The organism is Stenotrophomonas acidaminiphila (assembly GCF_014109845.1).
Lineage (GTDB): Bacteria > Pseudomonadota > Gammaproteobacteria > Xanthomonadales > Xanthomonadaceae > Stenotrophomonas > Stenotrophomonas acidaminiphila.
Genome location: NZ_CP043567.1, coordinates 915,172 through 1,025,413, shown reverse-complemented (window position 1 = coordinate 1,025,413; position 110,242 = coordinate 915,172). Strand labels below are relative to the sequence as shown.

Genomic DNA, 110,242 nt, shown 5'->3' with positions numbered 1-110,242 from the left:
GTGCCTTCGGCCACCGCCACTTTCAGCTCCGGCGTGGAGACCGCATCGGGCAGTTCGTCGAACACCTCGGACGGGTCTTCCTCGCGCTGCGCCAGGATCTCCAGCAGGCGCGCGGCGGCGTACAGGCCGTCGTCGAAGCCGTACCAGCGCTCCTTGAAGAAGAAGTGGCCGCTCATCTCGCCGGCCAGCTCGGCGTCGGTCTCGCGCATGCGCGCCTTGATCAGCGAATGCCCGGTCTTCCACATCATCGGGCTGCCGCCGTTGCGCAGGATGTAGTCGGCCAGGCGGCCGGTGCACTTGACGTCGTAGATCACCATCGCGCCGGGGTTGCGCGCCAGCACGTCGGCGGCGAACAGCATCAGCAGGCGGTCGGCGAACACGATCCGGCCATCGCGGGTGACCACGCCCAGGCGGTCGCCGTCGCCGTCGAAGGCCACGCCGAGGTCGGCGTCGAAGCGCCGGACCATCTGCACCAGGTCCTCGAGGTTGTGCGGTTCGCTCGGGTCCGGATGGTGGTTGGGGAACTGCCCGTCGACCTCGCAGTACAGCGGGATCACCTCGGCGCCGATGGCTTCCAGCAGCTGCGGGGCGACCGCGCCGGCGACGCCGTTGCCGGCGTCGGCCACCACCTTGAGCGGGCGGTCCAGCTGCACGTCGTCGGCGATGCGCTGCACGTAGTCGGCGATGACCTCGCGCTGCTGCAGCCCGCCCGGGGCATCGGCGCGCTGCAGGCGGCCTTCGACGATGCACCGGTGCAGGTCGGTGATCGCCTCGCCGGACAGGGTTTCGCCGCCGATGACGATCTTGAAGCCGTTGTAGTCCGGCGGATTGTGGCTGCCGGTCACCGCCACGCAGCTGCCGGCGCGCAGGTGGTACGCGGCGAAGTACACCACCGGGGTCGGCGCCATGCCGATGTCGATGACGTCGCAGCCGGCGCGGCGCAGGCCTTCGACCAGCCCGGCCACCAGTTCGGGACCGGACAGGCGGCCGTCGCGCCCCACCACCACCTCGCGCAGGCCCTGGGCCTGCATCCGGGTACCGATGGCCTGGCCGATCAGCGTGGCCACGGCCGGCGTCAGCTCGCTGCCGACCACCCCGCGGATGTCGTAGGCGCGGAAAATGCCGGCGGGCACCGTGCCGATGTCCATCTCGGGCGCCGGTTCACCCTCGCCGTCGCCCGCCCCGCGCGCGCGCGCCGCCACCACCGGCAGCGGTTCCTGCGCCAGCGCCTCGCTCAGGGTGACGCCATTGTCGGCGTCCACCGGCTCGCCACCGCGCCGCAGCACAGGCAGGCGCAGGCGCTTGCGGCCGACCAGCAACAGCACCGCCGTCGCCAGCATCAGCAGCGCCACCGTCGCGCACGCCAATGCCCCCAGGCCCAGCGGGCCTTCGCTCATGTCGGGCATTTCCGCGACCACGCGCAGGCCGGTATCGGCCACCGGCCGCGCCAGCGCATCGGCGCCGCTGCCCAGGGCGGTATTGCCCCGCCGCATGATGGTGAACCCGCCCTGGCGCAGGCCGAGGAAGGCCGAATCGGGCGAATCCAGCGCATCGAACACGGTGGTCAACGGGTTCAGCGGCTGGCGCACGTAGACCAGCGCCGGCCGCTCCTGCAGGCGTACCGGTGCGGCCAGCCCCAGGCGCGGCGCGTTGCCATCGCGCACCACGCGCGCGACCGGCTTGCCTTCGCTCATCGCCAGTTCCAGCAGGGCCAGCCGCGAATAGCCGAACGCGGCCGGGTCGGCGTAGGCATCGGAGAGCGCGCCATCGAATACCTGGGCGTCGTCCACCCCGCCCCACTTTTCGCGCACCGCCGATGCCACGGCCGCGGCGTCGCCATTGGCCAGGGCGGCCTTGACCGGTTCCAGCTCCAGCTGGCGCGCGAACTGCGCGGTCTGCCCGGCAAGGGTCTTGTGCAGCTCCTCCACCGCCTGGTCGCGCGCCTGCTCCAGCCGGGCGCCGGTACCGGCCTGCCGCCACTGTTCGAAGGCGCCCCAGCCGAACCAGCCGGCCAGCAGTACCAGCAGTGCCGCCAGCAGCGGCGTCGAACGGCCGAGCGCCGGGCGCGGACGCCCGCCATGGTTCCCTTGGCTCATCGTGCGTTTCCCCTGTCAGCGCACTCCGGTATGGCCGAATCCACCCGTTCCACGCGCACTGTCGATGAAAGTATCCACCACCTGCAAGGTCACGCGGGCGATGGGCATGACAACCAGCTGGGCGACGCGGTCGCCCGGTTCGATGGTGAACGGCTCGCGGCCACGGTTCCACACGCTGATCAGCAGCGGCCCCTGGTAATCGGCATCGATCAGGCCGGTACCGTTGCCCAGCACGATGCCGTGGCGGTGGCCCAGCCCCGAGCGCGGCAGCACCACGGCGCACAGGCCGGGGTCGGCGATATGAATGGCGATGCCGCTGGGCAGCAGCGCCGCGTCGCCGGGTTCCAGCGTCATCGGCACTTCGATCGCCGCGCGCAGGTCCATGCCGGCGCTGGCCTCGGTGGCATAGGCCGGCAGCGGCCAGGCATCGCCGAAGCGGGGATCCAGCAGCTTCACCTGCAATGGGTGCGGGGCGGCGTCCATGTTCATGCGTCCAGTCTCTCCGCGATCAGGTCCAGCAGTTGTTCGGCCAGCTGCGTCTTGGCGGTGCCTGGAAACGCGCGCTGGCCATCGCTCCAGTAGGCGGTCGCCGCGTTCTGGTCGCTCTCGAAGCCGCCACCGGCGATGCCGACCTGGTTGGCGATGATCAGGTCCAGGTGCTTGTCGGCGAGCTTGCCGCGCGCGTATTTCTCCACGTCGTGGGTCTCGGCGGCAAAGCCGACCACCAGCTTCAGCGCCTGCTCCTGGGTGGCCACCTCGGCCAGGATGTCCGGGGTGCGCACCAGTTCCAGGGTCAGCGTCTGGCTGCCCGCGGTCTTCTTCAGCTTCTGCTGCGCCACCTGGCGCGGGGTGTAGTCGGCCACGGCCGCGGCGCCGATGTAGATGTCGGCCGGCAGCGCGGCCAGCACCGCCTCGCGCATCTGCGCGGCCGAGCGCACGTCCACCCGCTGCACGCCGGCCGGCGTCGGCAACTGCACCGGGCCACTGACCAGCACCACCCGCGCGCCACGGCGTGCGGCCGCGGCCGCCAGTGCGTAGCCCATCTTGCCGCTGGAGCGGTTGCCGACATAGCGCACCGGGTCCAGGTCCTCATACGTCGGGCCGGCGCTGATCAGCACCTGCATGCCCTGCAGCCGGTCCGGCACGGTCGCCGCCGCGGGCGCGGCCTGGCCGGCCAGCGCGGCGACGATGGCCTCCGGTTCGCTCAGCCGCCCGGGGCCGGATTCGCCCTCGGCCAGCGGGCCGTCCTCCGGTCCGACCACCTGCGCACCACGCTCGCGCAGCAGCGCGATGTTGGCCTGGGTAGCCGGGTGCAGCCACATCCGGTGGTTCATCGCCGGGCACACCGTCAGCGGTGCGGTCGTGGCCAGGCACAGCGTGGTGACCAGGTCGTCGGCATGGCCGTGCGCCAGCCGCGCCAGCAGGTCGGCGGTGGCCGGGGCAATGACGATGCGGTCGGCCCAGCGTGCCAGTTCGATATGGCCCATCGCCTGTTCGGCGGCGCTGTCCCACAGGGTGGTGCGCACCGGTTGCCCGGACAGGGCCTGGAAACTCAGCGGCGTGACGAACTGCTGGGCGCCGTCGGTCATGGCCACCTGCACGTGGGCGCCGGCGTCGCGCAGGCGGCGCACCAGCTCCAGCGATTTGTAGGCGGCGATGCCGCCGCCGACGCACAGCAGCAGCTTCTGTCCGTCCAGCGGCCGGGAGGGCGCATGGACACTGTGGGGAAAGCCGGTCACTTGGGAAATCCTACCTGCACAAGAATCTTTAGCTTACCCGAAGGGTCCGTGACGACTTATTACCCTGCACACGCTTGACGGCCACCCTGAGCCCATGCACATCCGCCACTGGCCCGACTCCGAACGCCCCCGCGAAAAGCTGCTGGCACACGGGGCCAGCATCCTGTCCGACGCGGAGCTGCTGGCCATCTTCCTGGGCTCGGGCCTGCCCGGCCAGGATGCGATACGGACCGCGCGCGAGATGCTGCATGTACACGGCCCGCTGCGGCAGTTGATGGACCGTGGCGCGCGCGAACTGATGCGGGTGCCGGGCCTGGGCCCGGCCCGCGCCTGCCGGCTGGTGGCGGCACTGGAGCTGGGCCAGCGCCACCTGGCCTCGGACCTGGAGCGCGGCACCACCCTGACCGACCCGGACTCGGCCGGCCGCTATTTCGTGCAACGGCTGCGGCCCCGGCCGCACGAGGTGTTCGCCGCCCTGTTCCTGGACAGCCGGCACCGGGCACTGGCCTTCGAGGAGCTGTTCCGCGGCACCATCGACGGCGCCGAGGTGCACCCGCGCGAACTGGTGCGCCGGGCCCTGGCACACAACGCCGCGGCGGTGATCGTCGGCCACAACCATCCTTCGGGCAGCGCCGAGCCGTCGGCGGCCGACCGCACCGTCACCCTGCGCCTGCGCGAGGCGCTGGCCCTGGTTCAGATACGGCTGCTGGACCACTTCGTCATCGGCGACGGCCTGCCGGTGTCGCTGGCGGCCCGCGGCTGGATGTAGCCGAATGCGCACGCCCACCCGCCGCCGCCCCGGCCGTCGTGGGCCTGTCCGCGCCCTCCGGGACAGGCGCCGCAGCCCTGCCGCGCAGCACGCTCCCCGGCCGTGCAGGCCGTGGCCCCGGCCTGCACCCGCTGTTGACTTCGCTGACCGGCTGCGCCGCGGCCGAAGCAGCGGTCCCGCCGGTCGGGTAAAATGGGCAGTTCCGCGCTCCAAGCAGACAGTCACGTGAAATCCCTACTCCGCGCCCTGATCGGCCAAGGCATCGAAGCCTTGCGCGCCAACGGCACCCTGCCTGCCGACACCCTGCCGCCGGATTTCGTGGTCGAACGACCCAAGACCCGCGAACACGGCGATTTCGCCACCAATGCCGCGATGCTGCTGGCCAAGGCCGCACGCAGCAACCCGCGCGCGGTGGCGCAGGCGCTGGTCGCGGCGCTGCCGCCCAGCGACGATGTCGCCAGCGTCGAGATCGCCGGCCCGGGCTTCATCAACTTCAAGCTGGCGCCGGTGGCGTTCCAGCGCGAGGTCGCCAGCGTGCTGCGCGAAGGTGCCGACTACGGCCGCAACCTGGGCGGCAACGGCCGCAGCGTCGGCGTCGAGTACGTCTCGGCCAACCCCACCGGCCCGCTGCATGTCGGCCATGGCCGCGCCGGCGCGATCGGCGACTGCATCGCCCGCGTGCTGGAAGCCAACGGCTGGAATACCAAGCGCGAGTTCTACTACAACGACGCCGGCGTGCAGATCGAGAACCTGGCGCGCTCGGTCCAGGCGCGCGCGCGCGGCTTCAAGCCGGGCGACGCGCAGTGGCCGGCCGAGGCATACAACGGCGAGTACATCGCCGACGTCGCCAAGGCCTACCTGCTCGGCCAGACCGTCGAGCTGGAAGGCAGCCAGGTGGTCGGTACCGGCGATGCCGGGGACATCGACGCCATCCGCCGCTTCGCCGTGGCCTACCTGCGCAACGAGCAGAACCAGGACCTGGCCGCGTTCGGCGTGGATTTCGACATCTATTTCCTGGAAAGCTCGCTGTACACCGACGGCAAGGTCGCCGAGACGGTGGACCAGCTGGTCGCCTCCGGCCACACCTACGAGGAAGGCGGCGCGCTGTGGCTGCGCTCGACCGATTTCGGTGACGACAAGGACCGCGTGATGCGCAAGTCCGACGGCACCTATACCTACTTCCTGCCGGACGTGGCCTACCACCTGAGCAAGTGGCAGCGTGGCTACGAGCGCGCCATCACCGAACTGGGCGCCGACCACCACGGCTCGCTGGCGCGGGTGCGCGCCGGCCTGCAGGCGCTGGGCGTGGGCATCCCCCAGGGCTGGCCGGAATACGTGCTGCACCAGATGGTGACGGTGATGCGCGGCGGCGAGGAAGTGAAGCTGTCCAAGCGCGCCGGCAGCTACCTGACCCTGCGCGACTTGATCGACGAGGTCGGCAGCGACGCGGTGCGCTGGTTCCTGATCGCGCGCAAGCCCGATTCCCAGCTGACCTTCGACATCGACCTGGCACGCCAGCAGAGCAACGACAACCCGGTGTTCTACGTCCAGTACGCGCATGCCCGCGTCTGCTCGCTGCTGCGGCAGGCGCAGGAGAAGGGCATGGACTACGACCAGGCGATGGGCCTGTCCGCGCTGGCGCAGCTGGACGACGCGGCATCGCTGGAGCTGATGAACGAAATCTCGCGTTACCCGGAAGTGGTCGAGGCCGCCGGCGTGTCGCTGGAACCGCACCTGGTGGCGCAGTACCTGCGTGAATTGGCGCACGCCTTCCACACGTGGTATCACGGGACGCCGGTACTGGTGGACGATGCCGCCACCCGCAACGCCCGGCTGGCACTGGCCGGCGCCGCGCGGCAGACGCTCGCCAACGGCCTGGGCCTGTTGGGCGTGAGCGCGCCGGAAAAGATGTAAGCAAGGAGACGTTGCAGAAATGGCAGCACGACGCGGCAAGAGCCAGGCCCGGCGCAACAGCGGCAACGGTACGCCCGGCTGGGTATGGCTGGTCGCCGGCGCGGCGATCGCGGCCGTGGTGTTCCTGGCCGCCCCGAACCTGTTCAAGAAGGAAGGCGACGGCTTCCTGCGGGTCGGTCCCCAGCCCAACCCGGACGCGCAGCCGGCCCCGGTCGCCGATGCCGACATCGACGCCGGCGCCGACCTCCCCCGTCCGGCCGCGCGCGATGGCGCGCAGCCGGCGGAGAAACCGGCCGCGACCCAGTACGACTTCTACACCCTGCTGCCGGGCAAGGAAGTGCAGATGTCCGACGCCGAGCTGGCCGCCAGCGCGCGTGCCGAGGAACAGCGCCGAAGCCAGGCCGCGCGGACAGCGCAGGCCAGCGAAGCGCAGCGCGCGCAGGCTGCCCTGGAAGGGCGCCCGGTACCGGCGGCCGCCGCACCGCTGCCGTCACCGATCAGCGAGACGCCGCGCCCGGCGGCGGCCACAGGCACGACGGCCGGCACCACGGCGACTCCCCCGGCACCTGCCGTGGCCGCCACCGACAGCGCACCCAGGCGGGCGGAGCCAGCGGCACCGGCAACCGCGGCCGGTGGCGACAACGTCCGCTACATCCTCCAGGCCGGCGCCTTCGGCGCTTCCGGCGACGCCGAGGCGACCAAGGCCAAGCTGGCGATGATGGGCCTGGCCGCCCGCGTCGAATCGGCGCAGATCAACGGCAACACGGTCTACCGCGTGCGCATGGGCCCCTATGGCACCGCCAGCGAACTGGCCGAAGCCAAGGCCAAGCTCAACGGCAGCGGCCTGCAGGCGATGGCCATCAAGGCGCAGTAACACCGCTTTGGCGGTGTTACCCCAAGGTTTGCGCAGCAAACCTTGGGCCCCGTGCCTGCTGTCTCCACAACCCCGCGCCTGTCGGCGCACCCCCTTGACTCAAGGGGGCTGTGGCTCCGGTGGGTGGGCGGCGAATGCGCTGGCGGCATCGCGGGACCATGCCGCACTGGGCCCAATGCGGGGCAAGCCCCGCATCTACGGGCATCCGCTTCCCACGGTGCGGAAATCGAAGGCGTAGCGAAATCGCCTGCAGCGGTGTTACCCCCATGTCTGCACAGCAGAACATCGAGCCCCACCGCCTTTCCTTCCACAACCCTGCGCCTGTCGGCGCGCCCCCTTGATTCAAGGGGGCTGTGGCTCCGGTGGGAACATCGTGGGTGCGGGGGGCTTGCCACGCACAGGATTTGGCGAAGTGCGCCATTCGCGGCTGGCTCCGCGTCTACGAGCCCCGTGTTCAGCGAGGTGCGAAAATCGTGGGCGCAGTGACGTCGCTTACAGAGGCTTCATCCCACGTTTGTGAAACAAACCTTGGGCCCCATGCCCGCTATCTCCACAACCCCGCGCCTGTCGGCGCGCCCCCTTGACGCAAGGGGGCTGTGGCTCCGGTGGGTGGGCGCCATGGGCATGCGCGTTGACGCGATGGACGTGTTCGGGGTGTCCGCATCACGCCAGCGCCGGTGCTCCGCGAAGGTGCGAAAATCGACGGCCTCTTCTCCCTGGGAAACCGTCATGTCCAAGACCGTCCTGATCACCGGCGCCACGTCCGGTTTCGGTGCCGCCGCCGCCCGTCGCTTCGCCGCTGCCGGCTGGAAGGTGATCGCCACCGGCCGCCGTGCCGAGCGCCTGCAGCCGCTGGTGGACGAGTTCGGGGCCGAGCGGGTGCACGCGGCGGTCTTCGACATCCGCGATCCGGCGGCGATGGAGGCGGCACTGGCGGCGTTGCCGGCGGCGTTCGGCGGCATCGACCTGCTGGTCAACAACGCTGGCCTGGCGCAGGGCACCGCCGCTGCCCAGCACGCCAGCCTGGAAGACTGGCGCACGATGATCGATACCAACGTCACCGCGCTGGTCACCCTGACCCATCGCCTGCTGCCGCGGCTGATCGAACGCCGCGGGGCGATCATCAACATCAGTTCCACCGCCGCCATCTACCCGTATCCGGGCGGCAACGCCTACGGCGGCACCAAGGCCTTCGTCAGCCAGTTCTCGCTGGGCCTGCGCGCCGACCTGCACGGCACCGGCGTACGCGTGACCGCGATCGAGCCGGGCATGGCAGAGACCGAGTTCACCCTGGTGCGCACCCATGGCAACCAGGCCGCCTCGGACCAGCTCTACAAGGGCGCCAACCCGATGACCGCGCAGGACATCGCCGAGCAGATCTTCTGGGTCGCCACCCTGCCGCCGCACCTGAACGTCAACCGCCTGGAGCTGATGCCGGTGAGCCAGTCGTTCGCCGGCTTCCAGGTCGCGCGCGAAGGCTGATGCCGGCGACACGGACGGGCATGCCGGCGGCCGCGATGCGATGGGCTGTTCCCATGCCTGCCCTCGACGCTGGCGCCCATCCCGGCAATGCGCGCAGCACAGGCCGGAAATGAGAAGGGGCGGGCACGGCCCGCCCCCTCGTCAGCGCGGCGATGCCCGCGGCCGGCTCAGCCCAGCGGCTCGTCCGACAGGTAGGTATAACCGGTCAGGCCCGCTTCCAGCGCGGCGTCCAGCTCGGCGGCACGCTCGGCCGGCAGGTTGGCCGCGGCCACGCGTTGCCGGTAGGCCGCGCGCAGGTCGTCCAGGCGGTAGCCGACGTAGTCGAGCATCACGTCGGTGGTGTCGCCGCGACGCTGCTGGGCGATGCGATAACCGCTGCCATCGACCGTGACTTCCACCGCGTCGGTGTCGCCGAACAGGTTGTGGATGTCGCCGAGGATTTCCTGGTAGGCGCCGACCAGGAAGAAGCCGATGCGGTAGCTCTCGCCATGGCCCACCGAGTGCAGCGGCAGCGAGCTGTCCAGGCTCTCGTTCTCGACGTAGGTCTTGACCATGCCGTCCGAATCACAGGTCATGTCGGCGATCACGCCGCGGCGATCCGGGCGCTCGTCCAGGCGCTCGATCGGCACGATCGGGAACACCTGGTCGATGGCCCAGGCATCCGGGATCGACTCGAACACGCTGAAGTTGACGAAGTACTTGTCGACCAGGCGGTCGTTCAGCTCGTCCAGCGCGGGGCGATGGCTCTTCTCGTCGTAGCTCAGGCGCGCGCGCACGCCGTTGGCGATGGCGTAGAACAGGTCGTCGATGCGCGCACGCTGCGGCAGGTCGATCTGGCCCAGTGCATAGGCGCTCAGGCCTTCGGCGTGGAAGTGCTGGGCTTCCTGGAACAGTTCCACCGCCGGGCGCTGGTCCAGTTCGTCATGGATCTCGCGCAGGTGGCGGATCGCGGCCGGCTCGTCGTCATGCGCCTCGGGGATGCGGCCATCGGCGGCCTGCTCCACTTCGGACACGTTGGCGATCAGCACCGCGTGGTGGGCGGTCATCGCGCGGCCGCACTCGGTGACGATGCGCGGCGGCGGCAGCGCGTGCGCTTCGCAGGCCTCGGCCAGCGGCTGCACGATGTTGCTGGCGTAGGCGTTCAGGCCGTAGTTGATCGAGCAGTAGCTGCGCGAGCGGGTGCCTTCGTAGTCGATGCCCAGGCCACCGCCGACGTCGACGTGGCTGATCTTCGCGCCCAGGCGCGAGAGCTCGACGAAGTAGCGGGTGGCCTCGCGCATGCCGTTGGCGATGTCGCGCACGTTGCTGATCTGGCTGCCCATGTGGAAGTGCAGCAGGTTCAGGCAATCGGCGTACTCGGTATCGCGCAGCGACTTCCACAGGTCCAGCAGCTGGCGCGGCGACAGCCCGAACTTGGCCTTGTCGCCGCCGCTGTTCTGCCACTTGCCGGCACCCAGCGATGCCAGGCGCATGCGCACGCCCAGGCCCGGCTTCACGTCCAGTGCCCTGGATTCCTCCAGCACCAGCTTCAGCTCGGAGGGCTTCTCGATGACGATGTAGGTCTGCAGGCCGAGCTTGCGGCCGATCAGCGCCAGGCGGATGTACTCGCGGTCCTTGTAGCCGTTGCAGACGATCAGCCCGCCCGGCCGGCTCAGCGCCAGCACCGCCATCAGCTCCGGCTTGGAGCCGGCTTCCAGGCCGAAGCCCTCGCCATGGTGGCTGGCCAGGGTGCCGGCCACGCCGCGGTGCTGGTTGACCTTGATCGGATAGACCGCGGTGTAGCCGCCACGGTAATCCCAGTCACGCTGGGCCTGGGCGAAGGCCGCCTGCAGCTTGCCAAGGCGCTCGCCGAGGATGTCCGGGAACCGCACCAGCAGCGGCAGTTTGGCGCCGGCGGCACGCGCCGAATCGACGATTTCCGGCAACGACACGGCCGGGCCCCGCGCGCCGGTGGGGCGCACCACGACATGCCCGGCGGCATCGACGTCGAAATAACCGTCGGACCAGTGCGGGATCGAATAGGTCTTGCGGGCCTGGTCGAGGGACCAATCGCTCATCGGCGTAGCAACTCTCGGCTGTGGATAAAAAGGACGCGCATTCTAACGCCAGCGGGGCACCGGTCCGTTACAATCCGCGCCCGCGCCTTCCGCCCTCCCGCTCCGGAGCGGGATCCAGGGGCGGAAATACGGCGCAGACCCCGCCGTACCGGGCTTTGCCGCCCCCCTCGCCCGCCCTCCGGGGCGCCTTTTCCCGCCCGCGGGAGAAGGGAAAAGTCCATTGCACCCAGGAATCCCCATGACCACCCACGACAACTGGTTCATCGAACACTTCCAGCCGACCGGCTCGGCCATCGGTTTCCGCATCACCGGCAAGCTGGACGAAGTGCAGTCGCCGTTCCAGAAGATCGAGATCTACGACAGCACCGACTGGGGCAAGCTGATGGTCATCGATGGCGCCATGATGCTGACCACCAAGGACAACTTCTTCTACCACGAGATGATCAGCCACCCGGTGCTGTTCACCCACCCGGCGCCCAGGCGCGTGGTGATCATCGGCGGCGGCGACTGCGGCACCCTGCGCGAGGTGCTCAAGCACCCGGGCGTTGAAAGCGCCACCCAGTGCGACATCGACGAGCAGGTCACGCGCATGGCCGAGAAGTACTTCCCGGAGCTGTGCGAGTCCAACGGCGACGCCCGTGCCGAGCTGCTGTTCGACGACGGCGTGGCCTACATGGCCAACTGCGCGCCGGGCAGCGTCGACGTGGTGATCGTGGACTCCACCGACCCGGTCGGCCCGGCCGAGGGCCTGTTCAACAAGGCCTTCTTCGAAAGCTGCTTCCGCGCGCTGAAGGACGACGGCCTGCTGGTACAGCAGAGCGAATCGCCGCTGGCGCTGCTGGACCTGATCAAGGACATGCGCGCGGAGATGGGCAAGGCCGGCTTCCAGTCGTTCAAGACCCTGCCGTTCCCGCAGCCGTGCTACCCGACCGGCTGGTGGTCGGTGACCGTGGCCAGCAAGCAGGCCGGCTTCGGCTTCGGCTTCCGCGAAGAAGACGCCGCCGCCAAGCCGTTCGATACGCTGTACTACACCGCCCCGCTGCACACCGGCGTGCTGGTCAGCCCGCCGTTCGTGGCCAAGGCGCTGGGCGAGTAAGCCGGCGCCACACCGCAGCGACGCACCCCAACCCCGCGCCGGCCACCGGCGCGGGGTTTTCGTTGGTTCTCCAGGCGCCGCGCATCACCCGGTCCACCCGGCGGCCGAACGCAGCCATCACGCTGCCTGGCACGGCGCCTCGCCCGGAGGGCCCTGGGACCATGCCGGACGACCCATTGACTACAACTGTAGTCAACCGCTAGCTTCGGATGGATTCTCCAACGTAGGCCAATCGATGCGTCCCTTTGCCCGGGTATGTGGTTTCGTCCTGCTGATGTGCAGCGCAGTCGCGTTGGCGAAGCAGCCTCCCACGGCCGATGAACTGCGCCGCCTGGTCGACAGCTACGCCGATCACCGTGGCTTCAACGGCACGGTGCTGGTGGCGCGGGGAGACCAGGTGCTGCTGCGCGCCGCTTACGGCCAGGCCAATGTTGAATGGGCAACGCCCAACCGGGTGGAAGGGCGCTATCGGGTCGGCTCGCTGAGCAAGCCGCTGGTCGCCACGCTCACGATGCAGCTGGTCCAGCAGGGCACGCTGCGGTTGGACGGGACACTGGGCGAATACCTGCCGGCGCTCTACGCCGGGACGCCTGCGGCGAAGGTGACGGTAGCCCAGCTGCTCAGCCACACCTCGGGGCTTGCCGACGTCCCCGGGCGCTACACCGACCCGTGGTGGCAGACCGCCGCGCGCCGCAGCTATGCGCCGATGGACTTTGCGCGCGAGTGGATCAAGCCGACGCTGCTGGAGAACCCGGGCCAGCAGTGGCGATACAACAACAATGGCTTCTTCCTGCTCGGTCTGCTGATCGAACAGGCAACCGGGCAGTCTCTTGCGGACAACCTGCAGGAACGGATCTTCGCCCCGGCAGGCATGACCGCCAGCGGTGTTTTCAACGGCAGGTCGGTGCTGGAACGGCTCGCCGAAGGCTACACCCGCACCGCGGAAGGCACCCTGGTGCAGCCACAGTGGATCGACCCGAGCGTGTCGTTCGCGGCGGCGGGCATCTACACCACGGTCGATGATCTCTACCGCTTCGACCGGGCGCTGTATGGCGAGCGCCTGCTGAGCCACGACACGCGGCGCCAGATGCTGACGGCGCAGGCGTCGCACTATGGGTTCGGGTGGAATGTCGATGACTGGACACTGCCCGATGGCGCCAGGCTGCAGGTCGTTTCCCACACCGGCAGCGTACCGGGCTACCAGAGCTATTACCTGCGGTCCGAGTCGCACGAGGACTGCGTCATCATCCTCGACAATTTCTGGCAGGGCGCGCTTGTGGTGACGATGGGCCAGGACCTCATGGAGGTGCTCAACGGCAAGCCGATGCAACCGGCAAAGCGGAGCGTGGACGACCTGCTGACCCCGATCGCCTATCGCCAGGGGCCCAAGGCCATGACGGCGGCCTATGAAGGCCTGGGGGCGCGCCGCGACGACTACGACCACAGCGAGAGGGCGCTGAACGCGCTGGGCTACAAGCTTCTTCGCGCGGGCCGCAAGGACGAGGCGGTCAGCGTATTTGAATGGGGCGTGGCGGCGTATCCCGGTTCGGCCAACACCCACGACAGTCTCGGGGAGGCGTATCGCGCGGCCGGGCGGCTGGATGAAGCCCGCGAAAGCTACCGCACCGCCTTGAAGCTCGATCCGGCCAGCCAGAGCGCCCGCGCGGCGCTGGAAGCAATGGGGGCGGACAAACAACCCGGAGACAGCAGCGATTGAGGCATCGGTGCCGCCCGCCCTGTCCTCGCCTGGGCCGGGCGCTCTCCTTTCCCGCATGGGGCCCTGTCCCGCTCGATCGCCTTCATGGCCAGGGCATCGGGCGGACAAGCCCGCGGCTTCCGCCCAGAAAGACCCATAGCGACGCGAGGTCTTTCGTCTGCCGCCCCTCGCGGGGCCCGCTGGCCCACAGGACCCCGCGGCTTCAGCACAGGAGACAGCTCCCAGGCCGCAGCCTGGAGCCCACTGCAGCGGCGCTACCGACTACCGGCCGGCCTTGCCCGGGCACGCATGCCACTGTCCACGGCCCGCGCGCCGCGGCGGGCAACACCGGCAGCGGCCCGCCAGCTGCGCTCAACCCTGGAAATCGCGCCAGAGCGGAATGCCGCGCCGGCGCGCATTCCGGCGCGCGTGCAGCCCCATCGCCAGGCCGAACAGCACGCCGGCCAACACCATGGCCAACAGCACCATGCCCGCCGGCATCTGCGAACGGCGCCAGACCATCAACCACATCACCAAGCCCCAGGTCGGCCCGAATAAGCCCCCCATCAGCAGGGCATTCGGGACAAACCCCATCATGAGCGGCGGCGGCACGCGGAAACCGAGCTTCCACAACCACCGGTACAGCAACGGCGCGGACGTGCCGCGCGGCAGGCCCTTGCCATCCAGCATCGCCAGGGCCCGCTGCAGGCGCTGGCCGAATTGACCGTCCACGGTCGCCATGGTTCAGAGCGCGTCGGCGTCGATCTCACCGGTGCGGATGCGCACCACGCTGCCCAGGTCGTACACGAACACCTTGCCGTCGCCGATCTTGCCGGTGCCGGCGGCCTTGACGATGGCCTCCACCACCTCGTCGGCCTGGGCGTCGGTGACCGCGACCTCGATCTTCACCTTGGGCAGGAAATCGACCACGTACTCGGCGCCGCGGTACAGCTCGGTGTGGCCCTTCTGCCGGCCGAAGCCCTTGACCTCGGTGACGGTGATGCCGGCCACGCCGCGCTCGGCGAGCGCCTCGCGCACGTCGTCCAGCTTGAACGGCTTGACGATGGCCATGATCATTTTCATCGGTCGTTTCCCTGTCTGTGTGCCGGGGAAAGCATAGCCTGCCCGGCACTGACCCGGCAGGCGCGGGGCGTGCCGCACGGACGGCAAGGGATTATCCTGATACCCCCACGCAACAGAGCCCGATGGCCGCGGTTGCCGGCGGCGCCTAACCTGCCAGCCTGCCCCTGCGGAGACCACCCCATGATCGACCTCAACCACATCGATGCGCTGGCCCGCCGCCTCAGCGACCTGGTGCCACCGGGCCTGCGCGAATCGCGCGAGGAACTGCAGGCCACCTTCAAGAGCGCGCTGCAGGCCGGCCTGGCCAAGCTGGACCTGGTCACCCGCGAGGAGTTCGAAGTGCAGCGCGCCGTGCTGCTGCGCACCCGCGAGAAGCTGGACGCACTGGAACAGGCTGTCGCCGCACTGGAAAAGCGCCCCGCCGGCGACGCCTGAGCCACGCCCATGAGCCTGGCGCTGGTGCACAGCCGTGCCCGCGCCGGGGTGGATGCGCCGCCGGTACGGGTCGAAGTGCACCTGTCCGGCGGGCTGCCCTGCACCCAGATCGTGGGCCTGCCCGAAGCGGCGGTACGCGAATCGCGCGACCGGGTGCGCGCGGCCATTCTCTGCGCACAGTTCGAGTTCCCGGCCCGGCGCATCACCATCAACCTGGCCCCGGCAGACCTGCCCAAGGACGGCGGCCGTTTCGACCTGCCCATCGCACTGGGCATCCTCGCCGCCAGCGGCCAGATCGACCGCCAGGCGCTGGCCGCGCATGAGTTCATCGGCGAGCTGGCGCTGACCGGCGAACTGCGCGGGGTGGACGGCGCGCTGCCCGCGGCCATCGCCGCCGCGCGTGAACGGCGCACGCTGGTGGTGGCGTCGGACAACGCCGACGAGGCCGCGCTGGCGCGGCAGGCGACGGTCAAGGTCGCGCGCACCCTGCTGGAAGTCTGCGCCGCCCTGGCTGGCGAGAAGACCCTGCCCGACGCGCAGGTCAGCACCTGCGAACCTGCGCCGCTGCCGGACCTGGCCGACGTGCGCGGCCATGCGCAGGCCCGCCGCGCACTGGAGATCACCGCCGCCGGCGGCCACCACCTGCTGCTGGTCGGTTCACCCGGCTGCGGCAAGACCCTGCTGGCCTCGCGGCTGCCCGGCATCCTGCCCGAGGCCAGCGAGGCCGAAGCCCTGGAAACGGCGGCCATCGCCTCGGCCGGGCGCCACGGCGTGGACCCGACACGCTGGCGACAACGGCCCTACCGCGCTCCGCACCACACGGCCAGCGCGGTCGCCCTGGTCGGCGGCGGCGCACTGCCGCGGCCCGGCGAGATCTCGCGGGCGCACAACGGCGTGTTGTTCCTGGATGAATTGCCCGAATGGAAGCGGCAGACGCTCGAAGTGCTGCGCGAGCCGCTGGAATCGGGCGTGGTCACCATCGCGCGGGCCGCGCGCAGCACCGAGTTCCCGGCCCGCTTCCAGCTGGTGGCGGCGATGAACCCGTGCCCATGTGGCTGGGCTGGCGACCGCAGTGGCCGCTGCCGCTGCTCGGCCGACGCGATCGCCCGCTACCGCGCACGCATCTCCGGCCCGCTGCTGGACCGCATCGACCTGCAGCTGCAGGTGCCACGGCTGCCACCGGCCGAACTGCGCAGCGATGCTCCGCCCGCCGAAAACAGCGCCGCCGTGCAGGCCCGCGTAGCGCAGGCACGTACCCGCCAGCTGCAACGCGCCGGTACCCCCAACGCCCGCCTCGACCCGGGACAGACCCTGCGCGACTGCGTGCTGACCGCCGCCGACCAGGCCATGCTCGAACAGGCGATGGAACGCCTGCAGCTGTCCGCACGCTCGATGCACCGCATCCAGCGCGTGGCCCGCACCATCGCCGACCTGGCCGGTGGCGGCCCCATCGAACGCACGCACCTGGCCGAAGCCATCGGCTACCGCCAGCTGGATCGCGCCTGCCCGGATGGCTCACCGTAAAGCGGGCAGTACCCCGCTACGGATGCCAGTGGGGATGCCGCCGACGTTGACAGATTCGCTTTCTGGGAACTCCAGGGAACAGCCGCAGGAACAGATGCGAAGCGAGAACGGATAAACAACAAGCCCCGCGTGAGCGGGGCTTGTTGTTATTCACATATGGCTGAACTCTATTCCTGTCGATGGTTTATCAACGTCTGAGATCAATGACAGCTTTTTTCCTGGGCCAATAAAGACCATGACGCCGTAAGGGACGCTACATTTCTCGCTCGATATGCCTGTAAAAACCAAGAAGATCCGATCATCATCAGGCTGATACTCCCACGTGCCAGACCCATCAAGATCACCACGTTCGCCAGCAGACGAGCAAACCATAGCGGCAGGAATTCTCGCTGCCATGAACTTTCCATCCTGCCGCATGGAAATCTCCCTGCCCTGATCCCGAACATCGTCAGCCCTCCATACTCCGACAAATTCAGTCACATCCTGTTCCCAGGTACATCCAACAAGAGAAGCGTAAATAAGAAGAGTTACGAAGGAGCGCATCATTTTTTTGCACCCACACTCGGACAAATCAAATGTCAGGTTGAGTGTCTGGGCAATTTCTGACATTGCACCAGTCGACCTCCAACGATTCAGCGGATCGCTAATGTTCTCAGACCACCACCCAGTGTAACCAATCACAGGGGATGCGTTGCTGATTTATCGAAGAATAATTGTTCACCTGAACATAGAGCGTGTTAGCGTCGATTTGATAACGTGCGTTGTAGCTTCCGAGAAAAGCAACTGCAATATTTCCCATATGACCGAAAGTCAACAAGTTTGAATAGTCGTGCAAATAGAGCGCCCCCCTTCCAACCACTTACGGAGTAATCCCACTCCCCTTGCTTTGGAATTGTCCCCTCGCAAGCTCTTTTCAAGAGGCGCTGAATATTTCCATGCTGTCCGAGTGTCTCAGCAAACGGATCACCATCACTAAAATCACGATGCCGAGGCCCTGTGCCAGTTAACCACTCCCAGCCAACTGACCAGGGCGACGAAGTGTCTGCCAGCCCCAGCGGATCAATCCCCGTCAGCGGATTTCCGCCAACGTACCCATACGTCGAGATACCACCTGCAAGACCAATTGGATCACTCTGCGAGCACCTCCCGGCTACTGGATCATAATCCCGGAAGTAGTTGCATTAGAAGGCGAGCCTGATCGTGGTTATCTAAATATCTCGAAGATAACTGCACCAATCAGAGATATCCAAGTCGCAATATGTATAAATGAAAGAAGACCAACCAATGAAAGTGGTTTTGATAGAGCAGCTTTCCCAAAAGCAGAAAGCGACTTAAGCGCTTCAGATGGGGTATTCAACGGAATGTAATCAAGCGAAGCTAGTTCTGAATGGCGCCCGTTTGGTAAAGAACTTTTAGCGAGCTTTATAGCGATTAACCTGCTCACTATTAAAAGCAGAAAGCCAAGGAAAAGAAGCGGCAGGAAGGCTTCTGTATTCATTTTGATCCACACGCCCCACAGCTGACCCATTCGGGGATACCATCCATCTTTGAATTTCCTATTGGATACCAATAAAGGGTTGCATCCCAACCCCCTCGTCCATCCCATGCACCTGGTGATTTCCCTGCCCCCAGTTGAAAACCAGAGTAGGCAACGCCACCCCCAGCAGCCAGTCCTGCTCCTTTCATAGAAGCACTTCCTGTAAGTGCGTACGGATCAATCTCGGATTTCCTATCATCTAACGATACCTGCGAGATTGTGCAAGCAGATCGCCTACTACGAGGGCGAGTCGAGACACCCCAGCGCCAGCCTGCTCATCGCGCTGGCACAGGCGCTCAACGTCAACGCACTGCTGGACGTCCGGCAAACCCGCAAGCCGGCCAGTGTCAGCACGCGCTTGGAACGCCGCATCAAGCAGATCGAGCGCATGCAGGCCAAGCCAAAGCAGCAGCTACTCGGCATCATCGCCACGTTCATCGCCGCGCATCAGTAGGCGCAGACCACAACGCTGCAAACGACAAGGCCCGCAGCGTTGCGGGCCTTGTGCGTCATGGACGATCAAAAAAAGTGAACCTGGAACCGTTACTCGGCAACTATGGATAAAGACCTGCTCTCCGGTGCCTACAACTCGTTCCACATATAAGAGAACTTGCGAAATTCAATTTCAATCTCGCCCAAATGATCAAAAATAATTCGGCGCCTAAATATATCTTGCTTAGCGATTGAGAACTCGTGAACCAGAACATCCGCATGCCGATTCAAATCCAAGTCCATTTCTTTTAGATGGTAAGAAGAAACGTCGGCATACCGCAATGTAGTTTTCCCTCCGAATAGCTGATCAATAAATTTGAGCTCAATGGACGAAACAGCATTCGAGAAGCTCTCATCGTATGCATTTTCAATCACAGCTGAAAGCATCCTAGAGTCGTGCAGCGTCTTGGCGCCATGAAGGACATAGGAGTCCACATCAGTCGAATAATCTCTAAGAGCCTTCGGCATCAAATTCGCAACGCTTTTTATGTACTCAAAATAATTAGAAAAATCCCACGATTCCCCATCAAACTGAATCCGATCAAGCCTTATCACATTGCCTCGCAGCCCGGATAGTCCGGAATTTGGTCGCAAATTAGGTTTGGACTAGGTGTGTAAACCCAGTACGTTGTTCAGCGGGATTCGGGAGATGGGCGGCTTGTAGCCTAGGCTGGCGTGGAGCCGGTGCCAGTTGTAGTGGTGCAGCCAGTCATGGAGGGCGCCGGCCCGCTGCACGGAGTTGTCGTAGGCGCGGGCATAGGCCCACTCGCGCAGGCTGGTCTGCACCAGGCGCTCGGCCTTGCCGTTGGTACGAGGCGTATAGGGCCGTGTGCGCAGGTGGCGCAGGCCGAGCCGGCGGAGCAGGCGGCGGAATCGGCGCGATCTGTAGCAAGCCCCATTGTCGGTCAGGACCCGCTCGAAGCGCACACCCAACTGCCGGTAGTAGCGCAGTGCCTGCAGCAAGGCCCTGCTGGCGCTGCTCCCACGCTCGTTAGGCTCGATGGAGCCAAACGCCACGCGCGAGTGATCGTCGATGGCCAGGTGGATATAGTCCCAGCCAATGCCCCGGTGCCGGTGCGAGCGGTCGCCGGTCACACGGTGGCCCGGCGAACCGATTCGCCCCAGCTTCTTGATGTCCAGATGCAGCAGTTGGCCGGGCCGGGCGTACTCGTAGCGGTTCTCCGGCAGCGCCGGTTCCAGTTCGGCCAGGCGATGCAGCCCGGCACGGCGCAGCAACCGGGCGATGGTGCTGGGCGCCACGGGCAGCCGCTGGGCGATCTGGCGATAGGTCCGGCGCGAGCGACGCTGCTCCAGCACCTGCGCCACGATGGCCGGCGGCGTGGCATGGGGGCAGGTCTGCGGCCGGGAGCTGCGGTCAACCAGACCCGTAGGGCCTTCCTCCCGGTATCGCTTGAGCCACTTGTAGGCCGTGCGCACGCTCACGCCGGCCGCGTGGGCGGCCTCTTCGATGCGCAGGCCCTGCACGAGGATGCGCTCCACAAGCAGGGCTCGACCGCGAGGCGTCAAACGGGCATGTTTATGCAGGTTCATCCGGGGCTCCTGGGGGCTGGGTTGGTGTCGTAACCCCCATCTTCCAGCGATGCCCCGGATGAACAACCTACTGAGAGATCACAACTAGGGGTAGTCATTTCAATCATCGGCCCTATAAGCGGCCACCCCTTGAAAAATGACTTGAGCCGTGAAGCCCCCTTCGACGCCCTTCTAGCAGCCAAGCCAGTTCGATGAAGGTAGTCATCCGAAACAGTCTTGCATTGAGCTTCTACGCCATCCGGAAGACCTCTCGGAGCACCTCTGCGCCCATGCTTATTAATCCACCCATCGGGACCATAAACACCCACCTCGGCTCCTCTGGGATCGTAAACGTAAATCTCAAATGACGCGTTTCCTCCATAGTTTAAAGTATAAACTCGCCCTGTGTAGTTGCCACCAAGATCAATCCGGGCCAATCCAAGCAGATCAACCGCGCCTGGCGGATTCCCACCGACACAGGCATACGTGCTGATCCCACCTTCCAACCCAATCGGGTCACTCTGGACATAGCGCCCGGTGCTGTGGTCGTAATCGCGGAAGTAGTTGTAATTCAAACCCGTAGTATTGTCATATCACTGACCTGGATGTCGCAGATCAAAGGCGAACGCCATGCCGACCTCCTCCCTGTAATTCTGATCCGCTATAGGTAGAAGATTCGGCGACACTCAGGCCGCAAAGAGGCCCGTCGCCATGAAGAAGTCGAAGTTCACCGAAGAGCAGATCGCTCTCGCCCTGAGGCAGGCCGAGAGCGGTACGACCGTGGAGGAGATCTGCCGCAAGACGGGAATCACCCAAGCCACGTTCTACGCTTGGCGCAAGAAGTACGGCGGACTAGGCGTGGCCGAGCTACGCCGGCTTCGCCAACTCAAGGAGGGGAACCGCACGCTCAAGCAACGGGTTGCCGATCTGAGCCTGGACAAGGTCATGGTGCAGGACGTGCTGTCAATGAAGCTCTTAGGCCCACCCGCGCAAGAAGCCCGTGGGCCATTTGATCGATCGTTACCGCGTCGGCGTGCGCCGCGCCCGCGAGGTTGTCCGGCGGAGCCGCTCGGCGTGGTACTACCAGCCCCGGGAGAACGGTGTTGCGCCACTGCTTCGACGGATCGAGGAGATTGCCGCCGCTCGGGTCCGCTACGGTTTCTGGAGGATCTTCGTGCTGTTGCGTCGGGAAGGCTGGTGGATAGCGCACGACCCGGCGCCCATCGCAACCGCACCGAAGGAGCGCGGGCCACAGGAGAAGACCAGGCAACAGATCGAACAGATCGAGGCGCCGCCCATCACCAAGCAGCACATGGTCGTGCAGAGGATCGATGCCGTAATCGCACACGCAGCGCGCAGGGATAGTCACCAGCACCGCAAACGACGAGGCCCGCAGCGATGCGGGCCTCGTGCGTCATGAACAACCAGAGAATGAGGCAGGAAGGTTATTTCGACGGATTGAACGGCAAAGACCTATAAACGCAGCCGGATACGGCTCTAACGACTACCGAGTATTCCATCTCAGGACGTCTATCGCTCAGAAGAAGTCCATTTACATCAAACCAAAACTCCGCTTCCTCGCCAGGGGCTATGATCATGGTTCTCGTTGGAGCCAGCATCTCATCCAAGTTCGGACTGTATTCCTTCCAAACGCCATCATTCAAAACACGCTGTTCCGTTGAGGCGTATCGTCCATGAATGATGTTTGTTGACCTGCTTTCAAGAGGAAACTCAATAGAGGCCTCACCTCGATTGACGGCGCTGAAAACAGCAACGCGCAATCCTGCCGGATCAACGCTCTCTCCCGCATGTCGCACGTCTACAGCAGGGCAATGCGGCGCAACGGTTTCTGCCGAAGCACAAGAAACTGCAAGGAGTGCTATCACCATCCCGCCAGCTTTCAACACGTTCATTTGGCCTTTCCCGAAGCTACGGAAGGATGAATCGATGCTTGCCGCTCACATCTCACGTCTCACGTCTCACATCTGTCGCGACGCATCGATATCGGGATCAATCTGGAAACAGAGATATTCATCTATTGCATTAGCAACAGATCAGACAAGTAAAGCAATGCCAGCAAAAGAAATGAATGTGGCATGCAGCAGGGCATAAATCAGCAACAAGGCTCGACCAGTGCGGCCAGCGACTCTGTAAACCTCCCTGCCCCTCTGCAGGGATATCTCCTTAGAAAATTATCTCTTTCAAATTTCCCAGGAGAGCCAAATCCATGCCACAGATCGGGCCTCTTCCTCTTCAGATTACGAACGAGAATCCATCTCGTGGGAACGAACAGGAAAGCAGAAGCAGCGGCCACCATGCATATAAGGAATTTCGTCACGTACCGCATCCGCAGTTGTAATTGGAGTGATTGCTCACCATTGCCCAGCCACAAACCAACAATGCCGAAAACCCATGCCGTCGGCACAGATCCTACACCGCCGCGCCCGCTTCAGCCTCACGCAGGAAGTCGATGATCTGCTCTTCGGCAAAGCGCTTCTTCGCGTCCAATTTCCATCTCGTTGGGAATTGGACTCCGGATTTCCGTGCTACTCAAAACCGGGGTGACGTCGGTATAGGCGCCCTCTTCCTGCACACACATACCCGCTTGATTGAAGCATGCGACTTTGCTGTCAATGGGCATTCCGGATCTGCTGCCATGACGGCGTAACGCCGGGCTTCGGGGAATTCAATGGACTCGGTGATGGCGTTTACCTGCCACCCACCCCGCACCGCACTACGGGTCCCGACCACCTGCACCTCCCAGGCCCGCCCCCCGGTCGCCGCGGATGCGACGACAATGATCGAGCATTGTCCTCCCTTCCCGTGGAGCCGGACATGGACAGGATTCAGCGCCCTTTCTTCCCGATCATCTACGTGCGCGGCTATGCCATGACCCGCGCGGAGATCGTCGAGACCACCTCCACGCCGTTCATGGGACTGGAGGCCGGCTCCACCAAGATCCGCCAGGCCCAGGACGGCTCGGTGGTGAAGTTCGTGTTCGAGTCGCCGCTGGTGCGGCTGATGAAGGACTACGGCTACCGCGACGTCTATGACAGCGGCGCCGAGCTGCGCAGCGGCATCGCCCCGCGCAGCATCGTCATCCACCGCTACTACGACGTGGCCGACCCCGCGTTCGGCGACGGCAAGGCGCCGTCGATCACCGAGGCCGCGGCCAGCCTGGGCCGGCGCATCCTGGAGCTGCGCGACAGCGTGTGCGGCAACAACGCCAGCCAGCGCCGCGACTTCCGCGTGTACCTGGTGGCGCACTCGATGGGCGGGCTGATCTGCCGCTGCCTGCTGCAGAACCCGGAGGTGGCCAGCGCCGAGGCGCGCACGCTGGTGGACAAGGTGTTCACCTACGCCACCCCGCACAACGGCATCGACGTCGCCGGCATCAACGTGCCCGACCTGCTGTCGATCAACGACATGAACAACTTCAACCGCGGCAACATGGCGCGCTACCTGAAGGTCCCCAGGGACAAGGTCAACACCCTGGGCGATTCCGGCTTCCCGCCCGAGCGCATGTTCTGCCTGGTCGGCACCAACAGCCGCGACTACGCGGTGGCGCGCGGCCTGTCCTCGTTCGCGGTCGGCGCGCTCAGCGACGGCCTGGTGCGCATCGCCAACGCCTGGGTGGACGGCGCGCCGCGCGCGTTCGTCAACCGCAGCCACAGCGGCTATTTCGGCATCGTCAATTCCGAGGAGGGGTACCAGAACCTGTCGCGCTTCCTGTTCGGCGACATCTGCGCCACCGCGCAGCTGGACATCACCGCGCTGGCGCTGCCACCGGAGGTCGAGGCCGCGCGCCGGCGCGGCAGGCAGGTGCGCTCCTCGTATTACATCGAGGCCACGGTGGCGCCGCGCGGCGCCTATACCTACCAGCTCACCGCGCGCACCCAGGCCAACGAATCGGCGGTGCGCCGCGAATACGGCGACATCTTCGACGCCGATGGCAACGTGCGCCGCGATGCGCGCGCGCCGGTGCTGTTCTCGGTGTTCCTGGACAGCCGCCGCATCACCGCCGGCAGCGAGGTCGCGTTCTCGATCGAGCTGGCGGTGTGCAACGCCGGCTATGAGGTCGATGGCGCGCTGTTCCTGAAGAACCATATTCCCGGCGAATACCTGTTCCGCAACACGCTGGTGCTGTTCGCCCGGCCCGATGGCGATGGCTGGCGGCTGCGCTATGTCTGGGGCGACGACCAGTGGGCCGGCGGCCCCAAGACGCAGGCCGAACTGGACAGCGCCAGCGACAGGGCGATCGGCATCAGCCAGCAGTCGCCGCGCGTGTTCACGGTACCGGTGTCTTCGACCAAGGGCTTCGCCGCGGAACTGAAGATCGCACTGTCCGATTGGCAGTGACACGGGAGGCCCGGCGCTCACGCCCGCGCTCTGCTGGCGGGTGATTGAACGGAGGCGACGGCGGACGACTGCGGCACGCCAGTGCGCCGGGTGTGAGCAGCGGCATTGCCGGGCGCCGCGAAGGCAGTGCATCGCCTGCCGCGGGCCAGTGCCGCGGCACGGCGCCGATGCACCGCGCTAGTGGAAATCCCGCGATTGGGTCTGCAGGTCGCCCAGCAGGTGGCTGAGGTCGTGCAGGTCACGGGCGACCAGGTGCTGCACCCCATCGACCTGTTCCCAGCGCCCGCGCACCGCCATCAGCCGCGCACCCAGCAGTACCTTGCGCCGGCGCGCAGCCAGGTCCTGCCAGACCACGACGTTGAGCGGGCCATGCTCGTCCTCGAGGGTGACGAACACCGTGCCCTTGGCCGTGCCCGGACGCTGCCGCTGCACCACGATGCCGGCCACGTGGGCACCGCGCCCGTGCGGCAGTTGCCGGACCTGGGCGATGTCGAGCACGCGCTCGCGCTGCAGCCGCGCGCGCAGCAGCGACAGCGGATGCTCGCCGAGGGTGAGGCCGAGCACCCGGTAATCGGCCAGCACCTCCTCGCCGGCCGAAGGCGCCGGCAACGCCACGGACTCCTCGTCGGGGCTGCCAGGCAGCAGCGGCCGCTGCCGTTCGATGCCGGCCACTTCCCAGCGTGCGGCGTGGCGGTGCCCGGCCAGTGTCTGCAGGGCGCCGGCTTCGGCCAGCGCGCGCCGCGCCCGCTCGTCCAGGCCGGCGCGCAGGCACAGGTCGCGCACGTCGGCGAACGGGCGCCTGGCACGCGCGGCGACGATGGCCAGCGCCGCGCTTTCAGGCAACCCGGCCACCTGGCGCAGGCCCAGGCGGATGGCGGGCTGGCCGTGGTCGTCATCCGGGCCACAGCGTGCCCGCCCGCCTTCCAAGGTGTTGTCCCGGTCGCTGCAGGTCACGTCCACCGGCCGCACCTCCACCGCGCGGCGTCCGCCGTGACCGTCGCGGCGCGCGTCCTGGACGATCTCGCTGGGCGAATAAAAGCCCATCGGCTGCGCGTTGAGCAGCGCACAGGCGAAGGCCGCCGGTTCATGGCGCTTGAGCCAGCTGCTGATGTAGACCAGCTTGGCGAACGAGGCGGCATGGCTCTGCGGGAAGCCGTAGGAGCCGAACCCCTTGATCTGCTCGAAGATCTGGTCGATGAATTCGTCGGAGTAGCCGTTGGCCTGCATCCGTTCGCGGATGCGGACGCGATGCGGCTCCATGTCCCCGCCGCGGCCCCAGGCCGCCATCGAACGACGCAGGCCATCGGCTTCACCGGGGCTGTACCTGGCGGCGATGATGACAAGCTCCATCACCTGTTCCTGGAACAGCGGAATGCCGCAGGTGCGCCCGAGGATTTCCCGCAACGCCTCGGGACAGGTGGCCTCCTCCCTGCCCTGTCGCCGGCGCAGGTACGGATGCACCATGCCGCCCTGGATCGGCCCCGGGCGCACGATCGCCACCTCGATCACCAGGTCGTAGAAGCACGCCGGTTTCAGCCGCGGCAGCATGCTCATCTGCGCGCGCGATTCGATCTGGAACACGCCCACGGTGTCGGCGGCCTGGATCATGGCGTAGGTCGGCTCGTCGCCGGCCGGCAACCGTGCCAGGTCGATGCGCTGGCCGCGGTGGCGCTCCACCAGGTCCAGCGCCTTGCGGATGCAGGTGAGCATGCCCAGCGCCAGGCAGTCGACCTTGAGCAGCTTCATCGTTTCCAGGTCGTCCTTGTCCCACTGGATGATGGTGCGCCCGTCCATGGCCGCGTTCTCCACCGGCACCACGGTGGACAGCGGCGCATCGCTGATGACGAAACCGCCCACGTGCTGCGACAGGTGGCGCGGGTGGCCGTTCAACTGCGCGGTGATCGCCATCAGCCGCCGGATCAGCGGGTTGTCCGGGTCGAAGCCGGTCTCGCGCAGCCGCTGCGCCATCGGCACCTCGCCATTGCCCCAGCCATGGCATCCGGCCAGCAGCGCGATCTGGTCCGGCGGCAGGCCGAAGGCACGGGCCACGTCGCGCACCGCGCTCTTGCCGCGGTAGCGGATCACGGTGGCCGCCAAAGCGGCGCGGTGGCGGCCGTACTTGGCGTAGACGTACTGCAGCACTTCCTCGCGCCGCTCGTGCTCGAAGTCCACGTCGATGTCCGGTGGCTCGTCGCGTTCGCGCGACAGGAAGCGGGCCATCAGCAGCCGGCTTTCGGCCGGGTCCACCACGGTGATGCCCAGCGCGAAGCACACCGCCGAATTGGCCGACGAACCCCGGCCCTGGCACAGGATGTCGCGCTCCCTGGCGAAGCGCACGATGTCCTGCACGGTCAGGAAGAACGCCTCGTACTGCTTGTAGGCGATCAGCTCCAGCTCGTCCTCGATCTGGCGCACGACGTCGGCCGGCGTTCCCTGCGGCCAGCGCTCGCGCATGCCGCGCCCGGTCAGTTCGCGCAGCCAGCTGCTGGGCGTGTGCCCGGCAGGCACCAGTTCGGTCGGGTACGCGTAGCGCAGTTGATCCATGTCGAAACTACAGCGGCGCGCCAGCCGCACCGCGTTGTCCAGCAGTGCCGGCGGGTGGATGTTGCCCAGCGCGCGGCGGGTGCGCAGGTGGCGCTCGCCATTGCGGAACAGGTGCGCGCCGCATTCGGCCAGCGCCAGGTTGTGGCGGATGGCGGTCATCGTGTCCTGCAGCATGCGCCGGCGGCGCACGTCCATGTGCACGTCGCCGCTGGCCAGCGGCGTCATCGCCAGCGCATCGGCCAGCGCCAGCAACCGCTGCAGGCGCGCGGCATCGTCCTGTTCGCGGTGCAGTTCCACCGCCAGGTGCGCGCGTGCGCCGAACACGGCCTGCAGCCAGCGCCCCTGTTCCGCCTGCGGCTCGGCGCCCGGCAGCCACAACGCGAACAGGCCCGAGGCCTCGGCACCGGCGTCGCCCAGCACCGACTCCACGTCCGCGCGTGCCAGCCGGTACGTGCCCTTGCCGGCCGCCAGGCGGCCGCGGCTGATCAGTTCGCACAGCCGCGTGTAGCCGGCGGCGGTTTCCACCAGCAATACGCAGCGCAGGCCGCAGCCCAGGGCGAACTCGCTGCCGACCACCAGCTTCACGCCGCTGGCGCGTGCCGCCTCCCAGGCGCGCACGATGCCGGCCAGCGAGCATTCGTCGGTGATCGCCAGCGCTTCGTAGCCGCAGGCGCGCGCACGCGTGAACAGCTGCTCGGCGCTGGCCGCACCGCGCAGGAAGGAAAAATCCGACAGGCAATGCAGTTCGGCGTAGGCGGGCAGGTCGTCCTCGCCGGGCGCGCCATCGTTGGCGGCTTCGCCACCCAGCCGCTGCGCCACTTCCCAGGCGCGCGGCGCACGCGTGCCGGCATGCGAATCGCGGGCTTCGCGGCGGCTCATGCGAACCACCCGTGCAGCATCCAGCCGCCCTGCTCACCCGGCGGCGCGAAGGCCCAGGCGCGCTGGCCCTGCGAAGTTTCCAGCACGTAGTAATCGCGGCGCGCGTCGTCGCCGTCCCACCAGCCGCTTTCCAGCCGTTCCGGGCCGGACACGATGCGCAGGCGCGGGTCGCGCAGCGGCACCGGCTGCGGCAGCAGCCAGGCCGGGCGCGGCGGCAGGCCCGGCGCGGCATCGCCGATGCGCGCCTCGTCGCCCTGCAGCGGCCGCCAGGCACGCTCCGGGCGCGGATCGCAGGTCGGCGCGATGCGATGCACCGCGGTATCGCCCAGCCGTGCGCGCAACCGCTCGCGCAGCTGCGGCCACGGCTGCTGCTGGCGCGTACGCGGATCGAACAGGTCGCGCGCGGCCGGCACGAATGGCGGCAGTTCCCGCGCCAGCAGGCGCAGCGCCACCACCGGCCGCTCGAGCCGCACCTGCTCCAGGCGGTTGCGTACCAGCTCGAACAGCAGCGCCGGCTCGCGCTCGGCGGCCAGCAGTCCCACCGCCACGTCGCTGTGGCCCTCCTCGTGCTCCAGTCGCAGCACGAAGCGCTGCACGCCGCCGTCGCGCACCGACAGGTAAGTGCACAGGTCGCCGACCAGGCGGCGCAGCGGGAACAGCAGCGCGGTGTGGCTCTCGACCTCGTAGCCCAGCTCCAGCCGCGCGTCGAAGTGGTCCGGCGGCGCGTAATACGCCAGCGGGTCGTCGGCCTGTCCGTAGAGCCGGTCCAGGTGGTCGAGCAGCGGCAGGCCGAAACGCCGGCGCAGCGCATCGCGCGGCAGCGCACGCAGCGTGCGCAGGTCGCCGATACCCATGTGCCGCAGGCGCTCGCCGGCATCGTCCGGCAGCCGCGCGCGCGCCACCGGCACGCGGTCCAGCAGCGTCGCCATCGCCGCCGGCTGGGTCACCGCCAGGCCGTCGCGCAGGCCGGCCAGCACCTGCGCGGCGCGCGGCGTCGGCGCCAGCCCGATGCGGTGGCTGAAACCCAGCAGCGCCAGTTCCTCGCGCAGCCGCGCCTCGATGCGCGGCCACGGACCGAGCAGGGCGAAGCTGGCGCGTACTTCCAGCACGATGCAGCCGGGCCACTGCGCGCTGACCAGCGAACTGTGGCGGTAGGCCCAGGCGGCCAGGAAGCGCTGCCAGCGCGCCTCAGCCTGCGGGTCGTGTTCGACCAGGGCCAACCCGGGCAGCAGCGCATGCGCGGCGGTCAGGCGCATGCCGGCCCGTACCCCGGCAGCGGCCGCGGCGGCGTTGACCGCCTGCAGGGTGCGCAGCTGCGCCGGGCCACTGACCAGCGCCAGCGGCGCCTGCGGATCAGGGCATCGCCGCAGGACGGCATCCAGCGCCAGTTGCGGCAGCAGTACACAGGCCCAGAGCATGGCCGCGCCTCACCGCGTGGCCAGGGCAAAGGCGCGCGCCGGCGCCGGGCCGCCGCGGCACTTGCGTACCTGCCAGGCATTGCCGCCGTGCGCGTCGCGCACCGCTTCCAGGCGCAGCGCGGCCGGCGAGGGATTGGCCGCATGGCGGCGGTCGCGCAGGGCAAAGCCCAGGCACTGGCCGCTGTCGGCCGCCACCTGCAGCCGGCGCAGCGCCTGCGCGTCGGCCTGCCGCGGCCAGCCCAGCACCGCTCCGCAGGCGCCACTGCGCAGGCATTGCTCGAACGCCCACAGCGCATCGCGTGGCGTGGCCTGGACGATCTCCAGCCGTTCCAGCGCCACGCCCGCGGCCTGCCAGGCCGGGGCGTAGGGCACATAGGGCGGCGCCACCACCGCCACCGTGGCGCCGGCCTGGCTCAGCCGCGCCAGCGTGGGCAGCAGCAGCGCCAGCTCACCCACGCCATCGGCCGGCAACAGCAGTTCGCTCAGCGCATGCCGCGGCCAGCCACCCTGCGGCAGCAGCGCATCGAGCGCGGCATGGCCGGTGGGCTCGCCCAACGCCGCGGCCGAGGCACGCCCGGCGTGCCACAGCGTCTGCGCCGCCAGCAGGCTGTCGAGGGCGACCACGGTGCCCATTCAAGCCGGGCGTACCAGCCCGCAGTAAACGCCTTCGATGGCGAAATCCTGGCCCGGCCGCACCTCGATCGGCGCATGCGCGCGGTTGCGCGGCAGCAGGTGGATGCACCGCGGCCCGCGCTGCAGGCGCTTGATGGTCAGCTCGCCATCGACGCGCGCCACCACGGTCTGGCCGTCGCGCGCCTCGGGCGTGCGCTGCACCCCGACCAGGTCGCCGTCGAGGATGCCGTCGTCGATCATCGAATCGCCCTGCACCCGCAGCAGGTAGTCCGGGCGCAGCGCGAACAGCCGCCGGTCCAGCCAGAACTGCTGGTCCAGGCCGATGTCGGCCCCGATCGGCTGGCCCGCGGCCACCCGCCCGAGCACCGGCAGCGGCAGCAGGTCGGCGTCGCCACCGGGCAGGCGCAGGCCGCGCTTGCGCCCCGGCAGCTGCTCCAGCAGGCCGTCGGCCAGCAGCGCCTGCACGTGCTTCTGCGCGGCGTTGCGCGAGGCAAAGCCGAACGCCGCGGCGATCTCGGCCAGGCTGGGTGCGCGCCCGGCCGCCAGCTCCCGGCGCAGGAAGGCAAGGACGGCGGCGCGCTGCGGTGGCAGGTCGACGGGAATCATGGGTGTACATTTGTACACCCAGACGGGCACCGCAGCCAGTGCCGGAAGCGGCCCGCCGCGCGATGGCGGGGCCGTTGTTTCCCGGTGCCGTGGCCGGTACCGGGCCCGCCCGCGCCGGATACGCGGCCGGCGCCGGCTAGCGCAGCTTTTCGCCGAAGAAACGCAGGGCTTCGTCCACCGCCGCCGCATGCGTGGCGGCCTTCGGGACCGCGGTCCGGCACAGCCCCTGCAGCCGGTCCGCTCCCAGCGGGGTGCACTCGGACAGGAAGTCGTAGTGGGCTACGCCGGGGAGGTGGCGGATCACGGCGTTGCCGGCCAGCGCCGCGGCCACGTCGCTGTTGCTGGCAGGGGCGGCCACCGCGTCGTCCGTGCCCACCATGATCGACAGCGGGAGCTGCAGCGCCTCCAGTTCCGCCGGGTCGAACGCCTGCACGATCGCCGGTGCCAGCAGGAAGGCCGCACGCACCCCGGGCAGCGCGCGGGACTGGCCCGCCTGGCGGGCATGCGGCGCCAGTTCCGGGGAGGCCGCCGCGGCCACGCGGGCGGCCTGGGTGTGCGTGGGCGACTCGTCCTGCGGGCGGCACACGCCATCGTCGGGATGCGCGGCGCAGAAGCGCGCCAGGCGCGGCATGTCCGGGCGCGCACCGGCGGCAACCAGCGCGGTGAACCCTCCGGCCGAGTACCCGACCAGGCCGAGCCGCGCCGTATCCACATGCGCACCGAGCACCGGATCCGCCTGCACCGCCGCCAGTGCCGTCGCCAGGTCATCGGCGCGCAACCAGGAGAGCACGCTGCCGGCCAGGGTCATCGGGTCGATGCCGTTGTTCCCGGGGTGGTCGACGGCAATCACCAGGTAGCCCGCGCGGGCCAGCGCCGTTCCCAGCCACCCCATCATCCGCGCCGTTCCGCCATTGCCGTGGGACAGCAGCAGGGTGGGAAGCCGCCCGCCGCTGACCGGTGCGTCCTCGACCCGCCCCGCCTCCTGGAACAGCGGGGCGTCGGGCGGGCCGATCGACAGCGGCGTTTCCGCACGTGCCGTGTGCGTCGGATACCACACCGTGAAGCGCAGGGCATCGCGCTGCCCGGCATCGCGGATGGCGGCGGTCGCCGAGCTGGCCACGCCGGTCCGTTCGCCCGCCTTGGGCAGCGGCGGGGCGGGAGCGAGCTGCAGGGCGCCCAGCGCCAGCGCCAGGGCCGAGTGGAAAAAGGACATCGATCACTCCGGTCGTTGCGGGATTTCAGCCAGCGGCAGCCATATCTCCACGCCGCCGTTGCCGCTGCGGTCGTCGAAGCGCCGGTCGTAGCGCTCGAATGCCGGCGTGTCGGCCAGCGCGATCCGCGCCGTGGGCAGGTAGTGCTCGCGCAGCCAGCGCCAGGTCGAGCGGATCGAGGACACGTGGCCGGCGTGCCAGGCCACCAGGTAGCGCATCGCCGGCAGGTCGACACGCTGCCAGTGGCGCGGCGGGGGCTGCGCCGGGTCCAGCGGCACCGCGGCGATGTAATCGAACGCCCCGTCCCCGTCGCGGTTCATGCAGACCCCGTAGCTGACCGGTGCCGGCCGCGGCCACTGGCGATCGAGCTGTTGCCATTGGCCGGGGATTTCGCCGTTGCTGAAGCAGGTATGGCGGCGGCCGATGCCGGCGACCGAGAATGCCGGCAGCGCGGCCCGCCACAGCGCGATCCCGTTGCCCGCGGCCGCCTCGTCCAGCTTGAGCGCGTCCACCAGGGCGAGGGACGCCAGCCCGTGGTCGCGCACCTGCGCCGGGGTGCTGCCGAACTGGCCGCAGAACGCGCGGGTAAAGGCGGCATGCGTGGAATAACCGCTGTCCAGCGCGAGCTGCAGGATGTCGCCGCCGCCCTGGGCCAGGCGCCGCGCGGCCAGGGTCAACCGCCGGCCGCGCAGGTAACGCATCAACGGGGTACCGGTACGGCCATGGAACACGCGGGACAGATGGAACGGCGACAGCCCCACCGCGGCGGCGATATCCGCCAGCGCCAGCGCGCCATCGTCATGGCATTCGATGTGCCACAGCACTTTTGCCGTTGCGCTCAAGGTGCGTCCTGCCTGTCGAACGCCGGCAAGAATAGCGGAGCCGGAAACGTCGCGTTTAGCAGTTCTTGCGGCGCATGCAGGCATTCCATCGCGGGCGCCACCATGACGCCGGCGATATGCACGCCACTGGCGTGCGCGGCATCGAATGCCGCAGCGCCGGGCGCGAAGGCCGGCAATCACGACGAAGCGACATCGAAAGATGGCGCGCCCGGAGGGATTCGAACCCCCGACCAATGGCTTCGGAAGCCACTACTCTATCCGGCTGAGCTACGGGCGCGTTGTGTGTCGCTGCGGGAGCCGGGGGCTCCCCACCGTCCGGCGCTGCCGGGCGGAGGCGCATTCTAACGGTAAATGCATGCGCAGGTCTGCCCCTGTCGCACCGGCGCATGGCAACGGACCGCCGGGCCCGGCTGGTAACCTGTGCGCATGGGTTACGAACGCTACCAACAACAGCCGACGCCGGCACCGTCGCGGCTGGCCAGCTACTGGAAACTGATGCGCGCCGACCGCCCGATCGGCACCCTGCTGCTGCTGTGGCCGACGTGGTGGGCGCTGTGGCTGGCCTCCGGCGGCCTGCCGGCACCGTGGACGCTGTTCGTGTTCACCGCCGGCGTGTGGCTGACCCGTTCGGCCGGCTGCGTGATCAACGACTACGCCGACCGCTGGCTGGACCCGCACGTCAAGCGCACCAAGGACCGCCCGCTGGCCACCGGCGCGGTGTCCGGGCGGCAGGCGCTGGCGCTGTTCGCCGGGCTGATGCTGGTCGCGTTCGCGCTGGTGCTGACCCTCAACGCGCTGACCATCGGCCTGAGTTTCGTCGGCGTGTTCCTGGCCGCCACCTACCCCTACCTGAAGCGCTATACCCACCTGCCGCAGGTCTACCTGGGCATGGCCTTCGGCTGGGGCATCCCGATGGCTTTCGCCGCGGTGCAGGGCGAGGTGCCGCCGCTGGGCTGGGTGCTGTATGCGGCCAACATCCTGTGGTCCACCGCCTACGACACCTGGTATGCGATGGTCGACCGCGACGACGACCTCAAGGTCGGCTCGCGCTCCACCGCCATCCTGTTCGGCGACCTGGACCTGGTGATCCAGGGCATCCTCTACGTGCTGTTCTTCGCGGCGATGGCGCTGGCCGGCCAGCGTGCCGGGCTGGGCATGGCGTACTGGGCCGGCCTCGGCGTGGCCGCGGCGCTGGTGGCCTGGGAATTCTGGATATGCCGCACGCGCGAGCGCCAGGCCTGCTTCCGCGCGTTCCTGCACAACAACTGGGTCGGGGCCGCGCTGTTCGCCGGCATCGTCGCCAGCCAGTACCTGGACTGACACGCCACGGCCCGCCCCCGGCGGGCCGTGCGCATCGACAGCCGGGCCGCCGGCTCAGGCCGCGGTCCGGCCCAGCCGGCGCAGGCGGAACGCGACCACCACCTGCAGCACGCCGTAGACCAGCGCCATCGCGCCGATCCACAGCGACGTGACCATCAGCCCGCCCAGCGGGTTGAGCGCGAACAGCACGCCCAGCACCACCGCCAGCAGGCCGCTGACAATCAGCAGCCATTCGCCGCGGATGTGCTTGCGCACGCGGATGGCGAAGACGATGCGGTAGATGCCGCCGACCACCAGCCACGCCGCCACGAACAGCAGCAGCACGCTCGCCGTGGCCAGCGGGTTGAGCAGGGCGAGCACGCCGAAGGCGATGGACACCAGCGCGTAGAACACCGTCCAGCCGCGCGATACCGGCGCCGAACCGCCGACCGCCGCGGCCAGCGCCACCACGCCCTCGACGATCGCCATCACCCCCAGCCACATGGCCAGCACCGCCGCGGTACGCACCGGCGCGATCAGCGCCAGTACGCCGAAGGCCACCGCGAACAGGCCGAACAGCAGGACCACCCACCAGCGCCGCGACAGCGCACCGAGCAGCGTGTCGGAAGGGAAACCCGGGTTGCCATTCATGTCATCACTCCTTGCTGATCCAGAGGGAAGCCGTCACCCGAGCATACCCCCTGCCGTGCTCACGGCACCCGTGCGCAGACCCAGGCATCGACCCGCGCCACGCCAGCCCGGCGCAGCGCACGGGCCGCGGCCTGCACGGTGGCACCGGTGGTCATCACGTCGTCGACCAGCGCCACATGCGCCGGCAGCGGCCCGCGGGCGGTAAAGGCCGTGCGCAGGTTGCGGCGCCGCGCCGGCGCGTCCAGCTCCGACTGCGCCCGGGTGGCGCGGGTGCGCTGCAGCCCGGCCCGCAGCGGCAGGTGCAGCGCGCGGGCCAGCGGCCGCGCCAGTTCCAGCGCCTGGTCGTAGCCGCGCCGGCGCAGGCGCGACAGGTGCAGCGGCACCGGCACCAGCGCCTGCGGCCGCGCCACCGCCGCCAGCCGGGCGTGCATCAACTGCGCCAGCAGGCGCCCGGCGGCCAGGTCGCCATGGAACTTGAAGCGCTGCAGCAGCCCGTCCACCGGCGCGGCGTACAGCAGCGCGGCGTGGACCGCCGCCAGCGGCGAACGGCCGCCGTGGCAGGCGCCGCACAGCGCCCCGTCCGGCTCGGCGGCCGGCAGCGGCAGGGCGCAGCCACGGCACGCGTTCTCCAGCCACGGGAGGGTGCCGGCACAGGCGCCGCACAGGTCGCACCCGGGCCGGCCCGGCTCGCCGCAGACCAGGCACGTGGGCGGGAACAGCAGGCCGGACAAGGCCCCGCCCATCCTGTAAACCATATAGACAAGCGATTTGTTGACAGTCGAGTGCATGCTCACCAGACTGCCCCGCTTCCGTTGCCCGATCTGTCAGGAAACCCCCATGTCCGCCGTCATCCGCCACGACTGGAACCGCGAGGAACTGCTGGCGCTGTTCGACCTGCCCTTCCCCGAACTGCTGTTCCGCGCCGCCAGCGTGCACCGCGAACATTTCGACCCGGCACAGGTGCAGGTCTCCACCCTGCTGTCGGTCAAGACCGGCGGCTGCCCGGAAGACTGTGCCTACTGCCCCCAGGCGCAGCGCTACGACACCGGCGTGGACGCGCAGAAACTGATGGACACCGACAGCGTGGTCGCCCGCGCCCGTGCCGCCCGCCAGGCCGGCGCCTCGCGCTTCTGCATGGGCGCGGCCTGGCGCTCGCCCAAGGACCGCGACATCCCCAAGGTGGCGGCGATGATCCGCGAGGTGAAGGCGCTGGGACTGGAGACCTGCGCCACCCTGGGCATGCTCGAAGGCCACCAGGCGCAGGCGCTCAAGGACGCCGGGCTGGACTACTACAACCACAACCTCGACACCGCGCCGGACTATTACGACTCGATCATCCACACCCGCCAGTACCAGGACCGGCTGGACACGCTCGAGCACGTGCGCAACGCCGGGCTGAAGACCTGCTGCGGCGGCATCGTCGGCATGGGCGAGACCCGCGAACACCGCGCCGGCCTGCTGCTGGCCCTGGCCAACCTGCCGGCGCACCCGGATTCGGTGCCGATCAACCGCCTGGTGCAGGTTGCCGGCACGCCGCTGCATGGCAGCGCCGAGCTGGATCCGTTCGAGTTCGTGCGCATGATCGCGGTGGCGCGCATCACCATGCCGCGCTCGATGGTGCGGCTGTCGGCCGGGCGCGAGAGCATGAGCGACGAGCTGCAGGCGCTGTGCTTCGCCGCTGGCGCCAATTCCATCTTCTACGGCGAGAAGCTGCTGACCACCGGCAACCCGGACACCGCGCGCGACCAGGCGCTGTTCGCGCGGCTGGGAATCTCGCCGATGCAGGTGGAGGTGGATGCCGGTGACCACGACCATCCCGGCACCGTGCACCTGGACATCGCCCCGCACTGCGCGGCCACGACCTGAGCCCACCGCGCCCGCGGTCCGTGCGGTGCGCCGCCGGGCCGCGCCGCAAGCGGTTGCAGCGGCAACCGGTTACGCTAGCCGCCCACCCGTCCATGAACTGACGCCATGGCCCGCTCCGACCTCCTCGCCCGCCTGCAGGACCAGCGCAAGCTCCGCCAAGCGCAGGGGCGCATCCGCGTGCGCCGCAGTGTCGGCCGCCGCGACGGCGTACGCCTGGAAGTCGGCGGCAAGTGGCTCACCGGCTTCTGCAGCAACGATTACCTGGGCCTGTCGCAGCAGTTCGAAGTGGTCGCCGCACTGCAGGATGCCGCCGGCCGCGAAGGCGCCGGCAGCACCGCATCGCACCTGGTCTGCGGCCACCACGTGCTGCACGAGCAGCTGGAGCACGAGATGGCCGACTGGCTCGGCTATCCGCGCGCGCTGCTGTTCGACAGCGGCTTCATGGCCAATCTCGCCGTGCAGCAGGCGCTGCTGTCCGAAGAGAGCGACGTCTGCGTGCAGGACCGCCTCAACCACGCCAGCCTGCTCGATGCCACCCGCCTGGCCGGCTGCCGCCTGCGCCGCTACCCGCACCTGGACAGCGAAGGCGCCATGCGCCAGCTGAAGAACGCCGCCGACGGCGCCGCCATGCTCGCCACCGATGGCGTGTTCAGCATGGATGGCGATGTCGCCCCGCTGCGCTCGCTGTCGCTGGTGGCGCGCATGCAGGAGGCGCTGTTCTACGTGGACGACGCGCACGGCATCGGCGTGGTCGGCGAACACGGCCGCGGCTGCGTGGCCGATGCCGGGCTCGGCGTGAACGAAGTGCCGCTGCAGCTGGCCACCCTGGGCAAGGCGCTGGGCGGCCATGGCGCGGTGGTGCTGGGCGAGGACAGCCTGATCCAGCACCTGGCCGAAACCGCACGCCCGTACATCTACACCACCGCGCTGCCGCCGGCGCAGGCCGCCGCATCGCTGGCCGCGGTGAAACTGGCGCGACGCGACCACTGGCGCCGCGAGAAGCTGGCCGAACTGATCGCGACGTTCCGCGACGGCGCACGCCGCAACGGCCTGGAGCTGATGCCCTCGGAGACGCCGATCCAGCCGCTGCTGTGCGGCGACGAGGCCACGGTCATGGCGCTGGCCACCGCGCTGGAGCAGTCCGGCTTCATGGTCGGTGCGATCCGCCCGCCGACCGTGCCCGAGGGCAGGGCGCGGCTGCGCATCACGCTGTCGGCGCTGCACACGATCGAACAGGTGCAGACCCTGGTCGAGGCCACCGCCCGCGCGCGCGACCTGCTGGCCTACGAGCAGTCGCTGAACACCGTCGGCGCCTGAGGCACAGCGTCCACGCATGCACATTCATGTCACCGGCACCGGCCCGGCACTGGTCCTGATCCACGGCTGGGCGCTGCATGGCGGCATCTTCGCGCCGCTGGTGCAGCGCCTGGCGCCGCACTTCCAACTGCACGTGGTGGACCTGCCCGGCCACGGCTTCAGCCGCGACGACGACACCCCGCTGCGCCTGCCCTACCTGGTCAACGCCATCGCCGCGGCCACGCCGCCGGCGGTGTGGTGCGGCTGGTCGCTGGGCGGGCTGGTGGCACTGCACGCCGCGGCCACGCTGCCGCAGGTGCGCGGGCTGGCGATGCTCGCCGCCACGCCGCGCTTCGTGCGCGACAACGACTGGCCCGACGCGGTGGAGCGCAGCGTGTTCGAACAGTTCGGCCGCGACCTGGAACAGGACTACCACGGCACCCTGGAGCGCTTCCTGGCGCTGGACGTAATGGGTTCGCAGCACGCGCGCAGCGAACTGCGCACCCTGCGCGAAGCCCTGGTCGAGCGCGGCGAACCGGCACCGCGCGCCCTGCACGAGGGCCTGGCGCTGCTGGACCGCAGCGACCTGCGCGGCGCCCTGCCCGGCCTGCGCACGCCCGGCCTGTGGATCGGCGGCCAGCGCGACCGCCTGGTGCCGCCCAACGCCCTGCACCGCGCCGCGGCGCTGGCAGCGGCCGGCCTGCACACCGCCCACACCATCGACGGCGGCGGGCACGCGCCGTTCCTCGGCCATGCCGACGACGTCGCCGGGCGCCTGCAACGCTTCGTTGCAGCCTGCACGTGAGCCTCCGCACCGGCCCATCGCCGATCATGGGCACCCGCGCCCGCTACCGCTGACCCCCTTCATCGCCGCACCCTGCGTATCCGCCATGCCTTCCCTGTTCGACTCCAAGCACGTCCGCCGCGCCTTCTCGCGTGCCGCCTCCAGCTACCACGCCGCCGCCGTGCTGCAGCAGGAGGTCGGCAAACGCCTGCTGGAATCGCTCGATTACCTGGAAGAGCGGCAGCCGCAGGTGGTGCTGGACGTGGGCAGCGGCCCGGCGCACTCGACCGCGGCGATGAAGAAGCGCTGGCCCAAGGCGCAGGTGATCGCGCTGGACCTGGCCCTGCCGATGCTGGCCGAAGCCAGGAAGCAGGCCGGCTGGTGGCGCCCGTTCTCGCGCGTGTGCGCCGACGCGCGGGCGCTGCCGCTGGCCGACAACAGCGTGGACGTGATCTTCAGCAACCTGTGCCTGCAATGGGTGGAAGACCTGCCGTCGGTGTTTGCCGGCTTCCGCCGCGTGCTCAAGCCCGGCGGCCTGCTGGTGTGCTCCACTTTCGGCCCGGAAACGCTGGTGGAACTGCGCGAGGCGTTCGCCCAGGCCGACGACACCCCGCACGTAAGCCGCTTCGTGCAGATCGCGCAGTTCGGCGACGCGCTGATGATGGCCGGCTTCCGCGACCCGGTGTTGGACCGCGACCTGTTCACCCTCACCTACGACGACCTGCCGGCGCTGATGCGCGAGCTCAGGGCCATCGGCGCCACCAACGCGCTGAGCGGGCGCCGCCACACCCTCACCGGGCGCAGCCGCTTCAACGCCGCGCAGGCGGCCTACGAGCCGCTGCGCCGGGCCGATGGCAAGCTGCCCAGCAGCTGGGAAGTCATCTACGCCCATGCCTGGGCGCCGGAACCGGGCGCCCCCATCCGCGAGCACGGCCATGACGTCGCCGCGGTGCCGGTATCGGCCATTCCGATCCGGCGCAGGCCGCAGAACCCCTGACCGCGCAGCGCGCGGCGGCGCCGGCAATGCGCCGCCGCGGCAGGCCCGGCCCGGGCCTCAGCCGCCGACCTGGGCGATCCAGTCCTGCAGGTTGTAGTAGTTGCTGACCCGCGCGATGCGGCCATCGTGGATATCGAAGAACGCACCGCCGGGCAGTACGTAGCGCTGGCCGTTGGCCGGCGGCAGGCCTTCGTCGGTGTGGTGGTACTCGCCATGCACCACGTACTCGGCCGCGGCGCGGCTGCCGTCGGCGCTGGCCATCACCACCACCTCGCGCAGCTGCTCGCGGTAACTGGCCTCCATGCGCCGCAGGAACGCGGCGAATGCCTCGCGCCCGCTTTCGCGCGCGCCCTGGTTGAGGTCATGCGCCACGTCGTCGTCCAGGCGCTCCAGCATGCCGGCCCAGTCGCCGCGGTTGAAGGCATCGTAGTAGCCGCTGACCAGGTCGATGGCCTGCTGCCGGGCGGGGGAAACGTCGTGGCTCATGGGGTCTCTCGCGGGGAAGGGGCGATGGCGCCGCTCAGGCGCCGCCGGCGAACAGGTCGCGGTGGAAGAAATAGATTTCCTGCGCCAGGAACCGCCAGCTGGTGTGGAAGCTGCGGAAACGCGTGCTCGGGGTGGACGAGGCCAGCGCGTCGATGCCCAGCTCCCTGGACAGGCGCAGCGCGCGCGCCATGTGCAGCGGATCGCTCACCAGGATGGCGCGGCGCATGCCATGGGCGTCCATCAGCCGCTTGGCCTCGACCAGGTTCTGGCGGGTGGTGCGCGAGCGGCTTTCGATCAGGATGTCCTGCGCCGGGATCTGCTGCTTGAGCGCGTAGCGGCGCGCGACCTGCGATTCGGAAAAGCGCGCGGTGGCGCCGCCGAAACCGCCGGTGAAGATCAGCTTCGGCGCCAGCCCCTGCCGGTACAGGTCCAGGCCGTGGCGGATGCGCTCCTCGAACACCGGCGACGGCTTGGCGTCGTAGGCCGCCGCGCCCAGCACGATGATCGCATCGGACGGCGCGGCCTGGTCGCGGTCGCCCACCCAGATGATCCACGCCGCCACGCCCAGCAGCCACAGCAGCAGCAGCACGCACAGGCGCCACAGCCAGTCGAACAGGCGGGTGCGCCGGCGGCTCATGCGCCCATCCACGGCAGCGCGTCCAGGTCGACGTTGCCGCCGGACAGCACCAGCCCCACGTTGCGCCCGGCAAAGCGCGCCGGCTGCGCCAGCACCGCCGCCAGCACCGTGGCCGAGGACGGCTCCACCACCTGCTTGAGCACCTGCCACAGCAGGCGCATCGCCGCCACGGTGGCGGCATCGTCCACGGTGATGGCGGTGGCCTTGCCGTGCAGCAGCGCGAAATTGGGCTCGCCCAGCGCGCCACGCAGGCCGTCGCAGACGGTATCGGGCACGAAATCCACCAGCCGCCGGCCCGCTTCCAGCGACCGCGCGGCGTCCGCCGCACCGGCGGGTTCGGCCAGTACCAGCTCGCAGCCCGGCGCCGCCTGCTGCAGGGCCAGCAGGGTGCCGGAGGCCAGCCCACCGCCACCGGCCGGCACCACCACCACGTCCAGCGCCGTGCCGGCCTGGCGCAGCAGTTCCAGCGTGGCCGTGCCCTGGCCGGCAATCACCCGTGCGTCGGCATACGGATGCACCAGCACCGCGCCGGTATCGCGCTGCACCCGTGCGCACTCGGCCTCGCGCGCGGCCTGGGTCGGCGCGCAGCGCCACAGGGTCGCGCCATGGCGGGCGATGTTGGCCAGCTTGGCCGCCACCGCGCCCTCGGGCACCACCACGTGGCAGGGGATGCCGCGCGACTGCGCCGCCAGCGCCAGCGCCGCGCCATGGTTGCCGGACGAGTGCGTCACCACGCCGTGGCGCGCCTGCGCCTCGTCCAGCGCCCATACCGCGTTGCATGCGCCGCGGAACTTGAAGGCGCCGCCCCGCTGCAGGTGCTCGGCCTTGAAATGCAGGTGCGCGCCGGACAGCGCGTCCAGGGCACGCGAACGCAGAACCGGCGTGACCGTGGCATGGGCCGCGATACGGGCCGCGGCGGCCAGCACGTCGGCCGGCCCTGGCAGGGTGAGTTCAACCATGGGGAAAGGTTAACGTAGGCCCCCGGTGCCGGACCATCTCATGCCATCGCTGCACCTGCATTCAGCCCTGCCCGCAGGGTTAAGGACCGATTCAATGCGCGGGCCCGAAGCTGGCTGCGCACCCAACAGGGGGACTGTCATGAAAAAGCGCCTGATCCTTTCGGCCGGCCTGCTGCTCGGCCTGTCCGGCTGCGCCACCTACGACTATGTCGACGGCGGCGCGGGCGGCTATTACCGCGGCGCGACGTCGGTGCAGCGCACCTACCCGTACGGCTATCCCTACGGCGCCTACGGCGCTGGCCCCTACGGCTACGGTGGCTATGGCAGCTACGGCTATTACGACTACCGCTACCCGTACCCGGTCTACCGCCCGCCGTACCGGCCACGCCCCCCGCACGGCGGCCATGACGGCAACGGACATCGTCCGCCGCCGGGCCACGGCAACGGCGATGGCGGCCACCGCCCGCCACGGCCCGGTGATGGCGACGGCAACGGACGCCCGCCGCGCCCCCGCCCGCCGGTGGACGGCGGCGGCAAATCGCCCTGGCGCGACATGGACCGCCTGCAGCGCCCGCAACCGCGCCCGCAGGCCCAGATGCCGCGCGCGATGCCATCTCCCCAGGCCAGCGGCGCGCCGCGGCCGATGATGCAGCGCCCCGCACCGGCCCGACCGCCGTCACAACCCCGTGGTCCGCGTACGGTGCAGCAGCAGGAACCCTGAAACCCTTGCATTTGGGGAAAAACCAGGCAATCTTGTGGGGCCGAGTGACCGAAAGCGTCCATAACTGACGCAAACCGCAATCGCACATCGACCGCTTCCATGTCGATGTCCGCACAGGAAATCTGGATCCCCCCTGTTCCGGCCCTGTCGGGCATCGGCACCTAAAACGACAAGCCCCGGCCATGCCGGGGCTTCGTCTTTCACGGCATCGCCAGGCGCCACCGCCGCAGCCGCACGGATGCAGCCATCGGCATGACGCATTGCGCACCGGGGCAACGCACGGGCAATAACGGCAGGGCCAGCGACCGCGGACGCAACGCGGGCTCCGGAAAGAACAAGGGCCGGCAGTCCCCCGACTGCCGGCCCCATGCTTCCCCGGTATGCGCTTCGGCTGGCCCCTGTTCCAATTCCAGCCACTGCGCCCATGTCGCATGCCACACCGGGTGCGATGACGTTAACTGCACTTTGCGTGCCAACTTTAGGCCGCCGGCGGTGCCCACCGGGCATTGGCGGTAAAATCACCAGCCCGTCGCCGCGGCCTTCCCCTACCGGCCACCGACGGATTTCACACTTCCAGCCCGCACCCCTTTCATGACCGACTCCTTCCATCGTTACGACGTCATCGTCATCGGCGGCGGCCACGCCGGCACCGAGGCCGCCCTGGCCGCGGCGCGCGGCGGCGCCCGCACCCTGCTGCTGACCCACAACGTGGAAACCGTGGGCGCGATGAGCTGCAACCCGGCCATCGGCGGCATCGGCAAGGGCCACCTGGTCAAGGAGATCGACGCGCTGGGCGGGGCCATGGCCCACGCCGCCGACCTGGCCGGCATCCAGTGGCGCACGCTCAACGCCTCCAAGGGCCCGGCAGTGCGCGCCACCCGCTGCCAGGCCGACCGCAACCTGTACCGCATGGCGATCCGCCGCATCGTCGAATCGCAGCCCAACCTGACCGTGTTCCAGGCCGCGGTGGACGACCTCATCATCGAAGGCGACGCCGTGCGCGGCGCCATCACCCAGACCGGGCTGACCTTCCATGCGCCGGCCGTGGTGCTCACCGCCGGCACCTTCCTGGCCGGCAAGATCCACATCGGCGAAACCCAGTACACCGCCGGGCGCATGGGTGACCCGCCGGCCACCACCCTGGCCGCGCGCCTGCGCGAGCGCCCGTTCGCCATCGACCGGCTCAAGACCGGCACCCCGCCACGCATCGACGGCCGCTCGCTCGACTACAGCGTCATGGACGAACAGCCCGGCGACGACCCGCTGCCGGTGATGTCCTACCTGGGCAACGTGGCCGAACACCCGCGCCAGGTGAGCTGCTGGATCACTCACACCAGCGAGCGCACCCACGAGGTGATCCGCAACGCGCTGCACCGCTCGCCGCTGTACAGCGGCCAGATCGAAGGCATCGGCCCGCGCTACTGCCCGTCCATCGAGGACAAGGTGGTGCGCTTCGCCGAAAAGGACAGCCACCAGATCTTCGTCGAACCCGAAGGCCTGGACGTGGTGGAGATCTACCCCAACGGCATTTCCACCTCGCTGCCGTTCGACGTGCAGCTGGAACTGGTGCGCAGCATCCGCGGCTTCGAACACGCGCACATCACCCGCCCCGGCTACGCCATCGAATACGACTTCTTCGACCCGCGTGGGCTCAAGAACACGCTGGAAACCCGCCAGGTGGCCGGCCTGTTCTTCGCCGGCCAGATCAACGGCACCACCGGCTACGAGGAAGCCGGCGCGCAGGGCCTGCTGGCCGGCATCAACGCCGCGCTGTTCGTGCAGGGCCGCCAGGGCTGGTGCCCGCGCCGCGACGAGGCCTACATCGGCGTGCTGGTGGACGACCTGATCACCCACGGCACCAGCGAGCCCTACCGCATGTTCACCAGCCGCGCCGAATACCGGCTGCAACTGCGCGAGGACAACGCCGACGCGCGCCTGACCCCCACCGGCCGCGAGCTGGGCCTGGTCGACGACCGCCGCTGGCACGCGTTCGAAACCAAGCAGGCCGCCGTGGCCAGCGAAAGCGCGCGCCTGCGCGGCCTGTGGGCCACCCCCGCCAACGCGTTGGGCCGCGAGGTGCATGAAACCACCGGCGTGGCGGTGAGCCGCGAAACCAACGTGCTCGACTTGATCAAACGCCCGGAACTGGACTACGCCAAGCTCATGCAGGTGCCCTCGCTCGGCCCCGGCGTGGACGATGCGCGCGTGGCCGAACAGGTGGAAATCAGCGTCAAGTACGCCGGCTACCTGGACCGCCAGCGCGAAGAGATCGAACGCCAGCAGCGCCACGAGAACACCGCCATTGCCGAAGGCTTCGACTTCGCCGCCGTGCGCGGCCTCTCCGCCGAAGTGCTGCAGAAACTCGAACGCGTGCGCCCGCAGACCATCGGCCAGGCCCAGCGCATCCCCGGCATGACCCCGGCCGCGATCTCGCTGCTGCTGGTGCACCTGGAGCGGGCGCGGCGCGGAAAGGTGGCGTGAGTGCGCGTGTGGTGCAGGGCGTTGGTTGAGCAGAAGGCGTTTGATCTCCTGCGCAACGCCTTCGCGTCATGCACCTGACTGCGTTACCCAAGAAGAAGCCCGCGCAAGCGGGCTTCTTCTTTTTCATGACTGCGGAGAGCGCACTGCGGCGGCCATCAACCGTTGAACAGCCGCAGCGCGGCACCGCTCACTCTTCGTTCGTGCTGCGGCTTATCAACAACAACCCGTTACCCGCCGTCACCTGCAACACGTCGCCCACGGCAAAGCCGCAACGTTCCAGCCAACGGCCGGACAGGCGCAGCTTGGGCACGGCCCGGCCGACGACCTGCTGGCCCCGGCGCTCGTCGTAGTACAGATAGCCCATCGTGCAGCGCCTGGGCATGCGCGCCCAGCCGCCGGAAGCGGGCGGCATGGGCAACGGGGGCGAGAACAACTCCGGGATCGGCACGGAATCGATCATCCGCGGCGTGCATGCCTCGTGCCTGGATGGGGTGCGGTTGGACGCAACGGTGGAAACGCGTGTGACTTCCTTGGTACGGCTCATGTCGGACTCCTTGTGCGATAGGGAATCCGCCGCCTTGCTGTCAATCGAGGGTGGCGGACGGTGCGCGGTTGACAGACCGGCCACAAGGAACCGGCAGGCCTTTCGGCCTCCGCACACCGCCCGCCGTCGAACTGGCAGCTTCGCCCATGCCGAATACCGGGCAGAAGAAAAGCGCCGGCATCGAAGATGGGCGCTGGTGCGCCTTGTGGTTTCAGGCTGTCAAACCCGGCTGCGGAGTTTGCCGCAGCGGGTTGATGGTGCTATCGAACCCTTCGGGATGTCAATCAGACTTCTCCCATATGGCCGAAAAGGGAACCCTTCCTCACTGCATTGTTGAAGGCAATCAAACTCACGGACCCCGCCACCGGAGGCCTATCTGTCATACCGCTGATCGAAGCTTAGCTATGAGCCCGCGTTGTTCGTACAATTCGCCCACATCGCGCTCCACCCCATTGAGAACGATGCTCGGCAGTAGTTCGGCGAAAGGTATCCAAAGGATGGTGGATAAATGAAGTCAGGGACCTTGATGATTCATACATCACGGGACGACGTTGCTCCCTTCGTGCAAGACGTCCGTAGAGCGGCCGATGCTCAGACTTTGGCGCTGGGGTTCTTCCCAGCCAACGTCTATGTCGATTTTGCCAGGCGCGAACAACTTTACGTAGCAACTCGTCTAGTCGACGGAAAGCCAGTCTATGCAGGACACCTGCTCTTTGACCTACGGTACCCGCGCGCCAATATTCTGCAGATGTTCTGTGACACGAACAGCCGACGTCTGGGCGTAGCGTCCCGGCTCTTAGCCACCCTAAAAGAAGCACTCACTCGACACAATTTCGTCGCCATATACGCGCGAGTAGCTGAAGATCTTGCGGATGCCACCGCCTTCTGGTCGGCACAGAATTTCTATCAACAGCGCATAGCCCCTGGTAGCGCAGCTCGCAAGCGCCGGATAGCTGTTCGTGTATTAGAACTTGAGTCGCCTCAGCTATTTCCACCTAGTGGGCTTAGTACTGCTGTACAAGACCCATTAGGGCTGCAGGCGCAAGTAACCGGTGAACCACCGCTATACCTTATCGATCTCAATGTCCTTTTCGACCTGCAACCCCGTCGTCTTCGCCACGCGACAGCGATTAACCTCTTTCGCGCTTGCAACGAAGGCACATGTCGACTGGGCATAAGTAGCGAAATACGGAACGAGTTGCGCCGGCATCAACCAGAGCAGGGCCGCACCGATCCAATGATCGAGCTGGTCGCGACACTACCTGAGTTCCTGCCGGATTTTGCGGACGACGAAATGTGTACGCTGATTTCAGATCTTGCGTTGATTGTCTTCCCAGCACAGTCTCGAAATGGGCAACTTTCTATCAATGACAAATCTGACCTGAAGCACCTCGCGATAGCTATCAATCAGAAGCTTAGCGGCTTCATAACCAGCGAGATCGCGATGCTTCAAGCCGCTGGCACACTTCAGGAGACCTACGGAATTCAAGTTCTTTCACCAGAAGCCTTCGAGCACCAAGAGCAACAGTGGACCGAGGGAGTGTCTGTCCAAACCGTATCGGAATCGCAGCTCATCACGCGCGCGATGGAGAGTGGTGACACCCAAGAAGTTCGACGATTGCTCCGCCAATGCGGACTTTCGAATGGAACTATCACTCACAGTTGGCTAACACCGGATGGCCTTCGGCGAGCCACACATCAGACCGTCGTGCACTGTGGAGAAAGCTGCGTTGGCTATATCACGTGGCCCATGATCACAGAGGGAGCTAAGTACCCAGCACATGCAGCAATCGATGAGACGCATGCGGAGGCTTCCAACGTAGCTCGGGAACTGCTGCGCCACATCATCCAGCATATGGACAACCACAGTCCCTGCATCGTTTCATTGACGCTACCGACCCACCAGTCCCACCTTCGTGAAGTTGCGCTTTCATTGGGCTTTCGTGCTGCCCACAAGCACTCCCCTTTGGTCAAAATGATCGCGGGATATGTGCTAACCGGTTCAACATGGAAGACATACCGCTCAGAGATCGCTCGACTTTGTGGACTGAAGTTGCCAGAGGCTCAACCTAGCTTCGTGAGTGCCAGTCAAGCCATAGAAATCTATTCACCCGATGGCAACCGACGCTATCTCCCCTTGGACTTGCTAGAGACACTGCTTTCTCCAGTGCTGCTCTGCCTCGCTGATCGTCCTGCGGTCATAAGCCCAATTGAACGGCGATTTGCCGAGCCTTTGCTCGGCCACTCCCGTCAAGCATCATTGCTTCCAGCGCACTCAGCATCCCTTTACGCAGCTAGGCACTACCTGTGTGATCCACGTTCACTAAAGCACTTGCAACGGGGTGCGCTGATGCTGTTCTATGAATCCTCAAAGGGTGGCGGACAGCAAGCCATCGTCGCTGTAGCACGTATCGTGGAATCCTATCTCAGGAGACGAGACGCACTCCTGCTATCTGATCTCCAGTCGTCTGTGCTCCGGCCAGAAACGTTAGACCAGATAGGTCAAGCTGAAATCAAGGCGGTGAGTGTCATCGACAACATCTTCCCTTTAAAAAAGCCAGTGACGCTAGCCCAACTCCAGCTACTAGGGTGTGGAAATCCTAACCAGCTAATTACGACAAACCCTATCACCAACGACCAACTGACCAACATCCTTCTTGAAGGCTTTTCCGATGACTGAAGCTCAGCACATTTTAATTTCTCTTGAACCCCGGCATGCCGAGAACATCCTATCGGGGCGCAAGCGTGTTGAGCTTCGCAAACGACCTATGAATGTTGGTGTAGGCACGACTGTCTGGATATACGCCAAGCTGCCAATTGGTTCCGTAGTTGGCAAAGCGAAGGTAAAGGAAGTCCACGCAGCGACACCAGCAAGCATTTGGCGACGGTTCGGGAAGGACACTGGTGTCACGAAGCAGGAGTTTTCCGACTACTACAGCGAATCATCGCAGGCTGTGGTACTAGTGCTAGAAGAAACCACACGCTTCGAGAGATCGATATCACTTGATCACTTGCGAAAGACAACTGGGGCGTTTTATCCCCCACAGTTTTTCACACGTCTGTTCCCCGAACATCCCGTTTTCAAGGCCGTAAGATTTGCTGCATAGCGCTTAGCCAAACGTATTGCCCTTTCTCGTCCGTGACACAGCCATGCCCGCCTTGCGTTCCTTCCTAGACAAAACCCCCACCCTCGGCCAGCGCGTCTACATCGACCCCGCCTGCACCATCATCGGCGACGTGGTGCTGGGCGATGACGTGTCGGTGTGGCCGGGCACGGTGATCAGGGGCGATGTGAACCATGTGCGCATCGGCGCGCGCACCAACGTGCAGGACGGCACCATCATCCATGTCAGCCACGAGAGCCCGTACAACAAGGGCGGCTACCCCACGCTGATCGGCGAGGGCGTGACCGTGGGGCATGGCTGCATCATCCACGCGTGCAGCATTGGCGATTACTGCCTGATCGGCATGGGCGCGTGCGTACTGGATGGCGCGGTGATCGAGGACGAGGCGTTCATCGGCGCCGGCGCGGTGGTAGGCCCGGGCAAGCGGGTGGCGCGCGGCGAGTTGTGGGTGGGCAACCCGGCGCGGCCGGTGCGCACGTTGGGCGCGAAGGACATCGAAGGGCTGCGCTATTCGGCGGACCACTACGTGCGGTTGAAGGACCAGTACCTGGGGATGGCGGGCTGAAGGAGCCTGCGGGGCAAGCCCCGCAGCTACAGGGCATCGGCGGCGCTGGCCGTTGCCCGCGGGCCGGGCTTGGCCCACACTGCCGGCCTCGGGCGTGGGGACGCCCTTTTTCCAGGGAAAGGAATATTTCATGTCGATCAGAACCATGGCGCTGGCCCTGCTGGCCGGTGCAACGCTGCTCTGCGCCGCTGCGCCGGCCGCCCACGCACAGGACGCGCAGGACGCTCCGGACCCGGCCGCGTTCGTGCAGTCGCTGCATTTCCGCTCCGGCACCATCGAAGTGCCCGCGGCCAAGGCGCGCTTCAACCTGGGCCCGGAGTTCCAGTACCTGGACCAGGCCGATGCGCGGCGCGTGCTGGAAGACCTGTGGGGCAACCCGCCCGACGCCGACGTGCTGGGGCTGGTGGTGCCGCGTTCGCCCAGCCTGGCCGATGACGACAGCTGGGCGGTGGTGGTGACCTATTCGGACGACGGCTACGTGTCCGACGAGGATGCGTCGAAGATGAATTACGCCAAGCTGCTGCGCGAAATGCAGGAGCAGACCGAAGCGGCCAACCCCGAGCGCGAGAAGGCCGGCTACGGCACGCTGCAGTTGGTGGGCTGGGCGGTGCCGCCGCGCTACGACGCCGGCAACAACAAGCTGTACTGGGCCAAGGAGCTGGCGTTCAACGGCCAGCCCAACCACGTGCTCAATTACGACATCCGCGTGCTGGGCCGCCACGGCTACCTGAGCCTCAACGCGGTGTCGGGCATGAATGAGCTGGGGCTGGTGCGCAGCGGCATGGAGAAGCTGTTGCCGATGGCCGAGTTCGAGCCGGGCGCGCGCTATGCCGACCACAACCCCAAGACCGACAAGATCGCCGCCTACGGCGTGGCCACGCTGATCGGCGGCGGGCTGGCGGCCAAGGCCGGGTTGTTCGCCAAGCTGGGCCTGGTCTTCGCCAAGTTCTGGAAGCTGCTGCTGATCGGCGCCATCGCGCTGGGCGGGGTGGCACGCAAGTTCTTCGGCGAGCGCAACAAGGGCACGGTGCGCTGACCTGCGCGCGCCGCCACGGTGCCCGGCGCAGGCTGGGCATCGGCGGCGGCGGCGGGTAAAGTCAGCCGCTGACAGGACGCCACCGAGACACGCATGCCAGCGGCAGCCGCCCGGTTTGGATACCGGGTTTGCGACAACCCACGACCCTGCGCGCGACCGGCGGCGCCCGGCCGTTGAGCGCAGCGCCGCCCATGCTCGATACCTACCGCGAGGTGATCACGCCCGAAGGCGTGCCGCTGCAGTTGCCGGCGGCTGGCCCGGTGCCGCGCGCGCTGGCGTGGCTGATCGACCTGATGGTGCGGTTTGGCGTGCTGGGGCTGATGAGCCCGCTGCTGATGGCGCTGGGCGGGCTGGGCCAGGGCCTGTACCTGGGGCTGATGTTCCTGCTGTTCTGGGGCTACCCCATCGTGCTGGAAGTCTGGTTCGGGCAGACCCTGGGCAAGCGCGCACTGGGCCTGCGGGTGGTAGCGCGCGACGGCGCGCCGCTGGGCTGGGTACCGGCGATCGTGCGCAACCTGCTGCGCACCGTGGACATGCTGCCGTTCGGCTACGCACTGGGCCTGCTGGCCTGCCTGTGGGATCCGCACGGGCGGCGGCTGGGTGACCTGGTGGCCGGCAGCCTGGTGGTGCACGTGCCGGCGCCGGCACCGGTGCCACCGGCGCGCATCGACAGCGTGCTGGCGCCGCCGCTGCCGCTGCAGCCGGCCGAACAGCAGGCGGTGATCGCCTTTGCCGACCGCGCACCGGCACTGTCGGGCCCGCGCCAGAACGAGCTGGCCGACATCGCCAGCGGCCTGAGCGGGGCACGCGGGCAGACCGGCGTGCTGCGCCTGTATGCGATGGCCAACTGGCTGCTGGGGCGGCGATGAGGCAGGAACAGTTCGTCACCCGCCACGAGCACGAATGGCGCCAGTTCGAGGACTGGCTACAGCAGCGGGGTGGCAGTGCGCGCAAGGCGCGCAACACGCCGTCGCCGGACCTGCCCGGCGACGAGACCATTCCCGAGCGCTACCGGCGCCTGTGCCAGCAGCTGGCGCTGGCGCGCCGCCGCGGCTACAGCCCGCAGCTGGTCGAGCGCCTGCAGCAGCTGATGCAGCGCGGCCACAACCTGCTGTACCGCGCGCCGCCGCCGCGCTGGCAGCGCGCGCTGGAGTTCCTGTTCGCCGGGTTCCCGCAGCTGGTGCGCAGCCAGGCCGCGGCCATGTGGGTGGCTTGCGCGCTGTTCGTGCTGCCGCTGGTGGGCGTGTTCGTGCTGCTGCAGTACAAGCCCGAACTGGTGCACCTGCTGCTGGACCCGCAGCAGATCGCGCACATGGAACAGTCGTACGATCCGTCCGCCGAGCACCTGGGCCGCACCCGCGACAGCGGCACCGACTGGGCGATGTTCGGCCACTACATCATGCACAACATCAGCATCGGCCTGCGCACTTTCGCCAGCGGCCTGCTGTCTGGCATCGGTACGATATACGTGCTGTTGACCAACGGCATAGGCATCGGCGCGGTGGCCGGCCACCTGCAGCACATGGGCTACGGCGACCCGTTCTGGCGTTTCGTCGCCGGGCATGCGCCGCTGGAACTGACCGCGATTGTCATTGCCGGTGGCGCCGGCCTGCAGCTGGGGCTGCGGCTGATCGCGCCGGGCCGCAAGCGGCGCATCGACGCGCTGGTGGAAGGCGGGGTGATCGGCGCGCGGCTGTGCCTGGGGGTGGCGTTCATGCTGCTGCTGGCGGCGTTCGTCGAGGCGTTCTGGTCGTCCATCGCCGCGGTGCCGGCCTGGGGCAAGTTCACCGTGTCCGGCGTGCTGTGGGCGCTGGTGTTCGGCTGGCTGTGGCGCGGCGGCCACGGGGGTGGCGATGCGCATTGACCAGCTGGACGTGGTGCTGCGCGCCCGCTCGCACTGGGAGGCGATGGAGCTGGGCACCGCGCTGGTGCGGCGCCACGCCGCGGCCATCTGGACGCCGTGGCTGCTGCTCACCGGCCCGGTGTTCGTGCTGCTCAACCTGGGTGGGTGGTGGCTGGATGCCTTCTGGCTGCCGGCACTGCTGATGTGGTGGCTGAAGCCGGTGTTCGAGCGCATCCCGCTGTACGTCATATCGCGCGGCGCGTTCGGTGCGGTGCCCGGTACCGTGCAGACCCTGCGCGCGCAGATGCACTGGGGTGTGCGCGCGCTGCCCGGTTACCTGCTGTGGCGCCGGCTGAGCCCGGCGCGTGCGCTGCTGATGCCGGTGGACCTGCTCGAAGGCGGCGACGCCGCGCAGCGGCGGCAACGGCGGCGCGTGCTGGGGGGTGCGGCCTATGGCCATGCCACGCTGCTGACGCTGGTGTGCTGGCATTTCGAAGTGATGCTGCAGGTGGCCGGCATCGCGCTGGTGTTCATGTTCGTGCCGCTGGATTCCCTGCCCGAGTCGCTGCGCGTGGCGGTATCGCTGATCGGCAGCGACACCCCGGCGTGGGTGTGGCTGGGCTTCAATCTGCTGGCCTGGGCCGCGATGACGCTGATCGGCCCGTTCTACAGCGGCGCCGGCTTCGGCCTGTACCTCAACCGCCGCACCCAGCTGGAAGCCTGGGACGTGGAAATCGCCTTCCGCCGCCTGCGCGCGCGGCTGGCACAGGCAGCGCCGCTGGTGCTGGTGATGGTCATGGGGCTGGCCATGCTGCCGCTGGCGGCGCCGGTGCATGCCCAGGATGCCACCGCCGCGGCCCCGGCGGCACACGACAACCACAAGACGGGTGGGTCGCAGGCCACGGCCGCCGCCACGCCCGCGGATGTGTTCGGCGCCGCGCAGGTCGATACCGCCGGCTTCCGCCAGGCCGCCGCGCGCGCCTATGACGACCCGCAGCTGGGCGCCAGCCACACCGTCTGCCGCTGGGAGCGCCGCAATGCGGAAGCGGACAAGCCGCAGCCGCGGGAGTTTCCTGGCGGCCAGTTGTTCGGCGCGGTGGCCAAGCTGCTGGCCCTGCTCAGCGAAGCGGCCCTGTGGATCCTGGTCGGCGCGCTGCTGCTCGTGCTGGTGCTGACCGCGCGCTGGTGGCTGCCGTGGCTGCGGGGCAGCGGGCGCCGCCGCCGCCGCGAGGCCGAATCGGAGGTCACCGCGCACGCACTGCAGCTGCCCGACACCTTGCCGCCGGACATCCTCGCCAGCGCCCGCCGCCTGTGGCACGACGGCAAGCCGCGGCACGCGCTGGCGCTGCTGTACCGCGCCAGCCTGGACGAACTGGCGCAGCGCGCCGACATCGTGTTGCCGCCGGGCAGCACCGAAGCGCAGTGCCTGCGCGCCGCACGACGCATGCCGCAGGAAGCGGACCGGCGCCTGTTCGCACACATGGTGCGCACCTGGCAGTACGCCGCCTATGCCGGCCGGGTGCCGTCGGATGACGCGTTCCAGGCACTGCTCGACGCGCTGCACCAGCAGTACGGGTGGCCGGCATGAGCGCACGCGTGCGCAATGCGCTGATCGCCCTGGCGGTGCTGCTGCTGGCCGGGCTGGCGGTGATGTGGTTCCTGCGCAGCCACCAGCGCGTATGCCAACCGGCCACGCTGCCGGCCTACGGCGAACCCACCTTCAACCCGCTGTTCGCGCTGCGCGAGGCCCTGCGCCGCGACGGCGTGGACGCCGAGACGCGGCGCACGCTGGACCTGGCGGGCATGCAGCTGCAGCCACGCGATACCGTGCTGCTGCTGGACGACCCGCGCCAGCTCACGCCCGCGCAGGTCGAGCAGCTGGTGGAGTGGGTGGAGTACGGCGGCCACCTGCTGCTGCGCATGCCCGCGGCCGACGAGGCGCTGGATGGCGAGCAGACGCTGTTCGGCCGTTTCGGCATCGCACCGGGCAAGGTAGCGCCGCGCTGCCAGCCCTGGCATGTGCCGGGGCAGGAGGAGCACCAGGAATTCTGCGCCGGCCCGCGCTTCACCCTGGGCGAGCACGCGCGCGTCGAACGGCGCTGGGGCGATGCCATCGACGCCACCCTCGCCTACGCGCGGCTGCGCTACGGCAGCGGCCGGGTGGATGTGCTGGCCGACATGGATTTCCTGCGCAACGGCCGCGATACGCAGGACACCGGCCTGCGCGGGCTGCCGCACCGCGACCTGGCGCGGCTGGTGCTCGCACCCAACTACGGCAAGGGCCGCATGCACCTGGTCTACGCCGCCGAAGCGCCGTCGCTGTGGCGCATCATGCTGCAACGCGGCTGGCCGATCTGGCTGCCGCTGCTGCTGGCGCTGCTGGCGTGGCTGTGGATGCGCGCCCAGCGCTTCGGCCCGCTGCAGCCGTCGCCGCGGCAGGAACGCCGCTCGCTGCTTGAACACGTGCGCGCCAGCGGCGAACACCTGCACCGCTACGGCAAGTCGCCGCTGCTGTACGACGCGGTGCGCCAGTCGTTCCTGGCGCGCCTGCGGCGGCGCGCGCCGCTGGCCGCCGCGCTTGCCGGCGATGCCCAGCTGCAGGCCATCGCCGACCACCTGCGCTGGCCCCTCGAACGGGTGCGGCTGGCACTGCAACTGCCCCCGTCACGCGACGACGCCGCGCTGCGCGAACGCATCGCCCTGCTCATCCAGATGAGAAACCAGTTATGACCGACCTGCCCGCTCCGCCCGCCCTGCCCGGCGATGTCCCCACCCCGGCGCCCGCCCCCGGCAACGTCGAACTGATCGAACGCGTCGAACGCCTGCGCGACGCGGTCGGCCAGGCCTTCATCGGCCAGGCCGAGGTGCTGGACCAGATCCTGGTGGCACTGCTGGCCGGCGGCCACGTGCTGATCGAAGGCGTGCCCGGCCTCGGCAAGACCCTGCTGGTGCGCGCGCTGGCGCAGGCGCTGGAGCTGGACTACGCACGCGTGCAGTTCACCCCCGACCTGATGCCCAGCGACGTCAGCGGCCATGCGGTGTACGACCCCAAGACCGAGAGCTTCAAGATCCGCCGCGGCCCGGTGTTCACCCACCTGCTGCTGGCCGACGAGATCAACCGCGCCCCGGCCAAGACCCAGTCGGCGCTGCTGGAGGTGATGCAGGAAGGCCAGGTCACCATCGAGGGCCGCGCGTTCCCGCTCACCCCGCCGTTCCTGACCCTGGCCACGCAGAACCCGGTGGAGCAGGAAGGCACCTACCCGCTGCCGGAAGCGCAGCTGGACCGGTTCCTGCTCAAGGTGCTGATCGATTACCCGCAGCTGGAAGACGAGAAGCGCATGGTCGCGGCGATCACCGCCGGCCGCAGCGCCAGCGATTTCGACTTGTCGCAGGTGCCGCGGGTGATGAGCGGCGCCGACGTGGTGGCCCTGCAGCAGGCGGTGGCGGCGATCATCGTGGACCCGCAGGTGATCGACTACGCGGTGCGCATCGTCGCCGCTACCCGCAAATGGCCGGGCATCGCGCTGGGGGCCGGCCCGCGTGGCAGCCTGGCGCTGGTACGCGCGGCGCGCGCGCAGGCGGTCTTGGCCGGGCGCGATTTCGTCACCCCCGACGACGTACGCGAGATCGCCAGGCCGGCCCTGCGGCACCGCATCGAGCTGGCACCGGAGCTGCAGATCGAGGGGCAGTCGGCGGACGACGCGCTGACCGCGCTGCTGGCCAAGGTGGAGGCACCGCGCAAGTGAGCCTGCGTGGCGGCCAGGCGGCCTGGATCCCGGCACCTGCGTACCCGGCGCGATGGGCGGGCCCGGGGTGGGCTGCTGTTGCCGTCATTGCGGTGCATTCGCCCATTGCGGCGGCCGAACCCGCAGGAACTGCTGTTGCTGTTGCTGTTGCTTTTGCTGTGGCTTTTGCCGTTGCCGTTGCCGTTGCCGTTGCCGTTGCCCGTGATTTTGCTTTTGCCTCCCGGCTTTTGACCCTTGTCGCCGTAGAGCGGGCCGAGCACCGCAGCGGGACGAGGGGCGAAGAGGCGCACGTTTCTGAGCGGAGCGAGTTGTGCGCCGTCCCCTCGGCACGCGAGGCGCGCAGGGAACCGATGCGGCGTAGCCGCGTCGGATCGCGTCCGGCGCGTGTTTCTCTTGGTTACTTCTCTTTGCACGAGCAAAGAGAAGTAACTCGCTCCTGCGAAGCAGGAGTGAAAGCCTTGCCTTCTAGCTTACGCTTCAGCTCCATGCCTGGGCTGCTATCGTTTTGCTTCAGGAAAGCCAAGGCAATGGCAGGGACAGAATCAAGAGCTTTCGCTCCCCTTCGGGGCGCGAGCTACTTTTCTTTGCCCGTGCAAAGAAAAGCTAGCCAAAAGAAAGCACGCCCTGCCTGCGCGCCCGACGCGCTAAGCGCGCCGGGTCCACTCCACCAGCGGGATTTTTCTACGCGACATCCATGTCCCGTAGAAAAACGGCGTGCATCCCTGCACGCCGCCCTTCGGGTTTTTCCCACTGGCTCCGTCGCTGCGGAAGGGGACCCTGACAGTCAAAAACCAAAAGCAACCGCAACCGCCAGAATCTTCGCGCCTGCGCATCTACCTGCAGTCAACGGCCCCGGCATGAGGGCCACCGCATGAGGCCCGCCCCGCTGTTGATCGCACTGCTGGCCGCATGGGGCCTGCTCGGCATCGCCGTCGCCCTGCACTGGCTGCCCACCACCGCCTGGATCGCGGCCGCCTGCGCGATCGCCGTGCCCGCCGTGGCCGACGCGCTGTGGCTGTGGCGCCGGCCCACGCCCAGCGTGCGGCGCGAGCTGCCCGAGACCCTGGCGCTGGGCGTCGAGCGCGAGACCTGGCTGCAGCTGGACAGCTTTGGCCGGCAACGCGTGGACGTGTTCGACCTGGTGCCCGGCGGCTGGGCCATACGCGGGCTGCCTCGCACGCTGCGCATGGCGCGGGCCAGCGAATCGCGCTTCAGTTACCACTTCACGCCCGGCGCCCGCGGCATGTTCGATTTCGCCGGCGTGCAGCTGCGCCTGCATTCGCCGCTGCGGCTGTGGCGGCATTCACGCGTGGTCGCGCCGCAGCAGACGGTGCGGGTCTACCCGAATTTCGTGCCGCTCACGCGGCTGGCCCTGCTCAGTGCGGAAATGGCCTCGCGCCTGGTCGGCGCGCACCTGAAGCGGCGGCGTGGCGAAGGCACGGATTTCCACCAGATGCGCGAATACCGCGTTGGCGACAGCCTGCGGCAGATCGACTGGAAGGCCACCTCTCGCGCGCGCAAGCTGATCTCGCGCGAGTACCAGGACGAAAAGAACCAGCAGCTGGTGATGATGATCGACACCGGCCGGCGGATGCTGGCCGATGAGGGCGGGCTGTCGCATTTCGACCACGTGCTCAACGCGTCGCTGGTGGTGTCCTACCTGGCCCTGCGCCAGGGCGACGGCGTGGGCCTGTTCGCCAGCGGCGGCGAAAGCCGCTGGGTGGCGCCGCAGCGCGGGCTCGGCGCGATCGACACGCTGCTGCGCGCCAGCTTCGACCTGCAGCCGCAACCGGTGGCCACCGACTACCTCGCCGCGGCCACCGGGCTGTCGCTGCGGCAATCGCGTCGCTGTCTGGTGATGCTGGTGACCAACGTACGCGACGAGGACATCGAGGACCTGCTGGCCGCCGTGCGCCTGCTGCAGAAGCGGCACCTGGTGTGCGTGGCCAGCCTGCGCGAGCGCGAGCTGGACGATGCCCTGGCACGTGGTGCCGATACCCTGCCCGACGCGGTGCAGGCCGGTGCCATCGCCCGCTACCTGCAGCAGCGCGCCGCCGCGCACGAGGCGCTGCGCAGCCACCGGGTGATGGTGCTGGACGTCACCGCCGAGGAACTGCCCGGGGCGCTGGTGGAACGCTATCTGGCGGTCAAGCGCGACGGCCTGCTGTAACCGCGCACCGGCGACCGCACTGGCAGGTCCTGGTGGACCCGCCAGCCGCGGCAATCATTCGTGGATCGTGTAGGAGCCGAGCTTGCACAGGTCCTGCGTGTCTTCGGTGATGTCCAGCCCCGAATCCTCGTCGAACTCGAAGCGCATGTCGTACACGCACTGGCTGCGGCCATCGGCAATGGTGACCCGCACGGACTCGCCCGGCCCCAGTACATCGGAGCCGAGCACGTCTTCCTCCCAGTCGTCCACGCCGGCCGGCGAGGTATGGAAGTAGGTCATCACCGCGGAGGTGCCGTTCTTCAGGGTGAAGACCAGGTCCTGGGCCTGGGCCGCCGGTGCAAACGCGAGGGCCGCCAGCAGCGTGCCGGCGAAAAGCGTCTTGTCGAACATCAGGGTTCCTTCATGCAGAGGGGATGGGTGCCCTGGCACGCGGCGCCGTTCTCCCCAACGGCGCCGGTGTATTCATGAATTGGCAGCGGGATTTGAGCTTCGCTGAAGCGCGAAGTCAATCACTATATTTTTCGCGAAACCACGTTTTTCATGAGGTTTTCCGCCCCTGTTTTACGGTTGCGCGCGACCACGCCGGCGCCTTCCGGGGCGTTCCGCGCACGGGCGACGCCCGGCCCCGCGCGATGGCGGGGCGGGCCTGCGGCAATGCGCGGGGGCTCAGACGTAAATGCGGGTATTGCCGGCCGGGGCGTCGTCGACGATGGCGTGCGGCAGGAAACGGGCGCTGTCGCGGGTGATGCGGCTGTCGTCCTCGCGCACGCCGATGCCGCAGGCGCGGTCGCCCACCACCCAGCTGCCGACCAGCGGGTAGTTGCCGTCGAATGCCGGCAGCGGATGGAACGCCTGCACGATGCACGGCCCGGCGTAGGGGCCTTCGCTCTCCTGCCAGCGGCCATCGCTCATGTGCATGGCGACGTTGGCGCCTTCGCGCGAGTGCAGCGGCTTGCGCACCCAGCCCGCCGGCAGCGCGCTGCCGTCGTCGAAGTGCGCTTCAAGCAGGTTGGGGTGGCCGCGGTAGCGCTGCCACAGCAGCGGCAGGATGCCCTTGTTGCTCAGTACCGCCTTCCACGCCGGTTCCAGCAGGCGCACGCCGGAACCGGGCAATGCCGCGCCGAATTCCTCGCGCATCAGGTCTTCCAGCGGATACAGCTTGAACAGGCTGCCGATCACCACGTCGTCCAGGTCGGTGAAGCGGCCGTCGGCCGACAGGCCAATGTCCTCGATGGCGATGGCCGCGCCGTGCAGGCCGGCCTGCGCCGCGCAGTCGCGCAGGTAGGCCACCGTGCCCTGGTCCTCCTCGGAGGCCCCCACCGCGCTGAAATACAGCGGTGGCGGCAGCTGCGCCGACAGCTCGGCGAAGCGCTCGACCAGGGCCTCGTGCAAGGAGTTGAACTGGTCGGCCTGCTGCGGCAGCGCGCCGCGGTTGCGCTGGTCCTCCAGCCATTGCCACTGGAAGAACGACGCCTCGTACAGCGAGGTCGGGGTGTCGTAGTTCAGCTCGTACAGCCTGGCCGGGCCATTGCCGTCGTAGGCGAAGTCCAGGCGGCCGTACAGGTGCGGGTCGCGGCGGCGCCAGCTCTCGGCGATCCAGTCGCGGAACGGCGCCGGGATCGCCAGCCGCTCCATCAGCTCCTCGCTGGCGACCACGTCGCCGACCAGGTCCAGCGCCATCGCGTGCAGCTCGGCGCTGGGGTCTTCCAGGTCGTTCTCGATCTGGCGCAGGGTGAAGGCGTAGTACGCGGTCTCGTCCCAGTACGGCGCGCCGTCGATGGTGTGGAAACGAAACCCCGCCTCGGCCGCGCGCGCGCGCCAGTTGGAGCGCTCGGCAATGGCTACCCGCCTCACTGCATCAACCGCCGACCGTGGTACGGCTGCCGCTGCGCGCGCCGAAGCCGCCGCGGCTGGCGGTGACGGCGCGGTTGGGCTCGCTGCTGACCGGTGCCAGCCCGGCCTTGCCGGCGCCGATGCCGCTGGCGGTGTTCATGCCGCCGGTACCGGCCGGCTTGGCCCAGCCATTGGCGTTGTCCTTGAACGCCGGCTGCGCGGCCGGCGGCGCGGCCACCGCCCCGGCGCGGCCGCCGTTGAGCATCTGCGACATGAAGAAACCCATCATCATCGGGCCGATGAACGAGGTGCCGGCGCTGGTGTGCTGCTGCACGCACTGCTCGGCCGGGTACTCCTTGGCGCACGCTTCCTTGCTGGCGTACTTGGGCGCGGCGTCGGCGGCCTGCTGCTGCGCGGCGGCAAAGGCCGTGCGGCAGGCGGAGGGATCACCGGTGGCTTCGCTGCAGGCTTCCACCGAGGTGTACAGCCCTTCCTGCACCTGCACGGATTCCTCCTTCTGGCAGGCAGTGAACAGCAGCGGCGCGGTGCTCATCAGCAGCAGCGCGGTGGTCCTGGATCGCTTCATCGTCGTAGCCCCATGAAAGTCGTCCCCGAATGATGCCCGATCCGGCCGTGCAGGCGGAAATCGGCCGCGCCACCAACCTGAACGTCGTTTCAGGTAAACACCCGGCCGACGGGCCCGGCGCAGGATGGCAGCCGGGCCGGCGCAGGCCTGGCAGGCCACACGCCGGCACCGGCGTGCGCACCACGATGGTTGCAACAGCAACCGGGTTCTTCATGCAGAATCGATGGCATTGCGTTCCGTTGCCTTCCCCATGCCCGACTACCGCTCGAAAACCTCCACCGCCGGCCGCAACATGGCCGGCGCCCGCGCCCTGTGGCGCGCCACCGGCATGACCGATGGCGACTTCCACAAGCCGATCATCGCCGTGGCCAATTCCTTCACCCAGTTCGTGCCCGGGCACGTGCACCTGAAGGACCTCGGCCAGCTGGTGGCGCGCGAGATCGAGGCGGCCGGCGGCGTGGCGAAGGAGTTCGACACCATCGCCGTGGACGACGGCATCGCGATGGGCCACGACGGCATGCTGTACTCGCTGCCCAGCCGCGAGATCATCGCCGACTCGGTCGAGTACATGGTCAACGCGCACTGCGCCGACGCGCTGGTGTGCATCTCCAACTGCGACAAGATCACCCCCGGCATGCTGATGGCCGCGCTGCGGCTGAACATCCCGGTGGTGTTCGTCTCCGGCGGGCCGATGGAAGCCGGCAAGACCCGGCTGGCCGAGCACAAGCTCGACCTGATCGACGCGATGGTCGCGGCCGGCGACGAATCGGTCAGCGATGCCCAGGTGGCCGCGATCGAGCGCAGCGCCTGCCCGACCTGCGGCTCGTGCAGCGGCATGTTCACCGCCAACTCGATGAACTGCCTGACCGAAGCGCTGGGCCTGTCGCTGCCGGGCAACGGCACCGTGGTGGCCACCCACAGCGACCGCGAGGCGCTGTTCAAGCGCGCCGGGCGGCTGGTGGTGGAGCTGTGCCACCGCTGGTACGGCGGCGAGGACGCCAGCGCGCTGCCGCGCGGCATCGCCACGTTCGAGGCGTTCGAGAACGCGATGACCCTGGACATCGCCATGGGCGGCTCGACCAACACCATCCTGCACCTGCTCGCCGCCGCGCAGGAAGCGGAAGTGGCCTTCGACCTGCGCGACATCGACCGCCTGTCGCGGCGCGTGCCGCAGCTGTGCAAGGTGGCGCCGAACACGCAGAAGTACCACATCGAGGACGTGCACCGTGCCGGCGGCATCATGGCCATCCTCGGCGAACTCGCGCGCGGCGGGCTGCTGCACACCGACGTGCCGACCGTGCACAGCCGCACCCTGGGCGACGCCATCGCACGCTGGGACGTGACCCAGGTGCAGGACGCGGCGGTCCATGAGTTCTACAAGGCGGGCCCGGCGGGCATTCCCACCCAGGTGGCCTTCAGCCAGAGCACGCGCTGGCCGTCGCTGGACACCGACCGTGCCGACGGCTGCATCCGCGACGTCGCCCATGCCTTCTCCAGCGAAGGCGGCCTGGCGGTGCTGTACGGCAACCTCGCCGCCGACGGCTGCGTGGTCAAGACCGCCGGCGTGGACGAATCCATCCACGTGTTCGAAGGCAGCGCCCGCGTCTACGAAAGCCAGGATGCCGCGGTGAAGGGCATCCTCGGCAACGAGGTGCAGGCCGGCGACGTGGTGGTGATCCGCTACGAAGGCCCCAAGGGCGGCCCCGGCATGCAGGAAATGCTCTACCCCACCAGCTACCTGAAGTCCAAGGGCCTGGGCAAGGCCTGCGCGCTGCTCACCGACGGCCGTTTCTCCGGCGGCACCTCGGGCCTGAGCATCGGCCACTGCTCGCCGGAGGCCGCCGCCGGCGGCAGCATCGGCCTGGTCCGCGACGGCGACCGCATCCGCATCGACATTCCGCAGCGTGGCATCCACCTGTTGGTGGACGACGCCGAACTCGCACGCCGCCGCGACGAGCAGGCCACGCACGGCTGGAAGCCGGCACAGCCACGCCCGCGCAAGGTGAGCACCGCGTTGAAGGCGTACGCGCTGCTGGCGACCAGTGCGGACAAGGGCGCCGTGCGCGACAAGGCATTGCTGGACGGCTGACGCCACGCCCGGGCCCGCTCAGATCGGCTTTACGGCGCCCGGCAATCGGTCCGACGGACTGGGCAGACCATCGGCGCCACGGCCGAGCACATGCGTGCAGATCTGCGTACTCGCCACCTGCCAGTGGCCCGGCAGCGCCGGCACCGTGCGGATACCGTGGCCGGCCTCCAGCAGGTGCATGGCGAACGGATGCCGCAACGCGCAGTGGGTGGCGGGCTTGGCGATGCGCGCGGGCGCAACCTTAGATGGCCCGCCTCGGGTTTTCTCAGCTACGTGCTGGCGCCCGGCACGGCCACTGCGTAGATCGACGGATACGCGCCGGAAGGGAAACAGGTACGGCCAACCCGGTCCGCCATCGGCACCGGGGTATTTGCGTGCCGACGCGTGTGGCGGGTGGACCCGGCCATTGCCGCCGGCCGGATCCTGGCCCTGCAGCACCAGCGCCCGCCCGCGCTGCCGCAGCAGGCGCCCACGCAGGGATTCCGGCAGGGGCACGCATCGGTCACGGCCGCCCTTGTCACTGTGCCCGCTGATTCATCTCAGAGGATCCCGAGTTCCGCGAGGGCAATTACGCGGCAGCCGGACACGGGCCGTGAAAATTCGTCCAAGCCAACGCCGCTTCGCGGCATAGATCAGTTCTGGCATGGGCCCGATAAATGCATAGCCGCAACGGGTCGAATACCCTGCTCGTCGCATTGCCTGTACCCAGCGGCCCGCTTTTCGGCTTTATCTTCTGGTACATGTTCATGTTCCGCCCATGCGGCCAGGAGCAACGGAGAGACGGCATGGCCATTTTCCAACTGGTCGCCACCACGTATCCGCTATCCACACTGCTCTTGGCGGCATAGTCATGGCCATCCGTTGGCGGCGCGCCCATCCCGATCAATTATTGGTCCACATGCGGTGTTGCGGGCCGGCAGGTCATTCAGGCCGAACCCGCTTCGCGGGCCGGCTCAACTCAGGTGTGAGGCCTCATGAGAAGGTGTCACTTCCCTGTTGAGACCTTTGCCCCTCGCGGCCTTGCCGGTGTCGAGCCCTACCTTGCTTCGTGCAATGATGTCGCTCGAGCCGTGGACATCTGGCTTCGAAAGGTCTCTCTCGCGAATCGGGCATGAGACCCAACGATTCATTCAAACCAAAGGCGCTTCGTGGCTCGACTTGACTCAGGCACCAGGCTCCACATGACAGATCGCATGAGCCATCAGGAATACGTGCTTTCCTGCCGTGCGAGGGCAGCGGAGATCGCCACGCTCGTGATATCAGGCTCTATGCCCGTGCTTGAAGGCTGCCATCTCCTCGACGGCTTAAGCGCAGCCGTTGAAGTTCCAGACAACGATCCAGATTTCCTGGCCTTCAATGTGATCCGGTCTGAAACGGAAGCTCTGCCGATCGGTCGTGTTCGTGAACATTGGGCAGCAAATGCCCTTGCAGCACTTGAGCCGGAACTGCGCTCTGCCACAGACTGGGCTCGCCCCGTGGCACTGCCGGCATGCAGGTCCATAATGGATCGCTTTGGGGCCTGATAATTCACTCAAGCCGATGCTAACGCGCGGCGCGGCTTAACTCAGGCGGCAGGTGCCAGCATGAAGCTCCTCGTAGGTCTAACAGCAGCCATTCTCACTTTTGCGGCTTTCGCAGCAACTCCGTATCGCACGGAAGGCATGGTATTGCTGCAGCCCGACTTCGTTCTCAAAGAGCGGGTTACGTCAATCGAGTCTTTGGCGGGCTACGTCAAGGCAGTTCAGTCCTCGGCTGGGGAGGCCTTGTCGGATACAACTCCTACTCCAGCTAGCGGATACCTTGTCCTTGCAGTGCGTCCCGGCGGCCAGTCCATGGTCTGGCTTGACTTCAATCCTGCGCTTCCGGAGCCAGTTGCGGCCAGACTCCGGACGGCCATTTTGGCCGTGCCCGCATTCGAGGCAAGAAACGGCGTGGTGGTATTTGCACTCAAATCGTCGCTTTGGGGCGCGCCACCAGCGAAGGGTTTCCCTGATCCGCCGGAATGGAGCAAGGCAATGGAGGGGCGTGATGAGCCAATGGAGATTGGAGATCTTGTTGACAAGGTGTGGCCCGGCCGGACCGGCACCTGACATTTCATTCAGGCGAACGCCGCTTCGCAGAACGGCTTGCTTCAGACGTCAGGCTTCAATTGAGAGATCACGATGAAATTCAAGACGATACTCCTCGCCACCATGCTCGCGCTCTCGCCGTTCTCCATACGCGCCCAGAGCGCGGCAGAGCAGCCACCAGGGGCAGATACTCAGATCGAGATGCAGAAATTCGAGTTCGAAAAACGCATTGAGATGGAAAAGCTCCACGTAGAGCGGCAGAAGGCATGGATCAGCGGTGCGGCATTCATGGTCCCCCTGATGGTCGCAGCCATAACCTTCGCACTAGGCATCCGGAACCAGGCAGAACAATCACGGCTGCAGCGGGAGTCACAGGAGAAGTCAGCCATTGCACAGTTCGAGTTGAAGGCAGCGGAAATAGTCCTGTCTGAAAAGAATCCGACGGCCCTGAAGAACAAGGCAGCCGCACTTAAGGCTCTTTTCCCACACAGATTGCCGAAGGATTTCGTCTCTCAGTTCGATCCAAAGGACTTTGAAGGGAGTCATCGTGGAGAGGGCGGGCTCGAACCGAAGCTCAGGTTTTTTGAGATCGCCGCAGAAAATCCGGAGAAAGCGAAAGAACTGGCTGCCCTGTGGGGTGAGTTGTTTCCAGGCGACACCTGGGTCCAACGAATCAAGGACATGACTTGAAGCCCAACCGTTCATTCGAGCCCATCCCGCCCCATGGGTCGGATTGATTCCACAGTCAGGTACCACATCATGGCCACGAAGTCCGTCAAAGAACTCCTGGATGACGTTCGCCTGCTCGGCGACGAGCAGTTCTCATTGGTTGAGTCCGTTCGCAAGCTCGTCAGGGAGACCATTCCGTCCGTGACCGAGGAGGTCAAATACGGCGGCATTCTCTTCGCCTCAGGTGTGCAGTTCTGTGGCGTCTTCGCCTACAAGCAGCATGTCTCGGTTGAATTTGGCAGCGGCGCCAGGATCAAGGACACTGCCGGGCACCTCGAAGGCGGCGGCAAAGGTCGGAGGCACCTCAAGCTGCATTCGGCAGATGACATCAAGGCAAAAGCGCTGGCCCACTACCTTCCGTTGGCCCTGGAGGCTGCGAGGAGTGGTGGCTGATGGTTCACCGATACCCCCTCGCGGCCCGGCCCAGCTCAGGCGCGAAGCCGTAATGGACAGTCTTGCTCTACTCCAGCAGTGGTATCTCCAACAGTGCGATGAAGACTGGGAGCACACCTACGGAGTCCGTATAGAAACCCTCGACAATCCCGGTTGGTGCCTGGAAATCGACCTTGCGGATACGGAGCTAGAGGACAAGCCTTTCGAACCGGTTCACTACGGGATGCTTGAAGAAGCCGAGACAAGCGGCGGCGAGTGGATCTTCTGCAAGGTGGAGAACAACAAGTTCATTGCCGCTGGCGGCCCACTCAAGCTCCAGGAGATCATCGGCGTATTCCTGCGGTGGGCTGGGCTTTCGGTCTAGCAATTCGTCCATACTGATACCCCTTTGCGGTGCGGCCTGGCCTAGGAGTGGGACGCCTGAGCAGCCGCGTTGCAGAATCATGGAGAAATGGATGGAAGACGAAGCGGTTAAATATCCGGTGGCTGCTGGTCCTCTCGGGCATGCTCTTCTTGTTCATGGTCATGGCATTAGCTATCGTCGCCATGCTTCTGCTGATGCGTCCAAGAAATATTTCCGGCGACACGTTCGTTATTTTCGCCAAAGTACTTGAGGGCCTTTGCCTGCCCTTGATCGGCACCGGCATGCTGGTTCGCTCCACCAATTCCGGGAGCTCGCCCAGCACAGACACAGACGCCAATGACCCATCACCAGGTCCCTAGCAATCAGGTCAAGCCGACCCTGCTTCGGAAGGCGGCTTGATTCCGGCGTCACGCGTCACGCGCTCTTCTCCACGATACGCTTGCCCATTCAACCGCAGGAAGCGAACTTATGTCAGCGCCCGCATCCGTAAAGAGAAGCAAGTCACACTTGGCGCTCGCTATGCTCTTCATCGGAGCTGCGCTAGTCGGAGGGCCGTACGCGCTCGCGAGCGCGAACCTGATGCAGCCCATCAAGTCTCATGGATGGGTTGTCCTTCTTGTTGCATACATCGGCGTGTTGCTCAAGGCGTGCATCGGATATCTCACCACACGCGATTTCAGATACGACAAGAATGCCTACGACCTCAGCGTCCTGGTCTTCGGCGGTGCCTTGACCTGTCTCGCGCTTCAGATCGTCACCGCAACCATTCTCTTTCCGGGCCTGCAGCACATCTCGTTTCTCGGTTTCGCATCAGCGATAGGCGTTGATGTGCGTGGCCAACACATAGCACTCCTGTTTCTTCTCTTGATCAGCAGCCTTGTCGCGACAGTCCTGTCGGCCATGGGCGTGGCCGACACGGAATCCGGCACGCCCAACTGGTGGTGGACGCTTGGATGTTCCTTTATTGCATACGTCCTCATGGGTGCGTACGCGCTTGCGTTGATTGCGAAGGAGTAGCGCATGTGGTTCATTCTTCTGTTTGCGGTATGTGGACTGGCGATCCCCATAGCCCTTGAGATTCATGTAAGGGGCAAGGACAACATCCTCACTCGCAGCGGCTCTGATCTTGCCCGATCAGCCATAGGGCGAAAGCTGGCCAGGGCAACTGGCGTAACAGCAGCATGGATCAATTCCATCCTGGCACTGGCAGCCTTGTTCGCGCTTTGCTGGGCTGCATTTCGACTCCTGTCTTGGCTCCTTGCCCTTGTCTTCTGATGCAGCGCAGCCAAACGGCGGGCTGTGACACGCAACCCATCGCTGCACCGGGCAGGTCTTCGTGAACGCACATGCAGCCTGACATCCCGGTCAAGGCGCTCCTTCCTGTGCTTTGGCTTGCTTTGAGGTTCCGTCTTGCGGGTCCGGCTACGGCTCTAGCAGTTGCCACGCTGCCTGGCCTGTGAATTTCGACTTTGGGGGGCAGCCGCGGGGTACTCTCCTGGCCTCGAGGGATCATATCGGTGGCCTCGGGCCTTGCCTTCGTCATGCTCGCCTATCGCAGCACGCCCTCTGTCAGCCAGGCAGAAGCCGCTTCGTGAATCGACCTGATTCGAGTGCTTGGCCGCATGGCCAGAGTCTTGTGCTGGTTGTGTGCTGCACTCGCCGGGCGAGCGTGGCTGCCATCGTGTGCACGACCACGCATGGCATCTTCCAGCGCGTTTGCGCGATGTGCCCCGCTGGTCCGCACGAACTCCTGGTCACAACGACCTCGATTGCGCCACTGCATACGGTTGCACCCATCACATTTTTCGCGCCCTGCCGTTCGACCGCCACGCACGCGTCCGTTGTGTTCGGCGCTGCGGCTCACGCTGGCCGGAGCAGCCAGGACTCGCCTGGCTGTTGCACCAGCACAAGGCGTGCATATCACCTGTCCGGGCGTTGCTCTGATCGCTGCTCTTGTGGCCCTGTGGTCCGACGCCAGACAATTCGCCCTAGCCGATGCTGCTTCGCTGCCCGAACCACAGGCTGGACAGGCTGAGCTTCAATGCCAAACCGGTCCTGCAACGAAGCACCTGGGCGGGAATGACTGGGCCGTTTACGCCTGTGCAGATGGCCGGTCGGTTGTTGTGGCGGCGGGCGCCCCCAACCCTGCAAGCCCGTTCTTCTTCATCATCCAGCCGGATGGAGACGGCATCATTCTCTACGGAGAGGGCACCGGCGACAAAGCCGCCACTGAGCCAGCCTACAATGCGCTGCTGGCGATGTCCGCCACAGATCTGGCGGAGCTCCACCAACAGGCGGTGGCTGCTGCTCGCCAATAGCCCACCGCCTGAAAGTTCATCCAAGCCAAGCCCCGCCTTGTCGCCCGGCTCAACGCGTGCACCCGGCATTGCAGATAGAGAGATAGATGTCAGAAGAATTGTTCTTCCCCGTGATCGAAACCGAGCGATTGCTATTGAAGCCCTTGGTGGCTGCTGATTCACGGAACCTGCTGGAGATCTGCTCAGACCCGGAGACCATGCGGTACTGGAATACCGCACCCTGGACCACGACGCAGGACTCGCTTGATTTCATCAATGAGAGCTGCGAGTCAATGCGACACCAACGCGCACTTGTGCTCGGTGTGCATTTGAAATCAACCGGCGGTCTGGCTGGAAAATGCATGCTTTCCAGTTATCACAGGGAGTCAAAACGTGCGGAGATCGGCTTTGCCCTCGCACGCCCTTGCTGGGGGAAAGGCTACATCGGCGAGGCGGCAGAGGCGCTGATCCAGTATGGATTCCGCTCTTTGGGCCTGCGGCGTATTGAAGCCGAGATTGATCCAGACAACATATCCTCGGCAAGAGCGCTGGAAAAGCTCGGGTTTTCACTGGAAGGGGTGCTGAGGCAGCGCTGGGAGGTCAATGGCGTCATATCCGATTCGGCACTGTATGGCAGGCTCGCATGTGGCGATCCGCCTGGACACCCTGGCAACGCAGTTCACGTCGCAAGCGCATGATTGCGACGTTTGGCATCGGGATGAATTCATGACAAATGCAGTGTCAGGCGGTGTTCGGGTTCTGCTTCGACTTGAAGGCCTGTGCATTCTGGCGGCCAGTGTTCTTGCTTATGCGAAGCATGGCCACGGCTGGGGCATCTTTGCCTTGTTTTTTCTTGCTCCGGACCTGTCCCTTGCCGGCTATCTTGCGGGGTCAAGGGTAGGCGCCATCGCATACAACCTGGCGCACTCACTTGTCGGTGCATTGGCCGTGCTCGTTGCAGGAGCTGTCCTGTCCATCCCCATCGCGATCACCGCAGGTATCATTTGGGTGGTCCATATCGGCTTTGATCGCGCGCTGGGCTATGGCCTCAAGTATTCCGATGGGTTCAAGTTCACTCATCTGGGCCGCATCGGGCGGGTGCGTGTTGATGCCTGAGAGTTCATCCGGGCCGGTGCCGCCTCGCAGCCCGGCCTGGTTCAAGACCCGGACTGCCCAGGAGACGACGCGGATGTCCAGGCAGCGAATGCTGTAGGAGCTGGCATGTGACGCTCGCCATCCAGCACGCTGGCGGGAAGCTCCGGCACCTCCCCCGCTGGTACCAGACGGATCTTCGGGGATGGCGTCTCTATCGCTGCGGCACCGGTTGCCGCGTTTGCTGGCCGCTGGATCGCACGCGCCCGGCTCCTGGTTCCCGCGCTTCTGGAGCCCCATGGTGGCGAGGCGACGGCTTGTCCAAACCGGCATTGCTTCATGCCCAGCGACGTTCTGGCATCAGGTCCCACGCGAAAGACCTTCCCCGAACGCCGGCGTTCGCCCCATTTCCTTGCCGACCCCGGGCGGGTCAGGCGGGTGCGGCAGCGCCATGCAATGCAGCAACCGGCGCGGGGGGTTCCTGATTCACAATGCCTTTGCGAGCGGCCATACTCGGCCGGTTGCCGCGGCACGCGGCTCGATACCCGCTGCGCATCCGAGGAACGACATGGCCAGACCCCAGAACCGCTCGCAGCTGATGGATCGGCTGGGTGCAGTGCAGTTGAACACCGTGTGGAGCTGGTGCGGGGTCAACGATTCCGAGCGCAAGGTATATTTCAGCATCTGGACCGACAACAGCTGCACGCACGATGGCGCGAAGGCCTACCTCGTCCAGGGACCGGAATGGGGCATCAACGAGCACGGCGGCAAGTCGCCGGCCAGGAATGACCAGGATGCGAAGCTGGCACTGGTGTTCGAGCAGGGCTACGAGCCGTGGTGCTACTTCATCGAGGCGAAGGACCGCAGCGCGCATCCGCGCGAGATCGGCAGCACCCTGACCTCGTTCGTGCTGCTCCTCAAGCTCGACCGGCGCGCGGACGGGAGCATCGTCGGTACCCCGCTCAAGCGGGTCGAAATCGGCTAACGCAGCGCGCACTTGCATGCGGCGCGATACCCGCGCGGCTGCTACCCAAGGAGAAACAGGCAATGGCGGAAACCGCCGCAATCCTGGCGTGGACCCTGGTGTCCGAATGCCCGGTCCCGAATGACGTGCATGAGCTGTTGGTCGCCGGTGAAACGGCAATCGCCGCATACAAGACCTTCCGCGACGCGGCTATCTTTACCAACAAGCGCCTGATCGTCAGGGATGCCCAGGGCTTCACCGGCAAGAAGGTGGAGATCTATTCGTTGCCGTATTCGTCCATCTACATGTGGTCGTCCGAGAACGGGCACGGCATCTTCAACTTCAACTCGGAGATCGAGTTGTGGACCAAGGCGGGCCATATCAAGGTCAACCTCAACAAGGGCATCGACGTGCGCCGGCTCGACCGGCTGATCGCCGAGGCAGTGCTTCTGGCCTGACAGGGCTGATACGCCAGCCGGGCCGGTGCCACGTTCCACACCATCGGTCGCAGCACCCGACAACGCAGACACCCACCATGTCGATCATCGTCCGCCCCGACGACCTGTCCTCGCCGCAGGTCCAGGCGCTCGTCACCGAGCACCTGGCCGGCATGCACGGCAATACCCCCGCAGGCCACGTCCATGCGCTGGCGCTCGACAGCCTGCGCGCCCCGGGAATCACCTTCTGGTCAGCGTGGCTGGACGGCCAGCTGTGCGGCTGCGGCGCACTGAAGGCGCTGGGCGACAACGCCGGCGAGATCAAGTCGATGCGCACGCGGCCGGCGTTCCTTCGTCGTGGCGTCGGCCAGGCGGTACTGGACGAGATCTTCCGCGCGGCACGCGACAGGGGGTATACCCGCCTGTACCTTGAAACCGGAACCGGTGCGCCGTTCGCCGCCGCCCACGCGTTGTACCTGCGCAATGGCTTTGCCTGGTGCGGCCCGTTCGGCGAGTACACGGCCACGGCGTTCAATGTATTCATGGCCAGGCCGTTGGTTCCGCAGGACAGGACGGCCTGACTTTCCGGCCCACCGGCCGCACCGCTCTGGCGTCTGCCGGCCGGTGCAAGCCGCACCCGCTGCCGCCGCTCCGCGCGGACGCCGCTGCACCTCCACGCAATGCCGGCCCCGGCCGCGCGTGTCTCCGGGAAAGCTCCCATCCATGGCGGCCGCAATGGCGGCGCGGCACCGGCACACGCCGGAGATTCCCACCCGGCGGCTCCCCGGCGGACGACGATGGCGGCGGCGAGGTCCGGCGGGTCCTCATGCCGTCGGCGATGCCGATATCATGCCGATGCGCCCAGGCGTTGCACGGCGCGACGCCCACATAGGAAGGTCCCATGAGCGTATCGAAAGCATTTGCCATGTTCATGCGTGAAGCGCCTGCCGTCGCCGGCGCCTGGCGCGGGGTCGCCGACGCACTGGATGGCAGCGGCGCGCTGGACGGTAAAACCGCCGAACTGGCCTATATCGCAGTGCTCGCCGCCACCGGCAACAGCTCCGGCATTCCGTTCCACGTACTGTCGGCAAAGGCGCAGGGGGCATCGCGCCAGGAAGTGCTCAGCGCGGTGCTCGTGGGCCTGCCCGCCGCCGGCGCGGTCGTGATCGGCGCGCTTCCGGCCGCCCTGGAGGCTTACGATGGGAACGACCAACAAAGCCTGGCATAAGCACAACCGCATGCCACGCAATGCCACGTTCCAGCAGCGCGTCGCCTGGCACCTGGCGCACGCCGCGGCGTGCGGATGCCGCCCGATGCCACCTGCCATCGTCGAGTTCCTGAAGGAACACGGGCCACGCGACAGCGCCTGACGCACCGCCCCGGCCATGCGGCAGCGGCAGCGGCTACGACCCCTGATTCCGCGCGGATTGGAACATCGCCGCCGGGTCGGTGAAAATGGGCGTTCAGCCCGTCGCCACGCCGTCGCCGGCCCCAGCCAAGAGTCCCCGCATGAATACTGAAGCCTCCTCCGCCCTTCCGCCGCGCGAAGCGATGGAGTTCGACGTGGTGATCGTCGGCGCCGGCCCGGCCGGCCTGGCCACCGCCATCCGCCTGCGCCAGCTGGCAGTGGAGAAGGGCCAGGAACTGTCGGTGTGCGTGCTGGAGAAGGGCTCCGAGCCGGGTGCGCACATCCTGTCCGGCGCGGTGATGGACCCGCGTGCGCTGGCCGAGCTGTTCCCCGACTGGCAGGCCAAGGGCGCACCGCTGAAGCAGGCGGTGACCCGCGACGAGTTCCTGTTCCTGGACGCCACCGGCGCCAAGGCCACTCCCAACTGGCTGCTGCCCGAGTGCTTCCAGAACCACGGCAACTACATCGTCAGCCTGGGCGAGGTGACGCGCTGGCTGGCGCAGCAGGCCGAGGCGCTGGAAGTGGCGATCTTCCCCGGCTTCGCCGCCGCCGAGGTGCTGTACGACGACAACGGCGCGGTGATGGGCGTGGCCACCGGCGACATGGGCATCCACAAGGACGGCACGCCGGGCCCGAACTTCGAGCGCGGCATGGAGCTGCATGCGCGCTACACGATCTTCGCCGAAGGCGCGCGCGGCCACCTCGGCCGCCAGCTGATCAGCCGCTTCAAGCTCGATGCAGGCAAGGATCCGCAGTCCTACGGCATCGGCATCAAGGAGCTGTGGCAGATCGACCCGGCCAAGCACGAGCCGGGGCTGGTGGTGCATGCCGCCGGCTGGCCGCTGGACGACGATACCTACGGCGGCGCGTTCCTGTACCACGCCGACGGCGGCAAGGTCTCGATCGGCTATGTGGTCGGGCTGGACTACCGCAACCCGTGGCTGAGCCCGTTCGAGGAGTTCCAGCGCTTCAAGACCCACCCGTCGATCCGCAAGCACCTGGAAGGCGGCAAGCGCATCGCCTACGGCGCGCGCGCGATCACCGCCGGCGGCATCCTGTCGCTGCCCAGGACCGTGTTCCCGGGCGGCGCGCTGGTCGGCTGCGAGGCCGGCTACCTCAACGTCAGCCGCATCAAGGGCAGCCACGCCGCGATCAAGACCGGCATGCTGGCCGCCGAGGCGGCGTTCGAGGCGCTGGTGGCCGGCCGCTCACGCGACGAACTGGCCGCCTACCCGGAGGCGTTCGAGAACAGCTGGCTCAAGACCGAGCTGCTGCAGTCCAAGAACTTCAAGCAGTGGTTCAAGAAGGGCCGTACCCTGGCCACGCTGATGACCGGCATCGAGCAGTGGCTGCTGCCCAAGCTGGGCGTGCGCAACGCACCGTGGACGATCCACCGCGCCAAGGCCGACCACGAGTGCCTGGAGCCGGCCAGCAGGCACGCGAAGATCGAGTACCCGAAGCCGGACAACGTGCTGACCTTCGACCGGCTCAGCTCGGTGTTCCTGTCCTCGACCAACCACGAGGAAGACCAGCCCAGCCACCTGACGCTGAAGGATCCCACGGTACCGGTGCGCATCAACCTGGCCGAGTACGCCGGCCCGGAAGCGCGCTACTGCCCGGCGGGCGTGTACGAGTTCGTCGGCGAGGGCGCGGACACGCGCCTGCAGGTCAACGCGCAGAACTGCGTGCACTGCAAGACCTGCGACATCAAGGACCCGACCCAGAACATCGTGTGGGTGACCCCGCAGGGCGGCGGCGGCCCCAACTACCCGGCGATGTGATGCGCCACGGCGCCCGGCCCCGGGGCATGGATGCCGTGGCGGCGCCGCTGCGGCGCCTGTCGCTGGCGGCGGCCTGCCTGGTGCTCGGCGCCTGCGGCCAGCGCGATGCGTTCAACCACGCCGCCGGCGCCACGCCGCATCAACGCGAGCTGGAGCGCGCCTTCGCCATCTGCGCGGGCTGCCACGATACCCGCGCCGACCTCGGCCACCGGGTCGGGCCCAACCTGCATGGCGTGATCGGCCGGCGGGCCGGCACCGCGCCGGGCTACGCCTACTCCGGGGCGATGCGCGCCAGCGGCATCGTCTGGGATGCGCGGACCCTGGATGCCTTCCTGGCCTCGCCGCAGAAGCAGGTGCCCGGCACCCGCATGCCCAACGCGACGTCCGACCCGCAACGCCGCAGGGCGGTGATCGAGTACCTGTCGGAACCACCGCGCTAGCCGGGCGGTGCGACCACGCCGGAGGCGGATGGTCGCGACCGCGACCGCGCTCAGCTTCCGATGTGTTCGCGCAGGAATTCCTCCAGCGCGCGGTAGAACGCGATGCTGTTGTCGTCGTTGTAGAAGCCGTGGCCCTCGCCCGCAACCGCCATCCAGCGCGGCGCGTTGCCCGCCGCGACCAGCGCCGCACGCATGGCGTTGGCCTGTGCGATCGGCGTGCGTTCATCGCGTTCGCCATGCACCAGCAGCACCGGCGCCTTGATGCCCGCCGCCAGGTTCGCCGGCGAGTTCGCCAGCAGCTCGTCGTCGCTGCGGCCGATCACCCGCTCCAGGTAGTTGCGCCCGTAGGCGCTGTCCTTGATGTCGCCCTTCCTGTACATCATCTTCAGGTCGTAGACGCCGGCCAGGCCCACCGCGCAACGGATCCGCCCGGGTGCGCGCGCGGCCAGCATCATCGCCGAATAGGCGCCGAAGCTCGCGCCGTACGCGCAGACCCGCTGCGGATCAGCCAGCCCGGCGGTCACCGCATGGTCCAGCCCGTCCAGCAGGTCCTGCTGGATGCGCGTGCCCCACTGCAGGTAGCCCAGGCGCTCGAATGCACGCCCGCGCCCACCGCTGCCGCGGTAGTTGACCTGGAGCACCAGGTAGCCGCGGTTGGCCAGGAACTGCGCGTCGGTATCGTAGAACCAGTCGTCGCTGACCCCATGCGGGCCGCCATGCGGCAGCACCACGACGGGATGGCGGCGACCGTCGCCATCGCGCGGAATCGTGAGCATCGCCTCCAGTTCGACCCCGTCGCTGGCCTTGAAGCGCACCGGGCGCCGCTCGGCCATCAGTGCCGGGTCGATCCCTTCGCGCGACGCCAGCACCTTCTCCAGCTTGTTCGTCGAACGCTTCAACACGTACCAGCTGCCGGGGTCGCGGTCGCTGGCGATGTGCACCAGCACCACCTGGCCATTGCGGCTGACATCGACGAAGGTCACGTGCTGCTGCGGCAGCAGTCCCGCCAGTGTCCTGTGCAGTTCGGCCTCGGGGCGGCCCGGGTCGAAGTAGACCAGCCGCGGACGGCCACCCTGCGCCGCGGCGGCGAACGGTATCGATGGATGGCCGGTCCACTGCGTCAGGCCGACGCTGGAAAAGCCATCGCCAACGAGCACCTCGGCATTGCCGCCATCCAGGTCGCTCAACACCAGCTGCGACGGCCCGTCGGCGTGGCTGAGCGCGCCATACACCTGGGTGTTGTCCGCCGAGAACGACATCGGCGTCCACACGCTTCCGGCCTGCGGCGGCGCCAGCGGCTGCCAGCGCCTGCCGTCATCGGACCGGTACAGGAGATGGGTGTCCTCGTCATCGCGTCCCCATGCATAGCGCGCGACGCCGTTGCGGTCGATCACGAACTCCAGCTGGGGCACGTTGATGTCGGCGATGAGCTTGAATGTCGGGCGCTGCGTATCGACCACGTAGAGCATGGACGAGGTCGGGTTGCGCTTGAGCTGGCGCATGTAGAAGCGGCCATCGTTGCTCTCGGCCACGCTCTCGATGTAGCCGAAGCCGCGATCCAGGCCGGCCGCGGCGTTCTGCTGCTCGTAGCCGTAGATGTAGCGCTGGTTCTGGCCATCGAAATCGCTGGCGATGATCTCGCCGGTGGGCAGCGGCTTCTCCAGCGAGCCGTACTTGCGGCCCTTGGCCACGACCAGGCGCCCGTCACCCACCCACACGATCTGGAACGGGCTTTCGTAGCGCGGCAGGCGCAGTACCGCCATCCGCTGCATGTCCGACAGGCGCAGCACCTGCACGGCGTGGTTGCCCTGGCCGAAATCGGTCGAGAGCGCCAGGTAGTCGCCGGTCGGCGACAGCCGCGGCATCGAGAACGGGCTGGCCTTGGCGAATGCCTCCACCGGCAATGCCTGGGCCTGTGCCGACGGCACCCCCGCCATGCCCGCCAACGTCCCTGCCAACAGCAACACGAGCCCGCACCATCCCCTTCCCATGACAACACTCCAGAAGCCACGTAGTGGCCGCAGCGTAGGCCAAAGACCGGTTCCCGGGAAGGGCGCGGAGGGGCCCAGGACGGCGGCGCATCGCCGGCGCCACCGAGTGCCTGGCACCGGGCACAGAAGAACGTGCGGCGCGGTGTCCTGCCCATGTAGAGCTTGCTGATCGGCCCCCCACAGGCCGGGCAGGTCCGGCGGGTATGCACCTGCCAGTGCTTCTTCAGCACGAACGCGCGCTTCCAGGCGAGGAACTCGAAACTGTACCGGCTTGCCTGCGCGATCAGCTGGCCCAGCCTGCGAGGCGGCAGGTCGCCGACGCGGGTAGCCGGATGCACGCGGATGCGGAACAGCACCTCGTTCTTGATGATGTTGCCCACGCCGGAGAATACCTGCTGGTCCAGCAACGCATCGCAGACCTGTGTGGCGGGCGCGGCCTCGAGCCTGCGGCGGGCCAGGGCCGGGTCCCGGCAATCGCTCATCACGTCCGCGCGCCAGTGGTACACCTGGTCCAGCGGCTGCTCGATGAACATCACCGAGCACGCATAGACGTTGAGCTCGTCGTTGTCGAAGCGCAGCGCTGCCCGGGGGCTGCCGGCTTGCGCTGGCCGACCAGCCAGCTGCCGAACATCATCAGGTGGATGCGCAGGCTGAAGTCATCCCACTGCAGCAGGAAGTGCTTGCCCCAGCTGTGCACGAAGCAGCCGGTGAACCGCCCGGCCGCCTCACGCAGCAGCACGATCGACGGCCCTTCAGGCATGACGCCCAGCGCACGTCCGGGCAGCGGATCCGTACGCTGACGCCAGGCGCCTGCGAGGGGGTAACAGCATCAGACGGAGAGGAATGCGTGGTGACATGGGCGCTCCTGATGCGGAGCGGCCACCGTCCCATCGCGTTTGTCATGCGCCGGTGAACCGGCGTAGGTGCGGGCGTGAAGCCAGCCACTCCGACCACCACCGCCCGTGGCGCCTGGTGCGTGGGCAACGGATGCCGGCCGCGGCGCCACCGCGCGCCGCGCCGCGGGACTCAGCTGTGCTTGACCAGCCGGCGCCGGCCGGTGGCCGCCTGCGCCTTCGGGGTGAGCCTGGCCACGCCCGGGATCAGGAAGTCGGCCACGCTGCGGCCGTGCTTCGTCTTCGCCGCAAGCCAGCGTGGCATCCGGCCGCGGCCGGTCCAGGTGTTGCGGCGATTGTCGGGGTCGCGGTACTTCGGCTCGACCTTGCCGCGCTTGCGCCGGGCGCGGGCCTTGGGTTCCGGGGGCGCCGTGGCGGCGTCGGTCCCGAAGATCTCCTCGATCGCGTACCCGGCAGCGCGTGCCTGGGCCGCCAGCAGGCGCCTGATCTGGGCCGCGGGCGGGCGCTCGGTGAGGGTCGTGTGCCGCGCGCGGGCGTCACGGATCAGTGCGTCCAGTTCGCGGACGCTCAGTGGGGTCAGGTCGATGGGCATGGGGCTAGCCTCAGTTCGGGCCGCACGGGTGTCAAGGAATGATTGCACCTGCACGCAGGGCCCGCTTTGGCTCCCGCCAGGCAGGATCGGTCGCCGGGCCGGCACCGCGGCGGGCGACGCCTGCTCCACGGCGCCGCGCGGCAGCGGCATCGCGTGGGACGCGCGGTCCCGCGGATGCCTTCCTGGAAGCCCCACAGGCGGGTACCGGCCCCACTCATGCCCAACACGACGTCCGCCCCACGGTACCGCAGGGCGGTGCTCGACTACCGGTCATCGCTGCCGGGGCAATCCGCGGTGGCAGCCGCATGCCGCTTCAATCCAGGGTCTGCACGCCACCGCCGTTGACGAACAGGATCTGCCCGCTGACCCAGCTGGAGATCGGCGCGGCGAAATACAGCACTGCCCCGGCGATGTCGTCCGGCTCGCCCAGGCGCCTGATCGGCGTGTGCGACAGCATCCGCTGCTCGATCTCCGGGGTCAGCACCGTCGCCAGCGCCGCGGTGCGCACCGCGCCGGGGCCCACGGCGTTGATGCGGATGTTGTCCGGGCCGTAGTCATGGGCCAGGTTGGCGGTCATGTGGTTGATCGCGGCCTTGGAGGCGGCATAGGCGCTGATGGCCGGGCTCTTGTTGATCGAACTCATCGAGGACATGTTGATGATCGAGCCGTAGCCGCCCTTCTTCATGTGCGGGGCGCACAGCTGGGCCAGCCGCCACGCGCTGAACACGTTGATCTCGAACGGCCGCTCGAACTGCTGCACGGTGATCTCGAACGGGCTCTCGCGCCCGGCGCCGCCGCCGCCGGCGTTGTTGACCAGGATGTGGATGCCGCCCAGTGCGGCGGCGGTGCGCTCCACAGTGCGCACCAGGTCCTCGTCCTTGAGTACGTTGCATTCCAGCGCCAGCGCCCGGCCACCGTTGGCGCTGATCTCGGCGGCCACGCTCTGGGCATCGGCCAGCTTCAGGTCGGCGATCGCCACCGCCGCGCCATGGGCGGCCAGCATCAACGCACTGGCGCGGCCGATGCCGTTGCCGCCGCCGGTGACGATGGCGGTCTTTCCAGTGAGATCGAACAACGGGTTCGGGTTCATGGGCGTCTCCTTCCGGGTGGGGGCGCGCGCCCGCTCAGGCCGGGCACGTCCCGGTCAGGCCAAAGCGGTGCCCGGCCCGGGCCGGTTGCCGGGCGCGGAATCAGCACTGTGCCGGAGCGGGAGGAAATCCGGGGTGAAAGCGCCACCGGCAAGCGCCAGCGGATCCGGTGCCGCTGTCCGGCAGCCCGGTTGGAGGAACCGCCGGGAAGTTCCCGGCGGCGCCATCTAATTTATGTACTGGTCAGTTTGATATTCAGGGGCGATTCCGTTGGCTAACGGATAATTCACACCTGTCGACCGGCAAGCCGCATCCGCCGGGTCGATCAAACCAAAATAAAAAAGGTAATCCGTAATGAAGACTTCCCTGATCGCTCTGGGCCTGCTGGCCGCCCTGCCGTTCGCTGCGTCGGCGACCGATGGCCTGTCCTACAACTACGTGGAAGGTGGTTACGTGAACACCGATGCCAAGGGCGGCGACGCCGATGGCTGGAAGGTGAAGGGTTCGGTGGCGGTGCACCCGAACTTCCATGTCTTCGGCGACTACAGCGCCCAGGAGACCGACAAGTTCAAGAATGACGTCGACCAGTGGCGCGTGGGCGTGGGCTACAACTACGGCGTGGCCCCGAACACCGACCTGCTGGCCCGCGTGGCCTACCAGCGCTTCGACCTGCAGAACGCCCCGACCCTCAACGGCTACAGCGCCGAAGTCGGCGTGCGTACCGCCTTCACCCCGATGATCGAAGGCTATGCACTGGCCGGTTACGAGGATTACAGCAAGAAGGCCGGCTACAACCCGGACGGCGAGTTCTACGGCCGCGTCGGCGCCGCCGCCAAGTTCAACGCCAACTGGGGCGTGAGCGGCGAAGTGAAGCTGGGCAAGGGCGGCGACAAGGAGTGGTTCGTCGGCCCGCGCTTCACCTGGTAAGCCATCGCGACATCGTTTCAAGGGCGCGTGCTCTCTCTCCCCCGCGCCCCCGGAGCCCGGTCTTCCCCGACCGGGCTCTTTCTTTTGCGCCCGCGCCGGCAACGGCGCCGCGGCTCCGGCAAATGAAGCGGAATGCGCGCTTGCGGCCGGGCCTTCGGGCACCTGCAAGTGAGCAACAAAAAGCCCGGCATCGCCGGGCTTTTTGTTTCATCTTCGCCGATTTCTACTTGAACAGCGTTTCCGGGTACTCCGGCTTCTGTTCGCGCGCCAGCAACTGCTTCAGGCCCTCGGAGGGGCTCAGCTCGCCGTGCAGCACCGACTGCACCGCCTTGGAAATCGGCAGGTCGATGCCGTGGCGGCCGGCCTGGCGCATGACCTCGTCGGCGGTCTGCACCGACTCGACCACCTGGCCGATCTCCTTCACCGCCTCGGCCAGGCTCTGGCCACGTCCCAGCGCCAGCCCCAGCCGCCGGTTGCGCGACAGGTCGCCGGTACTGGTCAGCACCAGGTCGCCCAGCCCGGCCAGGCCCATCAGGGTCTCGGGCTTGCCGCCGATGGCCGCGGCCAGCCGCAGCATTTCGTTCAGGCCACGGGTGATCAGGCCGGCGCGGGCGTTCAGGCCCAGCTGCATGCCGTCGGCCACACCGGTGGCCACCGCCAGCACGTTCTTCATGGCCCCGCCCAGCTCGGCACCGACCATGTCCTCGCCGGTATAGGCGCGGAACGCCGGGCCATGCATCGCATCGGCCACCTGCTGGGTGAAGTCGGCATCGTCGCCGTGCACAGTGATCGCCGTGGGCAGGCCCAGAGTGACCTCCTTGGCGAAGGACGGGCCGGTGACCACCGCCAGCGGCACGTCCGGGCCCAGCACCTCGCGCGCGACCTCATGCAGGAAGCGGCCGGAGCCGGGCTCGAAGCCCTTGGTCGCCCAGGCCACGCCGGCACCGGCCGGCAGCAGCGGCGCCAGCGCACGCACGGTCTCGCCGAAGGCATGCGACGGCACCACCACCAGGATCCAGCGGGCACCGGCGACGGTACCGGCCAGGTCGGTGCTGGCGCGCAGGGAATCGGGCAGCGGAATCCCCGGCAGGTACCGGGGATTCTCGTGACGACGGTCGATCGCCTCGACCACGTTCGCGTCGCGCCCCCACAGCACGGTCGGGTGACCATGCCGTGCCAGCAGGCTGGCCAGCGCGGTGCCCCAGGAGCCCGCGCCGAGGACGGCGATCTTTTCCGCGTCGTTGGTACTCATCCGCAGGGATGGACCCGGGTCAGGCGTTGCCGGCCGGCTCGGAGTCGGCCAGCGACGCGCCGTCGGCCTGCTGCTGGCGCTGGCGCAGGGTTTCGGCGTACAGGCCTTCGAAGTTGATCGGCTGCAGGTAGAACGGCGGGAAGCCGCCGGCCTGGATCAGGTCCGACACCATCGAGCGCACGTACGGGAACAGGATGTTCGGGCACTGGGTGCCGAGCAGCACGTCGATCGCCTGCGGCTCCAGGCCGATCAGGCCGAACACGCCGGCCTGCTCCACTTCGGCCACGTAGGCGGTCTTGTCGCCGGCCTTGCAGGTCAGGGTCACGCCCAGCACCACCTCGAAGGCGTTCTCGGACAGGCGCTGCACCTTCTGGTTCAGGTTCAGCTGCAGGTCCGGCTGCACGTTCTCGTTGAAGATGGTCGGCGAGTTCGGGGATTCGAAGGAAACGTCCTTGACGTAGATCTTCTCGACGGTGAACGCCGGGCCGTTGTTGGCTTCGGCCGCGACGGCGTTGTTGTGCTCTTCGGACATTTCTCTAGGACTCCAGAACGGTTCGTTCGTTGAATGGGATTGTTACCAGACCTGCGATGGGGGCGCTGCAGCCCCCACACAAGGGCTTAACCTCAAATGAAGGCTCAGCCGCGGCCCTTCACCAGGGGCAGGTCCGCGGCCTGCCAGGCCGGCAGGCCGCCGTCGAGCACGAACACCTGCTCGAAACCAGCCTTCTTCAGCACCTTGGCGGCATTGGACGAGGCGTTGCCGGTACGGCACACCAGCACCACCGGGGACTGCCGGGCCTGGGCCAGCAGCTTGTGCGACGGGGTCAGCTGGGCCGGCTGCACGTTACGGCTGCCGGTGATGTGGCCCTTCTCGAAGTCGCTGCCCGCCGACAGGTCGATCACCACCGTGTTGCCGCCGTTGATCAGGTGGGTCAGCTCGGCCGGCTTGATCGATTTGAAGCCGCGGAACAGCCGTGCGATCTCGGTGACGATGATGGCGATGGTCAGGCCGGCGAAGGCCAGCGACAACATCGGGTTTCGGCCAGCGAAGGCCAGCAGCTCTTCGTAATTCACTCGGGTCACGGGTAGACAAGCGGGCGGCGATTGTCGCACAAGCCGGCCGCGGGACGGCCAGCCCCTATTGGCCCTGCCACAGGTCCGGCAGCCCCTGGGCCTGCCACCAGCGCTTGGCTTCCGGGTCCCAGCGCCAGCGCTCGGTCACCATCACCGTGCGTTCGGCCAGGGTGTTGCGGTTGATCACGCCCATCTCCACCCGGCGCTCGATGGCACCGTCCGCGGCCACGCCGGTGGAGCGTTCGCGGTAGTTGGAGACCTGTACCTGGCGGTAGCGCTCGCGCTGCAGGTCGGTCAGCGGATGCGCCTGCCAGTAGGCCGGGTCGATGAACCGCTCGGCGGCCTCGAAGTCGCTCCAGCGCACCGCCGCGACGTAGGCTTCCTGGGTCTGGGTGAGCTTGTTGCGCTGGCCGCGGCTGGGGCCGGCGGCCTGGGCGGTCAGGGCCACGCCCAGCAGCGCGGCGATGGCGGACAGGATCAGTCGTCGTTGCATGGCATCTCCCCGGAACCGGACCATCCTACCCTTTGGCCAGGGCCACGAAGCGCCCTTCCAGCTCGGCCGCGCCGCCATCGATCTGCGCGCAGACGCTGATGCGCGCCCGGCCACGCTTGTCGAACAGGGCCAGGAAGCCGTCCCAGTCCTGCGCCGGGGCCGCGCATGCGCTGGCGTCGAGGTCGGCATAGACCGGCGACCGGTAGCGGATGCTGCTGTCGGCGACGTAGACCTCCGCGTCGTGCCCGGCCAGTGCCAGGCGCAGGCTCACCAGCGCCCAGCCGGCCAGGGTCATCACCGAGGCCAGGCTGCCGCCGAAGGCGTTGCCCTTGTCGTTGACGTTGGCCGCCAGCGGCGCGCGCAGGCGCAGCGTGCCGTCGGCGTAGCCGGCAATGCGGATGCCCATGGCCGCGACCGGCGGCATTGCATCGAGGGTGGCCTGCAGGCGCTGCAGCAGGGCGTCGCGGTCGGGGGTATCGGACATGGGGCGTGCGGGAACAGGAAACGGAAAGCGCCCGCATAATGCATGGAATGAACAGCCGCGCCTATGTGCCGGCCGACACGGCCTGGTACCTGATCTCCCTGCGTCCTTCCGGCCAGCACGACGGACTGCGCCGCGCCGCGGCCCGCTGCGGCGCGCGCACGGTGGCGGTTTCGCCGTGGCGGCTGCGCGCCCGCGACGATGCCGCGACCCGCGACCAGCTGCGGCTGGCGCAGGCCTGCGACCGGCTGGTGTTCACCAGTCCGGCGGCGGCCGCGGCCGCGGCGCGGTTGATGCCGCTTGGGCAATTGAAGGCCGGCAGCCTGGTCGCGGTCGGCCAGGGCACCGCCCGCGCGCTGCGCCGCCGGGGCGCAGGCGTCGTGGCGGCGCCCGCGCGCATGGACAGCGAAGGGCTGCTGGCGCTGCCGGCCATGGCCGACCTGCATGACAAACGGGTGGCGCTGGTCACCGCACCCGGCGGCCGCGGCATGATCGCCGCCCAGGTGCAGGCGCGCGGCGCGCAGCTGCTGCGCGTGGACGTGTACGAACGCGTGCCGCTGCAGGTGCCGGCCTCGCTGTGGTCGCGGCTGCAGGCGCTCGATGCCCCCAGCGTACTGGCGGTCAGCAGCGGTGAGGCGCTTGAGCGCGTGCTGCCGCAGGTACCGCCGGCATTGCGCCGCCGCTGGCAGCAGCAGCCGCTGGTCGCCGCCAGCGCGCGGCTGGCGGAACAGGCGACGGCGCTCGGATTCACCCGGGTGCAGGTGGCCGCAGGCCCGCTGCCGGGCCAACTCGCCAGCGCCGCCCGCAACGCCCTGTTCCCGCCCGACGCGCCCTGAACCGTCCGCGCGGCTTGCAGCCGCGCTGCATCGCGGGTGATGCTTGAAGCGCACCGCCGCCGCCCGCTGGGCGGCCTGCCAAGGATGCCGTACCCCCATGAACGACGATTCCTCACCTTCTTCGCGGCGCCCCATGGCGCGCTGGATCATCGCCATCCTGCTGCTGGTCACGCTGGCCGCGGCCGCCTGGTTCGGCTGGCGCAGCTGGCAGGCGGCGCAGCGCACGGCCGAGTACGCCCGCGCCACTGCCGGCCAGCAACTGACCGCGCTGCAACAGACCGTGGAGGCACTGCGCCGCGACCAGCGCGCCAACGCGCGCGCGCTGCAGGATGTCGCCGCCACCAATCGCATCCTGCGCGACGAGGTGCTCGGCCTGGGCCAGCGCAACGCGCTGCTGGAGGAGAACGTGGCGCGCCTGGCCGACCATTCGCAGCAGGGGGCGCAGGCGGTGCGCCGCGAGGAAGCCGAACTGCTGCTCAGCCAGGCCCAGCAGCGCCTGGTGTATGCCGGCGACCTGGACGGCGCCCGCCACCTGTATGGGTTGGCCGCCGGCGTGCTGGAGAGCATGGACAGCCCGGGCTACCTGAACCTGCGCCAGGCGCTGCTGCAGGAACGCAGCGCGATCGATGCGCTCGGCCCCGGCGTGCGGGTGCGCACCGCCGGCCAGCTCGCGCAGTGGGCCACGGCGCTGGATTCGCTGCCGGAGCAGGGCGCGGAGGTGGTCGACGCGCAGCCGGCGTGGTGGCAGCAGATGCTCTCGCCGCTGGTGCAGATCCGCCCGGCCGACCCGCAGGTGCTGGTGGCCCGCTCCGAACGCGTCGCCGCCGGCGACGCGCTGCAGGTCGAACTGACCCTGGCGCGCGCGGCGCTGGAACGTGGCGACAGCGAGGGCTGGCGGCAGGCGCTGCAGCGCGTGGACGGCTGGCTGCTGCGGCTGTGGCCGGATTCACCGCAACGGCGCAGCCAGCGCCATAAGCTGGCGGAACTGCGCGGCATCGACCTGCGCATCGCGCTGCCCGAACTGGGCAGCACCCTGCAACAACTGCGCGCCATGCGCGACGGGAAGGTGGCGCCATGAATGCATTCCGTTCGCTGTTGGTCCTGCTGCTGGTGGCCGCCATCGGCATCCTCGGCGCGCAATGGCTGGGGCAGGAATCGGTACGCGGCATCGGCGAAGTGATCGTGCGCGCCGGCGGCAACGACTACATCGCCACCCTGCCGCAGGCGCTGCTGGCGCTGCTGATCGCCGGGCTGCTGCTGTGGCTGCTGTGGACGCTGCTCAGCGCGCCGTTCCGCAGTTGGGCGCGCTACCGCCGCCGGCAGGGCCGGGCCCGGCTGATCGACGGCCTGCAGGCGCTGGACGGGGGCCAATGGCAGCGTGCCGAGAAGCTGCTGACCAGCGCCGCAGGCGAGAAGGAAGTACGCGCGGTGGCACTGGTGGCGGCGATGCGTGCGGCCGAAGCGCGGGACGACAGCGCCAGCGCCGGCCAGTACCTGCAGCAACTGGGCGCGCAGGATGCGACCCTGCACGCATTGCACAGCGCCGAGCGCTGGCTGCAGCGCGACAACCCGCAGCAGGCCATCGATGCCCTGGACCTGGCGGCCATCCAGCCGCTGCCGCCGCGCGGGCTGTGGCTGCGCACCGACGCGCTGGCCCGCGCCGGCCGCGCCGAGGAGGCCTATGGCCAGCTCGGCGCGCTGCGCCAGCAGCAGGCGCTGCCCGCCGACACCCTGGCCGCGCTGGAAACCCGCCTGGCCCTGCAGATGCTCGACGAAGGCGACAACGTCAACACCCTGGCCGCGCGCTGGGAAGTGCTGCCCAAGGCGCTGCGCGCGACTCCTGCGGCGGTGGCCCGCTACGCCCGCCGCGCGGTGGCGCTGAACTGGAACGACACCGCCCTGCACAGTATCGAGCAGGCCCTGGACAACCACTGGGACGACGGCCTGATCCTGCTCTACGGCGAACTGCCGGTGGACAAGCTCGACTCGCGCCGCGCCAGTGCGCAGCGCTGGCTGCAGTCGCATGCCTCGAGCCCGGCGCTGCTGCTGACCCTGGGGCGGCTGGCGCGGGGCCAGGGGCAATGGACCCAGGCCGAGGAGTTCCTGCACCGCGCCATCGCCCAGGGCGCCGGCGCCGAAGCCTGGGAAGAACTGGGCGAGGGGTTCGCCGCCGCGGGCGATGACGTGCTGGCGCGGCAGTGCCTGCTCAATGCCCTGCACCACCGCCACGGCCGCGCGGCGCAACCGCTGCAGCGGCGCGACCTGCGCCAGCAGATCCAGGACCAGGCGGTGGCCGAGGAACGCGACGCGCACGGCTTCCCGCGCCTGCCGGACTGAGCCCGTAGAATCCGCCGCCCGTTCCTGCCCACGCGTTCCGATGAACATACCTGCCGATATCCACGCCCGCGTCGTGGAACTGACCGACCGCATCATCGACGCCGGCCAGTCCGGCGCGGCCGACGCCGCCGAGGCCGGCTACGACGAACTGCGCCGCTACTGCGAATCGCTGGCCGCCGCCGGCCGCGACCATCCGTTCCTGTGGGAAACCCTGGCCGATTTCACCGGCGATGACCGCCTGGCCATCGCCCTGTACCTGCGCGCCCTGCCGCTGGCCACCGCCGCCGGGGCCGCCGGCTACGCCGCCTCGATCTGCCTGGCGCTGGCCGAACGCCATTCCAACCTGGACGAACTCGACGCCGCCCGCGACTACGCGCTCCGGGCCGACGCCTTCGCCCGCACCACCGACGACCTGCCGCTGCGGCGGGAGATCAGCCAGTTCCTGCTCGACCACTCGGCGGCGGCGGACACGCCCTGAGCGGACGCGACGGGCACGTTCAGTCGCGCCGGTACGGGTAGCGCGGCAGCCGTTCCAGCAGCCGCGGCGAGACACCGCCATAGACCGCCAGCTCCCGGGTGATCCGCCGCGGCTTGAGGATGCGCATCCCGATCAGGCCCCAGAACAGCATCACCAAGAACGCCAGGCTGCCCAGCAGCATCGTGGTGCCGGTCTCCAGCATGAAGCCGCCCATCAACGGCAGCGGCGACAGCCAGGCCATCAGGATGAAACGGCGGCGCTGGCCCTGGTGTGCGGCACACAGCCCGACCTGGTGCTGGCCCTGCCTGCGCACGATCAACGCGACGATCAGGTAGATGATCATCTGCAGCAGGATCAGCAGGTACAGCCAGGGCGAATGCCAGTAGAAGCTGCGCTTGCGGTAGTCCACTGCCGGTTCGCCGCACTTGACGCAGTAGCGTGGCAGGTCGGCCTGCGGCCGCGCCAGCAGGTCGGATCCGTCACGCCAGCAGTCTTCCGTGCCGCCGCTGCGCTCCAGCGCTGGCGGCAGCACCGCGCTTTGCGGTGCCGCGTACGGATTGAACGTGTTCATCCCAGGCATCGCCCTTCACCCCATGATTGACCAGGGCGCAGGCGCGCCCTGCCCGAACGCTCAGCGATCCCCTTCGCCGGCCACCGCATCGGCGTTGGCCTCGCGGGCCGCTTCGGCGGCCGCGTCGGCGGCCATTGACGCCGCATCCGCAGTGGTTCCGGCCACCATTTCCACCGGCGATGCGGAAGCATCGGCCGCCGATGCCGCGTCGGCCGCGGAACCGGGAGCCGGGCCGGCCGCGGCAGCCGCCGGCGCATTGGCATCCACCGCCATCGTCGACCGGCTGTCGCCCGCGTCGATCAGCTCCAGCTGCTGGGCGATCTCGGCGGCGTACTGCCTGGCCACCCGCTCGCGATCCGGCCCGGTCACCAGGGCCGCCACCTGCGGCAGCAGCGCGTTGAAGCGCGCCCGCGCCGGTTCGAACCGCGACAGCCGCCGCTCCCATTCGCCAAGCAGCATCTGGCAGTACAGCCACTGGCCATCGCGTGCGGTCTCGCCATCGGGGCATTGCCGGGCGAACGCGGCCGACGCGGCGGCCACGTAGCGCGGGTACTGTGCCCGCGAGGCCTGCCAGCTCGCCCGCTGCAGCGCGCCGGCCTGCTCCACGGCCGGCGCGTCGATCACCCGCAGCAGCTGCGCCAGCCGCCAGTAGCTGGTTTCCGTGGTGCGCAGGCGCTGGTAGTCATCGCTCTGCACGTAGGCACCCAGCGCCTCCAGTTCGGCCTTGCCGAACGTCTCGCGGAACAACAGGAAACCGTTGCCCGGACATTCCACCAGCGGCCACGGCGACTGGATGGCGCCATGGGCGCGCCCATCCAGGAAATGGCCGAACACCGTGCCCGAGCCCATGGTGCTGGCGCTGAAGCGTTCGCCACCGACCGGGCAGACATACTCCACCGTCATGAACGTCATTGCCGCGGCTGGCGCCGCCAGCGTCGCCAACAGCACGCCCAGCCCCATCGTGATGCGCTTCATGTCCCGTCCCTGGTCTCCGCCGAAGCGCCGACGATAGCAGTCAGGCCGGAATCCGTGCAGGGCCCCGTATCCGTGCGTCTGGACCAGCACCAGTGCCCGCCACCGGCCGCGCAGCGGAATACCTCGGTGCGGTTGCAGCGGTGCGCGCTCCCGCCGCTGCCCCGGGGCACGAATTGAAGGCCGGCACCGCCGCCGGACCCAGCAGCTGCACATGGGGATTGAGCAATTCGAAGCGCGCCGCCGACACCTGCCCCCGGATCGCCCCGCAGTCATGGCGCAACGCCACCCGCCCGTCGAGACGGCGGGCATGGAACGGATCGAAATAGACCACGTCCTCGGCGCACAACGCCAGGCAACCGGATGGATCGCCGGCGCACCAGCGGCGCAGCGCGGCAGTTTCCAGCGCGATCAAATGCCCGCGGCCACGTCCATGCGGACGTTCGCCGGGAAAATCAGCGCTCGATGATCGCCACCACGCCCATGCCGCCGGCGGTGCAGATCGACACCAGCGCGCGGCCGCCACCGCGTTCGGCAAGCTCTTTGGACACGGTGGCGACGATGCGCGCGCCGGTGGCGGCGAACGGGTGGCCGGTGGCCAGCGACGAGCCCAGCGGGTTGATCTTCTCCGGGTCGATGCGGCCCAGCGGGGCGTCCAGGCCCAGGCGGTTGCGGCAGTAGTCCTCGCTCTCCCACGCGCGCAGCGTGCACAGCACCTGCGCGGCGAACGCTTCGTGGATCTCGTAGATGTCGAAGTCCTGCAGGGTCAGGCCGTTGCGGCGGAGCATCTCCGGCACGGCGATGGTCGGTGCCATCAGCAGGCCCTCGCCATGCACGAAATCCACCGCCGCCACCTGCGCGTCGCGCAGGTACGCCAGCGGTTCGTGGCCGTGGGCGCGCGCCCATTCCTCGCTGGCCAGCAGCACCGCGGCGGCGCCGTCGGTCAGCGGGGTGGAGTTGGCTGCGGTCAGGGTGCCGCGGCCGGAGGTCTTGTCGAACGCCGGCTTGAGCGTGGCCAGCTTCTCCAGCGAGGTGTCCGGACGCAGGATGTTGTCGCGCTCGACGCCGCGGAACGGCGCGATCAGGTCGCCGAAGAAGCCGCGCTCGTAGGCGGCGGCGAGCTTGCGGTGCGAGGACACCGCCCATTCGTCCTGCGAATCGCGCGAGATGTTCCACTCCTTGGCCATGTCCTCGCAGTGGTCGCCCATGCTCTTGCCGGTGCGCGGCTCGGCCACGCCGGGGAACTCGGGCTTGAGCTCGGACAGGCGGAACCCGGACAGCAGCGCCTTGACCTTGTCACCGGTGGTCCTGGCGCGGTTGGCGGCCAGCAGGCGGCCGCGCAGCTTCTTGCCGTAGACGATCGGCACGTCGGAGGTGGTGTCCGAACCGCCGCCGATGCCCGAGTCGATCTGGCCCAGGGCGATCTTGTTGGCCACGGTGATGATGCTGTCCAGCGAGGTGCCGCAGGCGCGCTGCAGGGTGATGCCCGGGGTCAGCGGCGACAGCCCGGAGGACAGCGCGGCCTCGCGGCCGAGGTTCCAGTCGCTGGGATGCTTGATCACCGCGCCCATGGCCACTTCGCCCAGCTGCTGGCCGTGCAGGCCGAAGCGCTCGACCAGCGCGCCGAGGGTGCGCACCGACATGCCCAGATTGCCGACGTCCGCGTAGGCGGTGTTCTGGCGGCAGAACGGAATGCGGACACCACCGAGGATGGCGACGGGACGGGCGCTGGACATGCGGTTACCTGGGCTGATGGGGGAAGGCGACGCGGACCTGCCTGCGGCAGCAGGCATAATGGACATTGAGTGTAGCTTCGAGCCTGTGACGGGCCAACCGCGAACCATGAGCAATCCCAACCCCGACATGAACGCACTGGGCGTGATGGCGCTGGAACTGGCCGGCGGCCAGCAGCCGCGGCTCGCCGCGCTGCCCTCCAGCCAGGCCGGCGAACTGGCCGCGCTGGTCGGCCGCGACCTGCAGAAGCTGGTGCCGCAGGCCAGCGGGCTGGACCTGGTGCTGGCCGCGGCGCATTTCGATCCGGCCGAGGTGCTGCGCCCCGGCTGGCCGGTGCACCGCCGCCTGGAAGAACTGCAGATGCGCGCCCCCGGGCGCAACCAGGGCCCGCGCCTGCTCGCCTTCGGCGCCGACGCGGCGGGCGACGTGCCGCTGCCGCTGCAGGCCGACCCGGCGCTGACCGGTGGCGGCCTGCGGGTGCTGCCGTTCGTGCTGACCGGCAGCGACGCCACGCTGCTGGCCGAGACCCGCGATGCACTGGAAGACGTGCTGCTGGCCAACGGCATGGCCCAGGCCGATACCGCCCTGCTGGCGCAGGACGCCTTTGGTGCGCAGGTCGAGCACGCGCGCTATTTCACCGTCAACGACCTGGCCGCGATGATGGCCATGCAGTACGACAACCAGGGCCTGGCCGGGTTGTGGCCGCTGCTGGAGACGGCGATGTTCTCGCCGCAGCGCGAGCAGTGGCTGGACGCGGCACCCGAGCCGCTGCTGCGCTATACGGGCAGCGAAGTGCGCATGGCCCTGTTCGACCCGGCCGGGTGGTGCGCGCACTACGCCCACGACCGCAACGACTGCGACCGCCTGCAGCGCGTGTACGAGCAGTACCTGATGCGCCAGCGGCAGATGGCCGCGGTGCTCGAGGCGCATGGGCTGGACGTGCTGTACGTGCACGTGGAGGCCGGCCAGGACGCGCGCGAGGTGATGGCACACTGATCGCCGGCAACCGCCGGTCTGCAATGCGGAACGCCGGCTGATGCCGGCGTTCCGCGTTCGTGCCGCCGATGGCGTTACTGGGCCTTGGCGATCACCGCGCAGGCCAGGCGCGCGCCGGCGTTGCCGGTGGGCTGGCTGTGGTAATCGTCCGGGTCGGCATGGACGATCAGGCCGCGGCCGATGATGTCGAAGCCATCGCCCTTGCCGGCATTGACGTTGCTCGACACCGGGCCGTCGACGCGGGCATTGCCCTGCGCGTCGGCGACGATGTTGGGCATGTCGCCGCCATGGTGCGCGGCCGCGTCGATGCTGCCGTGCTCGGCGTTGCCCGGGTTGAAGTGGCCACCGGCGCTGCTGCCGTCCGGCGCGCTGCAGTCGCCCTTCTCGTGGATGTGGAAACCGTGCTCGCTGCCCGGCTTGAGCCCGCTGATGTCGCCGCTGGCATGCAGCCTGCCGTCCACCAGGGTGAAGCGGATGCTGCCCTTGACGGTGCTGTCCTTGGTCGGCTGCAGTTCGGCGGTGGCCACGGCGGTGTCCATCGCCGGCGGCGCGGCCGGGTCGGTGGCCGGAGCCGGGGTGCCGGCCGCAGCCTCGGGCGCGGTACCGGCCGGCGTGGCGGCCGGTTCGGCGTCCTGCTTGCAGGCGCTCAGCACCAGGGCGCTGGCGAGGAACAGGCTGGTGTGGATCAAACGCATCGTCGTACTCCCTTCGTTGAACTGGATCGGCCGGACCAACGCATTCAGCGGGTGACGCGGACCACGCCGCAGGCGACCCGGGCACCGGCGTTGCCCGCCGGCTGGCTGTGGTAGTCGTCGGCGTCGGCATGGACCACCAGGGCGCGGCCGGCGATATCGTTGGCCGCGCCGCCGCCAAGGGTAACGCCCCGTAGGCGTACGTCCACGTGTACGACGCCTTCGGCGTTGGCCTGCAGGTTGTCCATGTCGCCGGCATGGTGCGCACCACCGCCGGCGCGGCCGTGCGGCTGGGCCGCGGGATTGAAATGGCCGCCGGCGCTGCTGGCATCGACCGCGCTGCAGTCGCCCTTCTCGTGCACGTGGAACGCGGCCTGGCGGCCGCGCGGCAGGCCGCCGATCACCCCGGTGATGTGCACGCCGCCGGCTTCAGGCACCAGCGCCACGCGGCCACTGACCAGGCTGGCCGATGCCGGCGCCAGGTTCGCTTCGGCCATCAGTGCGGTACCCATCGCCGGCGGTGCCGGCGGCGTTTCCGCGCGGGCCGGCGGGCGCGTGCCGCAGGCGGCCAGCAGGGTGGTGCCGGCGAGGGCGGCCAGCGGGAGGAAAAGGCGCATGTGTCACTCCTTGCAGTGTGCGGCCGGTGCGGCGCCGCTGCGCGGGCGCAGGATCGGGTGCCGGCAGGGCCGCGGTGGTGGACCGCTGCAACGATGCCTGTTCCCTCCGCCCGGGTCGAGCGCCGGCATGGGGGCCGTGCTCACCGCGCCCCGGCTTGTGCCTGCGCGGCCGCCTCGACCTTGGCCAGGGTATCGCGCACGTCGCGAAGCACCGCCGGGTTCTGGTCGCCGTAGACCGTGCGCATGACCCGCAGCGATTCGTTGGCATGGCGCAGGGCTTCGCCCGCCCGTCCCTGCGCCAGCACCGCCTCGGCCAGCCCGCGCAGGATCTCGGCGGTGACGTGGTGGTCGCGCCCCAGGGTGCGGTCGGCGATCTCCAGGAGCGCACGCTGTTCCTGTTCCGATGCCCCGGCCTGGCCATCGGCCAGCAGCCAGTTGGCATGGTTGTGGCGGGTGATCACCGCGGAAAAGGAATCGGCGCCGTAGCGGGTGGCATTCCACTCCATCGTCGCCCGATAGTAAGGACCGGCCTCCTTCACCTTGCCCTGCTCGCGCAACGCACTGCCGAGCATGCCGAAGGTGTTGACAGTGAACCCGTTGTCGGCGCCGTACAGGCGCTCATAGGTGGCGGCCAGTTGCCGCAGTTCCGGCTCGGCGCCGGCGAAGTCGCGCTTCTGCAGGCGCGCGATCGCCAGGTCGCGGCGTGCCGACAGGGTCACGGGGTGTTCGCGGCCATGCAGGACGGTCTGCTGCCGGATCACCTCGGCCAGCAGTTCCATCGCGCGGGCCTGGTCGCCGCTGGTGCCCAGGATCTCGGCATAGCGCTTGGCGGCGTCAAGGCGTGCCGGGTCATCGGCCGGCAGCTGCCGGGAGAGCCCGTCGAACGCCTCGCGCGCGAGCCGGGTGGCCTCCTCCACCCGGCCCTGCACGAACAGCACCCAGGCACGGCGCGACTGCATGTCCAGGGCCAGCCATCGGTGCGCGGCGCTGGCGCGCTGCGCGCGGACGATGCCTTCGGCGAACGTCGCATCGGCCTGCTTGAGCCGGTCCGACGACAGATAGGCACGGCCGAGCACCTGCATCGCGCGCAGGTCCTGGAGCTCGAGCCTGCCCGGGTGTGCCGCGGCCAGCGCCCGGATCGACTGCAGGTGGGCGATGGCGCGGTCGTACTCTTCCAGGTTGGTCTGGTTGACCGCGACGATCAGTTCCACGTCGGCGCGGATGTCCGGATAGGCCGCCAGCTCCCGCGCCGCCCGCTGCGAGGCGTCGTCGAGCACGCGCAGCATCAGGGTCTTGTCCATGTCCTGCGACACCGCCGGATCGACGCTGTCCAGCACCGAGGCCAGGAACTCGGAGGTCACCCTGGCCCGCGCCGCTTCCTGGCGTGCCTCGCGCAACGACCAGGTGGCCGCGGCCAGGCCCGCGACCAGCGCCACGGCCACCGCCGATGCGGCCGCCACCGCCAGCCGGTTGCGGCGCACGAAGGTGCGCACGCCCAGCCATCGCGCCTGGCCCGCCGCATGCGGGGGGTAATGCGCGAGCCAGCGCCGCAGGTCGTCCAGCAGCGACGACACCGAAGCGTAACGCGCGGCGCGCTCGGGCTGCAGCGCCTTGAGCGCGATCGCGTCGATGCCATCGCGCAGGGCGCGCCGCAGCCGGGCGGGCGTGCTGCCGCGCAGCGCGGCCAGTTCCCGTTGCCGCGGCTGCGGCAGCGCCTGCAGATGCCGCGAAGGCGGGACCACGGGATCGTCCGGCGCCGCGCCGCAGGCCAGCTCGTACAGCAGCGCGCCCAGCGAATACACGTCGCTGCGGGCGTCGGTCTCGTTGCCCGGACGGGCCTGCTCCGGGCTCATGTAGCCGGGGGTGCCGCCGCCGGGCGCCTGTTCGGCAGCGGCCGCATCCATGGCGATGCCGAAGTCGATGATCTTGGGCAGGGGTTGGCCATCGACCGCGGCGACCAGGATGTTGCCCGGCTTCAGGTCGCGATGGATGACGCCCTTCTGGTGCGCGTGCTGCACGCCCTCGCCGGCCTTGACCAGCAGCTCGACGCGCTGGCGCAGGCCCAGCAGGTTCCGGTCGCACCAGACGGAGATCGGCTGCCCGTGGATGTACTCCATCACCAGCCATGCGCGGCCGTCGCCATCGATGCCGGCGTCGTGGATCTGGGCGATGGCCGGGTGCTGCATCTGCGCCAGCAGGCGGCACTCGTACTCGAAATGCGGGTGGCGGCGCTGGTCCAGCGCGGTGGCGCGCACCAGCTTGAGCGCGACCTGGCGCTCATAGGCGCCATCGGCGCGCCGCGCCAGGTAGACGCGGCCCATGCCGCCGGAGCCGATCATCCGTTCCACCGCCCACGGCCCGAACCGGGTTCCCGGCACCACCGCCGCTTCGCTGGCCTGGGCCGCGACCTTGACCGCCTCGCGCAGCGGGCCATGCAGGCGGGTGGGATCGGTGTCGGCGGCAAGCAGCGCCAGCAGTTCGCGCTGCAGTTCCGGATCGTCGCCAGTCTGCGAATGGATGAAGCCGATCCGTTCGCTCTCGGGCAGTTCGGTAGCGCGATGGAACAGTTCGCTCAGGCGTTGCCAGGCATCGGCGTTCAACATGGGCGCGGGCGTCGACGATGGCGGTGGAGCCGCGCAGGCGGCGATGTCACCGACGGCGGCGCGGCCAGGCGCTGCGCCTGGATGGCCGTGTCCGCAAGTGGCGCCCGCATCTCCATGGGGGGCCGATCATACACGGCCGGCAGCGGCCCGATCCGCGCCGTTCCGGCAGGCGCCATGCCCCCATCGCTCAGCGCTTGCGCCCCGGTCCCAGCTTGCGCGTCACCGTGTTGCGGCCCACCCCGAGCCGCGCCGCGGCATCGCCGCGATGGCCGTCGGTGGCCGCCAGCGCGGCCTCCAGCAGCACCGCGTCCATGCGCTCGCGCACCTCGGCGTGCAGGCCGCTGGCACCTTCGGCCAGGCGTTGCCGCGCCCACTGCGCCAGGGCCTGGTCCCACTGCGCCGGCGCCGGCGCCGCCGTGCCCGCGCGCGCACGACCGCCACGGGCCAGCGCCGCCTGCACGTCGGCGGCGGAAATGGTATCGGCCACCGCCAGCGCGGCCAGCCGCCAGCACACGTTTTCCAGCTCGCGCACGTTGCCGGGCCAGTCGTGCTGGCGCAGTGCCTGGATGGCGGCGCCGGACAGGCGCTTGGGCGGCATGTCGAGCCGGCGCGCGGCGTTGCCCAGGAACGTGGCGGCCAGGGTGGCCACGTCGTCCAGGCGTTCGCGCAGCGGCGGCAGCCACAGCCGCACCATGTCCAGCCGGTGCAGCAGGTCGGCGCGGAAACGGCCCTGCTCGACCAGCGCCTCCAGGTCCTGGTGGGTGGCGGCGACCACGCGCACGTCGACATGGATCAGTTCGCGCCCGCCGACGCGGAAGAACTCGCCTTCGGCCAGCACCCGCAGCAGCCGCGTCTGCAGCGGCAGCGGCATGTCGCCGATCTCGTCCAGGAACAGGGTGCCGCCATGGGCCTGCTCGAAGCGGCCGATGTGGCGCTTGGCCGCGCCGGTGAAGGCGCCGGCCTCATGGCCGAACAGTTCGCTCTCCAGTAGTTCGGCGGGAATGGCGGCGGTATTGAGCGCGACGAACGGGCCGCGCGCGCGCGGCGATTCGCGGTGCAGGGCGTTGGCCACCAGCTCCTTGCCGGTGCCGGTCTCGCCGTTGATCAGCACCGACAGCGGCGCCTGCGCCAGCCGCCCGATGGCGCGGAACAGCGCGCGCATGGCCGCGGTGTCGCCGATCAGCTGCGGCGCTTCGTCGCCCGGCGCGGGTGCCACCGCCACCGCCGCACGCGGCTCGGGCTCGGGCAGCGCGCGGCGCGCCAGTTCCACCGCGTCGTCCAGGTCGAACGGCTTGGACAGGAACTCGTGCGCGCCGCCGCGGAACGCACCGGCGGTGCTGGCCACGTCGGTGTAGGCCGACATCACGATCACCGGCAGCTGCGGATGCGCGGCCTTGAGCTTTTCCAGCAGCACCAGCCCGTCGTCGCCGGGCATGCGCACGTCGGTGAACAGCAGGTCGGGCACCGGTTGCCGCGCCAATGCGGCGAGCGCCGCCGCGGCGCTGTCGAAACCCTCCACCGCATAGCCGGCGTCGCGCAGCGCGGTGGTCAGGACGAAGCGCACCGCGCGGTCGTCGTCGACCACCCAGATCGTTGCCGCCGGGGGGGACACGTCAGGCATCGGTGGGCTCCTTTTCCTCGCCGGCCACCGGCAACGGCAGCAACAGGGTGAACACGGTATGCCCGGGGCGCGAACGGAAGCTCAGGGTGCCGCGGTGCTCGCGCGCCACCTGCTGGGCCAATGCCAGGCCGAGCCCGGTGCCTTCGGCGCGGCCGCTGACCAGCGGCAGGAACAGGTGTTCGGCCAGGTCCTCGGGCACGCCGCGCCCGTCGTCGGCTACTTCCAGCCGCAGCGCCAGCGGCGAGGCGTGTTCGGAGGTGCGCACGCCATGTTCGACCCGGGTGCGCAGCACGATGCGCGTGGCGCCGGCCTGGATCGCATTGCGCACCAGGTTGAGCAGGGCCTGGGTCAGGCGGTCGGCGTCGCCGGCGAACTCGGGGATGCTGGGGTCGTAATCGCGCTGCAGCTGCAGGGTCCAGCCGGCCTCGTTCTCGGCCAGGCGCAGCACCCGTTCGAGCGCGGCATGGATGTTGAGCGGCGCGTGCGGCCGCTGTGGCGCCGGCGACAGCAGCTGCTCGAGCAGGGTGTTGAGGCGTTCGATCTCGGCACCGATCAGCTCGATCAGCTCGCCTTCTGCCGCATCGCGGTTGCCCGCGCGGCGCGCCAGCAGCTGTGCCGCGCCCTTCAGCCCGGCCAGCGGATTGCGCAGCTCATGGGCCAGGCCCTTGAGCGCCGCGCTGAAGGCGCCGGGCAGCACCTGCGCCGGATCGGGCGCGGCGAACTCGTCCACCGGGTGCGCCTCCAGCAGCCAGCCGCCGACGTCCAGCGCGGTCAGCCAGCCCTCGGCGAACCGGGAGCGATCGCCAGGCAGGGCCAGCGCCAGCCGCGGCAGGCGCACGGCGTCGGCACCGTCCCAGCCCTGCGCCAGACGCGCGGCGAGGTCGTCGCCCTGGCTCTCCAGCGACGCCAGCGGCTGCGCCAGCAGGCGCCGCACGCTTACCCCCAGCCAGCGGCAGAACGCCGGGTTGGCGCCGGCGATGCGGCCATCCGCCGCGGTCCATACCAGCGGCGTGGCCATCAGGTCGGCGGTGGGCGGGGGGGCAGTGGCGTGCATTGCACCAATGTAGTGCAAAGCCGCCGGTTGTGCCGCCCCCGTCGGGGCCGGCGGCCAGCGCCCGTCCGGCCCGTCGCGCTCAGGCCTCGTAGGCCGATTCGCCATGGGTACTGATGTCCAGGCCGGTACGTTCGGCTTCCTCGCTCACGCGCAGCCCGACCAGCGCGCGCACCACCAGCAGGACCAGCGCGGTGACCGCCGCGCTCCACATCACGGTGAAGCCGACGCTGACCGCCTGCACCCACAGCTGGTGGGCGATATCCAGGTCCACCTTGGTGCCGCCCAGCGACTGCGCGCTGAACACGCCGGTCAGCAGGGCGCCGACGATGCCGCCGACGCCATGCACGCCGAATACGTCGGCGGTGTCGTCCGCCCGCAGCAGGCGCTTCAGCCCGGTGACGCCCCACACGCAGAGCATGCCGGTGACCAGGCCGATCACGATGGCGCCCAGCGGCCCCACCGTGCCGCAGGCCGGGGTCACGCCGACCAGGCCGGCGACCGCGCCCGACGCCGCGCCCAGCGCCGAGGGGTGGCCCTTGGTCACCGCTTCCACCAGCGTCCAGCCCAGTACCGCGGCGGCCGTGGCCAGCAGGGTGTTGATGAAGGCCAGCGACGCCACGCTGTCGGCCGCTGCCGCCGAACCGGCATTGAAGCCGAACCAGCCCACCCACAGCAGCATCGCGCCGAGCCAGGTCAGCGGCAGGTTGTGCGGCTTCAACGCCACGTGGCCGTAGCCCAGGCGCTTGCCGACGAACCAGGCCGCCACCAGCCCGGCGACGCCGGCATTGATGTGCACCACGGTGCCGCCGGCGAAATCGATGGCCCCCATCGCCCCGAGCCAGCCGCCTCCCCAGACGCTGTGCGCCATCGGCAGGTAGCCCAGGGTGAACCACAGCGCCGAGAACAGCAGCACCGCGCGGAAGCGGATGCGCTCGGCGAAGGCGCCGACGATCAGCGCGGTGGTGATGCCGGCGAAGGTGGACTGGAACGCCACGAACAGGTAGTCCGGCAGGCCGGCGACGGGCGTGTTGCCCACCGAGGCCGGGGTGAAGCCCTGCAGGAAGGCGAACCGGGTGAACGAGCCGAACAGCGCGTTGCCCTCGCTGAACACCACGCTGTAGCCGTAGCCCACCCACAACAGCAGCACCAGCGAGAACACCACCAGCACCTGGCTGAGCACCGACAGTACGTTCTTGGCGCGCACCAGCCCGCCGTAGAACAACGCCAGCCCCGGCACCACCATCATCAGCACCAGCAGTGTGGAGGTGAGCATCCAGGCCACGTCGCCGCGGTCGAACGCCGGCGCCGCGTCCTGCGCCGATGCGGCCAGGGGAAGCAGCGCCAACGCCAGCCCGGCAAGGGCGGATGACAGGCACGGGCCACCGAACCGGGCCCGCGGCCCGGCGAGAATTTCCATTCGCATTGTCGACTCCGGTTGTGGGGGAAGCGGCCGGCGCCCTGTCCCGTGCCGGCGGCTGGCCGCCACGGCTGCGGGCGTCAGCGGGTCTTCTAGAGCGCGTCGGCGCCTGTTTCGCCGGTGCGGATGCGCACCACCTGCTCGAGCGGGGTGACGAAGATCTTGCCGTCGCCGATCTTGCCGGTGCCGGCCGCCGCCTGCAGGGTTTCGATCACCGCCTCGACGTTGTCGTCGGTGACGGCGGTTTCGATGCGGATCTTGGGGAGGAAGTCGACCACGTACTCGGCGCCGCGATACAGCTCGGTGTGGCCCTTCTGCCGGCCGAAGCCCTTGACCTCGGTAACGGTGATGCCGGACACGCCGGCCGCGCCCAGGGCCTCGCGGACCTCGTCGAGCTTGAACGGGCGGATGATGGCGGAGATCAGTTTCATGCGCAGGTCCCGATGTGGAGGAGACCGGCCGCGGAGGACCGGCATCGTGTCATCCAGCAGCCGTGGAACGGCTGCCGGCGGTGCGCCGGATGCGCCGCGGGCCGGTGATGCGGGGGAGGAAGGCCTGGCCCGCGCGGTGCGTTTCCGGGTTCTCTTGCCACTGCCTGGGTGGTGCCGGGTTTGCCGCCGGGGGCGGCGATGGCGAAAGCGGGAGGGAGGGACTTTGCCATCGCCGCCGTTGCCGGCGGCAAGAGGGTGCGGCGGCCGCGCGCAGGCGGCCGCCCGGCATCAGCTGGCGTAGTACAGCTGGTACTCCAGCGGATGGGTGGCCGCACGGAACGCGGTCACTTCCTTCATCTTCAGCGCGATGTAGGCATCGATGAAGTCATCGCTCATCACGCCGCCGGCCTTGAGGAACTCGCGGTCCTTGTCCAGCGCTTCCAGCGCCTGGTCCAGCGAGGAGCAGACCTGCGGGATCAGCTTCTCTTCTTCCGGCGGCAGGTCGTACAGGTCCTTGTCGCTCGGCGCGCCCGGGTCGATCTGGTTACGGATGCCGTCCAGGCCGGCCATCATCAGCGCGGTGAAGGTCAGGTAGCCGGACTGGATCGGGTCGGGGAAGCGCATCTCGATGCGCCGCGCCTTCGGGTTGGACACCCACGGGATGCGGCACGACGCCGAGCGGTTGCGCGCCGAGTAGGCCAGCATCACCGGCGCTTCGAAACCGGGCACCAGGCGCTTGTAGCTGTTGGTGCCGGAGTTGCTGAAGGCATTGATCGCGCGGGCGTGCTTGAAGATGCCGCCGATGTACCACAGCGCCATCTGCGACAGGCCGCCGTAGCCGTCGCCGGAGAACAGGTTCTTGCCCTCCTTCGCCAGCGACTGGTGCACGTGCATGCCGCTGCCGTTGTCGCCGACCAGCGGCTTGGGCATGAAGGTCACGGTCTTGCCGTTGCGGTGCGCCACGTTCTTGATGACGTGCTTCATGCGCTGCAGTTCGTCGGCCTTGGTCACCAGCGTGTTGAACTTGGCGCCGATCTCGCACTGGCCGGCGTTGGCCACCTCGTGGTGGTGCACCTCGACTTCTATGCCGACCTGGGTCAGCACCTTGCACATCTCGGCGCGGATGTCGTGCAGCGAATCGGTCGGCGGCACCGGGAAGTAGCCGCCCTTCACGGTGGGACGGTAGCCGCTGTTGGCGCCGTCATAGTGCTTGCCGGTGTTCCAGGCGCCTTCCTCGGAGTTGATCTTGAAGAAGGTGTGGCCCATGTCGTTGGCGAACTGGACCGAGTCGAAGATGAAGAACTCCGGTTCCGGGCCGAAGAACGCCAGGTCGGCGATGCCCGAGGACTTCAGGTAGGCCTCGGCGCGCTTGGCGATGCCGCGCGGGCAACGGCCATATCCCTGCATGGTGGCCGGGTCGAGCACGTCGCAGGTCAGCACCAGGGTCGGGTCGGCGTAGAACGGGTCGACGTAGGCGCTGGCCGGGTCCGGCATCAGCACCATGTCCGATTCGGCGATGCCCTTCCAGCCGGCGATCGAGCTGCCATCGAACATCTTGCCTTCCTCGAACAGCGACGGCTCGATGATCGAGACCGGGAAGGTCACGTGCTGCTCGATGCCGCGCATGTCGACGAAACGCAGATCGACGAACTCGATCTGGTTGTCCTTGATGAGCTTCTCGATATTTTCCAGGGACATCGGGCAAAACCTCGGTGGAAGTGGCGTGCGCTGTCTACAGCAACTCGCGTGCCAACTTCTGGAGGCAGGCAACTCCTTGTTTTCAAAGCACTGCACCGGCCTGCGCCCGGTATCGATGCACCAATCAGGTGCATGACCCGTAGTCACGCACCATACAAGTGCATGCACGGCGATGCTCTATGCTTTGCCGGTCATTCGCCCGTCCATGCTCATGTCCGACCCGATTTCCGCTTTGCTGCTTGGCATCCTCGAAGGCCTCACCGAATTCCTCCCCGTTTCCAGCACCGGCCATCTGCTGATCGCCGAACGCTGGCTGGGCGCCCGCTCGGACTTCTTCAACATCGTCATCCAGGCCGGCGCCATCCTCTCCGTCGCCCTGGTGTTCCGGCAGCGGCTGTGGTCGCTGGCCACCGGCCTGCACGAACCGGGCAACCGCGATTACGTGCTGAAGCTGGCCACCGCGTTCCTGGTGACCGCGGCAGTCGGCCTGCCGGTGCGCCTGGCCGGCTGGCAGCTGCCGGAGACCGTCACCCCGGTGGCCTGGGCGCTGGTCTTCGGCGGCGTGTGGATGCTGCTGGCCGAAGGCTTCGCCGCACGCCTGCCCGACCGCGACACCGTGACCTGGAAAGTCGCCGTCGGCGTGGGCCTGGCGCAGGTGGTGGCCGGCGTGTTCCCCGGCACCTCGCGTTCGGCCGCGGCGATCTTCCTGGCCATGCTGCTGGGCCTGAGCCGGCGCTCGGCCGCCGCCGAGTTCGTGTTCCTGGTCGGCATCCCGACCATGTTCGCCGCCAGCGGCTACGCATTTTTCGAGCTGGCCCGCCATGGCCAGCTCGCGCACGAGGCGTGGAGCGACGTCGGCATCGCCTTCGCCGCCGCCGTGGTGACCGGCTTCGTGGTGGTGAAGTGGCTGCTGGGCTATATCAAGCACCATCGCTTCACGGGCTTCGCGGTATACAGGCTGGCCCTGGGCGCCGCATTGCTGTTGTTCCTGCCTGCTGGACACTGAATGCGGAAAGCCGCCGGCAACCCCAGCGGCAGGCGCCATGCGTTTGCATCGCTGGCGCGATGGCGACATGCCGCTGCATGCGCTTGTTTCCATCCGTCCTTTCCACCCGCTTGCCAAGGAGTACCCCATGAAGCGCATCCTGCTGCTGGCCCTGCCCATCGCCCTGATGACGGCCTGCAACAACACCCCCGCCCCGGCCCCGGCCGATGCAGCACCGGCGGCCAGCACCACGCCGGCCGCCGCCGCACCGGTCGACGGCGCGCAGCTTGGCGCCAACCACTGGGTGCTCGACAACGCCACCGACAGCGCCGGCAAGCGCATCGATGCATTGTTCGCGCGCGCCGACAAGCCGGTCACCCTGGACTTTGCCGACGGCCGCCTGGCGGTGGACAACACCTGCAACCGCATGGGCGGCGGCTACACCCTGGCTGGTGACCAGCTCAGCGTCTCGCGCATGGCATCGACGATGATGGCCTGCGCCGACCCGGCGCTGATGGCGCTGGACCAGGCCGTGGGCCAGCGCCTGGAAGGCACGCTGAAGATCAGCCAGCTCGACGCGTCGACGCTCGTCCTGGGCAACGCCGCCGGCGATGTGCTGCGCTTCCGCGGCGAACCCACCGCCGAGACCCGCTACGGCGGCCCCGGCGAGACCGTGTTCCTCGAAGTGGACGCGCAGACCAGGCCGTGCCCGCACCCGCTGATCCCCGACAAGCAGTGCCTGCAGGTGCGCGAGGTGCAGTACGACGACAAGGGCCTGGAGCAGGGCAAGCGCGGCGCGTTCGCCAACTTCTACGACGGCATCGAGGGCTACAGCCACCAGGACGGCGTGCGCAACGTGCTGCGGGTCAAGCGCTATGCGGTGAAGAACCCGCCGGCCGACGCGTCTTCGCAGGCGTACGTGCTGGACATGGTGGTCAGCTCGGAAACGGCGAAGAAGTAACCGGGCTTCGCCGCATCCCGGAAACGACGAAGGGCGCCGCGCGGCGCCCTTCTTTTTGGTCCTGCCGGGTCACGCCAGCGCCGGGTTGAGCGTGTAGGTGCCATGCAGCGCCGCTTCGGCCAGCACGTGGCCGTGCATGGCGCGGTACGCGTCGGCGGCGCTGAAGTCGCCTTCCACCGGCAGCCGTTCCACGTCCAGCGCGAACAGGCGGAAGAAGTAACGGTGCACGCGCGCGTCGTTGAACGGCGGGTACGGGCCGTCGTAGCCGCGATAGACCCCGGCCATGTCCGGGTTGCCGGCGAACCAGGCGGTGTAGTCGTTCACGCCCTGGCGGGCGCCGGCCGGGCCCGGCGGCAGTTGCTTGCCGCGTGCGGTGAAGCCCTCGCTGCAGCTGCCGGCGGCGATCGCGCGCAGCGACGCGGGGATGTCCACCATCACCCAGTGGATGAAGTCACCGCGCGGCTGCGCCAGCGGGATGCTCACGTCGTCGCGGCCGACCAGTTCCGGCACGGTCGGGACATCCGGATCCACGCATACCAGCGCGAACGAGCGCGTGCCTGCCGGCACCTCGCTCCATGCCAGCTGTGGATTGCGGTTGCCGGCGAAGCCATCGGCATCACCGGCGGCGAATCCGGCCGGGATCGGCCGGCCATTGTCGAAACTCTGGCTGCTCAGTTTCATTGCCTTCTCCTCAGGTGAGGCGCCGACCCGGGCCGGCGCCTGCCACTACGGGTGGATCGCGCGCTCAGTCCTGCGGATAGCCCAGGCGCGCGGCGACCGGGGCCAGGTGCGCGAACTCGGCCGCCAGCACCTGCGCGTACCGGCGCCAGTGCCCGGCCGGGATGGTGGCCGGGCCGAGGCTGCGCACCGGCGGGAAACGCAGGCCGAAGGCCTGCTCCAGCAACTCGCCCATCGCCGCCGGGTCGTTGACCGCGCCGTCGATGCGCAGGATCAGGTGGGTATACAGATCCTGTTCGTTCAGATCGGCCACCTGTTCCAGTACGCGGGCCAGCCAGCGCGCGGCCTCGTCGGCCGAGGTCAGCGCCAGTGGCGCCGGCGCACCCAGTGCCAGCCATTCGACCAGCATGTCGCGCGGGTCGCGCACGGCAATCACCAGGCGGCCCTCCGGCAGCTGCGGGCGCAGCGCCCACAGCAGGGCGTTGTCCCACCACAGCAGCCAGTCGATCACGTTGCCGTCGGCGATGCCGCGCCCGGGCAGGGCATCGCGCCACTGCTGCACGAACTGCGCCGGGCTCAGGGTGTCGTCGGCCAGGTGCTGCAGGGTATGGAAGTTCTGGAAGGCATCGTCCGGCGGGTTCGGGCCGAAGCGGTCGCTGCGCAGCACCTGGCTGCCCGCGGCCATCACCGTCACCACGCGCTCCACGCCCGAACCCGGCGCGCCCCAGACGAACAGCGGTCGCAGCGGGTTGTCCTGGGCGACCTCGCCGAGCGCCGGCCATTGGGCCGGGGCCTTGGCCTGCGGCGGCAGCGGCAGGCGCGACGGCGCCAGTTCGTCGTGCAGGCGCAACCAGGTGGCCAGCGCCGCGGCCGGTTCGTTGGCGCGATCCTGGACCGCACCCAGCCAGACCCGCAGTTCCGGATGCGCTGCTTCCGGGGCACTCTCGATCAAGGCCTGCACGTGGGCGATGGCCGCCGCCGGCTCACGCGCGAGCAGCGCCTCGACGATGCGCTGCTCGCCGCTGACGCGGCCCGGTTCCAGCGCGACGATGCGCCGCGCCACCGCTTCGGCGGCGTCGGCTTCCTCGTTCATGTCGTGCAGGCGCATGCGCGCTTCCAGTGCCGGCAGATGCCCGGGCATCGCCGCCAGCCAGCGTTCGACCACCTCCACCGCTTCCGGGCTGCCGACCGGCGCCACCGCCAATCGCGCCAGCCACAGGTCGTGCAGCTGCGGATGCACTTCCAGCGTGGCGTCCAGGTCGGCGCGCGCCTCGTCCTCGCGGCCCAGCCGCTGCCAGACCACCAGCAGCATCTGCAACGTGGCGCGGTCGCCGGGCAGTTCCGCGAGCAGCGGGCGCAGGTATTCCAGCGCCTGCAGCGGCTGGCCGGAGGCCAGTTCCAGCTCGCCGGCCAGGCGGCGCATGCCCGGGCTGTCGCCTTCCGGGGTGGCCAGCACCTGCCGCATCACCTCGGCGGCGCGGTCGGCATGGCCCTGACGCAGCGCCAGCTGCACCAGCAGGCCGCGCAGGGCGTGGTTGGATGGGTTCAGTTCGAGCACGCGCCGGAACGCCTGCTCGGCGAACGCCAGCAGGTCCTTGGCCAGATAGGCGAAAGCCAACGCATAAAGCACGCGCGGGTCATCGGGCAGGCGCTGGCTGGCGGCCGACAGTACCGCCAGCGCGCGGTCGGCGTCGCCACGGCGCAGCGCGACCATGCCTTCGATGGCGCCCAGCTCCGGGCTGTCCGGCTCCACCCGCGCGGCCATGCGGCCGAGGCGCTCGGCCTCGTCGATGTCCTCGCGGGCCAGCGCCAGGTGCGCCTGCATCAGGTAGGCAGCGAATTCGTTGGGATTGAGCGCGGTGGTGCGCTCCAGTGCCTGCCCGGCGGCATCGATGCGGCGCTGGGCCAGCAGCAGGCCGGCATGCTGCAGGTGCAGGTCGGCGTCGTCCGGCGCCAGCGCCAGGGCCTGTTCCAGGCTGGCCAGGGCGGCGGCGGCATCACCCTGTTGCTGCAGGGCCAGCGCCAGCCAGCGGTGGGCCTGCGGTTGCTGCGGTTCGGCGCCGACCCATTGCCGGGCCGCGGCTACGGCTTCGTCGGTGGCGTTGCGGCGCAGGGCGTTGATGATCGTGTCTTGCATGGCAGTCCGGCGTAGGCGCAAAACGCCATTGTAGCCGGGCTCTGCCCGTCACCCGCCCGGCCCGGTGGCCGGAGCGTCAGGAGCCGAGCGCGGGCACGGCATCGCCCGGGGCCTGCCGCACACCCACCGCGGCCGCCAGCCGTTGCGCCACCCAGCGCTCGGAGAAGCCGTCGCCGCGCAGGTTCTCGATGAAGCCGCAGTGCCCGCCCCAGCGCGCGATCTCCAGCCGCGTGTGCGCCGGCAGCCGCCAGTGGCGGAAGGAGGTGAACGGGATCACCGGATCGTCGCGCGCCATCAGGATGTCGGCCGGCACTTCCAGCGTGGACAGGCGCTGGCCGGCGATGGAATAGCCATCGAAATAGTCCTGCAGCGTGGCGAAGGCGGTATGCCGTTCGACCAGCCAGCCGGTCAGCGCGCGGATCCCCAGCCTCAACACCGCGTCGTCGCAGTCGGCCAGCTCCGGGAACAGCTCGCGCTTGCGGCGCAGCGAGCCGGTCCACTTGCGGCGGAAGTACCAGTCGTACATCGCCGGGCCGCGCTCGATGCTGTCCATGGTCTGCGCCGGGTCCAGCACCGGGCACACCGAGGCCACGTGGCGCAGCGGCACGCCGGCGGCCGGCGCGTGCAGGGCCAGGCGCAGCACGAAGTTGCCACCCAGCGAATACCCCGCCGCCACCAGCGGCAGGCCGGGGAAACGGCTGGCCACGTCGCCGGCCGCATGCACCACCTCGCCGATGCGGCAGGAATGGAAGATCCCCGGATTGAGGTGATGGGTGTTGCCGTGGTCGCGGAAGTTCAGCCGCACCACGTCGAAGCCCTGCTCGAGCATGCGCGCGGCGGTCATTCGCATGTAGCTGGACTCGGCGCTGCCCTCCCAGCCGTGCAGCAGCAGCGCCAGGCCGACCGGGGCGTTGCCCGGCAGGCGGCTGTGCCAGGCCTGCAGGCGCACGCCGTCGCCGCCGTCGAGGATCAGCTCGCGGGTGACCGCGCCGCTGGACGCCAGCAGCTGCTGGCCGCGGCGCAGGCGCACGACGCTGGACGCCAGCATCGACTGCAGGTGTGGGTTGCGCAGCCACGGCGGCGGCTGGTAGTGGGCGACGCTCAACATGGCGCTCATGCTGCGCTCCCCCGGCGGGAGGGGGCGTGAACCGCCGCCGTGGGCCGGCAGGCGCTCACGGCTGGCCGCAGCTGCGGGGCGCGCGCCACGCAAACACGCCGTTACGGGCCTTCCATCGCGGCGATGATGCGCGCGCGCGAGGTCTCGGCGATGCGCCGGCGCCCTTCAAGGTCATGGCTGGCGACCGGCTCCAGGAAGTGCACTTCGGCACGGCGCGCCGGTTCGCCCAGCAGGCGCAGGAAGTTGCCGAAGAAACTCTCGCCCGGTGCGAACGCGACCCGGGTCTGGGCGTCGCCGCGCACCCCGTAGCGCAGTGCCACCGGCTGCACCGGCACGCCGGTTTCCACCGCCGCCTGGAAGATCCGCGCATGGAAGGGGCCGACCTCGTGGCCGCCGCGGGTGCGGCCTTCCGGGAACACCGCCACCGGCCGGCCCTCGCGCAGGCGCTTGACCATCTCCTCCATCACCCCGCCCAGCGACTCGGTGTTGCCGCGCTGGTGGTAGATGGTGTGGCCACGGGTGGCGAGCCAGCCCACCAGCGGCCAGCCGGCGATCTCGCGCTTGGCCACGAAGCCGACCATCTTCTGGCTGTGGATCATGCTGATGTCGACCCAGCCGACGTGGTTGGCGACGAACAGCACCGCCCCCGGCAACGGCTGGCCGGTGCGCCGCAGGCGGAAGCCGAAGATCCACATCAGGCCGCCGGACCACCAGCGCACCACCTTGTGTTCCAGCGGATCGGTGGCCGCGCCGAGGCGGCCGAACGGCGGCGCCATCAGCAACAGGATCAGCGGCAGGAAGATCACGACGTGGACCAGCAGCAGCGGCACGCGGTACAGATAGCGGAACGCACGCGCCACGCTGCCCGGGCGGGCGGGACGGGGGGAAGTCATCCGCGCAAGATACCGGATGCGGTCCGGCTTCCGCCAGCACATGGCAGGGGGCGTGCCGGGTTCCTCACCCCGAGCCGCGGGCAACGCGGTATAAATCCGTTCACGCCTTCAGGGGAGCGTGGACATGGAGCGGTTATCGCGGTCGCTGGCCGGGGACATGCTGCCGCTGTTGTCGGCGGCGCTGGAGCAGGTCGACAGCGGCGTGATCGTGTTCGATGGCCAGAACCGCATCGTGTACTTCAACAAGGCGATGGAGGCCCTGTCCGGCTGGTCACGCGACGAGGTGGCGGGGCGCAACCTGGGCTTCCTGGCCCCGGCGGCCATGCGCGAACGCTACGACAGCGACCTGCATCCGGGCTCGGCCAACCGCGTGCGCGAACTGGCCAGCCAGCCGCGTGACGTGCAGCTGGTGCGCAAGGACGGGCAGAGCCGCTGGATCAGCGTGGCGCTGGCGCGCACCCCGGCCGTCGACGGCCAGCTGCACATGGCCTTCATCCGCGACGTGACCAGCCGGCGCCAGCGCCAGGAGCGCGAGCGGCTGCTGTCGCTGGGCTTCGACGAGACCCAGAGCGCGGTGCTGATCACCGACGCGCGCGGCCGCGTGGTGCATCTGAACAAGGGCTTCTGCCGCCTGTTCGGCTTCGATGCCAGCCAGGTCCTGCGCCGCCACGTCGCCGCGCTGCTGGTGCCCGACCGCACCCGGCGCCGCACGACGCTGGCCCAGGCCGCGCGCCTGCTGGCCGGCGAGCCGGTGTGCTGCGACGAACGCGTGGCCTGCCGCGACGGCCGCCCGCTGTGGTGCGCGATCAGCATCAACCCGATCTTCGACGACTACGGCGCGCTGGCCAACCTGGTCATCGTGCTGATGGACATCACCCACACCAAGGTGCACGAGGTACTGCAGCACCGCATGCTGGATGCGCTGGTGCGCGAGGTTCCCACCAGCGAGGTGATGCAGATGATGTGCCGCGACGTCGAGCAGATCGCGCCGCAGGTACTGTGCTCGGTGTTGCGGGTGGAGGATGGACGGCTGCGCACGCTGGCCGCGCCCAGCCTGCCGGACGCCTACACGCGACAGGTGGACGGCATCCCGATCGGGCCCGGCGTGGGCAGCTGCGGTACTGCCGCGCATACCGGGCAGACGGTGGTGGCGCGCGACATCGCGCTGGATCCGAACTGGCAGGGCATCAGCCACATGGCGCTGGCGCACGGGCTGGCGGCCTGCTGGTCCACGCCGATCAAGGCCAGCGACGGCCGCGTGCTGGGCACGTTCGCCTTCTACTACCGCCACCCGCACGATCCCGATGCCTTCCACCGCCGCCTGGTGGACGTCATCGTGCACCTGTGCGCGCTGGCGCTGGAGCGCGAGGAGGCCCGCAACCGGATCCGCCGGCTGGCCTTCTACGACGACCTCACCGGCCTGCCCAACCGCAACCTGCTGCATGCCCAGGCCGACCAGGCGATCAGCGCGGCCGCCGCCACCGAGCAGGCGCTGGCGGTGCTGTTCATCGACCTGGACCGGTTCAAGCAGATCAACGACTCGTTCGGCCACCCCGGGGGCGACCAGCTGCTGCGCGCGGTCTCGCACCGGCTGCAGGAAGAGGCCGGGCCGGCGGACATCGTCGGCCGCCTGTCCGGCGACGAGTTCGTGATGGTGCTCAACTCCTGCGACGCGCAGTCCGCTGGCGAACGCACCGAGCGCATCCTGCGCCGGCTGTCGTTGCCGCTGCAGCTGGACGACGTGCAGATCCGGCCGTCGGCCAGCGTCGGCATCAGCATGTTCCCGCACGACGGCCACGACACCGAGACCCTGCTGCACCATGCCGACGTGGCCATGTACCAGGCCAAGAACAGCGGCCGCAACGGTGCCCGGTTCTATTCCCGCGAGATGGACCACAACGCGCAGGAGCGGCTGGCGCTGGAGACCGCGCTGCGCGAGGCGGTCGAGCAGCGCCAGCTGCACCTGCACTACCAGCCGCAGGTCGGCATCGGCGACGGCCGCCTGCGCGGCGTGGAAGCGCTGGCGCGCTGGCGGCACCCGCGCCTGGGCGACGTGCCGCCGATGCAGTTCATCCCGTTGGCCGAGGAATGCGGGCTGATCGGCGACATCGGCCACTGGGTGCTGGAGGAAGCCTGCGCGCAGCTGGCGCGATGGCGG

Annotated in this window: 107 protein-coding genes, 1 tRNA gene and 5 pseudogenes (2 of these 113 running past the window's edge); 58 read left to right on the top strand and 55 right to left on the bottom strand. The window is 68.7% G+C overall.

The annotated features are described in order from the left end of the window. The 3 genes in view from F0P95_RS04740 to coaBC are tightly spaced (at most 15 nt apart) and all read right to left on the bottom strand, a layout consistent with a single transcriptional unit that may run on beyond the window. Positions 1-2,096: the 5' portion of a phosphomannomutase/phosphoglucomutase gene (locus F0P95_RS04740; protein ID WP_182335884.1), read on the bottom strand. Its footprint begins 259 nt before the window's first position; only the first 2,096 of its 2,355 coding nucleotides appear in the window; it begins with the start codon at positions 2,094-2,096; its stop codon lies off the left edge, out of view. 15 nt (positions 2,097-2,111) lie between these two features. Continuing rightward, a complete protein-coding gene (dut, locus tag F0P95_RS04735; protein ID WP_225546719.1) occupies positions 2,112-2,579 on the bottom strand; it encodes a dUTP diphosphatase in 468 nt (155 codons plus the stop codon). A gap of 2 nt (positions 2,580-2,581) precedes the next feature. After that, the gene (gene coaBC / locus F0P95_RS04730; protein WP_182335883.1) at positions 2,582-3,835 is read right to left on the bottom strand and encodes a bifunctional phosphopantothenoylcysteine decarboxylase/phosphopantothenate--cysteine ligase CoaBC; all 1,254 of its coding nucleotides are present in this window, start codon (positions 3,833-3,835) and stop codon (positions 2,582-2,584) included. Positions 3,836-3,929: 94 nt separating this feature from the next. On the opposite strand from coaBC, the gene radC reads away from it, so the two are divergent. The 4 genes from radC to F0P95_RS04710 all read left to right on the top strand — a co-directional run bounded on the left by radC (position 3,930) and on the right by F0P95_RS04710 (position 8,874). Continuing rightward, positions 3,930-4,604, top strand: a complete 675-nt coding sequence (radC, locus tag F0P95_RS04725; protein WP_182335882.1) for a RadC family protein — start codon at positions 3,930-3,932, stop codon at positions 4,602-4,604. Between the two features lie 225 nt (positions 4,605-4,829). Beyond that, positions 4,830-6,518 (top strand): arginine--tRNA ligase, encoded by a 1,689-nt coding sequence (gene argS / locus F0P95_RS04720; protein ID WP_182335881.1) that lies wholly within the window; start codon positions 4,830-4,832, stop codon positions 6,516-6,518. 19 nt (positions 6,519-6,537) lie between these two features. Further along, positions 6,538-7,392 (top strand): SPOR domain-containing protein, encoded by an 855-nt coding sequence (locus F0P95_RS04715; RefSeq protein ID WP_182335880.1) that lies wholly within the window; start codon positions 6,538-6,540, stop codon positions 7,390-7,392. A 729-nt stretch (positions 7,393-8,121) separates the two neighbouring features. Next, complete coding sequence (locus F0P95_RS04710) at positions 8,122-8,874, top strand: SDR family NAD(P)-dependent oxidoreductase (RefSeq protein ID WP_182335879.1); 753 nt, start codon at positions 8,122-8,124, stop codon at positions 8,872-8,874. A 167-nt stretch (positions 8,875-9,041) separates the two neighbouring features. On the opposite strand, the gene speA is transcribed toward F0P95_RS04710, so the two are convergent. Beyond that, positions 9,042-10,931: an arginine decarboxylase gene (gene speA / locus F0P95_RS04705; RefSeq protein ID WP_054662555.1), complete on the bottom strand. Its 1,890-nt coding sequence runs from the start codon at positions 10,929-10,931 to the stop codon at positions 9,042-9,044. Between the two features lie 238 nt (positions 10,932-11,169). On the opposite strand from speA, the gene speE reads away from it, so the two are divergent. After that, positions 11,170-12,027, top strand: a complete 858-nt coding sequence (gene speE, locus F0P95_RS04700) for a polyamine aminopropyltransferase (RefSeq protein WP_182335878.1) — start codon at positions 11,170-11,172, stop codon at positions 12,025-12,027. Between the two features lie 292 nt (positions 12,028-12,319). Further along, entirely contained in the window at positions 12,320-13,744 is a 1,425-nt protein-coding gene (locus F0P95_RS04695) for a serine hydrolase domain-containing protein (RefSeq protein WP_182335877.1), read from the top strand. 351 nt (positions 13,745-14,095) lie between these two features. On the opposite strand, the gene F0P95_RS04690 is transcribed toward F0P95_RS04695, so the two are convergent. After that, positions 14,096-14,464, bottom strand: coding sequence for a DUF6404 family protein (locus F0P95_RS04690; RefSeq protein ID WP_182335876.1), 369 nt, complete (start codon positions 14,462-14,464; stop codon positions 14,096-14,098). Positions 14,465-14,467: 3 nt separating this feature from the next. After that, a complete protein-coding gene (locus F0P95_RS04685) occupies positions 14,468-14,806 on the bottom strand; it encodes a P-II family nitrogen regulator (protein WP_182335875.1) in 339 nt (112 codons plus the stop codon). Between the two features lie 180 nt (positions 14,807-14,986). Here F0P95_RS04685 and ubiK point away from each other — a divergent pair, with 180 nt between their 5' ends. Both ubiK and F0P95_RS04675 read left to right on the top strand, forming a co-directional pair. Then, positions 14,987-15,241, top strand: coding sequence for a ubiquinone biosynthesis accessory factor UbiK (ubiK, locus tag F0P95_RS04680; protein WP_182335874.1), 255 nt, complete (start codon positions 14,987-14,989; stop codon positions 15,239-15,241). A 9-nt stretch (positions 15,242-15,250) separates the two neighbouring features. Next, complete coding sequence (locus F0P95_RS04675; protein WP_182335873.1) at positions 15,251-16,765, top strand: YifB family Mg chelatase-like AAA ATPase; 1,515 nt, start codon at positions 15,251-15,253, stop codon at positions 16,763-16,765. A 150-nt stretch (positions 16,766-16,915) separates the two neighbouring features. Here the strand turns inward: F0P95_RS04675 and F0P95_RS04670 are convergent, their stop codons facing one another. The 3 genes and pseudogenes from F0P95_RS04670 to F0P95_RS04660 form a co-directional block, all read right to left on the bottom strand. Then, the gene (locus F0P95_RS04670) at positions 16,916-17,374 is read right to left on the bottom strand and encodes a hypothetical protein (protein ID WP_182335872.1); all 459 of its coding nucleotides are present in this window, start codon (positions 17,372-17,374) and stop codon (positions 16,916-16,918) included. A gap of 128 nt (positions 17,375-17,502) precedes the next feature. Next, positions 17,503-17,931 (bottom strand): annotated as a pseudogene (locus F0P95_RS04665) (RHS repeat-associated core domain-containing protein); the annotation flags it as partial. A gap of 38 nt (positions 17,932-17,969) precedes the next feature. Further along, positions 17,970-18,293: a hypothetical protein gene (locus tag F0P95_RS04660; RefSeq protein WP_182335871.1), complete on the bottom strand. Its 324-nt coding sequence runs from the start codon at positions 18,291-18,293 to the stop codon at positions 17,970-17,972. Positions 18,294-18,519: 226 nt separating this feature from the next. On the opposite strand from F0P95_RS04660, the gene F0P95_RS04655 reads away from it, so the two are divergent. Continuing rightward, positions 18,520-18,756, top strand: coding sequence for a hypothetical protein (locus F0P95_RS04655; protein ID WP_182335870.1), 237 nt, complete (start codon positions 18,520-18,522; stop codon positions 18,754-18,756). A gap of 128 nt (positions 18,757-18,884) precedes the next feature. On the opposite strand, the gene F0P95_RS04650 is transcribed toward F0P95_RS04655, so the two are convergent. From F0P95_RS04650 to F0P95_RS17800, 3 genes and pseudogenes are all read right to left on the bottom strand, one after another. Continuing rightward, positions 18,885-19,262 (bottom strand): hypothetical protein, encoded by a 378-nt coding sequence (locus tag F0P95_RS04650; protein WP_182335869.1) that lies wholly within the window; start codon positions 19,260-19,262, stop codon positions 18,885-18,887. Between the two features lie 138 nt (positions 19,263-19,400). Further along, positions 19,401-20,345: an IS481 family transposase gene (locus F0P95_RS04645; protein WP_182335868.1), complete on the bottom strand. Its 945-nt coding sequence runs from the start codon at positions 20,343-20,345 to the stop codon at positions 19,401-19,403. Beyond that, a pseudogene (locus F0P95_RS17800) lies at positions 20,342-20,905 on the bottom strand (RHS repeat-associated core domain-containing protein); the annotation flags it as partial. The gene F0P95_RS04645 and the pseudogene F0P95_RS17800, both read right to left, overlap by 4 nt. A 130-nt stretch (positions 20,906-21,035) precedes the next feature. Here F0P95_RS17800 and F0P95_RS17795 point away from each other — a divergent pair. Next, positions 21,036-21,311, top strand: a pseudogene (locus tag F0P95_RS17795) (transposase); the annotation flags it as partial. A 13-nt stretch (positions 21,312-21,324) separates the two neighbouring features. Then, entirely contained in the window at positions 21,325-21,744 is a 420-nt protein-coding gene (locus F0P95_RS17790; protein WP_425515946.1) for a hypothetical protein, read from the top strand. A gap of 25 nt (positions 21,745-21,769) precedes the next feature. Here F0P95_RS17790 and F0P95_RS04630 read toward each other — a convergent pair whose 3' ends face one another. Beyond that, complete coding sequence (locus tag F0P95_RS04630) at positions 21,770-22,237, bottom strand: hypothetical protein (RefSeq protein WP_182335866.1); 468 nt, start codon at positions 22,235-22,237, stop codon at positions 21,770-21,772. 520 nt (positions 22,238-22,757) lie between these two features. After that, a pseudogene (locus F0P95_RS17785) lies at positions 22,758-22,832 on the bottom strand (transposase); the annotation flags it as partial. Between the two features lie 327 nt (positions 22,833-23,159). On the opposite strand from F0P95_RS17785, the gene F0P95_RS04625 reads away from it, so the two are divergent. Then, a complete protein-coding gene (locus F0P95_RS04625) occupies positions 23,160-24,683 on the top strand; it encodes an esterase/lipase family protein (RefSeq protein WP_182335865.1) in 1,524 nt (507 codons plus the stop codon). A gap of 177 nt (positions 24,684-24,860) precedes the next feature. On the opposite strand, the gene F0P95_RS04620 is transcribed toward F0P95_RS04625, so the two are convergent. The 7 genes from F0P95_RS04620 to F0P95_RS04590 form a co-directional block, all read right to left on the bottom strand. Continuing rightward, on the bottom strand, positions 24,861-28,106 hold the full coding sequence (locus tag F0P95_RS04620; RefSeq protein ID WP_182335864.1) for an error-prone DNA polymerase: 3,246 nt from the start codon (positions 28,104-28,106) through the stop codon (positions 24,861-24,863). Continuing rightward, positions 28,103-29,524, bottom strand: a complete 1,422-nt coding sequence (locus F0P95_RS04615) for a Y-family DNA polymerase (RefSeq protein ID WP_182335863.1) — start codon at positions 29,522-29,524, stop codon at positions 28,103-28,105. The genes F0P95_RS04620 and F0P95_RS04615 overlap by 4 nt, the downstream gene beginning before the upstream one ends. Positions 29,525-29,533: 9 nt before the next feature. Then, positions 29,534-30,157, bottom strand: a complete 624-nt coding sequence (imuA, locus tag F0P95_RS04610) for a translesion DNA synthesis-associated protein ImuA (RefSeq protein ID WP_182335862.1) — start codon at positions 30,155-30,157, stop codon at positions 29,534-29,536. Beyond that, positions 30,158-30,763, bottom strand: a complete 606-nt coding sequence (lexA, locus tag F0P95_RS04605; protein WP_182335861.1) for a transcriptional repressor LexA — start codon at positions 30,761-30,763, stop codon at positions 30,158-30,160. 136 nt (positions 30,764-30,899) lie between these two features. Then, on the bottom strand, positions 30,900-31,976 hold the full coding sequence (locus F0P95_RS04600; protein WP_182335860.1) for an alpha/beta hydrolase family protein: 1,077 nt from the start codon (positions 31,974-31,976) through the stop codon (positions 30,900-30,902). Positions 31,977-31,979: 3 nt separating this feature from the next. Beyond that, positions 31,980-32,816: an AraC family transcriptional regulator gene (locus F0P95_RS04595; protein ID WP_182335859.1), complete on the bottom strand. Its 837-nt coding sequence runs from the start codon at positions 32,814-32,816 to the stop codon at positions 31,980-31,982. A 200-nt stretch (positions 32,817-33,016) separates the two neighbouring features. Further along, positions 33,017-33,093, bottom strand: a tRNA-Arg gene (locus tag F0P95_RS04590). A 149-nt stretch (positions 33,094-33,242) separates the two neighbouring features. Between F0P95_RS04590 and ubiA the strand changes: the two genes are divergently transcribed. Next, a complete protein-coding gene (gene ubiA / locus F0P95_RS04585; protein WP_182335858.1) occupies positions 33,243-34,136 on the top strand; it encodes a 4-hydroxybenzoate octaprenyltransferase in 894 nt (297 codons plus the stop codon). Between the two features lie 54 nt (positions 34,137-34,190). On the opposite strand, the gene F0P95_RS04580 is transcribed toward ubiA, so the two are convergent. Next, positions 34,191-34,766 carry an HdeD family acid-resistance protein gene (locus F0P95_RS04580; protein ID WP_182335857.1) on the bottom strand — a complete coding sequence of 192 codons (576 nt, stop codon included), beginning with the start codon at positions 34,764-34,766 and terminating at the stop codon, positions 34,191-34,193. A gap of 59 nt (positions 34,767-34,825) precedes the next feature. Further along, positions 34,826-35,554, bottom strand: coding sequence for a ComF family protein (locus F0P95_RS04575; protein ID WP_182335856.1), 729 nt, complete (start codon positions 35,552-35,554; stop codon positions 34,826-34,828). Positions 35,555-35,603: 49 nt separating this feature from the next. On the opposite strand from F0P95_RS04575, the gene bioB reads away from it, so the two are divergent. The 4 genes from bioB to bioC all read left to right on the top strand — a co-directional run bounded on the left by bioB (position 35,604) and on the right by bioC (position 39,709). Continuing rightward, on the top strand, positions 35,604-36,632 hold the full coding sequence (gene bioB, locus F0P95_RS04570) for a biotin synthase BioB (protein ID WP_182335855.1): 1,029 nt from the start codon (positions 35,604-35,606) through the stop codon (positions 36,630-36,632). A gap of 105 nt (positions 36,633-36,737) precedes the next feature. Then, a complete protein-coding gene (gene bioF / locus F0P95_RS04565) occupies positions 36,738-37,949 on the top strand; it encodes an 8-amino-7-oxononanoate synthase (protein ID WP_182335854.1) in 1,212 nt (403 codons plus the stop codon). Positions 37,950-37,965: 16 nt separating this feature from the next. Continuing rightward, entirely contained in the window at positions 37,966-38,733 is a 768-nt protein-coding gene (gene bioH, locus F0P95_RS04560; RefSeq protein WP_182335853.1) for a pimeloyl-ACP methyl ester esterase BioH, read from the top strand. Between the two features lie 85 nt (positions 38,734-38,818). Further along, a complete protein-coding gene (gene bioC / locus F0P95_RS04555) occupies positions 38,819-39,709 on the top strand; it encodes a malonyl-ACP O-methyltransferase BioC (protein ID WP_182335852.1) in 891 nt (296 codons plus the stop codon). Between the two features lie 57 nt (positions 39,710-39,766). Here the strand turns inward: bioC and F0P95_RS04550 are convergent, their stop codons facing one another. Genes F0P95_RS04550 through F0P95_RS04540 form a run of 3 tightly spaced genes read right to left on the bottom strand, consistent with a single transcriptional unit; the run spans position 39,767 to position 41,791 of the window. Next, positions 39,767-40,195 (bottom strand): ketosteroid isomerase-related protein, encoded by a 429-nt coding sequence (locus F0P95_RS04550; RefSeq protein ID WP_182335851.1) that lies wholly within the window; start codon positions 40,193-40,195, stop codon positions 39,767-39,769. Between the two features lie 34 nt (positions 40,196-40,229). Beyond that, the gene (locus F0P95_RS04545) at positions 40,230-40,832 is read right to left on the bottom strand and encodes a YdcF family protein (RefSeq protein ID WP_182335850.1); all 603 of its coding nucleotides are present in this window, start codon (positions 40,830-40,832) and stop codon (positions 40,230-40,232) included. Next, positions 40,829-41,791, bottom strand: a complete 963-nt coding sequence (locus tag F0P95_RS04540) for a pyridoxal-phosphate dependent enzyme (RefSeq protein WP_182335849.1) — start codon at positions 41,789-41,791, stop codon at positions 40,829-40,831. The genes F0P95_RS04545 and F0P95_RS04540 overlap by 4 nt, the downstream gene beginning before the upstream one ends. A 139-nt stretch (positions 41,792-41,930) precedes the next feature. Here F0P95_RS04540 and F0P95_RS04535 point away from each other — a divergent pair, with 139 nt between their 5' ends. Both F0P95_RS04535 and mnmG read left to right on the top strand, forming a co-directional pair. Beyond that, positions 41,931-42,512, top strand: coding sequence for a hypothetical protein (locus F0P95_RS04535; protein WP_182335848.1), 582 nt, complete (start codon positions 41,931-41,933; stop codon positions 42,510-42,512). 591 nt (positions 42,513-43,103) lie between these two features. Beyond that, positions 43,104-44,993 (top strand): tRNA uridine-5-carboxymethylaminomethyl(34) synthesis enzyme MnmG, encoded by a 1,890-nt coding sequence (gene mnmG, locus F0P95_RS04530; protein WP_182335847.1) that lies wholly within the window; start codon positions 43,104-43,106, stop codon positions 44,991-44,993. 187 nt (positions 44,994-45,180) lie between these two features. On the opposite strand, the gene F0P95_RS17470 is transcribed toward mnmG, so the two are convergent. Further along, on the bottom strand, positions 45,181-45,537 hold the full coding sequence (locus tag F0P95_RS17470) for a SymE family type I addiction module toxin (protein WP_232528778.1): 357 nt from the start codon (positions 45,535-45,537) through the stop codon (positions 45,181-45,183). A gap of 508 nt (positions 45,538-46,045) precedes the next feature. Between F0P95_RS17470 and F0P95_RS04520 the strand changes: the two genes are divergently transcribed. From F0P95_RS04520 to F0P95_RS04475, 10 genes are all read left to right on the top strand, one after another. Beyond that, positions 46,046-48,217, top strand: a complete 2,172-nt coding sequence (locus tag F0P95_RS04520) for a GNAT family N-acetyltransferase (RefSeq protein WP_182335846.1) — start codon at positions 46,046-46,048, stop codon at positions 48,215-48,217. Then, a complete protein-coding gene (locus F0P95_RS04515) occupies positions 48,210-48,644 on the top strand; it encodes an ASCH domain-containing protein (RefSeq protein WP_182335845.1) in 435 nt (144 codons plus the stop codon). The genes F0P95_RS04520 and F0P95_RS04515 overlap by 8 nt, the downstream gene beginning before the upstream one ends. A 43-nt stretch (positions 48,645-48,687) precedes the next feature. Beyond that, complete coding sequence (locus F0P95_RS04510; RefSeq protein WP_182335844.1) at positions 48,688-49,227, top strand: gamma carbonic anhydrase family protein; 540 nt, start codon at positions 48,688-48,690, stop codon at positions 49,225-49,227. Positions 49,228-49,357: 130 nt separating this feature from the next. Further along, positions 49,358-50,263 (top strand): DUF2167 domain-containing protein, encoded by a 906-nt coding sequence (locus F0P95_RS04505; protein ID WP_182335843.1) that lies wholly within the window; start codon positions 49,358-49,360, stop codon positions 50,261-50,263. Between the two features lie 191 nt (positions 50,264-50,454). Then, the gene (locus F0P95_RS04500; protein ID WP_104940069.1) at positions 50,455-51,132 is read left to right on the top strand and encodes an RDD family protein; all 678 of its coding nucleotides are present in this window, start codon (positions 50,455-50,457) and stop codon (positions 51,130-51,132) included. Further along, positions 51,129-52,127, top strand: coding sequence for a stage II sporulation protein M (locus tag F0P95_RS04495; protein WP_182335842.1), 999 nt, complete (start codon positions 51,129-51,131; stop codon positions 52,125-52,127). The genes F0P95_RS04500 and F0P95_RS04495 overlap by 4 nt, the downstream gene beginning before the upstream one ends. Then, a complete protein-coding gene (locus F0P95_RS04490; protein WP_182335841.1) occupies positions 52,117-53,694 on the top strand; it encodes a DUF4129 domain-containing protein in 1,578 nt (525 codons plus the stop codon). Before F0P95_RS04495 ends, F0P95_RS04490 begins: the two co-directional genes overlap by 11 nt. Continuing rightward, positions 53,691-54,836, top strand: a complete 1,146-nt coding sequence (locus F0P95_RS04485; RefSeq protein ID WP_182335840.1) for a DUF4350 domain-containing protein — start codon at positions 53,691-53,693, stop codon at positions 54,834-54,836. The genes F0P95_RS04490 and F0P95_RS04485 overlap by 4 nt, the downstream gene beginning before the upstream one ends. Next, on the top strand, positions 54,833-55,852 hold the full coding sequence (locus F0P95_RS04480) for an AAA family ATPase (protein ID WP_232528770.1): 1,020 nt from the start codon (positions 54,833-54,835) through the stop codon (positions 55,850-55,852). The genes F0P95_RS04485 and F0P95_RS04480 overlap by 4 nt, the downstream gene beginning before the upstream one ends. A gap of 871 nt (positions 55,853-56,723) precedes the next feature. Further along, positions 56,724-58,022 carry a DUF58 domain-containing protein gene (locus F0P95_RS04475; protein ID WP_182335839.1) on the top strand — a complete coding sequence of 433 codons (1,299 nt, stop codon included), beginning with the start codon at positions 56,724-56,726 and terminating at the stop codon, positions 58,020-58,022. A gap of 54 nt (positions 58,023-58,076) precedes the next feature. On the opposite strand, the gene F0P95_RS04470 is transcribed toward F0P95_RS04475, so the two are convergent. From F0P95_RS04470 to F0P95_RS04460, 3 genes are all read right to left on the bottom strand, one after another. After that, positions 58,077-58,412 (bottom strand): hypothetical protein, encoded by a 336-nt coding sequence (locus tag F0P95_RS04470; RefSeq protein ID WP_182335838.1) that lies wholly within the window; start codon positions 58,410-58,412, stop codon positions 58,077-58,079. A 276-nt stretch (positions 58,413-58,688) separates the two neighbouring features. Continuing rightward, positions 58,689-59,876, bottom strand: a complete 1,188-nt coding sequence (locus F0P95_RS04465; protein ID WP_056932850.1) for a glutathionylspermidine synthase family protein — start codon at positions 59,874-59,876, stop codon at positions 58,689-58,691. A gap of 4 nt (positions 59,877-59,880) precedes the next feature. Further along, positions 59,881-60,441: a DUF1190 domain-containing protein gene (locus tag F0P95_RS04460; RefSeq protein WP_182335837.1), complete on the bottom strand. Its 561-nt coding sequence runs from the start codon at positions 60,439-60,441 to the stop codon at positions 59,881-59,883. 250 nt (positions 60,442-60,691) lie between these two features. On the opposite strand from F0P95_RS04460, the gene ilvD reads away from it, so the two are divergent. After that, a complete protein-coding gene (ilvD, locus tag F0P95_RS04455) occupies positions 60,692-62,530 on the top strand; it encodes a dihydroxy-acid dehydratase (RefSeq protein ID WP_182336771.1) in 1,839 nt (612 codons plus the stop codon). 18 nt (positions 62,531-62,548) lie between these two features. Here the strand turns inward: ilvD and F0P95_RS04450 are convergent, their stop codons facing one another. Beyond that, positions 62,549-63,025: a site-specific integrase gene (locus F0P95_RS04450; protein ID WP_232528768.1), complete on the bottom strand. Its 477-nt coding sequence runs from the start codon at positions 63,023-63,025 to the stop codon at positions 62,549-62,551. Between the two features lie 698 nt (positions 63,026-63,723). On the opposite strand from F0P95_RS04450, the gene F0P95_RS04445 reads away from it, so the two are divergent. From F0P95_RS04445 to F0P95_RS04365, 18 genes are all read left to right on the top strand, one after another. Next, positions 63,724-64,053 (top strand): DUF2489 domain-containing protein, encoded by a 330-nt coding sequence (locus F0P95_RS04445; RefSeq protein ID WP_182335836.1) that lies wholly within the window; start codon positions 63,724-63,726, stop codon positions 64,051-64,053. A gap of 60 nt (positions 64,054-64,113) precedes the next feature. Further along, positions 64,114-64,620 (top strand): hypothetical protein, encoded by a 507-nt coding sequence (locus F0P95_RS04440; protein ID WP_182335835.1) that lies wholly within the window; start codon positions 64,114-64,116, stop codon positions 64,618-64,620. A 72-nt stretch (positions 64,621-64,692) separates the two neighbouring features. Next, positions 64,693-65,289, top strand: a complete 597-nt coding sequence (locus F0P95_RS04435) for a hypothetical protein (RefSeq protein WP_182335834.1) — start codon at positions 64,693-64,695, stop codon at positions 65,287-65,289. A gap of 69 nt (positions 65,290-65,358) precedes the next feature. Beyond that, positions 65,359-65,721, top strand: a complete 363-nt coding sequence (locus F0P95_RS04430) for a DUF1801 domain-containing protein (protein ID WP_182335833.1) — start codon at positions 65,359-65,361, stop codon at positions 65,719-65,721. 52 nt (positions 65,722-65,773) lie between these two features. Next, positions 65,774-66,085: an immunity 53 family protein gene (locus tag F0P95_RS04425; RefSeq protein ID WP_182335832.1), complete on the top strand. Its 312-nt coding sequence runs from the start codon at positions 65,774-65,776 to the stop codon at positions 66,083-66,085. Positions 66,086-66,176: 91 nt separating this feature from the next. Further along, entirely contained in the window at positions 66,177-66,335 is a 159-nt protein-coding gene (locus F0P95_RS04420) for a hypothetical protein (RefSeq protein WP_182335831.1), read from the top strand. Between the two features lie 329 nt (positions 66,336-66,664). Continuing rightward, complete coding sequence (locus F0P95_RS04415) at positions 66,665-67,102, top strand: hypothetical protein (protein WP_182335830.1); 438 nt, start codon at positions 66,665-66,667, stop codon at positions 67,100-67,102. Between the two features lie 3 nt (positions 67,103-67,105). After that, the gene (locus tag F0P95_RS04410) at positions 67,106-67,360 is read left to right on the top strand and encodes a hypothetical protein (protein WP_182335829.1); all 255 of its coding nucleotides are present in this window, start codon (positions 67,106-67,108) and stop codon (positions 67,358-67,360) included. A 638-nt stretch (positions 67,361-67,998) separates the two neighbouring features. After that, a complete protein-coding gene (locus tag F0P95_RS04405; protein WP_182335828.1) occupies positions 67,999-68,403 on the top strand; it encodes a hypothetical protein in 405 nt (134 codons plus the stop codon). A gap of 86 nt (positions 68,404-68,489) precedes the next feature. Next, positions 68,490-69,080: a GNAT family N-acetyltransferase gene (locus F0P95_RS04400; RefSeq protein ID WP_182335827.1), complete on the top strand. Its 591-nt coding sequence runs from the start codon at positions 68,490-68,492 to the stop codon at positions 69,078-69,080. Next, positions 69,028-69,498, top strand: a complete 471-nt coding sequence (locus F0P95_RS04395) for a DUF4260 domain-containing protein (RefSeq protein WP_232528767.1) — start codon at positions 69,028-69,030, stop codon at positions 69,496-69,498. The genes F0P95_RS04400 and F0P95_RS04395 overlap by 53 nt, the downstream gene beginning before the upstream one ends. 544 nt (positions 69,499-70,042) lie before the next feature. Then, positions 70,043-70,459: a hypothetical protein gene (locus F0P95_RS04390; protein ID WP_182335825.1), complete on the top strand. Its 417-nt coding sequence runs from the start codon at positions 70,043-70,045 to the stop codon at positions 70,457-70,459. 62 nt (positions 70,460-70,521) lie between these two features. Next, entirely contained in the window at positions 70,522-70,896 is a 375-nt protein-coding gene (locus F0P95_RS04385) for a PH domain-containing protein (protein WP_054662284.1), read from the top strand. A 77-nt stretch (positions 70,897-70,973) separates the two neighbouring features. After that, positions 70,974-71,456 (top strand): GNAT family N-acetyltransferase, encoded by a 483-nt coding sequence (locus F0P95_RS04380; RefSeq protein ID WP_182335824.1) that lies wholly within the window; start codon positions 70,974-70,976, stop codon positions 71,454-71,456. Positions 71,457-71,776: 320 nt separating this feature from the next. After that, positions 71,777-72,103: a carboxymuconolactone decarboxylase family protein gene (locus F0P95_RS04375; protein ID WP_182335823.1), complete on the top strand. Its 327-nt coding sequence runs from the start codon at positions 71,777-71,779 to the stop codon at positions 72,101-72,103. Between the two features lie 10 nt (positions 72,104-72,113). Then, positions 72,114-72,245 carry a hypothetical protein gene (locus tag F0P95_RS17650; RefSeq protein ID WP_269150863.1) on the top strand — a complete coding sequence of 44 codons (132 nt, stop codon included), beginning with the start codon at positions 72,114-72,116 and terminating at the stop codon, positions 72,243-72,245. A 139-nt stretch (positions 72,246-72,384) separates the two neighbouring features. Beyond that, complete coding sequence (locus F0P95_RS04370) at positions 72,385-74,064, top strand: electron transfer flavoprotein-ubiquinone oxidoreductase (RefSeq protein ID WP_182335822.1); 1,680 nt, start codon at positions 72,385-72,387, stop codon at positions 74,062-74,064. Positions 74,065-74,090: 26 nt separating this feature from the next. Continuing rightward, on the top strand, positions 74,091-74,504 hold the full coding sequence (locus tag F0P95_RS04365) for a c-type cytochrome (protein ID WP_182335821.1): 414 nt from the start codon (positions 74,091-74,093) through the stop codon (positions 74,502-74,504). A 50-nt stretch (positions 74,505-74,554) separates the two neighbouring features. Here the strand turns inward: F0P95_RS04365 and F0P95_RS04360 are convergent, their stop codons facing one another. From F0P95_RS04360 to F0P95_RS04345, 4 genes and pseudogenes are all read right to left on the bottom strand, one after another. Next, a complete protein-coding gene (locus tag F0P95_RS04360; protein WP_232528759.1) occupies positions 74,555-76,471 on the bottom strand; it encodes an alpha/beta hydrolase family protein in 1,917 nt (638 codons plus the stop codon). Positions 76,472-76,593: 122 nt separating this feature from the next. After that, positions 76,594-77,255 (bottom strand): annotated as a pseudogene (locus tag F0P95_RS04355) (endonuclease); the annotation flags it as partial. A 266-nt stretch (positions 77,256-77,521) separates the two neighbouring features. Further along, positions 77,522-77,941, bottom strand: a complete 420-nt coding sequence (locus F0P95_RS04350) for an H-NS histone family protein (protein ID WP_182335820.1) — start codon at positions 77,939-77,941, stop codon at positions 77,522-77,524. Between the two features lie 313 nt (positions 77,942-78,254). Further along, on the bottom strand, positions 78,255-79,031 hold the full coding sequence (locus F0P95_RS04345; protein WP_182335819.1) for a glucose 1-dehydrogenase: 777 nt from the start codon (positions 79,029-79,031) through the stop codon (positions 78,255-78,257). A gap of 352 nt (positions 79,032-79,383) precedes the next feature. Between F0P95_RS04345 and F0P95_RS04340 the strand changes: the two genes are divergently transcribed. After that, complete coding sequence (locus F0P95_RS04340; protein ID WP_182335818.1) at positions 79,384-79,956, top strand: OmpO family porin; 573 nt, start codon at positions 79,384-79,386, stop codon at positions 79,954-79,956. A 223-nt stretch (positions 79,957-80,179) separates the two neighbouring features. Here F0P95_RS04340 and F0P95_RS04335 read toward each other — a convergent pair whose 3' ends face one another. The 5 genes from F0P95_RS04335 to F0P95_RS04315 form a co-directional block, all read right to left on the bottom strand. Beyond that, positions 80,180-81,208, bottom strand: a complete 1,029-nt coding sequence (locus F0P95_RS04335; RefSeq protein ID WP_054662261.1) for an NAD(P)H-dependent glycerol-3-phosphate dehydrogenase — start codon at positions 81,206-81,208, stop codon at positions 80,180-80,182. A gap of 19 nt (positions 81,209-81,227) precedes the next feature. Further along, the gene (gene secB / locus F0P95_RS04330) at positions 81,228-81,740 is read right to left on the bottom strand and encodes a protein-export chaperone SecB (RefSeq protein ID WP_104937701.1); all 513 of its coding nucleotides are present in this window, start codon (positions 81,738-81,740) and stop codon (positions 81,228-81,230) included. A 104-nt stretch (positions 81,741-81,844) separates the two neighbouring features. Further along, positions 81,845-82,282, bottom strand: a complete 438-nt coding sequence (locus F0P95_RS04325; protein WP_054662255.1) for a rhodanese-like domain-containing protein — start codon at positions 82,280-82,282, stop codon at positions 81,845-81,847. A gap of 64 nt (positions 82,283-82,346) precedes the next feature. After that, on the bottom strand, positions 82,347-82,775 hold the full coding sequence (locus F0P95_RS04320; protein WP_182335817.1) for a hypothetical protein: 429 nt from the start codon (positions 82,773-82,775) through the stop codon (positions 82,347-82,349). Positions 82,776-82,800: 25 nt separating this feature from the next. Further along, on the bottom strand, positions 82,801-83,259 hold the full coding sequence (locus F0P95_RS04315; RefSeq protein ID WP_182335816.1) for a YiiD C-terminal domain-containing protein: 459 nt from the start codon (positions 83,257-83,259) through the stop codon (positions 82,801-82,803). A gap of 47 nt (positions 83,260-83,306) precedes the next feature. Between F0P95_RS04315 and F0P95_RS04310 the strand changes: the two genes are divergently transcribed. From F0P95_RS04310 to F0P95_RS04295, 4 genes are all read left to right on the top strand, one after another. Then, positions 83,307-84,092 (top strand): uroporphyrinogen-III synthase, encoded by a 786-nt coding sequence (locus tag F0P95_RS04310; protein ID WP_182335815.1) that lies wholly within the window; start codon positions 83,307-83,309, stop codon positions 84,090-84,092. 97 nt (positions 84,093-84,189) lie between these two features. Next, entirely contained in the window at positions 84,190-85,170 is a 981-nt protein-coding gene (locus tag F0P95_RS04305; protein WP_182335814.1) for a uroporphyrinogen-III C-methyltransferase, read from the top strand. Then, complete coding sequence (locus F0P95_RS04300) at positions 85,167-86,429, top strand: heme biosynthesis HemY N-terminal domain-containing protein (RefSeq protein ID WP_182335813.1); 1,263 nt, start codon at positions 85,167-85,169, stop codon at positions 86,427-86,429. Before F0P95_RS04305 ends, F0P95_RS04300 begins: the two co-directional genes overlap by 4 nt. 40 nt (positions 86,430-86,469) lie before the next feature. Further along, entirely contained in the window at positions 86,470-86,907 is a 438-nt protein-coding gene (locus F0P95_RS04295; protein ID WP_182335812.1) for a hypothetical protein, read from the top strand. Between the two features lie 19 nt (positions 86,908-86,926). Here F0P95_RS04295 and F0P95_RS04290 read toward each other — a convergent pair whose 3' ends face one another. Beyond that, positions 86,927-87,478 carry a hypothetical protein gene (locus F0P95_RS04290; RefSeq protein ID WP_182335811.1) on the bottom strand — a complete coding sequence of 184 codons (552 nt, stop codon included), beginning with the start codon at positions 87,476-87,478 and terminating at the stop codon, positions 86,927-86,929. Positions 87,479-87,538: 60 nt separating this feature from the next. Beyond that, positions 87,539-88,453 carry a hypothetical protein gene (locus F0P95_RS04285; RefSeq protein ID WP_182335810.1) on the bottom strand — a complete coding sequence of 305 codons (915 nt, stop codon included), beginning with the start codon at positions 88,451-88,453 and terminating at the stop codon, positions 87,539-87,541. Between the two features lie 211 nt (positions 88,454-88,664). Between F0P95_RS04285 and F0P95_RS04280 the strand changes: the two genes are divergently transcribed. After that, positions 88,665-88,919: a hypothetical protein gene (locus F0P95_RS04280; protein WP_182335809.1), complete on the top strand. Its 255-nt coding sequence runs from the start codon at positions 88,665-88,667 to the stop codon at positions 88,917-88,919. On the opposite strand, the gene F0P95_RS04275 is transcribed toward F0P95_RS04280, so the two are convergent. Beyond that, the gene (locus tag F0P95_RS04275; RefSeq protein ID WP_054662227.1) at positions 88,906-90,186 is read right to left on the bottom strand and encodes an acetyl-CoA C-acetyltransferase; all 1,281 of its coding nucleotides are present in this window, start codon (positions 90,184-90,186) and stop codon (positions 88,906-88,908) included. The genes F0P95_RS04280 and F0P95_RS04275 overlap by 14 nt on opposite strands. A 106-nt stretch (positions 90,187-90,292) precedes the next feature. On the opposite strand from F0P95_RS04275, the gene F0P95_RS04270 reads away from it, so the two are divergent. Next, positions 90,293-91,180: a hypothetical protein gene (locus F0P95_RS04270; protein ID WP_054662224.1), complete on the top strand. Its 888-nt coding sequence runs from the start codon at positions 90,293-90,295 to the stop codon at positions 91,178-91,180. Positions 91,181-91,254: 74 nt separating this feature from the next. On the opposite strand, the gene F0P95_RS04265 is transcribed toward F0P95_RS04270, so the two are convergent. From F0P95_RS04265 to glnA, 8 genes are all read right to left on the bottom strand, one after another. After that, positions 91,255-91,875, bottom strand: a complete 621-nt coding sequence (locus F0P95_RS04265) for a superoxide dismutase family protein (protein ID WP_182335808.1) — start codon at positions 91,873-91,875, stop codon at positions 91,255-91,257. A gap of 44 nt (positions 91,876-91,919) precedes the next feature. Then, positions 91,920-92,489: a superoxide dismutase family protein gene (locus tag F0P95_RS04260; RefSeq protein ID WP_182335807.1), complete on the bottom strand. Its 570-nt coding sequence runs from the start codon at positions 92,487-92,489 to the stop codon at positions 91,920-91,922. A gap of 140 nt (positions 92,490-92,629) precedes the next feature. Next, positions 92,630-95,092 carry a protein kinase domain-containing protein gene (locus F0P95_RS04255; RefSeq protein ID WP_182335806.1) on the bottom strand — a complete coding sequence of 821 codons (2,463 nt, stop codon included), beginning with the start codon at positions 95,090-95,092 and terminating at the stop codon, positions 92,630-92,632. Positions 95,093-95,279: 187 nt separating this feature from the next. Next, on the bottom strand, positions 95,280-96,713 hold the full coding sequence (gene ntrC, locus F0P95_RS04250) for a nitrogen regulation protein NR(I) (RefSeq protein WP_182335805.1): 1,434 nt from the start codon (positions 96,711-96,713) through the stop codon (positions 95,280-95,282). Continuing rightward, positions 96,706-97,767 carry a two-component system sensor histidine kinase NtrB gene (locus F0P95_RS04245; protein WP_182335804.1) on the bottom strand — a complete coding sequence of 354 codons (1,062 nt, stop codon included), beginning with the start codon at positions 97,765-97,767 and terminating at the stop codon, positions 96,706-96,708. The genes ntrC and F0P95_RS04245 overlap by 8 nt, the downstream gene beginning before the upstream one ends. A gap of 79 nt (positions 97,768-97,846) precedes the next feature. Next, the gene (locus F0P95_RS04240; protein ID WP_182335803.1) at positions 97,847-99,190 is read right to left on the bottom strand and encodes an ammonium transporter; all 1,344 of its coding nucleotides are present in this window, start codon (positions 99,188-99,190) and stop codon (positions 97,847-97,849) included. Positions 99,191-99,276: 86 nt separating this feature from the next. Then, the gene (locus F0P95_RS04235; RefSeq protein WP_056932548.1) at positions 99,277-99,615 is read right to left on the bottom strand and encodes a P-II family nitrogen regulator; all 339 of its coding nucleotides are present in this window, start codon (positions 99,613-99,615) and stop codon (positions 99,277-99,279) included. A gap of 288 nt (positions 99,616-99,903) precedes the next feature. Further along, complete coding sequence (gene glnA / locus F0P95_RS04230; protein ID WP_056932547.1) at positions 99,904-101,313, bottom strand: type I glutamate--ammonia ligase; 1,410 nt, start codon at positions 101,311-101,313, stop codon at positions 99,904-99,906. 211 nt (positions 101,314-101,524) lie between these two features. Here glnA and F0P95_RS04225 point away from each other — a divergent pair, with 211 nt between their 5' ends. Continuing rightward, complete coding sequence (locus F0P95_RS04225) at positions 101,525-102,319, top strand: undecaprenyl-diphosphate phosphatase (protein ID WP_182335802.1); 795 nt, start codon at positions 101,525-101,527, stop codon at positions 102,317-102,319. Positions 102,320-102,446: 127 nt separating this feature from the next. Continuing rightward, positions 102,447-103,259, top strand: a complete 813-nt coding sequence (locus F0P95_RS04220; RefSeq protein ID WP_182335801.1) for an META and DUF4377 domain-containing protein — start codon at positions 102,447-102,449, stop codon at positions 103,257-103,259. Between the two features lie 69 nt (positions 103,260-103,328). Here the strand turns inward: F0P95_RS04220 and F0P95_RS04215 are convergent, their stop codons facing one another. The 4 genes from F0P95_RS04215 to F0P95_RS04200 all read right to left on the bottom strand — a co-directional run bounded on the left by F0P95_RS04215 (position 103,329) and on the right by F0P95_RS04200 (position 108,084). Continuing rightward, positions 103,329-103,940 carry a YbhB/YbcL family Raf kinase inhibitor-like protein gene (locus tag F0P95_RS04215; protein ID WP_182335800.1) on the bottom strand — a complete coding sequence of 204 codons (612 nt, stop codon included), beginning with the start codon at positions 103,938-103,940 and terminating at the stop codon, positions 103,329-103,331. 64 nt (positions 103,941-104,004) lie between these two features. Continuing rightward, positions 104,005-106,074 carry a tetratricopeptide repeat protein gene (locus F0P95_RS04210; RefSeq protein WP_182335799.1) on the bottom strand — a complete coding sequence of 690 codons (2,070 nt, stop codon included), beginning with the start codon at positions 106,072-106,074 and terminating at the stop codon, positions 104,005-104,007. A 76-nt stretch (positions 106,075-106,150) separates the two neighbouring features. After that, on the bottom strand, positions 106,151-107,182 hold the full coding sequence (locus F0P95_RS04205) for a YheT family hydrolase (RefSeq protein WP_425515927.1): 1,032 nt from the start codon (positions 107,180-107,182) through the stop codon (positions 106,151-106,153). 110 nt (positions 107,183-107,292) lie between these two features. Continuing rightward, positions 107,293-108,084, bottom strand: coding sequence for a lysophospholipid acyltransferase family protein (locus F0P95_RS04200; RefSeq protein WP_182335798.1), 792 nt, complete (start codon positions 108,082-108,084; stop codon positions 107,293-107,295). A gap of 124 nt (positions 108,085-108,208) precedes the next feature. Between F0P95_RS04200 and F0P95_RS04195 the strand changes: the two genes are divergently transcribed. Beyond that, positions 108,209-110,242, top strand: the 5' portion of a protein-coding gene (locus F0P95_RS04195; RefSeq protein ID WP_198422021.1) for an EAL domain-containing protein. Its footprint extends 543 nt past the window's final position; the window shows 2,034 of its 2,577 coding nt (coding positions 1-2,034); it begins with the start codon at positions 108,209-108,211; its stop codon lies beyond the right edge, outside the window.

What these genes read in the sequence shown, in the direction of transcription:
- F0P95_RS04370 (WP_182335822.1), top strand. Translation starts at nt 72,385, where the DNA reads ATGAATACTGAAGCCTCCTCCGCCCTTCCGCCGCGCGAAGCGATGGAG.
- F0P95_RS04715 (WP_182335880.1), top strand. Translation starts at nt 6,538, where the DNA reads ATGGCAGCACGACGCGGCAAGAGCCAGGCCCGGCGCAACAGCGGCAAC.
- F0P95_RS04670 (WP_182335872.1), bottom strand. Translation starts at nt 17,374, where the DNA reads ATGTCAGAAATTGCCCAGACACTCAACCTGACATTTGATTTGTCCGAG.
- F0P95_RS04430 (WP_182335833.1), top strand. Translation starts at nt 65,359, where the DNA reads ATGGCCACGAAGTCCGTCAAAGAACTCCTGGATGACGTTCGCCTGCTC.
- speE (WP_182335878.1), top strand. Translation starts at nt 11,170, where the DNA reads ATGACCACCCACGACAACTGGTTCATCGAACACTTCCAGCCGACCGGC.
- bioH (WP_182335853.1), top strand. Translation starts at nt 37,966, where the DNA reads ATGCACATTCATGTCACCGGCACCGGCCCGGCACTGGTCCTGATCCAC.
- F0P95_RS04505 (WP_182335843.1), top strand. Translation starts at nt 49,358, where the DNA reads ATGTCGATCAGAACCATGGCGCTGGCCCTGCTGGCCGGTGCAACGCTG.
- F0P95_RS04365 (WP_182335821.1), top strand. Translation starts at nt 74,091, where the DNA reads ATGGATGCCGTGGCGGCGCCGCTGCGGCGCCTGTCGCTGGCGGCGGCC.
- F0P95_RS04470 (WP_182335838.1), bottom strand. Translation starts at nt 58,412, where the DNA reads ATGTTCGACAAGACGCTTTTCGCCGGCACGCTGCTGGCGGCCCTCGCG.
- F0P95_RS04335 (WP_054662261.1), bottom strand. Translation starts at nt 81,208, where the DNA reads ATGAGTACCAACGACGCGGAAAAGATCGCCGTCCTCGGCGCGGGCTCC.
- F0P95_RS04400 (WP_182335827.1), top strand. Translation starts at nt 68,490, where the DNA reads ATGTCAGAAGAATTGTTCTTCCCCGTGATCGAAACCGAGCGATTGCTA.
- F0P95_RS04620 (WP_182335864.1), bottom strand. Translation starts at nt 28,106, where the DNA reads ATGAGCCGCCGCGAAGCCCGCGATTCGCATGCCGGCACGCGTGCGCCG.
- radC (WP_182335882.1), top strand. Translation starts at nt 3,930, where the DNA reads ATGCACATCCGCCACTGGCCCGACTCCGAACGCCCCCGCGAAAAGCTG.
- F0P95_RS04435 (WP_182335834.1), top strand. Translation starts at nt 64,693, where the DNA reads ATGAAATTCAAGACGATACTCCTCGCCACCATGCTCGCGCTCTCGCCG.
- F0P95_RS04675 (WP_182335873.1), top strand. Translation starts at nt 15,251, where the DNA reads ATGAGCCTGGCGCTGGTGCACAGCCGTGCCCGCGCCGGGGTGGATGCG.
- F0P95_RS04425 (WP_182335832.1), top strand. Translation starts at nt 65,774, where the DNA reads ATGGACAGTCTTGCTCTACTCCAGCAGTGGTATCTCCAACAGTGCGAT.
- F0P95_RS04295 (WP_182335812.1), top strand. Translation starts at nt 86,470, where the DNA reads ATGAACATACCTGCCGATATCCACGCCCGCGTCGTGGAACTGACCGAC.
- speA (WP_054662555.1), bottom strand. Translation starts at nt 10,931, where the DNA reads ATGAGCGATTGGTCCCTCGACCAGGCCCGCAAGACCTATTCGATCCCG.
- F0P95_RS04285 (WP_182335810.1), bottom strand. Translation starts at nt 88,453, where the DNA reads ATGAAGCGCATCACGATGGGGCTGGGCGTGCTGTTGGCGACGCTGGCG.
- F0P95_RS04685 (WP_182335875.1), bottom strand. Translation starts at nt 14,806, where the DNA reads ATGAAAATGATCATGGCCATCGTCAAGCCGTTCAAGCTGGACGACGTG.
- F0P95_RS04650 (WP_182335869.1), bottom strand. Translation starts at nt 19,262, where the DNA reads ATGCCGAAGGCTCTTAGAGATTATTCGACTGATGTGGACTCCTATGTC.
- F0P95_RS04305 (WP_182335814.1), top strand. Translation starts at nt 84,190, where the DNA reads ATGAACGACGATTCCTCACCTTCTTCGCGGCGCCCCATGGCGCGCTGG.
- F0P95_RS04235 (WP_056932548.1), bottom strand. Translation starts at nt 99,615, where the DNA reads ATGAAACTGATCTCCGCCATCATCCGCCCGTTCAAGCTCGACGAGGTC.
- F0P95_RS04215 (WP_182335800.1), bottom strand. Translation starts at nt 103,940, where the DNA reads ATGAAACTGAGCAGCCAGAGTTTCGACAATGGCCGGCCGATCCCGGCC.
- F0P95_RS04390 (WP_182335825.1), top strand. Translation starts at nt 70,043, where the DNA reads ATGGCCAGACCCCAGAACCGCTCGCAGCTGATGGATCGGCTGGGTGCA.
- F0P95_RS17650 (WP_269150863.1), top strand. Translation starts at nt 72,114, where the DNA reads ATGCCACGCAATGCCACGTTCCAGCAGCGCGTCGCCTGGCACCTGGCG.
- F0P95_RS04245 (WP_182335804.1), bottom strand. Translation starts at nt 97,767, where the DNA reads ATGCACGCCACTGCCCCCCCGCCCACCGCCGACCTGATGGCCACGCCG.
- F0P95_RS04460 (WP_182335837.1), bottom strand. Translation starts at nt 60,441, where the DNA reads ATGAAGCGATCCAGGACCACCGCGCTGCTGCTGATGAGCACCGCGCCG.
- F0P95_RS04600 (WP_182335860.1), bottom strand. Translation starts at nt 31,976, where the DNA reads ATGTCCTTTTTCCACTCGGCCCTGGCGCTGGCGCTGGGCGCCCTGCAG.
- F0P95_RS04220 (WP_182335801.1), top strand. Translation starts at nt 102,447, where the DNA reads ATGAAGCGCATCCTGCTGCTGGCCCTGCCCATCGCCCTGATGACGGCC.
- secB (WP_104937701.1), bottom strand. Translation starts at nt 81,740, where the DNA reads ATGTCCGAAGAGCACAACAACGCCGTCGCGGCCGAAGCCAACAACGGC.
- F0P95_RS04690 (WP_182335876.1), bottom strand. Translation starts at nt 14,464, where the DNA reads ATGGCGACCGTGGACGGTCAATTCGGCCAGCGCCTGCAGCGGGCCCTG.
- F0P95_RS04440 (WP_182335835.1), top strand. Translation starts at nt 64,114, where the DNA reads ATGAAGCTCCTCGTAGGTCTAACAGCAGCCATTCTCACTTTTGCGGCT.
- F0P95_RS04205 (WP_425515927.1), bottom strand. Translation starts at nt 107,182, where the DNA reads ATGTTGAGCGTCGCCCACTACCAGCCGCCGCCGTGGCTGCGCAACCCA.
- F0P95_RS04255 (WP_182335806.1), bottom strand. Translation starts at nt 95,092, where the DNA reads ATGTTGAACGCCGATGCCTGGCAACGCCTGAGCGAACTGTTCCATCGC.
- F0P95_RS04210 (WP_182335799.1), bottom strand. Translation starts at nt 106,074, where the DNA reads ATGCAAGACACGATCATCAACGCCCTGCGCCGCAACGCCACCGACGAA.
- F0P95_RS04645 (WP_182335868.1), bottom strand. Translation starts at nt 20,345, where the DNA reads ATGAACCTGCATAAACATGCCCGTTTGACGCCTCGCGGTCGAGCCCTG.
- F0P95_RS04475 (WP_182335839.1), top strand. Translation starts at nt 56,724, where the DNA reads ATGAGGCCCGCCCCGCTGTTGATCGCACTGCTGGCCGCATGGGGCCTG.
- ilvD (WP_182336771.1), top strand. Translation starts at nt 60,692, where the DNA reads ATGCCCGACTACCGCTCGAAAACCTCCACCGCCGGCCGCAACATGGCC.
- F0P95_RS04240 (WP_182335803.1), bottom strand. Translation starts at nt 99,190, where the DNA reads ATGCGAATGGAAATTCTCGCCGGGCCGCGGGCCCGGTTCGGTGGCCCG.
- F0P95_RS04630 (WP_182335866.1), bottom strand. Translation starts at nt 22,237, where the DNA reads ATGAACGTGTTGAAAGCTGGCGGGATGGTGATAGCACTCCTTGCAGTT.
- F0P95_RS04385 (WP_054662284.1), top strand. Translation starts at nt 70,522, where the DNA reads ATGGCGGAAACCGCCGCAATCCTGGCGTGGACCCTGGTGTCCGAATGC.
- F0P95_RS04615 (WP_182335863.1), bottom strand. Translation starts at nt 29,524, where the DNA reads ATGCTCTGGGCCTGTGTACTGCTGCCGCAACTGGCGCTGGATGCCGTC.
- F0P95_RS04290 (WP_182335811.1), bottom strand. Translation starts at nt 87,478, where the DNA reads ATGAACACGTTCAATCCGTACGCGGCACCGCAAAGCGCGGTGCTGCCG.
- F0P95_RS04275 (WP_054662227.1), bottom strand. Translation starts at nt 90,186, where the DNA reads ATGTCCAGCGCCCGTCCCGTCGCCATCCTCGGTGGTGTCCGCATTCCG.
- ubiK (WP_182335874.1), top strand. Translation starts at nt 14,987, where the DNA reads ATGATCGACCTCAACCACATCGATGCGCTGGCCCGCCGCCTCAGCGAC.
- F0P95_RS04580 (WP_182335857.1), bottom strand. Translation starts at nt 34,766, where the DNA reads ATGAATGGCAACCCGGGTTTCCCTTCCGACACGCTGCTCGGTGCGCTG.
- F0P95_RS04445 (WP_182335836.1), top strand. Translation starts at nt 63,724, where the DNA reads ATGAGCCATCAGGAATACGTGCTTTCCTGCCGTGCGAGGGCAGCGGAG.
- bioC (WP_182335852.1), top strand. Translation starts at nt 38,819, where the DNA reads ATGCCTTCCCTGTTCGACTCCAAGCACGTCCGCCGCGCCTTCTCGCGT.
- F0P95_RS04350 (WP_182335820.1), bottom strand. Translation starts at nt 77,941, where the DNA reads ATGCCCATCGACCTGACCCCACTGAGCGTCCGCGAACTGGACGCACTG.
- F0P95_RS04415 (WP_182335830.1), top strand. Translation starts at nt 66,665, where the DNA reads ATGCAGCCCATCAAGTCTCATGGATGGGTTGTCCTTCTTGTTGCATAC.
- F0P95_RS04710 (WP_182335879.1), top strand. Translation starts at nt 8,122, where the DNA reads ATGTCCAAGACCGTCCTGATCACCGGCGCCACGTCCGGTTTCGGTGCC.
- F0P95_RS04535 (WP_182335848.1), top strand. Translation starts at nt 41,931, where the DNA reads ATGAAAAAGCGCCTGATCCTTTCGGCCGGCCTGCTGCTCGGCCTGTCC.
- F0P95_RS04315 (WP_182335816.1), bottom strand. Translation starts at nt 83,259, where the DNA reads ATGTCCGATACCCCCGACCGCGACGCCCTGCTGCAGCGCCTGCAGGCC.
- F0P95_RS04225 (WP_182335802.1), top strand. Translation starts at nt 101,525, where the DNA reads ATGTCCGACCCGATTTCCGCTTTGCTGCTTGGCATCCTCGAAGGCCTC.
- F0P95_RS17470 (WP_232528778.1), bottom strand. Translation starts at nt 45,537, where the DNA reads ATGAGCCGTACCAAGGAAGTCACACGCGTTTCCACCGTTGCGTCCAAC.
- F0P95_RS04575 (WP_182335856.1), bottom strand. Translation starts at nt 35,554, where the DNA reads ATGCACTCGACTGTCAACAAATCGCTTGTCTATATGGTTTACAGGATG.
- glnA (WP_056932547.1), bottom strand. Translation starts at nt 101,313, where the DNA reads ATGTCCCTGGAAAATATCGAGAAGCTCATCAAGGACAACCAGATCGAG.
- F0P95_RS04500 (WP_104940069.1), top strand. Translation starts at nt 50,455, where the DNA reads ATGCTCGATACCTACCGCGAGGTGATCACGCCCGAAGGCGTGCCGCTG.
- mnmG (WP_182335847.1), top strand. Translation starts at nt 43,104, where the DNA reads ATGACCGACTCCTTCCATCGTTACGACGTCATCGTCATCGGCGGCGGC.
- F0P95_RS04550 (WP_182335851.1), bottom strand. Translation starts at nt 40,195, where the DNA reads ATGAGCCACGACGTTTCCCCCGCCCGGCAGCAGGCCATCGACCTGGTC.
- F0P95_RS04260 (WP_182335807.1), bottom strand. Translation starts at nt 92,489, where the DNA reads ATGCGCCTTTTCCTCCCGCTGGCCGCCCTCGCCGGCACCACCCTGCTG.
- ubiA (WP_182335858.1), top strand. Translation starts at nt 33,243, where the DNA reads ATGGGTTACGAACGCTACCAACAACAGCCGACGCCGGCACCGTCGCGG.
- F0P95_RS04410 (WP_182335829.1), top strand. Translation starts at nt 67,106, where the DNA reads ATGTGGTTCATTCTTCTGTTTGCGGTATGTGGACTGGCGATCCCCATA.
- F0P95_RS04200 (WP_182335798.1), bottom strand. Translation starts at nt 108,084, where the DNA reads ATGACTTCCCCCCGTCCCGCCCGCCCGGGCAGCGTGGCGCGTGCGTTC.
- dut (WP_225546719.1), bottom strand. Translation starts at nt 2,579, where the DNA reads ATGGACGCCGCCCCGCACCCATTGCAGGTGAAGCTGCTGGATCCCCGC.
- F0P95_RS04420 (WP_182335831.1), top strand. Translation starts at nt 66,177, where the DNA reads ATGGAAGACGAAGCGGTTAAATATCCGGTGGCTGCTGGTCCTCTCGGG.
- F0P95_RS04265 (WP_182335808.1), bottom strand. Translation starts at nt 91,875, where the DNA reads ATGCGTTTGATCCACACCAGCCTGTTCCTCGCCAGCGCCCTGGTGCTG.
- bioF (WP_182335854.1), top strand. Translation starts at nt 36,738, where the DNA reads ATGGCCCGCTCCGACCTCCTCGCCCGCCTGCAGGACCAGCGCAAGCTC.
- F0P95_RS04280 (WP_182335809.1), top strand. Translation starts at nt 88,665, where the DNA reads ATGGGGATTGAGCAATTCGAAGCGCGCCGCCGACACCTGCCCCCGGAT.
- F0P95_RS04310 (WP_182335815.1), top strand. Translation starts at nt 83,307, where the DNA reads ATGAACAGCCGCGCCTATGTGCCGGCCGACACGGCCTGGTACCTGATC.
- F0P95_RS04490 (WP_182335841.1), top strand. Translation starts at nt 52,117, where the DNA reads ATGCGCATTGACCAGCTGGACGTGGTGCTGCGCGCCCGCTCGCACTGG.
- F0P95_RS04320 (WP_182335817.1), bottom strand. Translation starts at nt 82,775, where the DNA reads ATGCAACGACGACTGATCCTGTCCGCCATCGCCGCGCTGCTGGGCGTG.
- F0P95_RS04660 (WP_182335871.1), bottom strand. Translation starts at nt 18,293, where the DNA reads ATGGGTCAGCTGTGGGGCGTGTGGATCAAAATGAATACAGAAGCCTTC.
- F0P95_RS04540 (WP_182335849.1), bottom strand. Translation starts at nt 41,791, where the DNA reads ATGGTTGAACTCACCCTGCCAGGGCCGGCCGACGTGCTGGCCGCCGCG.
- bioB (WP_182335855.1), top strand. Translation starts at nt 35,604, where the DNA reads ATGTCCGCCGTCATCCGCCACGACTGGAACCGCGAGGAACTGCTGGCG.
- F0P95_RS04345 (WP_182335819.1), bottom strand. Translation starts at nt 79,031, where the DNA reads ATGAACCCGAACCCGTTGTTCGATCTCACTGGAAAGACCGCCATCGTC.
- F0P95_RS04495 (WP_182335842.1), top strand. Translation starts at nt 51,129, where the DNA reads ATGAGGCAGGAACAGTTCGTCACCCGCCACGAGCACGAATGGCGCCAG.
- F0P95_RS04485 (WP_182335840.1), top strand. Translation starts at nt 53,691, where the DNA reads ATGAGCGCACGCGTGCGCAATGCGCTGATCGCCCTGGCGGTGCTGCTG.
- F0P95_RS04510 (WP_182335844.1), top strand. Translation starts at nt 48,688, where the DNA reads ATGCCCGCCTTGCGTTCCTTCCTAGACAAAACCCCCACCCTCGGCCAG.
- F0P95_RS04375 (WP_182335823.1), top strand. Translation starts at nt 71,777, where the DNA reads ATGAGCGTATCGAAAGCATTTGCCATGTTCATGCGTGAAGCGCCTGCC.
- F0P95_RS04625 (WP_182335865.1), top strand. Translation starts at nt 23,160, where the DNA reads ATGGACAGGATTCAGCGCCCTTTCTTCCCGATCATCTACGTGCGCGGC.
- F0P95_RS04270 (WP_054662224.1), top strand. Translation starts at nt 90,293, where the DNA reads ATGAGCAATCCCAACCCCGACATGAACGCACTGGGCGTGATGGCGCTG.
- F0P95_RS04545 (WP_182335850.1), bottom strand. Translation starts at nt 40,832, where the DNA reads ATGAGCCGCCGGCGCACCCGCCTGTTCGACTGGCTGTGGCGCCTGTGC.
- ntrC (WP_182335805.1), bottom strand. Translation starts at nt 96,713, where the DNA reads ATGCCTGACGTGTCCCCCCCGGCGGCAACGATCTGGGTGGTCGACGAC.
- F0P95_RS04520 (WP_182335846.1), top strand. Translation starts at nt 46,046, where the DNA reads ATGAAGTCAGGGACCTTGATGATTCATACATCACGGGACGACGTTGCT.
- imuA (WP_182335862.1), bottom strand. Translation starts at nt 30,157, where the DNA reads ATGGGCACCGTGGTCGCCCTCGACAGCCTGCTGGCGGCGCAGACGCTG.
- F0P95_RS04300 (WP_182335813.1), top strand. Translation starts at nt 85,167, where the DNA reads ATGAATGCATTCCGTTCGCTGTTGGTCCTGCTGCTGGTGGCCGCCATC.
- F0P95_RS04480 (WP_232528770.1), top strand. Translation starts at nt 54,833, where the DNA reads ATGACCGACCTGCCCGCTCCGCCCGCCCTGCCCGGCGATGTCCCCACC.
- F0P95_RS04340 (WP_182335818.1), top strand. Translation starts at nt 79,384, where the DNA reads ATGAAGACTTCCCTGATCGCTCTGGGCCTGCTGGCCGCCCTGCCGTTC.
- lexA (WP_182335861.1), bottom strand. Translation starts at nt 30,763, where the DNA reads ATGATTCCCGTCGACCTGCCACCGCAGCGCGCCGCCGTCCTTGCCTTC.
- F0P95_RS04380 (WP_182335824.1), top strand. Translation starts at nt 70,974, where the DNA reads ATGTCGATCATCGTCCGCCCCGACGACCTGTCCTCGCCGCAGGTCCAG.
- F0P95_RS04515 (WP_182335845.1), top strand. Translation starts at nt 48,210, where the DNA reads ATGACTGAAGCTCAGCACATTTTAATTTCTCTTGAACCCCGGCATGCC.